Genomic DNA, 111160 nt, shown 5'->3' with positions numbered 1-111160 from the left:
GGTGAAGAGGGAGTCGCCGTGTACCTCGTCCAGGTCCACCCGGCCGGTTTCGACGAAGCCAAGTTTGGCCAGGACGCGGCGTGACGGGGTGTTCCAATCGCGGACGGTGGCCCAAATGCAGGGGTAACCGGCTGCCTGCGCCTGCTGCAGGACGGCCCGGGAGGCCTCGGTCGCCAACCCCTGCCCCCAGACCCTTCGAAGGAACTCGAACGCGAGTTCCGGCTCCCCGTCCTGCCCATGCCGATTGGGAATCAGCCCGCAGTAGCCGATGACCTGCCCCGAACTTTTTTGCTCCGCCGCCAGCAGCCCCGGGAAGGGGAGCCCGTCGTCCCGACGGATCCCGTCGGCGATTTCCTCCAGCGTGGGGTGGCCGTCGGGACTGATGCGGCGATGCGGCGGGACACGGGGGTCGCGTTCGGTCCAGAGCTCGTGCTGGACCGCGGCGTCGGACACGCGCAATGGCCGCAGCAGCAACCGGCCGGTTTCGAAGGCGGCCTCCGGGCGGGGTGTCTGTGCCGGATCCATCCGGGTCAGCCGAAGACGAAGTGCGCGGCGGTAAAGATGGCCAGCCCGGCGAGGGCGCCCACCACGGTGCCGTTGATCCGGATGAACTGCAGGTCCTTGCCCACCTGGAGTTCGATCTTCTGCGAGGTCTCCTCGGCATCCCAGCGGGCCACGGTATCGGTGATCACGCCGGCAATGTCCGAGCGGTAGTTGTTCACCAGGTACCCGGCGGCGTCGCCGATCCAGGTGTTCACCTTGCCGGCCAGCTCGGGGTCGACCACCAGCCGGGTGCCGAAGTCGTGCACGGCGGCCTTGAACTTCACCGTCAGTTCGCTGTGCGGATCGTCGACGGCGGCCAGCAGCGCGGCCTTGACCGTGCCCCAGGTGCGGGAGGCGAGTTCGCGGACCTCCGGGTCGCCCAGCACCTGCGCTTTGACGCCCTCGGCGCGGGCGATCATGACCGGATCGTGCTGCAGGTCCTGGGCCAGTTCTTTGAGGTATTTGTCGATGGAGAGCCGGACCTGGTGTTGCGGATCGGCCTGCACGGCCCGGGTGAATTTCAGGATCTCCACGTAGACCTTGTCGCCTACGAGCCCGTCCACGAACGTAGGCACCCAGGTGGGGGAACGGTCCGTGACCAGCCGGTTGACCGTTTCGTGGTTGTCCCGCACCCAGTCCACCGTACGGTCCACGAGCAGGTCCACGAGAGCGTGGTGGTGGCCGTCGTCGAACACGCGCTGGGCGAGCCGGCCCACCGGCGGTCCCCACGGCGGCGCCAGCAGGTGCCGGCGGACCATGCCCTCGATGACGGCTTGGACGTCGTCGTCGTTCAGCACCGTGAAGGCGCCGCGGATCACGGCGGCACCTTCCTTGGCCACCCGCTCGGCTCCGCCGGGCCCGGACAGCCAGCCGCCGACCTTGCGCGCAATGTCAACGCTGGCCAGTTTCTCCTTCACCACCTGTTCGGAGAGGAAGTTGGTCTCCACGAATTCGCCCAGCGACGCCCCGATCTGGTCCTTGCGCCGTGGGATGATCGCGGTGTGCGGGATCTTCAAGCCCAGCGGGTACTTGAACAGGGCCGTCACCGCGAACCAGTCCGCGAGGGCGCCCACCATGCCGCCCTCGGCCGCTGCCCGGACGTACTCAAGCCACGGGTACTGCTTCTGCAGGGCGAAGGCGAGCACGAAAATGACGGCCATGCCGATCAGCAGCGACACGGCCAGCAGCTTCATCTTCCGCAGCGCCGCGGCCTTTTCTGCGTCCGCGGCGGAGAGTCGGTGTTCGACGCCGGCCGGGGGGACGGCGGGACGGGCGGGTCGTTCAGTGTTCACCTGCATGTGCCCAGCCTAGCCGCGCATCCGTAACCGACGTCCGCTAACGTGTCAGCATGAATACCGAGGAGTCCGCCGCCGCCCGCCCGCTGGTCTACGCCCACCGGGGCGCCAGCGGAGCCTTCGCCGAGCACACCCGTGCCGCCTACCTGCAGGCGATCGCCGACGGCGCCGACGGCGTCGAATGCGACATCCACCTGACCCGCGACCAGCACGCGGTGCTGCTGCACGACGCCAACCTGGACCGCACCTCGGACGGCACCGGCCCGGTCGCGGACCACACCCTGGCGGAGCTGCGGCTGCTGGACTTCTGCTCCTGGAAGGGCGCCCGGATTCCCGAGGAGTACGGCGCCCGGTCCGAGCAGTTCCTGACCCTCCCCGAACTGCTCGACATCCTGCGCCTGGCCGGCCGCGAGATCGGCCTGGCGATCGAACTCAAGCACCCCAGCCCCTACCAGCTCAAGCTCGAGGACCGGGTCCTGGCTGTCCTCGAGTCCGAGGGCTGGGACCGGACCACCTCGATGCTGGACAACATCCGGGTCTCCTTCATGAGCTTCAGCCCCGACTCGGTGAAGCACCTGCTCCAGAGCGTGCCCGCCGCGGCCATCTGCCAGCTCGTGGACGACGTGAACGTGGAGGAAATCCGCGAAGAACTCGGCCTCGGGGCGATCACCGGCGGCGCCCTCGCCAACGTCATGAAAGCTGCGCAGACCGAGGGGGAGCGGATTTTGGACGACTGCGAGGCGGGCCTGGCCGGGCCCGGCATCGGCTACGTGCGCGGACACTCCCGCACCGTCCGGCGCTGGCTCGAATCGGGCCGCCGCTTCCGGGTCTGGACCGTGGACTCGGCGGACGACGTCGACCTCTGCCGTGAACTGGGCATCCACGAGATCACCACCAACCGGCCCGCCGAGGTCCGCGCCCAGCTGCTCGCCCCGCTCTAGGGCATTGCCCGCTGCTGACGGCGCTTCCTGCTAGGCGGCCAGATCCCGCCGTCGCCAGCCCAGGTAACCCAGCGCGGCGAGCCCGACGGCGACGGCGGTCAGGCCCAGCAGTGCCGGCACCGCGTCGGTGCCCACCGGCAGCAGCGGGGAGTGCCGGAACGGGGAGAGGTCCATCAGCCATCCCGGAGCGTTCCAGAGCACCCCGAACTCGCCGAGCGCCACGAAGGCAAGCAGCACGCCCCAGACCGCGCCGGCCAGCCGGGGCACCCAGCCAAACACCGCCAGCGCCACGCTGGTCAGCACCCACGCGGCGGGAATCTGCGCGAGCGAGGCGACCGTGGCGCTGCCCACGAGCCCGCTGTCCTGGACGGCGGCTGCCGCGCCGGCACCGATCGAGACCCCGGCCAGCACCATCAGCACCGCGACCCCGGCCAGCGCAAAGATATAGTGGCTGCTTGCCCAGCGGCTGCGCGTGGTGGCGGTCCCCAGCAGCGCTTCGGTGTGCCCGGCGGACTCCTCGCTGCGCAGATGGTTCACCGACGCCACCCCGTAGGCCGCGGCGAGCAGGCCCATGATGCTGATCTCGGCGGCCAGGAAGGCGTCCCGCAGCGCGGAGGCGCCGCCGATCAGTTTGATCAGGTCCTGCGCGTTGGGGGAACTGAGCATCTCCGCTACGTTGCTGACCAGCGAGCCGATGACGACGCCGAAGACGACGAACGCCGCGGCCCAGGCCAGCCACACCCTGTGCTGCAGGCGCACGGCCAGAGCCCAGACCCCGGAGAGCGAGCCGACGGCGGGGCCGGGACGCTCGTCGCGGAGCCCCGCGCCCAGGTCCCGGCGTGCCCGGAGCACAAAGGCCACCGGGATGAGGAGTACGCAGAGTGCGACCGGCAGCGCCAGCACCCACCATCGGTCCCCGGCGAACGCACGGATCTGCTGGTTCCAGCCGATCGGCGAAAGCCAGGAGAGGAACGATGGGCCCGGTTCGGCAAGGTCTCCGACGGCGCGCAGGCCGTAGGTGACGGCGACGACGCCAACGCTCAAGCCGGTGGCAGCGCGGGCGCTCGCGGTCAGTTGCGCGGCTACGCCGGCCACGGCGCTGAAGGCCATCCCGGTGGCGGCCCAGCCGAGGCCGAAGGCCAGCGACCCGGCGGCCGGCAGGCCGCCGGCGGCGAGGGCGGCGGCGGACAGCAGTCCCACGCCCAGGCTGGCGCCCAGACCGATCATGAGGGCGGCGGCCAGGGCGGCGTCGCGTCCCAGCCGGCCGCCGCCGAGCAGCTCCAGCCGTCCGCCCTCCTCGTCTGCCCGGGTATGCCGGATGATCAGGATGACCATGAGGACCGCGAGGATGGCCGTCATGAACGCGGTGTATTTGATCAGCGAGAGCGCCCCAAGGGAGGCGGGGTCGTAGATGCGACCGAACATCGCCACCATTGACGCGGTGGCATTCACGGCATTGGCGGCTTCGATCCGGCTGCGGACGTCGGGGTAGAGTTCCGCGCCGGCCACCGCCGTCGAGTAGGCAACGACGGCGAATCCCAGCACCCACACCGGCAGCAGCCAGCGGTCCCGGCGCAGCCCCAACCGGACCAGCGTTCCGGTGCCGGCCAGCGTCTCAGGCATTGCCGGATCCCGGCCCGGTGGGCCCCGCAGCCGCGGAACCCACCGCTTCGGCCCCGGTGTCACGCGGGCCCGCCCCGGTCCCGGCGCCAGCGTTAACTGCGCCGTTCCCGGAGCCATAGTGCCGCAGGAACAGGTCCTCCAAGGTCGGCGGCTGGCTGGTCAGCGCCCGCAGCCCGGCCGCGGTAAGGGCCTGCAGGAAAGGGCCCAGCCCTGCGGGATCCACCTGGGCGCTAACCCGGTGGTTGACCACCACCACATCGTGCACGCCGGGCAGCAGTTCCAGCCCCTGGGGCACGGCGGCGACGTCGGCGGTGACGGCGGTTCGGGTCAGGTGGCGCAACTGCTCGAGCGGGCCGGTCTCCACCACCCGACCGGCGCGGATGATGCTCACCCGGTCGGAGAGCGCCTCGGCTTCGCTGAGGATGTGGCTGCTCAGCAGCACGGTGCGCCCCTGTGCCCGGAGTTCGCGGACGCAGCCGCGGAAGGCGTCCTCCATCAGCGGGTCCAGTCCGCTCGTGGGTTCGTCCAGCAGGAACAATTCGGCGTCGGTGGCCAGCGCGGCAACGAGGGCCACCTTCTGCCGGTTGCCCTTGGAATAGGTGCGGGCCTTCTTGGTCGGATCCAGCTCGAAAAGCTCCAGCAGACGGTCCCGCCGTGCCCGGTCCTGGCCGCCCTGCAGCTTGCCCAGGAGCCCGATCACCTCGCCGCCGGTCAGGTTGGGCCACAGGGCCACGTCGCCGGGAACGTACGCCAGCCTGCGGTGCAGCGTCGCGACGTCGCGCCAGGGATCCAGTCCCAGCACCCGGATGGATCCGGCGTTAGACCTCAGCATGCCCAGCAGCAGCCGCAACGTGGTGGACTTGCCGGAACCGTTGGGTCCCAGGAAGCCATGCACTTCGCCGGCGGCCACCTCGAAGTCCAGGCCGTCGAGGGCGGTCACGGCCCCGAAACGCTTTACGACGCCGGTCATCTGCACGACACTGCTCATAGTCAACAAGGTACTCCCGGGCACCGCTCCCGGACCCCTGCGGAAGGTCCTGCTTTCGCGGCCCACGCCCGGGTGGCGCAGCGCACCCGGCGCAGGTTAAGGCCCCGGTTACCGGGCGCCCCGCCGCTGTGGTTGCATGGTTGCATGCCTTTCCGCTGGTCCCCCCGGGCAACCCAGACACTTTCCGCGGCCGCCCTGAGCGGGCTGCTGCTGGCCAGCGCGGCCAAACACTTCCGCGATCCGGACTTCTTCACCCCAGTGGTCCCGGAGTTCCTCTGCCGCGACGACTCAGGCAGCCGGCGCAATGGACCCCTCGCCGTGCTGTCCCGGGAGGAATGGGTGGCGGCGAGCGGTCTGCTGGAGGTCGGCGCCGCCGTCGGACTCCTGATCCCGCCCACCCGCCGTGCGGCGGCCGGCTGCGTCACCGGAATGTTCACCGCCTTTCTTGTCGGACACCTGGACGCGCTTCGCAGGGCGTTCGGACCCGGGGGAACGCCCGCGCAGCGCCGCATCCACAGCCTGCGGCTGCCGCTGCAGGCACCGCTCATCGCCTGGGCCTGGAGCCTGACGAAGCCGGTCCCGAAGCGTCGGCGCCGGTGAAGCTCGCGCAATCCCCGGCCGTCCGGGTGGGACTCTCCATCAGCATCGCCACCGGGCTCTACGGGGTGTCCTTCGGGGCGCTGTCCGTCACCTCCGGCCTCGATTTCTGGCAGACCATGGCCCTGAGCCTGCTGCTCTTCAGCGGCGGCTCGCAGTTCGCGTTCATCGGCGTCGTGGCCGGGGGCGGCTCCGGCGTCGCGGCGATGAGCGCCGCCACCCTGTTGGGCATGCGCAACGGCATCTACGGGATGCAGCTCAACGCCTTGCTCCAGCCGCGGGGCTGGCGCCGGTTCGCCGCCGCCCACGTGACCATCGACGAATCGACGGCCACGAGCACCGGCCAGACCGACCCGGCGGAGCAGCGCCGGGGTTTCTGGACGGCGGGGCTGGGCATCTTCGTGCTGTGGAATCTGTTCACCGCCGTCGGCGCGCTGGCCGGCAGCGCCCTTGGCGACCCGAAGCAGTGGGGGCTCGACGGCGCCGCGGTGGCGGCGTTCCTCGGCCTGCTGTGGCCGCGGCTCAAGGGCCGCGAACCCGTCGCGATCGCCGTCGTCTGCGCCCTGGCAACCGTCCTGGCCGTCCCGCTCGTGCCGGCCGGGGTGCCCATCCTGGTCGCCGCGTTCGTGGCGGCGGTGGTCGGCTGGTTCAGTCACGGCCGCAGCGACGAGGGCCTCGAACCCGACGTCGACCCGTATGCCGAGGAGCATGAGGCTGTCCGTCGCTCCGGACACAGCCCGGGGGAGGCCTCATGACGCTCTGGCTTTGGCTCCTGCTGTCCTGCGTGCTGGCGTACGCCTGGAAACTGGTGGGATACCTTGTCCCCGCCAGCCTGCTGCGCAATCCGCGGATGTCCCGGATCGCCGGCACCATGACGATCGGGCTGCTGGCCTCCCTGACCGTCGTGAACACAGTGGCGTCCGGGCAGTCCCTGGCGCTGGACGCGCGGCTCGGTGCCCTGGCCGCGGCCGCCGTCGCCCTGTGGTTGCGGGCGCCGTTCCTGGTGGTGGTCCTGGCTGGCGCCGGCGCGGCGGCCGGGCTGCGGTTGCTCGGCTGGAACTGACGCTCTGCCGTCGGGCGCTCAACGGTCTTTAGCCCCTAGCCGGGCCGGGCGCCCAATGGGAGCATTCGATGATGACCGAAAAAGACGTTCCGAATGCCGCTGCGTCCGGGCCGGGCGATGCGGACGCGGTGACCCCGGAAGCCGCGGGAGCGGATGCCGCCGGGAAGGCGCACCATTCCAAGCCGCATGAGCACTTCGTTTCCCCGGGCGCGGAATCCACTCGGGAACTGCGCGAAATGGCCCGCCGCCGCCGTGAGGCCGAAGAGAAGCTGCAACAGCATTTGCAGGAGGCGCACCACCTGCACGAGGTCAAGGAAAAGCCCGCGGAGGATCAGGGCGGGCACTGACGGGTTCAGTTTCAGGGGTCGGCGGGAAGGCGGCAGCCGGACTCCGGCTGCCGCCGCTCATCCGGCGTCGACGGTCACGACAATCTTGCTCACCGGGCGGTGCCGAGGCCGGCCAGTTTCAGGATCAGCTGCAGGCCCTCCGGCGTCCCGGGCCAGTGCCTTTCGACGGACTCCGCGCCGGCCCGGGCGACCACGGAGCGCAGCACCAGGGCGACGATCACGACGTCGTCCGCGTAGCCGATCACGGGCAGGAAGTCGGGCACCAGGTCGATCGGCGAGAGCAGGTAGGCCAGCAGCAGGGCGAGCCGGACGCGCACGCCCACCGCGACGGTGGGGTCGGCCACCAGCCGCCGGATCAGCCGGAGCAGGTCCGGCAGCAGCCGCAGGGCGTCCTTCATTGTGACAGTTTCGGGGTGCCGCCGCGCGTAGCCCCAGAGCAGCACCAGCAGCGCGGCATACACCAGCAAGAGGCCGCCGAGTACGCCGGCAGCGGTTTCCCATGTCATGGGCTCAACGGTACGTGTTTCCGTAGGTAGAGCCGAAGCCGACGCCGAATGCGGTGCCGTACGCGGTCCCTGGCACCAGCGACTGCGGTGGCAGCGGACGATCGGGCCGTTCTGCGCGGATGGCGTCCTCGACCAGGGCGACCGGACGGCGCCAGGCATCCGAACCGGCCTCCATCGTGTCCACCACGCCGATCAGCATGGCCAGCAGCCGGATCATGTCCGTCATCGAGATGTCGCTGCGCAGCGTGCCCTGGCCCTGGCCGCGGCCCAGCAGCACGGCCACCGATTCGATCAGGTCGCCGGTGATGCCGGTCAGCACGCCGCGGCGGCCCGCCACCGCGCCGAGAAGGTTGGCTTCGTCGCTGGCAACCCCCATCAGCGCGTCGACGACGCGGAACAGGCCCTCCGCCGCGTCCTTGCCGGCCAGTGCTTCTTCGATGACCGGGTTCACCCGCAGTTTCAGCTGCTGGTGCAGCGCGGCGAGCACGAGTTCTTCCTTGTCGGCGAAGTTCCGGAACAGCGTCGCGGGGCCCACCCCGGCCGTGACGGCGATGGTCTGGAGCGGGACTTCGGGGCCGTGCTCACGGAAGCACTGGCGGGCCGCGGCAATGATCTTGTTGACGTTGCGCGCTGCATCCGCACGGAGCGGCCTGCGGTCTACTGCCCGGTTCATTTGCTCAGGGTAGCAACGCGGAGGTGGAGGAAACCTGTTACCGGCGGGTACGCCCAATTGTGACGTGTCGGCCCGCGATTGCGGGCCCGGGCAGGCCGGATCCCGCGTGGCAGACTGGAGCCATGTTGCTTGCATTTTCTGTCGCACCCTCCGGCCGTCCCAGCGGCGCTCCCGCCGGCTCCGAAGCCGACGACGCCTCGGTCCACCATGCCGTCGCCGAGGCGGTGCGGATCGTCCGTGAGTCCGGGCTGCCGAACCACACGGACTCGATGTTCACCACGATCGAGGGCGAATGGGATGAGGTGTTCGACGTCGTGAAGCGGGCCACGGAGGCCGTGGGCCGCTACGGCAGCCGCGTCTCCCTCGTGATCAAGGCCGACATCCGCCCCGGCTACACGGGCGAACTGACCGGGAAACTGGACCGGCTGGAGAAGGCCCTGGGCGAGTAGCCGCTCCGGGCCTGGGCCGGGCGGCCGCCGGCCCTACCCACCGGCGGGGGCAGCTGAAAGACTGGGCCGCATGATCGAGCATCAGCCCACCTCCCGCTGGATCGCCGTCGAGGAGTACCTCTCTGGCGTTGTAGTCCGTCCCGATGACTCGCTCAGGCACGCGGTGGCCGCCGCCCTCGACGCCGGGATGCCGCCCATCGAGGTCGCCCCGAACGCCGGCAAGCTGCTGAAGCTGCTGGTCCAGCTCTCCGGCGCCCGCCGGGTGCTGGAGATCGGCACGCTGGCCGGGTTCAGCACCATTTGGATGGCACAGGGCCTGCCCGACGGCGGCCGGCTTGTCACCTGCGAATACCTGCCCCGGCACGCCGAGGTGGCGCGCGCCAATCTCGACCAGGCCGGGTTGGGCCACCTCGTGGAAATCCGGGTGGGCGCGGCCCTGGACACGCTGCCCGCGCTGGAAAGCGAGGGCGCCGGGCCTTTCGATTTCGTCTTCATCGACGCGGACAAGGAACACAACCCGCAATACCTGGACTGGGCCGTCAGGCTTGGCCGGCCCGGCACCACGGTGGTGATGGACAACGTGGTGTGGGAGGGCGCGGTGCTGGAACCGGCCCTGGATCCCGTCAACGCCCCGGGGATCGTCGCGGCGCTGGAGATGATGGGCGAGGACCCGCGGCTGGACGCCACCGTGATCCAGACTGTGGGCTCCAAGGGCTGGGACGGCTTCGCGCTCGCCCGCGTGCGGTAGTGCGGGATGGTGTGCGCTACGGCGGCCCGGTGCGGCGTCCCGGTCCGGCGGGCGAGGACCGGGCGAAGTGCTAAGTATGCTTAGATTTACCCAGCGGCGGCTTCGACCGGCCGCTACAGGCACGGACAACACCAGGCGCACATCGCAAAGGACACGGACCAGGCAATGAACGCGACCCAGGAAGCCCGCCCTCCCAAGGCCGTGCGGATCAGCTCCACGACGGGCGAGCTGGCCGGGATCTCACCGCTGCTGGACGCCGCCGAGGCGGGCGTCGGGGACGTCCCGGCCCTGCTGGCACTCGCCAAGGACGCGGGGGAGTGCGCCCCGAAGCCCGGGGCGGGCAACACCGCGTTGCTGTGGGAGATCCTCGCGTCGGTCACCGCCGTCGACGTCGCCGCCGGACGGATCCTGGAACCCCACCTCGACGCCGCCGCGATCCTCGCCCAGGCCGCTGCGGCGGATTTCGATGATGCCCCCGCCGATCTCCCCTTCGACGGCACCTGGGGCGTTTTCGCCGCCGAGGCCCCCGGGCTGAAGCTGGAAGCCAAGGACGCCGGCGGCGCCGTCGTGCTGACCGGCTCGAAACCGTGGTGCTCCATCGCCGCGCAGCTCGACCACGCGGTGCTGACCGCGCACCTCGACGGCGGCGGCCGCGCCGCCTTCGCCGTCGACCTGCACGCCGCCGGGGTCGGCTTCGCGGACCCGGAATGGACCAGCCTGGGCCTGCGCGAGGTCCCCAGCGGCACCGTGCACTTCGACGCCGTGCCGGCCATACCGCTCGGCCCGGCCGGCTGGTACTACCAGCGTCCCGGGTTCGCCTGGGGCGGCATGGGGGTCGCCGCCTGCTGGTTCGGCGGCGCCGTCGCCGTGGCCCGCAACTATGTTGAGTCCCTGAAACAAGCGGCCGACGGCGGCCGCGAACCGGACCAGCTCGCCCTCGCCCACCTCGGCGAAATCGACCGCACGCTGACCGGGCTCACCCAGTACCTCGCCCGGACCGCGGCCCGGATCGACGCCGGGGAGCTCTCCGGCGCCGGCGCGTGGAGCGAGGCGCTGCGCGTCCGCGGCAGCGTGGCCGCCGCCGTCGCACGCATTCAGTCGCTGGTGAGCCAAAACCTCGGGCCCGCCCCGCTGGCCTTCGACGCACGCTACGGCAAACGCATGGCCGACCTCTCGCTCTACATCCGGCAGCACCACGCCATGCGCGACGACGCCCAGCTCGGCGCCCTGACGTTCAAGGGGGACCACCCATGGTGAGCTTCACGCACAACGACGCCGGGACCAACGAAGAAGACTGGGCCCGCAGCGGCGCCGCCGCCCTGCCGGAGCTCCCGCTCGACGCCGGGGAGCTGGCTGGCAGGGCATTCATCGTCCTGGCCGCCCACCCCGACGACGAATCCCTGGGCGCCGGCGGCCTGATGGCCCGGCTGCACGGCCTCGGCGCGGAGGTGCGGGTGCTGCTGTGCACGGCAGGGGAGGCCTCCCACCCCGATTCGCCCAGCACCACACCCAAACAGCTTGCCGACCTGCGGCTGCGCGAATTCGCCGGCGCCCTCGGGCGGCTCGTCCCGGACGCCGGCTGGCAGTACCTCGGGCTGCCGGACGGGAAACTCGCGGGCCACCGGGACCAGGTCCTCGCCGCGATCCGCGAGGCCGCGGCTGCCACCGGCCGGCCCGCGGACCGCGTCGTCCTGGTGGCGCCCTACCGGAACGACGGCCATACCGACCACGACGCCCTGGGCTCCGCCGCCGCGGAAGCGGCAGCCGCCTCCGGCTACGGGCTGCTGGAGTACCCGGTCTGGTACTGGCTCTGGGCCGGCCCCGAGGACCCGGCCTGGCAGTCCTGGCTGCGGCTCCCGCTGACCCCGGCCGAGGAGCAGGCCAAGGCGCAGGCCATGGCGGCGCACACCTCGCAGGTCCGGGCGCTCTCGGACCAGCCGGGGGACGAAGTGCTGCTCCCGCCGGCCTTCCTGCAGCATTTTTCCCGGCACTGGGAGACCTTCGCCTGGCAACGGCCCGGCACTCCGGCTGTCCCACCGGCCGGCACGGCGGCACACGCCGCAGTCGCGCCCTCCGCCTACGCCGCGGCGGACGCGGAGGGCCTCTTTGACACCGTCCACGCCCGGAGCGAGGACCCCTGGGAGTACACCACCAGCTGGTACGAACACCGCAAGCGCGCGCTGACGCTCGCGGCGCTCCCCGGCCGGAGCTACTCCGCCGGCCTGGAAATCGGCTGCTCGATCGGCACCCTCAGCGTCGAACTCGCCGAACGCTGCGGCAGCTTCCTGGCCGTCGACGCGAGCAGCGCGGCACTGGCCCACGCCGCCCGGCGGCTCGCGCACCTGCCGGCCGCGCGGACCCGCCACCTGACGGTGCCGCAGGACTGGCCGGAGGGCGCGTTTGATCTGATCGTGGTGTCGGAGGTGGGCTACTACCTCTCGCCGGAGGAGCTGGCGGCCCTGTTCGAACGGGTCGAGGCCACGCTGCTGCCCGGCGGCACCCTGGCGCTCTGCCACTGGCGGCACCCGATCGAGGGCTGGGAGCTCGACGGCGACACCGTCCACGCAGCAGCCCGCCGGCAACTTCGCTGGGCCGACGCCGGCCTCTACCGGGAGCGCGACTTCGTGCTGGAAGTCTTCCGCGCCCCGGAGCCGCTCGCGTGAGCAACGTGGCGGCCCCGGCCAGGCCCCCGCAACGACGCCCCGGCATCGACGCCGTCGCCGTCGTGATGCCGGCCCACAACGAGGAACAGCACTTGGACCGGGCGCTGCGGGCAGTGCAGCGCGCCGCCGACGAGCTGCAGCGGCAGCGGCCCGGCGTCGCCGTCCGGGTGACAGTGGTCCTGGACAGCTGCACCGACCGCTCCGCCGAGATCACCGCAGGTTACGTCGACGCCGACCCGCGCTTCGGCGCGCTCGACGTCCGGCTGCGCAGCGCTGGCGCGAGCCGGGCGGCAGGCGTCCGCGCCGCCGTGCTCGGCCCGCAACGGCGCGCCCCCGGCCAGCGTTCCGAACCGCTTCCCTGGCCGGGACGGACCTGGGTGGCCAACACCGACGCCGATTCGCAGGTCCCGGTGAACTGGCTGGTGCGGCAGCTCGAATTCGCCGAAGCCGGTGCCGACGCGGTGCTCGGCTCGGTGGAACCGGACCCGGTGGGGATGGACCCGGAACTGTTGCGCCGCTGGCTGGACCGCCACCCCTTCGAGGAAAACCACCCGCACATCTACGGCGCCAACTTCGGCGTCCGGGCCTCGGCCTACCTGGCCGCGGGCGGGTTCTCGCACCTGGAAACGCACGAGGACCGCACCCTGGTCCAGAGCCTGCGCAGCCTCGCCTTCACCGTCCTCGCAACGGACAGCATGCGGGTGCTGACCTCCGGCCGGACCCACGCGCGGGCGCCCCACGGCTTCGGGACGTACCTGCGTTCGCTGGGACGGCAGCGGCCGCCTGCCGCCACTGGCAGCTGAGGGCGGGCCCGGCAACCGAAGCCGTTCCGGGGCAGCGTAGCCGCGCGCCGGCGCCCGGTGACCTTTGGCCCTAACCAGGGGTGCGGCGCCGGAGCATCCTCGGAGGCATGATGCACCTGGGCAGTGCTGGCGTTAGGTGCTGCGCATGACGGGCGGCGGACGGTGAACCCTGCCGCGGCCGGGCCGCTGCCCGGGATCTCCGGACTGAGCTCGGCGGAGGCTGCCCTGCGGCTGGAGCGTGCCGGGGCAAACCGGCTGCCCGAGGTCCGTGCCGTGCCGGGCTGGCGGCGGCTGCTGGCAGAACTGACCCACTTTTTTGCCGTCATGCTCTGGGTGGCGGCCGCCCTCGCCTTTGTCGCCGGCATGCCGCAACTGGGCATCGCCATCATCGTGGTGATCGTGGTGAACGGGGTATTCGCCTACATCCAGCAGGAGCGCGCCCAGCACGCGGCCGCCAAGCTGCGCGAATTGTTGCCCGCCATGGTCTCGGTGCGCCGGGACAATCGCATCGTCAAAGTGCACACCACCGAGCTGGTGCCCGGAGACGCCGTCGTGCTGGTTGCCGGCGATCGGGTGCCGGCGGATCTCCGCCTGGCCCTGGCTGCGGGCTGCACGGTGGACGAATCGATGCTCACCGGCGAAAGCGAAGCGGTCAGCAAGGCTGCGGGGGACACCGTGTTCGGTGGAACCTTCCTGGTCATCGGCACGGCCGAAGGAGTGGTGGCCAGCACCGGGGGACAGACACGGCTCGCCGAGATCGCGTCACTGACCGGCAAGGTCGAGGCGCCGCCGAGCCCGCTGGCCCTGGAACTGCAGCGGATTGTCCGGATTGTCGCCGGCGTGGCCCTGGGCATCGGTGCCTTGTTCTTCATCCTCTCGCTGCTGGTGGGCATCTCCTGGCGCGATGCGTTCCTCTTCGCGATCGGCGTGGCGGTGGCGCTGGTGCCCGAGGGCCTGCTCCCCACCGTCACCCTCTCGCTCGCCATCGGAGCCCAGCGGATGGCCGCGCGCAAGGCCCTGGTGCGGAACCTGCAGGCGGTCGAGACGCTTGGCTCCACCACGTTCATCTGCACGGACAAGACCGGAACCCTCACCCAGAACCGGATGAACGCCGTCGAGGTCTGGACACCCTCCGGGCTGCTCGGCGTCACCGGGAACGGCTACGCGCCGGAAGCCGAGGTCACGGGGGAGGGTGGCGCGGACGCCGGAGCGGCGGCGTTCCAGGCGGGGCAGCGGCTCAGCGCCGCCGCCCGTGCCGCCTCGGTGGGCCGGGCGGTGCCGCACGACGGGCAGTGGATCGCCGAGGGAGATCCGATGGAGGCCGCCATCGACGCGCTGGCCACGCGGCTGGCCGGCCCCGGCGGCGGGCCGGCGGAGCCAACGCCGTCGCACCGCTTCGCCTTCGATCCGCGACGGCTGCGCGAGTCCGCCATCGTCGGTACGACGCTGTTCGTCAAGGGGGCCCCCGAGTCCGTGATCCCCTTGTGCCGGGGCGACGGCGACAGTGAGGGCGACGGCGACGTGGACGGCGCCGGCGGCGCCGACCGTGCCCTGCAGATGGTGGACCAGATGGCCTCGCACGGGCTCAGGGTCCTCGCGGTCGCGCAGCGGAGCCTGCCCGGACCGGTGCGGGACGGCACGACGGCGGACGAAGTGGAGAGCGGGCTGACGCTGCTGGGCCTGATCGGCCTGCACGATCCGCCCCGCGCCGAGGTCCGGCTCTCGCTGCAGGCGGCCCGCGACGCTGGCATCAAGGTGGGTATGGTCACCGGCGACCACGCCTTCACGGCCGCCGCCATTGCCCGGGAAACCGGCCTGATCGGCTCCCCGGAGCTGGTGCTGGAGGGCCACAACCTGCCGGAGGATGACGAGGTCCTGGCCGCGTTGCTGGACCGCGACGGCGTCGTGGTCAGCCGGGTAACGCCGGAACAAAAGCTCCGGGTGGCCCGGCTGCTGCAGCACCGCGGCCACGTGCTGGCCATGACCGGTGACGGCGTCAACGACGGGCCTGCGCTGCAGCAGGCGGACATCGGCGTCGCGATGGGCCTCAGCGGCACGGATGTGGCCCGCGAGGCGGCGGACCTGGTGCTGCTCGACGACGACTTTGCGACGATCATCGCGGCCGTGGAGCAGGGCCGCGCCACCTACGCGAATATCCGCCGTTTCCTGACGTACCACCTCACGGACAACGTCGCCGAGCTGACGCCGTTCGTGTTCTGGGCCCTGTCCGGCGGCCGGTTCCCGCTGGCCCTGAGCGTGCTGCAGATCCTCGCCCTGGACATCGGCACCGACCTGTTGCCGGCCCTGGCCCTCGGCAGCGAGGCGCCCAGCAAGGGGGCCCTGAAACGCCCGCCGGAACGCCGGCACCTGATGGACCGGGCCCTGATGTTCCGGGTCTTCGGCCTGCTGGGCCCGGTAGAGGCGCTGATGGAGATGACCGCGTACACGGCCGTTCTCTTCGGCGCCGGCTGGAGCCCCGGAGCCGCACTGCCGCCGTCGGACGCGCTGATGGCGGCCTCCGGCGCCGCGTTCACCACCGTGGTGCTGGCCCAGCTGGCCAACGCCTTCGCCTGCCGCAGCGCCACCTCCCCGCCCTGGCAGCTGGGCTGGTTCACCAACCGGCTGCTGCTCTGGGCGGTGCTGGCGGAGCTGGGGCTGCTCTCCGTCTTCCTGTTCCTTGGCCCGGTCGCCGCCCTGCTGGGACATGCCCCGCCGACACCCGGCGGGCTGGCCGTGGCCCTCGCCGCCATTCCGGCGGTCTTGGTCGCGGACTGGCTCTACAAGCTGGCCCGGCACGGCACGTCCGGGCGGTCCGCCCAACGCGCCGGCTAAGAGGTCCAAAGCCTCTGACCCCACACCGCCCCGGGCCGCAGGATCGGACCATGGATGGACAAACGCCCAAAGGAGCGCCGGCATGCCCGAGCACGTGAAGTGGTTTGAAGAAATTGGCATGGGGGACGTCCCGCAGGTCGGCGGCAAGAATGCCTCCCTGGGCGAGCTCATCCAGTCCCTCAAGGCCCGGGGCGTACGGGTTCCCGACGGCTTCGCCACCACCGCCGCGGCCTACCGGACCTTCGTCGCGGCGAACGGGATCGAACCGGCGATGCGCTCGCGGATCCTGGCCTACCGCTCCGGGGACGCGACGCTGCGCGAGACCGGGGAAGCCATCCGGGAGCTGTTCCTGGCCAGCGATTTCCCGCCGGACATCGCCGACTCCATCCGCTCGCACTACCGCGATCTGGGCCAGCGCGCCGGCCTGGAGCGGCTGTCGGTCGCGGTCCGCAGCAGCGCCACGGCCGAGGACCTTCCCGATGCCAGCTTCGCCGGCCAGCAGGAAACCTTCCTGAACGTCACCGGCGACCGGGAACTGATGGACGCCTGCCGGCGGTGCTACGCCTCGCTGTTCACGGACCGGGCCATCAGCTACCGGGAAGTCAAGGGCTTCGACCACCTCGACGTCGCACTCTCGATCGGGGTCCAGCGGATGGTGCGCTCCGACGTCGGCGCCTCCGGAGTGATGTTCTCGATCGATACAGACTCCGGGTTCCCGCGGGCTGCCGTGATCAGCGCTGCCTGGGGTCTCGGCGAGACGGTGGTGCAGGGCACGATCAACCCGGACAAGTACCTCGTCTTCAAGCCGCTCCTGAGCGAGGCCGCGGCGGCGGAAGGACCGGCGGAAGGACCGGCGGAAGGGCTGGCGGAAAGGCCCAGCCCGATCATCGAAAAGACCCTCGGCTCCAAGGCGCAGAAGATGGTCTACAGCCGCGGCGGCCACGCCCGCACCCGCACCGTCGACACCTCGGAAGCGGAACGCCGGTCCTTCGTCCTGGCCGACGCCGAGATCCTCACCCTGGCCCGCTGGGCCGTGAGCGTCGAGGAGCACTACCGCCGGCCGATGGACATGGAATGGGCCCGGGACGGCGTGACGGGCGAGCTCTTCATGGTCCAGGCCCGGCCGGAGACGGTGCAGTCGCAAAAGACCGGTTCCCGCTTCACGCTCCACCACCTGCTGGAAACCGGTGCGGTGCTGGTGACCGGGGCGGCGATCGGCGACTCGATCGCGCAGGGGACGGCGTGCGTGATCAGGAGCGCCGCTGACATCGACAAGTTCCGGGACGGCGCCATCCTGGTCACCGAAATGACCGACCCGGACTGGGTGCCCATCATGAAGCGCGCCGCCGGGATCGTCACCGACCACGGCGGCCCCACCAGCCACGCGGCCATCGTGAGCCGGGAACTGGGGGTGCCCGCCGTCGTCGGGACCGGCAACGCCACCAGTGTCCTGGCCGAGGACCAGGCCGTGACCCTGTCCTGCGCCGAAGGCGATACGGGCCGCGTCTATGCCGGCAGCCTCGCGTTCGAAACCGAGGACGTGGATCTGGGCGAGCTGCCGGCGACGCGCACCAAAGTCATGGTGAACATCGCCAGCCCCGCGGCCGCCTTCCAGTGGTGGCGGCTGCCCGCGGACGGCGTCGGGCTGGCCCGGATGGAGTTCATCATCAGCGCCCTGATCCGGGTCCATCCGATGGCGCTGGTCCACCCGGAACGGGTCGCGGACCCGCAGGAAGCAGCGCAGATCCGGGAACTGACGCGCGGCTACGCCGATCCAGGCGACTACTTCGTGGACGCCCTGGCGCTGGGCATCGCGAAGATCGCCGCGCCCTACCATCCGAACCCGGTGATCGTGAGGCTCAGCGATTTCAAGACCAACGAGTACGCGCACCTGATCGGCGGCGCCTCCTTCGAGGAGGCCGAGGAGAACCCGATGCTCGGCTTCCGGGGTGCCTCGCGCTACTACGACGACCGGTACCGGGAAGGCTTCGCGCTCGAATGCCGGGCGCTGAAACGGGTCCGGGAGCGGATCGGCTTCAGCAACATCATCGTCATGGTCCCGTTCTGCCGGACACCGCAGGAGGCGGACAAGGTGCTGGCGGTGATGGCTGAGAACGGGCTGGTCCGCGGCGAGCACGGCCTACAGGTCTACATGATGTGCGAGATCCCCTCCAACGTGGTCCTGGCTGAAAAATTCGCCACCCGCTTCGACGGCTTCTCGATCGGCTCGAACGACCTCACCCAGCTGGTCCTCGGCGTGGACCGGGACTCGGCGCAGCTGGCGGCGCTGTTCGACGAGCGCGACGAGGCCGTCATGGCGATGATCAGCGAGGCGATCCGGAAGGCGCACGCGGCAGGGATCAAGATCGGTATCTGCGGCCAGGGCCCCAGCAACCACCCGGAGTTCGCGGCGTTCCTGGTTGGCGAGGGCATCGATTCGATCTCGCTGAACCCGGACAGCTACCTCAGGACCGTCCCGCGGATCGCGGAAGCCGAGAAGCTGGCGTCCGCGGGCTAGGCCGGCCGGCCTGCCTGCCCGGCCGCGGGGTCCGCGTCCCGGAGCCCAACGCCCGGAGCGCGTTCAGGATAGTGGCGAGGTCCACCACCTCCTGGGAGAGGGCGCCGGCGATCGCCGGAACGTAGCCCGCGGCTGCAGCCAGCATCAGCGCCACGCTCAGCGCGATGCCGATCCAGATGCTCTGCAGCGCCACCTTCACGGTGCGCTGGCCGATCCGCACGGCCGAGGCCACCTTGGACAGGTCGTCCAGGATGATCACGACGTCGGCGGACTCGCCGGCCGCCGTCGAACCCCGCGCGCCCATCGCGATCCCGACGTCGGCGACGGCCAGGACGGGGGCGTCGTTGACGCCGTCGCCCACCATCATGACCGGACGGCGGGGCAGAGAGCGCACGGCCTCCACCTTGTCCGGCGGCAGGCACTCGGCGCGGACATCGGTCAGCCCGGCCTCTGCCGCGATGTGCTCGGCGGTGGCGAGGGCGTCGCCGGTGAGCATGACCGTCCGGGTGGCGCCGAGTTCCCGGAGTTCGGCCACGGTGCGGCGGGTTTCCCCGCGGATCGGGTCGCTCATCACCAGGGCCCCGGCGAACTCCCCGGCCACACCCACGTAGATGGCGAGCTCGCCGCTGGCCAGCTCGGTTTCCACGACACCGGCGGCCGATTCCGACACGAAATTTGGCTTGCCGACGACGACGTCCCGGCCGTCGAAGCGCGCCCGGACGCCGTGCGTGGCGAATTCGGTGGCCTCCGTGGCGGACTCGAAAACCAAGCCACGGGACCGTGCCGCGTCCATCACCGAGGCGGCGAGCACGTGGGAAGAATATTGCTCGGCGGAGGCCGCGAGCCCGAGGACCCGGTCCTCGGTAAAGGACCCCGCGGTCCGGATGCCCACCAGGGAGGGGCGGCCGTAGGTCAGGGTGCCGGTCTTGTCGAAGGCCACCGTTTTGATCCGGCTCAGCTGCTCGAGAACCCCGGCATACTTGACGATGATGCCGCCACGCGCGGCACGGCTCATGCCGCCCAGGAACGCCACGGGGGCGGCGATCAGCAGGGGACACGGCGTGGCCACCACCAGCACCTCCGCGAACCGGACCGGGCTGCCGCTGACGATCCAGCCGATCGCCCCGAGAACGTAGGCGAGGGCGGTGAACGGGACGGCGTAGCGGTCGGCCAGGCGGACCATGGGTGCCTTGCTGTCGGCCGCTTCTTTCACCAGCGCGACGATGCGGCTGTACTGCGAGTCCTCCATCAGCGCCGTGACCTGCATCCGGATGGCCGCTTGGCCGTTCAACGACCCGCTCATCAGGCCCTCGCCGGCGGCACGCTCCACCGGCAGGCTCTCCCCGGTCAGCGAGGATTCATCAAACGTTCCGGACTCGGAAAGCAGCACTCCGTCAAGCGGCACCACTTCGCCGGGCCGCACCAGCAGGATGTCGCCGACTTCGACGTCGGTGGCCGCCACGTCCTCATGCTGGCTGTCGGTTTCGGCGGCGTGGCTTCCGGCGGCACCGCCGTTGCGTTCCCGGTGGGCTGTCTGCGGGACGCGCTCCAGCAGGGACGTCAGTTCCTTCTTGGCACGGCCGGCGGCGTAGTCCTCAAGGGCGGTGCCGCCGGCCATCATGAGCACGATGATCATCGAGGCGACGAATTCGCCCACCAGTACGGTGCTGACAATGGCGGTTACGGCCAGGATGTCGATGCCCCACTGGCCGCCGACCAGGCGGCGGACCATGCCGACGGCGAGGTAGGCCGCCACAGCCAGCGCATAGATGCTGGCGGCGATCCGCGCGATAGCTTCCTGGCCGGAGGCAAGCAGCAGTATCACCGCCAGGAGGGCGGCGACCGTGCCCGTGACAAGCGGATACCGGAGCGCAATTTTCACGGTTGTCCCGCCTCGTTCCTCGCGCAAGACCCGGCGTCTGCGCCTACTTGCATCCTACTGCGCGGCCCTCCCCTCCCGGGCTCCGGGCCGGACGGACACCTGGGGGTTCGTCGGGCCTTTCAGCCCTACCCCACTGGGGCCTGTGGTGCCATGGTGAGGCATGTGGTCGATCTTCGCCGGGCGCCGGCGCCGGGTGCTTGCGCTGGTGGCTGCGGTGCTGCTGGTGGTCGGCGCGGTGGTGACGGCAGTTGTGCTCTCCGGGGGACCCCCTGCCGCCGCTCCGTCGACGGCCCCGGCCACCGGCACGGCGTCGGCTTCCGTTACCTCTTCGCCGACGCGCACTGCGCCGGGCACCCCCTCACCCGCTGCGACGCCAAGCCGACCGCCCCTGCCGCCGTCGAGCGCCGTTCCGATCCCTCCGCCGATCCCTCCGCCGGTCACGACGGCGCCCGTGACCCAGACGCCGCCCCCGCCGCCCGCGGCCCCGTTCCCCGCGGCGCTCCGGGGCGCCGACGTCGAGGTCATCCCCGGCGCGGGCCCCGTGGTTGCCCTGACTTTCGACGCCGGGGCCAATTCGGCGGGCCTGCCCAGCATTCTGCGCACCCTCGGCGCCGCCGGAGTGCGGGCAACGTTCTTCCTGACGGGCAACTGGGCCAGCGCCAACCCCGCGGGCGTCGCCTCGATCGTGGCCGCCGGCCACCGGGTGGGCAACCACTCGATGACGCATCCGGGGTTCACCTCCCTCACCGACGCCCAGATCGCCCAGCAGCTCGCCGGCGCGCAGGCCGCGATCACGGCCGGAGGCGCGGATTCCCGGCCGCTTTTCCGCTTCCCGTTCGGCGAGCGGGACGCACGGACCATCGCCGCCGTGAACGCGCGGGGCTACCTGCCGGTGCGCTGGACGGTCGACACCCTCGGCTGGAAGGGCACCAGCGGCGGCGTTACGGTCCAGATCGTCGCCGACCGGGCGCTCGCCGGCCTGCAGCCGGGGGAGATCGTCCTGATGCACATCGGCTCCAACCCCGACGACGGCACCACCCTGGACGCCGACGCGCTGCCGCAACTCATCAACCGGATCCGCCAGGCCGGTTACGGCTTCACGACCCTGGACGCGCTCCTCGGCTGACCGCCCGTAACCGGGCCGACCGCCACTGTTCCCCGACGGGGATGACTGCTACGAATAACGCATGACGGAGTCGCCCACAGTTGCAGCTGCCCTGGCACCCGTTGACGCGGTGGTCTTTGAACTGGACGGCGTGGTGCTTGATACCGCGGAACTCCGTGCCGCCGCCTGGAAGCGGCTCCTCGATGACGTCTTCCGGGACCCCCGGTTGCCGTCGCGCGCCCGCCGGGACCCGATTGCCGACGCCGACTACACCCTTTACATCGAAGGCAGGACGCCCGCCGAGGCTGCCTCGGCGTTCCTGGCCTCGCGCGGCGTCTCGCTTCCGCCGGGTTCGCCGGCGGATGGTCCGGGCGACTGGACGGCATTCGGACTCGGGAAGCGCCAGGACGAACTCTTCGGCCAACTGCTGCGCGGCCAGCCGCCCCGGGCCTTCCCCGGCACCCTGGCCCTGCTGGAACGGCTCCGGGCCGGCCGGATTCCGGTGCTGCTGGCCACGTCGGCGCCCAACGCGGGCGCGCTGCTCGCCACCGTCGGCCTGGAAGGCTTTTTCGACCATGTCGCGGACGGCCAGGCGGCGCTGCGGCAGGCCATCCCCGGCAAGCCGTCGCCGGCCCTGGCCCTCGAAGCGGTGCGGCGGCTGGACATCCCGCCCGGCCGGGCCATGGTCATCGAAGCGGCCGTCGCCGGGGTCGAAGCGGGCCGCCGCGGCGGCTTCGGGCTCGTCGTCGGGATCGACCGGACCGGCCGGCGGGCCGAACTGGAAACCGCCGGCGCCGACATCGTGGTCGAAGACGTCAGCGAACTGGACATCGGCCTGGTCATCACGCACCCCTGGATGCTGGTCTACGAGGGTTTCGACCCGGCCCACGAAGGGCACCGGGAGGCGCTGACCACGCTGGGCAACGGCTACATGGCCACCCGGGGTGCGGCGCCGGAGCACCGCGGCGGTGAGATCCACTACCGCGGGAGCTACCTGGCAGGGGTCTACAACCGGCTGGCCAGCGTCGTGGAGGGCCAGAAGACGGTGGACGAGCACATGGTGAACATTCCGGACTGGCTGCACCTGGACCTGCGGATCGAGGGTGGCGCCTGGTGGTCGGAGGGAGGCCTGGTGCTCAAGCAGGAGCGCCGCACCCTGGACCTCAAACGCGCGCTGCTCACGCGGGAGGCGCTGCTGGAGGACGACGCGGGCCGGCGGCTGAGGGTGGTGCAGCGCCGCCTTGTGTCGATGGCGGAGCCGCACCTAGCCGCGCTGGAGACGGTGCTGACCGCGGACGGCTGGAGCGGCAGCATCAGCGTCCGCAGCGGCTGCGACACGGACGTGACCAACTCCAACGTCCCGGAGGACGCTCAGCTGTCCAACCGGCACCTGACGGCGGTGCAGGTGACGGAATCCGCCGGTGGGCAGTCCGCCGGTGGGCGGAGCGCCGGAGGGCGGACCGCCGGGGGGCACAGCGCCCGCGGGCAGAGTACTGCCCGACGGGGCGCCGTCGTGCTGAACGTCCAGGTGCAGACCAGCCAGAGCCGGGTCGGCATCGCCCTGGCGGTCCGCACCGAGGTGTCAGGGCCGGCTAACTCCGCCTTCGAGCAGCTTGGCGGCCTGTACGCGCACCGCTTCGAGGTGGCGGCCGCGGACGGGACAGCGGTGACGGTGACCAAGACGGTGGGGGTCGCCAGTTCCCGGGACCACGCGGTTTCCTCTCCGCTGACCGGGGCGGAGGCGGTGCTGGCGCGCGCGGGCGGCTTCGAGGCGCTGCTGGCGGAGCATGAGAAGGCCTGGTCCCTGCTGCTGGCTCCGTTCATCATCGAATCCGACGCCCCGTCGCAGGCGCAGCTGATCCTGAACCTGCACGTGTTCCACCTGCTGCAGACACTGACGACCCACACCGCCGAGCTGGACGCGGGCGTGCCGGCCCGCGGACTGCACGGAGAGGGCTACCGCGGGCATGTCTTCTGGGACGAACTGTTTGTCCTGCCGGTGCTGAACTCCCGGCTGCCCTCGCTCGCGCGGGAGCTCATCGACTACCGCTGGCGCCGTCTCGGCACGGCCCGGGATGCGGCGCGGGCGGCCGGGCTGCGGGGCGCGCTGTTCCCCTGGCAGAGCGGCAGCGACGGCACCGAGCAGACGCCCAAGCTGCTCTTCAACAAGCTGTCCGGGCACTGGATGCCGGACTACTCGCACCTCCAGCGCCACGTGGGCCTGGCCGTGGCCTACAACGCCTGGCAGTACTTCGAGGCCACCCAGGACCGCGGCTGGCTGACCCAGCACGGCGCGGAACTCATTGTCGACGTCGCCCGCCTGTTCGCCTCGATGGCGGACTACGACGCCATCGAGGACCGGTTCCATCTCAGGGGTGTGATGGGGCCGGATGAGTACCACACCGGCACCCAGGGCAACCCGGGCGGAGGCCTCGACGACAACGCTTACACCAACATCATGGCCGCGTGGGTGTTCGACCAGGCGGAGTGGATTATGCGCTCCGTCCAGGGGTTCGACATGGAGGACCTCCGGGCCAGGCTCGGCGTTACGGCAGCGGAAATCGCTGGCTGGGAGCGGCTGAGCCGGCGCATGTTCGTGCCCTTCCACGGGGACGGCATCATCAGCCAGTTCGCCGGCTATGGCGCGCTCCGGGAACTGGACTGGACCCACTACCGCCGCAGCTACCGCAACATTGAACGGCTGGACCTGATCCTGGAAGCCGAAGGGGACAGCACCAACCACTACCGGCTGGCCAAGCAGGCCGACGTCCTGATGCTGCTCTACGTCCTGGGTGAGGACCAGCTCGTGGGATTCCTCGGCCGGATGGGATACACCGTCACCGCCGCCCAGATGGCCGCGACCGTGGACTTCTACCTGGCCCGGACCGCGCACGGCTCCACACTCAGCCGGGTGGCGCACGCCTCGGTCCTCGCGCAACGGGATCCTGAGCGGGCGTGGGCCACGTTCCGCGAAGCCTTGGACGCGGACCTGGACGATACCCAGGGCGGGACCACGAGCTCGGGGATCCATCTGGGTGCGATGGCCGGCTCGATCGACGTGGTCCAGCGCAGCTTCGCCGGACTGCGGATCACCAGGGACGCCCTCGACTTCACGCCCAGGCTCCCGGCGGAACTGCGCCGGGTCGAGTTCCAGGTCCGCTACCGCGACCAGCTGCTGGCGGTGCATCTGGAAACGGACCGGCTCATGGTCTCCGCCGCCCCCGGGGACGCCGCCCCCGTGCTGGTCCGGGTTGGCCCCCGGAAGGTGCTGCTGCGGGCCGGCGAACAGCATGAATTCCTCCGCGCCGATTCCGCACCCAACTAGCTGGCAGTTGTTGTCGTTTTGAGCCCTCAAAACGACAACAACTGCGAGCCAGTTGGGCGGGGCCTGCTTCAGGAGGCCACGCGGATGACGGCGGCGCCGGTCACCTGGTCCCCGGCGAGGTCCCGCAGCGCCTGGTCTGCGGCGTCGAAGGGGTAGGCCACCGTGGTGGGGCGCAGCGGAATCTCAGCGGCGAGCCGGAAGAACTCCTCGCCGTCGGCCCTGGTGTTGGCGGTGACGCTGCGCAGTTGGCGCTCCTGGAACAGCTCGGCGGCGTAGTGCAGCGGCGGAATGTCGCTGAGGTGGATGCCGGCAACGGCGAGGGTTCCGCCACGGTCGAGGGCACGCAGCGCCGGCGGCACGAGGGTCCCGGCGGGAGCGAAGAGGATGGCGGAGTCGAGGGGGTCCGGGGGCTCCTCCTCGGCTCCGCCGGCGAAGGTGGCGCCGAGGTCCAGGGCGAGGCGGCGGGCTTCGGGAGACCGCGTCATGACGTAGACCCGGGCCCCTTGGTAGAGCGCAATCTGTGCGGCGAGGTGGGCCGAGGCGCCGAAGCCGTAAATGCCCAGCCGGCCGCCGATCGGCAGTTCCGCCCGGCTCAGGGCGCGGTAGCCGATGATGCCCGCGCACAGCAGCGGAGCCGCCTCCTCATCCGGGAAGATTTCGGGCACCCGGTAGGCGAAGTCCTCGGCGACGGTGATGAGTTCGGCGTAGCCGCCGTCGCGGTCCCAGCCCGTAAAGGTGGGGGACAGGCACAGGTTTTCCTGCCCGCGCAGGCAGAACCGGCAGGACCGGCAGGTGCCGCCGAGCCAGGCCACTCCCACCCGCTCGCCCGGGCGGAACCGGTCCGCGCCCGGGCCGGCGCCGATCACCTCGCCGATCACTTCGTGCCCGGGAACGACGCCGGCCCGTCTGGGGGCCAGCTCGCCTTCGGCCAGGTGCAAGTCCGTGCGGCACACCCCGCACACCCGCACGCGCAAAAGGACTTCCCCGTGGCCAGGGCTGGGGTCCGGGCGCTCGCCGGATACCAGCGGACCCGTCGCGATTGGTCCGGGCTGCGCAACCCACCAGGCTCGCACAGGGCCTCCTTTTCTGGCTTCTCTTCCTGACCCGGGCTGCGGCGGCCGTGATCCCGGGGTCGGAATCAGCGCGTGATCATGACGTTGCAGGCCGCCTTGTGCAGCACCGCGGAGAAGGTGTTGCCAATGCCTCCGCCGCGGTTGTGGGTGCCCAGCACCAGCACATCCGCATCTTCGGCTGCCTCCACGAGTTCCTTGGCCGCCGCCCGGCCCTCCTTCAGCGTGCCGGAGAGTGCCAGCCCGGGGGCGAGTCTCCCTGCTTCGCCGAGGGAGTACTCCAGCAGTTCCGCGCCGTGGAGCGGGGCGTGGCGGCCGTGCTCCGCCAGGTCGCCGCCATGGTCCGGATCAACATGGATCAGCTGCAACTCGGCGCCCATTGCGACGGCGAGGCGGGCGGCGTCGGCCAGCACCGCCGAGCTGTGGGCCGCGGCATCGACGCCGACGACGACGGGCCTGCCGGGCAGGTGCGGACGGCGGACCACCATCAGCGGGCACGGGGCGGCGCCGGCCAGCTCCAGGCAGACCGAGCCGGCGAGGTGGCCGAGCACGCCGCCTATACCCCGGCTACCCACCACAAGGAGGGAGGCGTCCGCGGCGGCCCGGCGCAGGACCTGTGCGGGCAGTCCGGCCTCCATGACACCGTCGACGGCGAGCCCGGGGTCAACGCCGTGGGCCAGCCCCACGCCCTCGGCGAGGATGGTCTCGGCGGAATGCCGGAGGCCGCTGCCAGCCACGCCTTTGACGGGTCCCAGGTCCTTGGTGAACATCGGCCAGACCCAGGCGTGGACCACCCGCAGGGGGACTCCCAGGAGGGCGGCGTGGTCGGCGGCCCAGCGGACAGCGAGTTGAGAGGATTCGGAGCCGTCGTAGCCCACGGCGACGGCGGCGGGCCGGGGACCTGCTGCGGGTGCCGGCATGGATCCTCCCGGGTAGGCGGACGGAGCACTCCCCAGCGGTGCGTCCCCCAGTACTACCCGTGCGGGGAACGGGACGGCTAGGGGCTTTAGTCCCCCGCCCGTTCGGGGCCGCTATGTTCTTCCCGCAGCTCCCGTCCGCGGCGGATGTCCTCTTCCTCCTTGGCCTGCAGCTTGTCGCTCTTCTTCGTGTCGCGCGGCGGCAGCTGGATGGTTTCCTCGGCCTCGATGCCGGCCTGGAGCTGGCGGCCGCGTTCGGTTTCGGCGTCGAACTCGGCGCCGAAGAGCAGCGACATGTTCAGGATCCAAAGCCAGAGCAGCGCGATGATGACGCCGCCGATTGCACCGTAGGTCTTGTTGTAGCTGTTGGAGTAGGCCACGTAGAAGCCGAACGCCAGGGATGCCAGCAGGAAGACCACCAGGGCGATCGCCGATCCCATGCTCATCCAGCGGAATTTGGGCTGCTTAACGTTGGGGGTGGCGTAGTAGAGGATGGCAATAGCCACGATCACGAGCACCAGCATCACCGGCCACTTGGCGATGTTCCAGACGGCCAGGAACGCCCCGCCCAGACCGATGATGTTTCCGACGGACTCGGCCACCGGGCCGCTGAGCACGAGCATCGCGGCCAGCACGACGACGATCAGCAGGTTGACGACCGTGACACCGAGCATGGTGCCGCGCAGCTTCAGGAACGGCCGGCCCTCGTCGGTCTCATACACCCGGTTCATGGCCCGCCCGAACGCCCCGACATAGCCGGAGGCGGACCAGAGGGCGGTGAGGAGGCCCACGATGAACGTCAGGCCCGCGGCCGAGGAGCTGGCCAGTTCTTCGACTACCGGGCGGATCGTGTCCACGGTCTGGCCGGGTGCGATGCCCTGGACGATGTCCAGCAGCGCCGAGGTGGTTTTCTGGGCGTCTCCGAAGAGACCCAGCAGCGACACCAGCGCCAGGAGCGCCGGGAAGATTGAGAGCACCGAGTAGTAGGTCAGCGACGCCGCGAGGTCGGGGCACTGGTCTTTGGTGAATTCCCGCAGGGTCTTCTTGGCGATGTACTTCCAGGAGGGCTTGGTGACATCGGTGGGGCGGTCCGGCTTGCGCGCGTCGTCCGGGGCGGGGGCAGTGCGCGCCTTGGCGGTGCTGCTCTCGGGGGTTTCGGCGTCGTCCATGGAGCCAGTGTCCGCCTTGGTGAGGTTCTTGGCCATCGGAATCTTCTTTCGTGGTTAAGCGCAGCGGCCGGCTGCCCAGCGCGTCAGCGAGGGCAACCGGCCGTCTTCCGGGTCGGGCTAGGCCTGCTGGACGTTGTCCTTGGCGTCGGCCGCACGGTCCTTCACGTCGGCGACGGCCGTCTGGCCTTCACCCTTGACGTTTTGAGCGGCGTCGGTGGCCGTGGCCTTGACGTTCTCCATGGCGGCCTGGGCAGGCTCCTTGAGACCCTCGGCCACGTGCTGCGCGGCTTCGGTCAGCTCCGTGGTGAGCGGCTCGGCGGCCGTCTTCAAGGCGTCGGCTGCCTCGCGTTCCTTCTGGCTCGCCGGGATCAGCGAGGACACCAGCAGGCCGGCGCCGAAGGCGATGAGCCCTGCCGCGAGCGGGTTGCCCTGCGTCTTGGTCTTGGCCAGGTGCGGTGCGTCGGCGACGGCGGAGCCGGCGTCGTTCAGGTGCGAGGCGGCACTGCCGCCTGCGGAATGCACGTTGCCGGCGGTGTGGTCGGCTGCTCCCATGACTTTCTCCTTCACTCCGAAGACGGCGTCCTTGACCTTGTCGGTTTGGCGCTGGACGATGTGCGACGGCGTGACCTTGTCGGCCACGGCGTCGACGTTGGTGCCGAGCCGGGCGCGGGTTGCTTCAATGTCGGCGCGGATGGCATCCGGGTTTTCAGTCATTGTGTTTTCCTCGCTCTAGTGGCTGGGCTTGAGGGTCGGGGGGATTTCCTGGAGGGTTTCCGCGGTCTGCGGCATGCCCTTCATCGCCTTGAGTTCCTTGCGGCCCATCGAGGCCAGGACGGCGCCGATGATGCCCCAGATGATCGCGACGACGACGCCGGACCATCCCAGCCCCATCAGCGTTCCCAAACCCCACCAGAGGGCGAGGGAGAGGAACAGCAGGACGAAGTGGCCTGCGACGCCGGCGCCGGCGAACATGCCGCCGCCCTTGCCGGCCCGGCCGGCGGTCTGCTTCAGTTCGGCCTTGGCGAGCTCCACTTCCTGACGCATCAGGGTGGACATGTCCCGCGTGACGTCACCTAGTAGATCGCCCAGGGAGTTGGTTTCCGCTTTCACATGGGCCTCGGTGGGAGGCATCGGGGCGCCCGTGGGCATCTCGCTGCTCATCGACGGCCTCCGTCGAACGGATCCTTACGGTCGGGGTCGACGGTGGGATCAATGCGGTACGGATCGGCGGCCAGCGGGTCGTTAGCCCACTGGTCGGCGTGCGCGCCGGTGCCCTCAAGCGGGCTGGGCGGGTAGGTATCGGCTACGCCGGCGGTCGTCGTCTCCGGGTAGGTCACCGGCGGCGGGGGGACCGCGACGCCGGCGTCGGGCACCCGGGTGACCGGGGCGCTGTACTGCGCCGGGGTGCCGGTGGTGCCGGTGGACGTCGTATCCGGAGCCCCGGCGCTGAGGCTGCGGCTGAGGCGTCCGGCCAGGATGCCGGCGCCGGCAGCGGCCAGCAGGAAGGTGCCGGGCCGCTGGCGGGCGAAGGACTTGACCTCATTGAGCAACGAACCGGGGTCGCGGTTGTCAAGCCACGTCGCCACGGACTGTGACCGCTCGGCGGCCTGGCGGATCAGGTCGGTCGCGACGCCGGGCTGGTCCGAGGCCTCAGCCATGGTGTGGAGTTCGCTGGAAATGGAGCGCAGGCCCTGGGCAGCCTTCTGCTGCTGCGTGCCGGCCTGGGCGGTCAGGTCCGTCCGGGCCTGGTTGATGAGGTCCTTGGCGTTGCTCTTGACCTCGCCGGCCACGTTGGCCGCTTCGGCCTTTGCCGTTTCGGTGACGTTCTGGGCCGATTCCGCGGCCTGCTGCTTGACCTCGCCGGCTTCGCCCTTGGCGGTGTCGGTCTTCGAGGGCGTCCCGGTGGAGGCGGGCGGGAACGTCGAGCTCTGCCGCAGTGCCGGCTCTGTACCTAGCTCCGTGCCCTGCGTCGCCGTCGGGGTTCCGTAGCTACCGTCCTGGGGCCATTGGTTCTCTGTCATCGTCGCTCTCTTTCCTTGTAGATCTGCTGCCGGTTAGCAAACCAGCAGCGCCGAACGCGAATAGTAAGCATGATTACTATTAGATAGTAAGCACGCTTCGCATTTGATTACAAGGAAATTTTGAAAATCGGCCGTCGCTGGCCAGCTAGGGTTGGTCCATGAGCGGAATGGCGGATAGCTGATGGCAAAGCGCGGCAGGGCGGCCGGGCGAAACGACGGGACGTCGATGCCGGGAGTGGTGGAAGTGCCGAAGGGCAGCCGCCCGGACGGCCCGGTCGCGGGCGTCTACTACATCGACACCGGCGACTGCGAGCTGATCCCGGACCAGGACAACTCGACCGGGTGGCTGCTGCGGATCAACGGCGTGATGAGCTCCCATATCGACCTCGCCGACCCGCTGTTCCTTGACTTCGAGTACATGCGCTGGATTGCGGCGCTGGTCGAGTCGCGTTGGCCGCCGCCGACCCGGCCGAAGCTGCGTGCCCTGCACCTGGGCGGGGGAGCCTGCTCGCTGGCGCGCTACTTCCACGCCGCCTATCCGGACGCCCGGCAGGTGGTGGTGGAGCTGGACGGGAAACTTGCCGAGTACGTCCGCGGCTGGTTCGACTTGCCCAAGGCGCCGCTGCTGCGCCTGCGCGTGGGGGAGGCCCGCGAGGTTACCGAGAGCCTCACGCCGCAGACGCGGGACCTCATCATCCGCGACGTCTTCGCCGGCTCCGTCACCCCGCGGCCGCTCACCACCAGCGAATTCACCGGCCACGCCAAGCGTGTCCTGGCGCCCGGCGGGATCTACCTGGTGAATTCCGGCGACGCCCCGGCGCTGGCCAACGCGCGCGAAGACGCTGCCACGATCGCTGCGGCCTTCGAGCACACGGTAATCATCGCCGACCCGGCCATGCTCAAGGGCCGGCGCTACGGCAACATGATCATCGCCGGCAGCGACGCACCGTTCGACGACGACCCCGGCCTCGCACGGCGCCTGCTGGGCGGCGCGGTGCCGGCGCACATCTGGCACGATGCCAGGGTGCGCGCCTTCGCCGCCGGCGCCGCCGTCCGCCACGACCCGGAGGCGGCGGTCCCGCTGGCGGTAGTCCCGACGTCGGCGAACCCGAAAGCCGCGGACCCGAAAGCCGCGGTCCCGACGTCGTCGACAGCTCCGTAACGGCCCTTTTGCGGCCCCAAAACGGCGCCTACGGAGCAATCGCTGCGTACCCGCCCCGGCCCATCAGCGCCTCGCGGTGAGCGTCGGTCTGCTCGCGCAGGGCCTGGACCACGGCGGCGACGGCCGGCCGGCGCATCGAGTCGGGCCGCAGGACCATCCAGTAGGGCAGCCGTTCGGCGAACTCATCCGGCAACAGCCTGACCAGGTCCGGATGCAGGTCCGCGGCGAAGCAGGGCAGGAAGCCGATTCCGGCCCCGGCCCGCGTCGCCTCCACGTGGACAAAGACATTCGTGGAACTCAGCCCGTCCCGCATAGTCGGCACCAGCCGCCGCGGGGCATCGAGGTCGTCCACCTGGAGCATGGAATCGACGAAGTAGACCAGCGGATGCGCCTCCAGTTCGTCCACGGAGCGCGGCGTCCCGTACTCGGCCAGGTAGCTCCGCGAGGCGTACATCCCCAGCATGTATTCGCCGAGCCGGGCCGCCTCGGCCCGATGCACCTGCGGCTCGCCGACCACCACCTCGATGTCCAGGCCGGAGCGCTGCTGCAGCGCCCGCCGGGTCACCGTGATGATCTCCACGCTGAGCCCGGGGTGGTGGCGGCGCAGCCGGGCCACCGCGGGGGCCGCGATGTAGGCGCTGAAACCGTCGGTGGCGGTCATCCGCACGACGCCGGTGACGGGATCCGGCGTCGTGCCGGGCTTTTCGAGCGAGCGCACGGCGCCTTCCACCTGCTCGGCGACGGCGACCGCGGAGGCGCCGAGTTCCGTCAGTTCCCAGCCGCCCGCGGCCCGCGACAGCACGCGGCCGCCGAGGGCCTTCTCCAGGGCAGCGATCCGGCGGGAGACCGTGGTGTGGTTCAAGCCCAGGACCTGGGCCGCCGTCGTAAATTTGGCCGAGCGCGAGACCGCCAGCAGCACCAGCAGGTCGTCGGGATTTGCATTCATATCTGCAATTCTGCACATACATCGTGCCGGTTTGGCCATTGAACCGCAAGGAATCTGCGGCAATACTCGATGAAGCCCATTTTCAGTGCTGTGCATCACGGCGCGTGTCATCGTGGACACTAAGGAGAACGAGATGAGCGTAGACCAACGCTCCGCAACACCCCCCGCCGCAGCCACCAAGGGTGCAGGCCTGAAGAAAATCGTCGCCGCATCGATGGTCGGCACCGTCGTGGAGTGGTACGAATTCTTCCTCTACGCCACCGCCGCCACCCTGGTGTTCGGCAAGTACTTCTTCCCCGCCACCGGCAATGAACTGGACGGCATCATCCAGGCGTTCCTGACCTACGCCGTCGGTTTCGTCGCCCGCCCGCTCGGCGGCATCGTCTTCGGCCAGATCGGCGACAAGCTGGGCCGCAAGCCCACCCTGCAGCTGACCATCGTGATCATCGGTGTGTCCACCTTCCTGATGGGCTGCCTCCCGGGCTTCGTCGACATCGGCTACCTCGCGCCGGCCCTGCTGGTGGCGCTGCGCTTCATCCAGGGCTTCGCGCTGGGCGGCGAATGGGGCGGCGCCGTGCTGCTCGTTGCCGAGCACAGCCCCAACGAGTCCCGCGGCTTCTGGTCCAGCTGGCCCCAGGCGGCGGTCCCGGTCGGCAACCTGCTGGCCACCCTGGTCCTGTTCATCATGTCCAACGTGCTCAGCGCCGCGGACTTCCTCGGCTGGGGCTGGCGCGTGGCGTTCTGGCTCTCCGCGGTGATCGTGTTCGTCGGCTACTACATCCGCACCAACGTCTCCGAAGCCCCGATCTTCCTCGAGGCCAAGGCGCAGCTGGAGCAGGAGCAGGCCGCCAGCTACGGCGTCCGCGAAGTCATCCGCAAGTACCCCAAGGGCATCCTGCAGGCCATGGGCCTCCGGTTCGCGGAAAACATCATGTACTACCTGGTGGTGAGCTTCGCGATTGTCTACCTCAAGAGCGTCCACAAGTACGACACGTCCTCGCTGCTGCTGGCGCTGTTGATTGCCCACCTCATCCACTTCCTGGTCATCCCGCAGGTCGGACGGCTCGTGGACAGCTGGGGCCGCAAGCCGGTCTACCTGGTCGGAGCCATCACCGGAGCCACCTGGCCGTTCTTCGCCTTCCCGATGTTCGACACCCGCAACCCCGTCGTCATCGTGCTCGCCGTGACGATCGGCCTGTGCCTGCACGCCTTCATGTACGCCGGCCAGCCGGCGCTGATGTCGGAGCTGTTCCCGACCCGGATGCGTTACGCGGGCGTCTCGCTGGGTTCGCAGGTCACCTCGATCTTCGCCGGCTCGCTCGCGCCGCTGCTGGCCACCGCGTGGCTCAAGGACACCGGTTCCTGGCTGCCCACCGCCATCTACCTAGTGGTGGCCTGCGCCATCACCACGGTGGCAGTGCTCAGCCTCAAGGAAACCAAGGGCATCGCCCTCGAGGACGTGGACCGGGCCGACGCCGAACGTGAAGGCCTTGCAGTAGCGGCCGTCCGCCGAGCTGCTTGAACGTCTGCTGAACTGCTTGAATCTGATGACCTCGAATCTCTGAACTGGAAGGCTGGGTAATGGAAAATACACTCAACGGCCGCAAGGCATTGGTCACCGGCGGCGCGGGCGGGATCGGCGCCGCCAGCGTCCGTGCCCTCGCTGCCAGGGGCGCGAAGGTGGTGGTTGCCGACGTCGACGAAGCCGCCGCCACCGCCCTCGCCGACGAAGTCGGGGGCACCGCGTGGGCGGTGAACCTGCTCGACGTCGAGGCCCTGCAGACGCTCAGCCTGGATTGCGACATCCTGGTCAACAACGCCGGGATCCAGCGCATCAGCCCGATCGAGGACTTTGATCCGGCAGATTTCCGCCGCATCGTCACCCTCATGCTTGAGGCGCCGTTCCTGCTGATCCGGGCCGCGTTGCCGCACATGTACGCCAACGGCTTCGGCCGGATCATTAACCTGTCGTCGGTCCACGGGCTTCGGGCCTCGCCGTTCAAGAGCGCCTACGTCTCCGCCAAGCACGGCCTGGAAGGGCTGAGCAAGGTGACGGCGCTGGAGGGCGGTGCCCACGGTGTCACGTCCAACTGCATCAACCCCGGGTATGTCCGGACGCCGCTGGTCGAGTCGCAGATTGCGGACCAGGCCAAGGTGCACGGCATTCCGGAGTCCGAGGTGCTGGCCAAGATCATGCTCACCGAGGCGGCCGTGAAGCGGCTGGTCGAACCCGAGGAGGTGGCCTCGCTGGTGGCGTGGCTGGCCTCGAACGACGCCGGCATGGTCACCGGCGCCAGCTACACCATGGACGGCGGCTGGTCCGCCCGATAGGGCGCTCACACCTCCGACCCGCTGGCTCTGACGCGCTGGCCCTGACCCGCCCGGGCATCTCTGCCCGGGCGGGTCAGTTGTCTGTCAGCCGGGCCAGGTTTGGTGGCGGCTTCGCCGCGGGGCGTGCCGCTAGGCTGGGGGCATGCGCAAGGATTTCAGCCCCGCCGACTTGCCCTCCGCAGAGTTTTACCGGCTGCTGACAGCCGTCGTCGTGCCCCGTCCTATTGCCTGGGTTTCCAGCACCTCCGTCGACGGGGTGGACAACCTCGCTCCGCATTCCTTCTTCACTGTCGCGTCGGTGACACCGCCGATCATCCAGTTCACCTCGGTGGGCCGGAAGGACACGTTGCGGAACATCTCCGCGCGAGGCGAATTTGTGGTCAATCTTGCGCCGGCCGACTTCCTCGCCGAGGTCAACGCGACCGGCACCAACTTCCCGCCGGAGGTCAGCGAGTTCGATGCCGCCAATCTCACCCGGGAGGCCAGCCTGACGGTCAGCGTGCCCCGGGTGGCGGAGTCGCCGGCGGCCCTGGAGTGCCGCCTGCATTCGACGCTGGCCATGGGTGACTGCGTGCTGGTGTTCGGCGAGGTCACCCACGCTGCGGTCTCTGCCGATGTCCTGGATGGCAGCCACCCGCGCATCGACCTGCTCGGGCCGCTGGCCCGGCTCGGGCGCGACGAGTGGGGGCACCTGGGGCCGGTCCAGGAACTGGGCCGGATCCGGAGGTCCGACTGGCCGGGCGATTTCCGGCGGAGGGCCGAACGGCAGGCTTAGCCGCCCGCGTAGGGGCCCGGGCCGGCGAGCAGCCGGCTTGATGCTGCCAGGAGGTCGTCGTGGCGGTCTGTGGGATGTCGTCCTGCAGCGCCGAGCCGGGGAGACGGAAGGACTTCCCGGAGCGGACTGCAAAGGACGTCCTGGTCTGCCTATTCGGGTTGCCGTACGTTGCGGTGATCAAAGTAGAACAGGGTTCCGGCGGGAGTCCCGGGGACGCGCAGGCCGACGAACGGGGCGCGGATGACCTCGACCGTCCCTTCCCTGCGCCCATTGAACGGGTCGTCGCCCACGACCAGTTGGCCGATGCGGAAAGGGACGCGGCCTTCGTAGACGCGGCGTGCAGCCTGCCGCAAGGCCCGGGCGACACGGACAGCCGGCTGCGGGCGTGCGGGCTGGGCTGTGCTGATTGGCTGTTCTGTGCTGATTGGCCGTGCTGTGCTGATTGACCGTGCTGGGGAAATGCGCATCGGGCTGCTCCTTGCCAGCGAACGAAGTTCCTTCACGGGGGACCGAAACGACGTGGACGGACTCCCCAGCCTCGCCGTCTTCGTTCCGGCGCCCCCGTCCGCCCACTGTACGAACTCGTCCCACCAGTAACACGCGTAACACGTACCCCTTGTTCGCCGACCACCACTTGGATCCCGGTCACGGGATACTCGGGGCAACGAATTCCGGCGCGATTGCGGCGCGATGGTTAGGGTGGGCCCATGAGTGACGACCCGTGGGGTGCCAGGCAGGCGTCCACCGCGCCCGAAGGCTGGATTCCGGCGCCCGAAAACGGCTGGGGTGCGCTTATGGTGTGGGCCGCGGGTCCGCCAAACGTCGTGCGGGTCCCCGCCGCGCCCCGCAACCGGGAGGCCGTCGTCGTCATCAGATACAGCGACGGACGCGTGACCCGGGAACCTTCGCTCCTGACCGACGCGGACCTGGAGTCGATCGACGACGATATCGACACCTATCTGGTTCATGCCGGCCTGCCGCCCCGCCCGCGCGGCTTCGACTGGTACCTGCGCCCGCCGGCCGCTGCCGCTAATGGTCCCGATGCTTTCTGGGCCGCCGTCTGGGAAGGCGCGACGGCGGGGCTGCCTAACGACGGAATGCACCCGTCGCGGTTGAGGGCAGCCACCGCGGCGGCGATGGTCCGGCTCTACCGGGGCTGACGGCGAAGGTTCCGCCAGTGGAGCGCCACCGCCGCGACTATTAGCGGGACGTGGATCGCCGGGAGGTTGTGGGCAAACCACTTCGGCAAATAGATGTCCGTGACGGAGCCGGTGCTGTCGCCGAGCCGTTGAGCGACCGCCGTCAACGGGCAATGGAAGCCGTTGCCCGCAAAGACCGCGGTTTCGGCGAAGACCACGGCGCCGGCGACGCCCGCCCTCCGGTCGGAGCGTCCCCGGACCCCGGAGTACAGGACATAGACCATCGACGCCTCGATCGTGAACCACGCCAGGGTGTGGACCGCCTTCACCGCTTTCAGCTGCGCCCCCTGGAACTCCGTGCGCCGGGTAACCACACCCGTCACCCGGGCTGCTGCAGGGCGAGGACGATGATGGCTGCGTTAATGCCCAGCCCGATCAGCCACCACGGGTTGAACGTGAGCACCAGCAGGGCGGCCGAGATTCCGGCCCCGGCTACCGTGACCGGGATCCACCACGGCGCCGCCACCAGGAGTCCCAGGCCCGCTAGCCCCAGTACCGCCGCGGCGGCGATGGCCAGGGCAACAGCGAGACGGCGCACCTCCCCGGCGAAGGGGGACCGGCCGACGTCGAACGGCGCCTTTTCGTCCGGCCGCGGCAGCCAGATGGCGAGATGAACGAGGCCGTGGGCGATTAAGAACAGTCCTGCGATCCAGCGCACGGCGGTCCTCCTGATGTTCCGGCGGCTCCGTTCAGCGAAGCACCTTCTCCCGTGGCCGGGCTAGGGGCGGAAGGCCCCCGCCCGGTCTAGCATAATTGTCTGGTATTCCAGACAACGTGAGATGCGCTGAGTCCTTGAGGGTGGACAGCCGGGGGCATGCTTAAGTACGGGATACCGGACACGCCCGAAACGAAGAGGACCACATGTCAGCCGCCAGCGCCACCACCCCGCCCGTGGGAACCCCCAGTGCCCTGCCGAAGCCGGCTGCGGCCAGGCCGGCCGCCGCCAGGCCGGCGTCCAAGGTACCGGCGGCCGAGAACACGCTGCGGATCCTGAAACTGCTGGCCTCCAAGCGCGGGCCGATGGCGGCGTCGAACATTGCCACCGCGCTGGGCCTGCCGCGCTCCAGTGTCTACCATCTGCTCGGCGTGATGGAGGCGAACGGTTTTGTGCTGCACCTGCACGAGGAGCAGCGGTACGGGCTCGGCATCAGCGCCTTCGAGCTCAGCTCCGCCTACTCCCGCCAGGAGCCGCTCTCCAGGCTCGGCCGGCCGATGCTTGCGACGCTGGTGGACGTGATCGGGGAGAGCGCCCACCTCGCCGTGCTGCACGGCAGGGACGTGCTCTACATCGTCGAGGAGCGGGCGAAAAACCGGCCCTCCCTCGTGACCGACGTCGGCGTCCGGCTACCCAGCCACCTCACCGCGAGCGGCCGGGCGATCCTGGCCGCGCTGCCGAAGTCCCAGGTCCGGGCGCTGTACCCGAACGCCGCGGCCTTCAGTGCCCGGCACGAGACCGAATCGCCGATCACCAAGTACTCCGCACTGTCCTCGCATCTGGACCAGGTCCGGCAGCGGGGCTACGCCACCGAACACGGCGAAGTGACCCCCGGCTTCGGCTCGATCGCGGCCGCCGTCACGGACCACACGGGCTGGCCGACGGCCGCCGTCGCCGTGACGTTCCTGGAGGACAAGCTGCCCACGGACCAGTGGCCGGTCCTGGCCGCGCGGGTCAAGAAGGTCGCGGACGATCTCTCGGTCCGGATCCACGGCCGCCCCAGCCCAACTAGCTCGCAGTAGTTGTCGTTATGGCTGCGCAAAACGACAACTACTGCGAGCCAGTTGGGTCTGGAATCCCGGACAGCACCCTCACGAAGCCCCTGTTTCCGGGGCTCCGGACAGGCTTTAGTTGATACAGAACCTCTCCCAGGAACCACCCGAAACTACGAAGGAGCCCCCATGGCACCCGCCGATTTCACCACCGGTGCCCGCCCGGTCAAAGCAGCCCGCGGCACCGAGCTCACCGCCAAGAGCTGGCAGACCGAAGCCCCGCTGCGCATGCTGATGAACAACCTGGACCCCGAGGTGGCCGAGCGCCCGGATGACCTCGTGGTCTACGGCGGCACCGGCCGCGCGGTCCGGTCCTGGGCGGCGTTCGACGCGATCACCCGCACCCTGGAAACCATGGAAAAGGACGAGACCCTCCTGGTCCAGTCCGGCAAGCCGGTCGGCGTCTTCCGCACCAACGAGTGGGCTCCGCGCGTGCTGCTGGCCAACTCCAACCTCGTCGGCGACTGGGCCAACTGGCCCGAATTCCGCCGGCTCGAGGCGGAGGGCCTGATGATGTACGGCCAGATGACCGCCGGGTCCTGGATCTACATCGGCACCCAGGGCATCCTGCAGGGCACCTTCGAGACCTTCGCCGCGATCGCCCGCAAGCTCACCGGGGACGAAAACGGCACCCTCGCCGGCACCCTGACGCTCACCGGCGGCTGCGGCGGGATGGGCGGCGCGCAGCCGCTCGCCGTCACCCTCAACGAGGGCGCCTGCCTGATCGTCGACGTCGACGAGAGCCACCTGCGCCGCCGGGCCGGCAAGCGCTACCTCGACGAGGTGGAAACCGACCTCGACACCGCCATCGCCAAAGTGCTCAAAGCCAAGGAGGAGCGCCGCGGCTGGTCGGTGGGCTACGTCGGCAACGCCGCCACCGTCTTCCCCGAGATCCTGCGCCGCCACAACGCCGGCGAGCTCACCGTGGACATCGTCACGGACCAGACCTCCGCGCACGACCCGCTGAGCTACCTGCCCGAGGGCATCACGGTGGAGGAGTGGCACCGCGAGGCCGCCGCCGACCCGGAAGGCTTCACCAAGAAGGCGCAGGCCTCGATGGCCAAGCACGTCCAGGCCATGGTCGAATTCCAGGACGCCGGCGCCGAGGTCTTCGACTACGGCAACTCCATCCGCGACGAGGCCCGCAAGGGCGGCTACAACCGCGCTTTTGAATTCCCCGGCTTCGTCCCGGCCTACATCCGCCCGCTCTTCTGCGAGGGCCTGGGCCCGTTCCGCTGGGTTGCCCTGTCCGGCGACCCCGAGGACATCGCGGTGACGGACAAGGCCATCAAGGAGCTCTTCCCGGAGAACAAGCACCTGCACCGCTGGATCGACGCCGCGCAGGAGCGCGTCGAATTCGAAGGCCTGCCGGCTCGCATCTGCTGGCTGGGCTACGGCGAGCGGGCCAAAGCCGGCCTGCTGTTCAACCAGCTGGTCAAGGAGGGCAAGGTCAAGGCACCCATCGTGATCGGCCGGGACCACCTCGACTCCGGCTCCGTCGCCTCCCCGTACCGCGAAACCGAAGCAATGGCGGACGGCTCCGACGCGATCGCCGACTGGCCGCTGCTCAACGCCCTGCTCAACACCGCGTCCGGCGCCACCTGGGTGTCCATCCACCACGGTGGCGGCGTGGGCATCGGCCGCTCCATCCACGCCGGCCAGGTCTCCGTCGCCGACGGCACCGAGCTCGCCGCGCAGAAGCTTGAGCGCCTGCTCACCAACGACCCCGGCATGGGTGTCATCCGCCACGCCGACGCCGGCTACGAGCGCGCCGTCGAGGTCGCCAAGGAACGCGGCGTCCGCATCCCCATGAACGAAGGAACCACAAAGTGACCCTTACGACCCACTCACCGCTCACCGTCACCCTCGGCTCCAGCGGCGTCACCCCCGAGGACGTCGTCGCCGTCGCCCGCCACGACGCCAAGGTGACCATCTCCCAGGACGCCCTCGACGCCGTCGCCAAGGTCCGCGCCCACATCGACGACCTCGCGCACAGCGAGACGCCGGCCTACGGCATCTCCACCGGCTTCGGCGCCCTGGCCAACCGGCACATCCCGGGCGGGCTGCGCACCCAGCTGCAGAAGTCGCTGATCCGCAGCCACGCCGCCGGCATGGGCTCGGCCGTGGAACGCGAGGTGGTCCGCGGCATCATGTTCCTGCGCGCCAAGACTCTCGCTTCCGGCCGCACCGGCGTCCGCCCCGTGGTGCTGCAGACCATGGTGGACGTGCTCAACGCCGGCATCACGCCGGTGGTCCGCGAATTCGGTTCGCTGGGCTGCTCGGGCGACCTCGCGCCGCTCTCGCACTGCGCCCTGGTCCTGATGGGCGAGGGCGAAGCGGTGGGCCCGGACGGCGAACTGTTCGGCGGCAAGGGCGGACGCCCCGTCGCCGAGCTCCTCGCCGCGCACGGCATTGAACCCGTCACCCTCGCCGAGAAGGAAGGCCTGGCGCTCGTCAACGGCACCGAGGGCATGCTGGGCATGCTGCTGATGGCCATCGCGGACATCCGCCAGCTGCTCACGACGGCGGACATCACCGCCGCGCTCAGCGTCGAGGCGCTGCTCGGCACGGACCAGGTGTTTCTGCCGGAGCTGCACGCCGCGCTCCGGCCGCACCCGGGCCAGGCCGCTTCCGCGGACAACATGCTGCGGGTGCTGTCCGACTCCCCGATCGTGGCCTCGCACCGGGTCAACGACACCAAGGTCCAGGACGCCTACTCGCTGCGCTGCGCCCCCCAGGTGGCCGGCGCCGTCCGCGACACCGTCGACCACGCTGCGCTGGTCGCTTCGCGCGAACTCGCCGCCGCGATCGACAACCCCGTGGTCCTGCCGGACGGCCGGGTCAGCTCCAACGGCAATTTCCACGGCGCCCCGGTGGCCTACGTGCTGGACTTCCTCGCGATCGCCGTCGCGGACATGAGCTCCATCGCCGAGCGCCGGACCGACCGGATGCTGGACCCGGCCCGCTCGCACGGGCTGCCGGCCTTCCTCGCCGCGGATCCCGGCGTCGACTCCGGCCTGATGATTGCGCAGTACACCCAGGCCGGGCTGGTCTCGGACAACAAGCGGCTGGCCGTTCCGGCGTCGGTGGATTCGATCCCGAGCTCGGCCATGCAGGAAGACCATGTCTCGATGGGCTGGCACGCGGCCCGCAAGCTGCGCCGCGCGGTGGAGAACCTGCGCCGCGTCCTGGCGATCGAGCTGGTGACCTCCGCCCGGGCCCTGGACATCCGCACCCAGCTCTCCGGCGGCGAACTCACGCCGGGCCCGGCAGGGGCCGCGGTGATCGCGGTGCTGCGCGACGTCGTCGAGGGGCCCGGAACCGACCGGTTCCTCTCACCTGAGCTGGAGGCAGCCGACCTGCTCGTGGCCTCAGGCAAGGTGCGCGCCGCCGCCGAATCCGCCGTCGGAAATCTGGCCTGACGGCAAAGAAAATACGAGCCGGCCGGGCATTTCCCGGAGCCCCCGAAATGTTCGGCAACACGGCCGCCGGGGGCGCAGCAAATGTAGTAAGAATATGATGTAGCCCACACCAAAGACGTTGTGGCGGAAAAGTAAAAAACGAACCTACAAAGGGGTAGAAGTTCATGAAATCACGCGGGACGGTCATGTCCAGGCGCACGGCGTTCGCCGCCACGGTCTCCGACTGGAGGAGCCTCAAGGCGGGGGACCAGGTGGAAATCCTCAAGCACGCACAGCTGCTGGCAGCCGGGGAAGTCGAAGAAGTGTCGTCCAGCGGAAATGTGCTCTGGCTGGTGCCGGGTACACCCTCGGAGGCGCAGCTGTTCCTGAAGTCCGACGGTGTGCAGGTGCGGCGCAGCTAGGCGCCGGCGCCGCGGCGCAGAATCAAGCACAAAGAAGGGCCGGTGAGGGGTGCATCCCTCACCGGCCCTTGGCCTGTTCCGGCCCGCGCTGACTAGGCCGCGACGTCCTCGTGGGTCTCACCGAAGGGCACGGTGTCGTCCAGCGCCACGGTGTAGGCGCCCGGCTCGTGGCGGGTAACCCGGATCCCGCAGCGGCGGTCCTGGACGGCCGAGGCGATCAGGGTGTTGACGGCGTTTTCGAGGCCGTGGTGGACCTCCTCCGCGCTGGCAAACGAGAGCTTGATGGACGTGGCGTCAGAGGCCTGGGTCCGCATGGTGTGTGTGTTCATTGACTGGTCTTTCCTAGAATCCGGCCGGTTGGCCACCCGCTATTCTAGTCTGTCCGGCGTGGCGTCCCGGTCCGGAGCCGATAGTGTGCAGGTGGCGGTATATCTTTTTAGGCGAGGGGCGCCGTTCTGTTGGAACGGCGCCCCGACCCATTCCGGGCCTGCACCCCGGTTGTGGCAGGAGGGCGTGCACATGTTCGAAGCTCCCAGTATTGTCTTTTTTGCGGCCGGAATCGCCGTCTTCATCGCGGCGGTGCTGCCCAAGCTGCTGCGCAACGCGCCCCTGTCGATGCCGATGGTTTTCCTCGGGGCAGGGATGCTGGCGTTCACGCTGATGCCGGCCCTGCCGAACCCCGACCCCCTGCAGCACGGGGAGTTCTTCACCCACCTGACCGAAGTCTGCGTCATCATCTCGCTGATGGGCGCCGGACTGGCGTTGGACCGGCCCGTCGGACGCCGGCGGTGGTCCACGACCTGGCGGATGCTGGGCCTGGCCATGCCGCTGTGCATCATCGGCCTGACCCTGCTGGGAATGTGGTTCCTGGGGCTCGGCCTTGGGGCCGCGCTCCTGGTCGCCGCCGCCCTGGCCCCGACCGACCCGGTCCTGGCCTCCGAGGTGCAGGTGGGGGAGCCCGCGGACGAGGAAGACGAGACCGAGCGCGAGGACGAGATCCGCTTCGGCCTCACCTCCGAGGCGGGCCTGAACGACGGGCTGGCGTTCCCCTTCGTCTACCTGGCCATCGCCATCAGCTTCGTGGGCGCCTCGCCGTCGGGCTGGCTGGGTCACTGGCTGGCCGTGGACGTGCTCTGGCGGATCGGCATCGGCGTGCTGCTGGGACTCGCGACGGGCAAGCTGCTGGGGCGGCTTTTCTTCACGGCCCGGCATGAGAGCGTCCGGCTCTCCAACCACTCCGAGGGCTTTGTGGCCCTCGCGGCGACATTCCTTGCCTACGGCGTCACGCAGATGGTCGAGGGTTACGGCTTCGTCGCAGTGTTCGTCTGCGCTGTCACCATCCGGGCCGCCGAGCGCACGCACGGCTTCCACCGGGTGATGCACTCGTACGTGGAGCAGCTGGAACGGCTCATGACCGTGGTCATCCTGGTGCTGCTGGGCGGGGCGATCGCACGCGGCCTGCTGGCCGGGATCGGCTGGACCGAGGTGCTGGTGGCGTTGGCGTTCCTGCTCCTGGTCCGACCGCTGGCGGGCTGGCTCGGGCTGGCCCGGGGCAAGACCGGCCCGCGGGAACGCATCGCCATCTCCTTCTTCGGCATCCGCGGCATCGGCTCGCTGTACTACCTCGGCTACGCCCTCGGCCGCGGCAACTTCAGCGCCCAGGCGCAGGAACTCTGGGCGTTTGTGGGACTGGTCGTGGCCATGTCGATCGTGCTGCACGGCGCGACGACGGCGCCGGTGATGAACCGGCTGGACCGGCTGCGTGAGCGCCGCGCGGTGGAGCAGCACGGCGACGAGGGCCAGGCGCCGCGCACCGCCATCTGAGCGCCCCGGCGAGCCGTGCCGCGCCGCCGGCCAGCTACCGCAGCAGTGTGTTGATCAGCCGCGCGGCGACCCTGGCGGTACGACCGTCGACGTCGAAGTCCGGGTTCAGCTCCGCGACATCAAGGTGCAGCAGTTTCCCGCTCGCGGCCACCTGCCGGCAGACGGCGCTGATCACCGGCAGCGGGACGCCGTAGGCCGCCGGGGCGCTCACCCCGGGCGCCACCGACGCCGGCAGCACGTCCAGGTCGATGGTCAGGTACAGCGCGTCCACCTGGGCCAGGAACGCGGCCACGAAAGCCTGCGCGGCGTCCGCGGAACAGTCCTCGTCCAGCAGGTAGTCCACGCCCAGCTCCGCGGCGGTCCGGAACAGCGCCTTGGTGTTGTTCGGTTCGGAAATCCCGACGACGGCGTACTTTAGTTCGCGTCCCGCGGCGGCTTCCGCCCGGGCCATCTGCAGGAACGGGGTGCCGGAACTGGGCACCGGCTCGTCGCGCAGGTCGAAGTGCGCATCCAGGTTCAGCACGCCCACCTTCAGCCCCTCCCGGACCGCGGCGGAGCCGGCCACGCCCAGGTAGCTGGCGAAGGCGGTCTCGTGGCCGCCGCCGAGGACCACCGGCAGGGCGCCGGCGTCGAGCAGGCCGGTGATGGCGAGCCCGGCCCGTGCCTGCCCGGCCTCCAGCGCGTCCCCGGTGACGGTGACGTCGCCGGCGTCGTGCACTTCCCGGTCCAGATGGAAGGCCAGTGGGCCGAGGGCGGCGCGGATGGCGGCCGGCGCGGCGGCGGCCCCGACCCGGCCCTTGTTGCGCCGCACTCCGGCGTCGCTGCCGAAGCCGAGGATGACGGCGGGCCGCGCGCCGGCGGACGCGGCCGGCTGCCGGTGCCCGAGCGGGTGGGCAGTGTAGGGCGTCACGGCCTGCCACCAGCGGCGGTGGTCGGCGCCGTCGCCGTCGAACCGTCCGGTCCAGGGCTGCGGCGGGACGTCGGCGGTGCGGGCGGAAGAAGGCATGTCCCTAGCTCACCGCAGCCCGGGCCGGAAAACCAGCAGCGCCGCCGTCGGAGTGTCCGAAATCCCGGAAACCCTGCTTAAACGCCGCCGAGATGACATTTCACGGCAATGTTTTCCAAGAACACTGCCGCGAAATGCCATCTCGGCGGATGGGAGTCGGTCCGGGATCCTTAATGGATGCCGAGCGCGGCCTCGATCGGGCCGATCCCGAAGAACAGCAGGAACGCGGCGGCCACGGCCCACATCAGCGGGTGCACCTCGCGGGCGCGGCCCTGGACCAGGCGGATCAGCACGAAGGAGATGAATCCGGCGCCGAGGCCGTTGGCGATCGAGTAGGTGAACGGCATCAGCGTGAAGGTCAGGAACGCGGGAATCGCGATGCCCCAGTCCTGCCAGTCGATCTTGCCGACCTGGGAGACCATCATGAAGCCGACGACGACGAGCGCAGGAGCCACGGCTTCAAACGGCACCAGGTTGATCAGCGGGGTGAAGAACATGGCAACGAGGAACAGCAGGCCGGTGACGATCGAGGCCAGGCCCGTGCGGGCGCCTTCGCCGATGCCTGCGCCGGATTCGACGTAGATCTGGTTGGAGGAGACGGACGCGCCGCCGCCCACGATTGCGCCCAGGGCGTCAATCTGCAGCACGCGGTCCACGTTGGGGATGTTGCCGTCCTTGTCGATGGTGCCGGCCTCGGTGGCCAGGCCAACCATCGTCCCCATGGCGTCGAAGAAGATGCTCAGCAGGATCACGAACGCCAGCAGGGTCGCGGCCACGAAGCCGAGGTGCTCGAACGCGCCGAACGGGTTGGCCTTGCCGATCAGGGACAGGTCCGGGGCGGCCCATTCGGTGAACTTGGGCGCCACGAGGGACCAGCCCTGCGGGTTGAAGTTCTTGCCGTCGAAGCTGGGCCCGATGTGCAGGGTGAATTCCAGGATCACGGACAGGATTGTGGAGGTGATGATGCCGATCAGGATCGCGCCCTTGACCTTGCGAACCACGAGGGCGATGGTCAGGACCAGGCCGATCACGAACACCAGCGTGGGCCAGCCCAGCAGCTTGCCGTCGAAGCCGAGGCCGACGGGGACCGTGGTGCCCGCGACGTCCGGGATGCGGCGGACGAAGCCGGCATTGACCAGGCCGATCAGGGCGATGAAGAGGCCGATGCCGACGACGATCGCTGTCTTCAGCCCTTCCGGGACCGCCCGGAACACGGCGGTCCGGAAACCGGTGAGCACCAGGATCAGCATGGTGACGCCGGAGAGGACCACCAGGCCCATCATGTCCGGCCAGGTCAGGCCCGGGTTGGTGGCGACGGTGACGGCCACGAAGGCGTTGACGCCGAGGCCGGTTGCCAGCGCGAAGGGATGCTTGGCCCAGGCTCCCATCAGGATGGTCAGGATGCCAGCCACGAGGGCGGTCACGGCGGCGACGGCCGGGAAGCCGAGCGTTCCGCCGGACGAATCCGGGCCGGAAAGGATCAGCGGGTTCAGCACCACGATGTAGCTCATGGCGAAGAACGTGGCGAACCCGCCACGGATCTCGCGCGAGAAGTTCGACCCCCGCTCGGAAATCTTGAAATACCGGTCGAGTGCAGAGCCCTGCTTAAGCATTGGTCCTCCGGGAGGGAAAAGGGGTGTTAGCTAAATCCTATTAGGCGTGACGGCGCCCACCCGCCAAACTCGCCTAGTCTGTAAGGAAGCCAACACAAGGAGCAGGCCAGCCATGCGTTTCATCCGACAACTTCCGGGCGCCCTGCTGGGCCTGATCGTGGCGGCCACGGTCCTGCTGGGCTCAGCCCTCCTGGCTGCCGGTCCGGCGTCGGCCCACGACGCCGTGGAGTCGACCAGCCCCGCCGCCGGCGCGACGGTGCCCACCCCGCCGGCAGCGGTTGCGATCACGCTCAGCAATCATCCGCTCGCCCTCGGCACACAGATCAAGGTCAGCGACGCCACCGGCAGCAACTGGGCCGATGGCGGTGTGGACATCGTGGACAACGTGGCCTCGCAAAAGCTCAAGGCGGGCGCGCCGGCCGGGCTCTACACGGTGCAGTGGCGGGTGGCCAGTTCGGACGGCCACCCGATAGAGGGCACCTTCACCTTTACCGCGGCGGCAGGCGCGACGGCGGCCGGAAGCGCACCTGCGCCGGGCACGGTCCCGACGCTGGGTACCGCCCAGCCGGGAACGACCATCGCGCCCTCGCCGGCGCCGGACGCCTCGCAGCCCTTTCCGTGGAGCATCGTCATCTTCGTGGCGGTGGCGGTCGGCATCCTGGTGGCCCTGGGCCTGATGGCAAAGCGGCGGCTTAATGGCGGCGACGACGAAGACGGCTACGGCGACGCCGAGACAGACGCCGACACAGCCGGCGACGCCGAGACAGACGCCGACACAGCCACCAACCCGGAAGAATCCACCGGGGGACCCCGGAGCTAGGCTGGAGGCCGGAGACGGCTCCTAGGCCGGCAGCGCCAGCCCCGCAGACAGCAGCGCGGGCATGCCTTCCGGATGGACTTTGGCGGAAATCGCCTGGCCCACCAGCTTGGCCTGGCGCAGGACTTCCTTCGGCGTGGGGGTAATCAGCTCGCCCACGCCGACGAGGTACATGCCGAGTGCGTGCATGGCCGCCATGAGGTTCTGGCCCGCGGCAACCCCCAGCTCAGCGAGCATGCGGCGCAGTTGGCTGTGCGCGCAGCGGGTGAGGACCAGATGGTCGGCGTACAGGATTCCGTTGGGGGTGCTGACGGCCCACTGCTGTGCCGGCTGCCCGGTTCCTTGGAAGTCCAGGCTGGCGTCCGCCGGGCCATCCGCGTCAAGGTGGTCCAGTTGCAGCGCGCGGACGTTGTTACGGACATCGAGGTGGTGGCTGGCGGCGTAGTTCCGCAGGTGGCGCAGGATCTCGTTGCGCTCCCGGAGGGTGGCTGCGTCCGCCGCGTCGCAGCGCTGCAGCGAGGAAGTGTTGGCCGGGTTCCCGGCCCCGAGCAGATCCAGGCCGTCCACGACGATGGCTTCAACCCCCCGGCGCTGCAGCTCGCTGGCGACCGCCAGCCCGGACAGGCCCGTGCCGATGACCACAGTGCTGGTCCGTTCGATTCCGCCGTACACAGGCATGCTCGACACTGCGGGGTCCCTCCTCGAATGATGCGGATTCCGGGCCCATGCCCGGAACGCTTTTCCGGCGATCCGTCCCGACGCACTCCACAGGGGAGGCTGCGATCTGAAAGACGAGTCTCGGTTCAGCAATGCCTCAGAGGATACCCAAGATTGCGGGCTGTGAACAGGGCCGGCCCGACATTGTATTTATGCGGGTTTTCGCCGGTTTGTCCGGGTTCCGGCAGACGCATTAACCAATGATCCGCGGGTTTCCGGGGCCACGGAGGCCGTGTAAACACTGGGTAAACCTTGCCTGCGTCCCGGGTGGAAGCCGCGGCCTGACTCTTCTGGCAGAATAGCCGCAACACAGCCACGTAACGCGAGGAGGCGGACCCCATGGCCCGAGAACAGGTGCATCCGGATCCGGCGGGGGACGCCGCCGGCCACGGCTCCGCTCCTCGGGGCATAGTGGTCGGTGTTGACGGCTCGGACCACAGCCACTGCGCCCTGGTGTGGGCGGCCCGGGAAGCCGAGCGCCGGCACCGTCCGCTGCACATCGTGACCGCCTACTCGGTGCCGGTTTTTGCCGCGTCCGGGCTGGACGGCGGGTACGCGACGGTGGACGATTCGGTAATCCGCGAGGGCGCGGAGGCCATCCTGAAGCAGGCGCTGGACAAGGTCGCCGGGTACTCCATCGACGTCGATGCCTCGGTGGAGAATGGCGACGCCTCCGGTGTCCTGCTGGAAATGACGGAAACCGCCGAGCTGCTGGTTTTCGGAACCCGCGGCCGGGGCGGCTTCGTGGGCCGGCTCCTCGGTTCGGTCAGCAGCGCGCTTCCCGCCCACGCCAAATGCCCCACGGTCACGGTGCCGCTGATCTGCGGCGACCGGCTGGGCGAAACCACGCAGGACAAACACGTCCGTGCCGAACGGGAAAAGTCGGGCCACCAGCCGGTGGAAAACGTCGTGGTGGTGGGCGTGGACGGCTCCGAGCAGGCCCGGGTGGCGGTCCTCGAAGCGGCCGCCCAGGCTGAACGCCTCTCCGCGACGCTGCGCCTGGTCTGCGCCGTTCCGCAGTACAGCGGCTCGCTTGCCTGGGTTCCGGCCCCGATGGACCGCGAGGCCCTCTTTGCCGATATCCGGGTCCAGCTCGACGCCGGCGTGGCCTGGATTAAGAGCCACTTCCCCCGGCTCGACGTCGAAACCCAGCTCGTCGACGGGTCGCCGATCGACATCCTCGTCGAGGCGAGCCGGCACGTGGAACTCGTGGTGGTGGGCACCCGCGGCCGCGGCGGCTTCGCCGGGATGCTGCTGGGATCCACCTCGGACGGCATCCTGCACCACGCGAAGGGCCCCGTCATGGTGGTTCCGGACCGGGATGACCCGCGGCTGGCCGACCGGCCCAGCTTCGGACCGATGCTCGGCGACTCGTAGCCCGGACCCGGGAGCACGCGCTTCCCCAGTGAAGGGAGGGCCGGCAGGTGGAGCAGTTACCCGTTCCAAACGCGCCCCGGCATGGCCCGGGGCTGGTGCTCGGCTTGGAGCTGGTCGGCGCGGAACTGCTGAACGCCGTCGGCGGCAAGGCCGCCAACCTCGGCGAACTGCTGCGCGCACGGCTCCCGGTGCCGGCCGGCTTCTGCCTGACCACACAGGCCTACCGGCGCGCCACCTCGGGTGCAGGGCTCGACACCGTCCACGCCGGGTTGGCCGCGGCCGCACCGGGGGACCTTCCCGGACTCGCCGGACTGGCCGCCGCCGCCCGCCGCCTGGTCCTGGCCGTGGACATCCCGGCCGACATTGCCGAGGCCGTCAGAGAGGCCTATTCGGCGCTGGGACCGGACACCCCGGTGGCGGTCCGCTCGTCCGCTACCGCCGAGGACCTGCCGTTCGCCAGCTTCGCCGGACAGCAGGACACCTTCCTGAACGTCGTGGGCGCCGACGCGGTCCTGGCCGCCGTCCGGCAGTGCTGGGCCTCGCTTTGGACCGACCGCGCCGTGAGCTACCGCGCCATCCAGGGGATCAGTCCGGCGGCCGTGTCGCTCGCCGTTGTGGTCCAGCGGATGGTGGACGCAGCCGTGGCCGGCGTCCTGTTCACCGCCAATCCGGTCACCGGCAGGCGGCACGAGGCGGTCATCGATGCCAGCCCGGGCCTCGGCGAGGCGGTGGTGTCCGGGGCGGTCAACCCGGACCACTTCGTCATTGACAGCGGCACCCGGAGAATTCTCGAGCGCCGGATCGGGAGCAAAGCGGTGGTGATCCGGCCGGTGCCGGGCGGCGGAACGGAGCGGACCGAGCGGACCGCCCGGTCCGGCGCGGGCCCGCAGCCCTGTGTCGACGACGTCCAGCTCCTGGGCCTGGAGCTGCTCGGCCGCCGCGCGGAGGTGCACTTCGGGGCGCCGCAGGACCTCGAATGGGCGATCGACAGCGGCGGAGCGGCATGGCTGACGCAGTCGCGTCCCATCACCACGCTCTACCCCCTGCCGGAGCGGCCGGAGCGGGCGCCGGTCCGCGATGGAACCCGCGTCTACCTTTGCTTCAGCCTGGCCCAGGGCCTGACCCGGCCACTGACCCCGATGGGGCTGGCAGGCTTCCGGCTGATCGCTTCGTCCGTGGCGCGGGCGGCGCATTTCGAGGTTCCCGCACCGCACGACGGGCCGACGCCGTATGTCCAGGCCGGGCAGCGGCTCTTCTTCGACCTGACCCCGGTGGTGCGCAGTACCGTCGGGCGGGCCATCGTGCCCCGGGTTTTCGACGTGATGGAAGCCCGCTCCGCGGCAGTGCTGCGGGAGCTGTTCGGGGACCCCCGGTTTTCCGTCACCAGCAGGTCCCCGTGGCGGCTGCTGCGGCACATCGGCCCCGTGGCGGCGCGGGCCAGGGTGCCCGGGTCGCTGCTTCGTGCCCTGTTCAGGCCCAAGGTCGCGCTGCGCCGGGCGGAACAGTTCGGCGAACGGTTCCGGGGCACCCTGGTGGTCCCCGCCGGGTCCACCGCGGTGCAGCGGCTGGACCACGTGGAGCGCATCCTGGGCCGGGAGCTCTTCCCGGTGGTGCCCAATGTCCTCCCGCTGCCGGCCCTGGGCTTTGCCCTGCTCGCGGCCGCCGGCAGGCTGCTGGGACCTGCCGGCGGCCCAGGTGCGCTGCAGCCGGTCCTGCGGGGGCTGCCCAACAACGTCACCACCGAAATGGACCTGGCCCTCTGGCGGCTCGCCTCGGCCATCCGGGCCGACGCCAGCGCAACCGCCGTCTTCGACGGCGCAGGCTTCGATGATGCCGTCGTGCCGGACCTCGTCCGCCGCTACCGCGACCGGACGCTGCCCGCCGTCGTGCAATCCGGGATCGCCGGCTTCCTGGGCCGCTACGGTCACCGGGCGGTGGCGGAAATAGACCTCGGGATGCCCCGCTGGTCCGACGATCCGACCCACCTCCTCGGCGTCCTGGCCAACTACCTGCGGCTGGAGGATCCGGGCCAGGCCCCGGACCGGCAGTTCAGCAAGGCGGCGCGCGACGCCGAGGCCCAGGTGGAGCGACTGGTCGCCGCCGCGGGGGAGCGGGGCAGGCTGCGGGCCGCGCTGGTGCGGGCGGCACTGAAGCGCATCCGGATGTTCGCCGGGCTGCGCGAACTGCCGAAGTACCACATCGTCGAGGCGATGGCCGCGGTGCGGGGACAGCTCCAGGCCATCGGGACGGAGCTGGTGGCGTCCGGACGTCTCACGGACGCGGACGACGTCTTCTTCCTGGACCTGATCGAGGTCCGTAACGGTCTCGCCGGGAGCCAGCTGCAGCACCTCGTCGCGGAACGCCGCGCAGCCTATGCCCGCGAACTGGGCCGCCGCCACATTCCGCGGGTGCTGCTCTCGGACGGGACGGAACCGGAGGCGCTGCAGGACGGCGCCGCCGGGGCGGGGGCAGGAACCCCCGGAGTGCTGACCGGCACGCCCGCATCGGCCGGCACCGTCACCGGCAGCGCCCGCGTCATCCTTGAGCCGCAGGGGGCGCGGCTGGAGCCCGGCGAGATCCTCGTGGCACCCTCCACGGATCCGGGCTGGACGCCGCTGTTCCTGACTGCCGGCGGCCTCGTGATGGAAATGGGCGGCCCCAACTCGCACGGCGCCGTCGTCGCCCGGGAGTACGGGATTCCCGCAATCGTCGGGGTCCCGGACGCCACCTCGCTGATCGTCACCGGGCAGGCCGTCACGGTCGACGGCGCCGCCGGCACCGTAGTCCCGGACGGGCCGCGGAACGGCGGCGGGCCACCGGCGGGCGTTGCCCCGGAGGAATCTGCCGGGACACGGTGATGCCGGCCGCATCCGGGCGTAATGTTGAAACATGAGCTGCCAAGATGGAGCGCGGTCGCAATGACCCGTACCTGGTTGCGCTGGCTGCCAGCCGCAACCGTTCCCGCCGTGATCGCCGCCGGGGTGCTGGCGGGATCCCTGCCGGCCAGCGCGGGGGACCCGCTGCCCGCCAAATCACCCGAGCAGGTGCTGGAGCTGATCGCCCAGCACCGCGACCCGTCCTTCTCCGGAACCCTGGAACAGACCTCGGACCTGGGCCTGCCCGACCTTCCCAAAACCGGCCCGGGAACCGCGTCCGGTGACACCGCCTGGCTGGAGCTGCTGACAGGACCGCACACGGCCCGGGTCTACCGCGACGGGGCGGACAGTGCCCGCATCCAAGTGCTGGACCGGCTCGCCGAACGTGACGTCATCCGGCACGGCGACCAGCTCTGGTTCTACAACTCCAAGGACAACACCGCCGCGCACGCGGTCCTCCCGGCCGGCGGCCGTCACCCGTCCGGACAGGAATCCGTGCCGACCCCGGACCGCCTGGCCGCCAAGCTGCTCGCCGCCCTCGACCGGAGCAGCAATGTGAGCGTCGGGACGGATGTTGAGGTCGCCGGCCGCCCCGCCTACCAGCTGGTGCTCACCCCCAGGTCCACGGCCACGCTGCTGGCCTCCGTCTCGATTTCGGTGGACGGCCAGAGCGGAATGCCGCTCGGCGTTGAAGTGAAGGCCCGCGGCCAGTCCGATCCGGCGTTCAGCGTCGCGTTCACCAAACTTTCGCTGCAGGCGCCGGACGCCGCGATCTTCCAGTTCAGCCCGCCCCCGGGTGCCACCGTCAAGGAGCTCCCGGTCCCGGACCACAAGGCGACCGGCGCCAAGGAAAAGCGCGGCACTGCCACGAAGGCCCCGGGCACAGCCACAAAGGCCCCCGGCACGGCGTCGAAGGACAAGGTCAAAGTCAGCGGAACCGGCTGGGAATCCGTCGTCGAACTGCCGGCTGGCTCCCTGACCAAGGCAGCACCGGCCAAGGGAGGGCCGGAGCAGCAGGGCGGCCCCGGGAGCGCGGCGTCGCTGCTGGCCCAGGCGACGGTGCCCGTGGCCGGCGGCAGGCTCCTTTCGACCGCCCTGCTGAACGTGCTGATCCTCGACGACGGCCGCGTCTTCGCCGGGTCGGTCCCGCTGGAACGGCTCCAGGCCGCGGCTGCCGCCCGGTGACCGCCGTCGCGCCGTTACCCGAACTGCCGTCCGCCGAACTGAGCATCGAGACCCGGGGCTTGAGTAAGCGCTTCGGCCGGCAAATGGCGGTCGACGGCGTCGACCTGGCCGTACCCCGGGGCTCGGTCTTCGGTTTCCTGGGCCCCAACGGCTCCGGCAAGACCACCACCATCCGGATTATGCTGGGCCTCGCAGCTGCGTCGAGCGGCTCGGTCCGCGTCCTGGGCGAGGAGATGCCGCGGCAACTGCGCACCGTGCTGCCGCGGGTGGGCGCCCTGGTCGAGGGGCCGGCCTTCTACCCCTTCCTCTCGGGAGCCGCGAACCTGCTGCGCTTCGACGCCGCCGATCCGGAGGCCCAGGCCGGGACGCGGCGCGCGCGGGTGCGCACCGCGCTGGAACGGGTGGGCCTGGCGCACGCCGCGGACAAGAAAGTCCGGGCCTATTCGCTGGGCATGAAGCAGCGGCTGGGGATCGCCAATGCCCTGCTGGCACCCCGGGAGCTCCTGGTGCTGGATGAGCCGACCAACGGCCTGGACCCGCAGGGCACGCGCGAGGTGCGGCACCTGGTGCGGTCCCTGGCCGCGGACGGCGCCACGGTGTTCGTCTCCAGCCACCTGCTCGCCGAGGTGGAACAGATCTGCACGCACGCGGCCATCATGAGTGCCGGACGCCTGGTGGCCCAGGGCCCGCTGGCGGGGTTGCGGCAGGCCGGGCAGTCCAGGGTCCGGCTGCTGACGCCCGACCCCGGCGCCGCGGCCAGGGTGATGGCCGGCCTGGGATTGACCCCCGACGGCGGTGGTTCTGGCAGCGGACAGCCCGACGGCGGGGGATCCGCAGCCGCGGGCGAGGTGCTCTATGCGCCGCTGCCTTCCGGCCCCGCCGGAGGCGCCCCCACGCCCGAACAGCTGGTGGCGGCCCTCGTAGCGGCCGACGTCCGGGTCCGCGGCTTCACCGTGGAACAGGGCAGCCTCGAGGACCGCTTCGTCGAGCTGACAGGGGAGGGGTTCGACGTTGCCCAGTGATTCGACGGTGCAGGGCGGGGCAGCGGGCCCTGCCACGGCCCCGACCCTGCGGCTGCTCGGCTCCGAGCTGGGGGTCCTGTTCCGGCGCCGCCGGACCTGGGCCATGTTGCTCGCCCTGGCCGCCATTCCGGTGCTGATCGCCGTGGCCGTGCGGCTCTCCTCGGCGGTGCCGCCCGGGCGCGGGCCCGCGTTCCTGGACCGGATCAGCCAGAACGGGTTGTTCGCCGGCGTCACGGCCATGCTGGTCGCCGTCCCCTTGTTCCTCCCGCTCACGATCGGGGTGGTCGCCGGGGACACCGTGGCGGGCGAGGCAGGACTGGGAACCCTGCGGTACCTGCTGGCGGCCCCGGCCGGGCGGGGAAGGCTGCTGGTGGCCAAGTTCGCGGGCGCGGTCGTGTTCGCCGTCGCGGCCCCGTTCACGGTGGCCCTGGTCGGGGCAGGCATCGGCGCCGCGCTCTTCCCGGTGGGTCCCGTGACCCTGCTGTCAGGGGACTCGATCGGCGCCGCCGAGGCGTTGGGGCGGCTGCTGCTGATTGCCGCCTATCTGGCCGTGTCCCTCGTGGGGCTGTCCGCCATCGGCCTGTTCATGTCCACCCTCACGGACGTGCCCGTCGGCGCGATGGCGGCAACGGTGGTGTTCGCCGTCGTCTCCCAGGTCGCCGATGCGCTGCCCCAACTGGAGTGGCTGCACCCGTGGCTCTTTACCCACCGCTGGCTCGACTTCGCCGACTTACTGCGCCAGCCCATCGTCTGGGACTCGTTCGCCGCCAATGCCCTGCTGCAGGGCGGCTATCTGGCCGTCTTCGGCGCCCTCGCCTACGCCCGGTTCACTACGAAGGACGTGCTCTCCTAGGGCATCCGGGCGACGCCGTTCCGGGCATCAGTACCGGGCGGCGTAGGGGTAGAGCTGCATCCCGGCCATGGACGCGAGGTCCGTCACGGTGATCCCGCTCTCCGGGTTCAGCGCCTGCACTACACGGCCCCCGCCAAGGTAGATGGCCACGTGGTAGAACCCCGGGGCCGAGCCCCAGACCAGCAGATCCCCAGGCTGCGCTGCGGCAAGCGGCACCTTCACCGGCGCCTGCGCAAACTGCTCGGCGGCGGTGCGGGGCAGGCTCTTGCCGGCCGCGGCGAACGCGTTCTGGACCAGACCGGAACAGTCAAAGCCGTAGGCGCCCGTTCCGCCGTATTGGTAGAAGTAGGGCGCGCCCACCTTGCCCATGGCCGAGGACAGCGCTGTCTGGTTGGAACCGCCGGGGGCCGGGGCCGGGACCGGGGCCACCGGGGCCGGAGGCGGCGGGGCCGGCGCGGGGGCCCGCGGAGGAGCCGGGGACGGCGGGACGGGCGCGGGATCCCGTGGCGCCGGGACGGTCGGCGCCGGCCGCGGCGCGGCTGAGGCCGGCGGTGCGGGCGGCCTGGGCGTCGTGCCGGACGGCCGGCCCGGGGTGGCCGGTGCCGGCTGCGCTGCCCGGGCAGGCTGTCCGGTGGGCGCCGCCTCCCGTGTCAGGGCCGCGAGCCGTGCCTGCTGGCGCTGCCGGTCGAGTGCGTCCACCCGCGCTGATTCGAGCGCCACGGTGGTGTTGCGAAGGGTGGCGAGTTGGCCGACCAGGACCGTCCGCTGCGCCGCGGCCTCTGACACTGCTTTCTGCCGGTCCGCGTCGGCGCGTTCGGCGTCGGCCTTGCGGGACTCCGCGGTGCGGGCAGCATCATCGGCGGCGCGGTCGGCCTCGGCGGCGGCATCCTTCGACGACCGGGCGGCGGCAGCGGCGGTCTCTGCTGATTGGAAGGCGCGGGTGCGGCTGGCGGCCACCGCCTCCAGCGTGGCGGCCTGTTGCAGCGCCTCGCCGTTCCCGCCGACCAGGTTGCCGAGCGCCGGCGTCATCCCGCCATTGCGGTAGAGATCACCGGCGAGTTGGCCAATCAGTTTGCGCGCCTTTTTCTGCTCAGACTCGGCGGCGGCGGCCTTGGCTTCCGCCAGCTCGGCGGCATCCCGCCGGATCTGGAGTTCCACCAGGGCATCGACGTAGGCGTTGTTGGCGGCGAGCGAGGTGGCCAGGCCGGCCTCCTTGGCCGCGGAAGCGTCGGCCAGGATCCGGTCGATCCGGTTGACCTGATCCGCCGTCGCGCTTTCGCTGGCCTTCGCCGCGGCGATGTCCGCGGGCGTCGGGAGGTCCGGCGCGGCCGGCATCCTCAGGCCGGGGACCGACTTCGTGGCGGCCGGGGCGGCCTGGGCGGGGATCGCCAACGTTCCGAGCAGTACGACGGCGGTGCACAGGGCGGCGGCCCTGCCGCCGGGTCCGGTCCAACTCATGGAAAAACCTCGTTGCAGTCAGGCTGGCGCGAGCGAGGTCTGAAATTGGCGCATGAAAAAGCCCCTCTGCGGATCGCCCAGCAGGGACGAGGCTACGTGCCAAATACCACTTTGGCAACAAGAGTCACATCAATAACATAAACAACAACAATGTCATTTGGTCACATTCGCAGGGGCGTGTCGAGCATTGCGGCGGGTGCCGGGGCGGGGCAGATGTACCCGTACACCGCTGCGCCGGCCGGTCAGGCGTGCTGGTGCGCCTCGTGTTCCGCATGGGTGGCCGGTTCGAGCTGGAAGGTGCAATGTTCGGTGTCGAAGTGCGAGCCAAGGCAGGTGACCAGTTTGTCCAGCACCCTGTCGGCGCCGCGGGCGCCCAGCGCAGCGTCCTCCACGACCACGTGGGCAGAGAAGACCGGCACCCCTGAGGTGATCGTCCAGATGTGGATGTCGTGGACGGACACCACGCCGTCGACGGCCAGGATGTGTTCGCGGATCATCTGGACGTCCACGCCCTTGGGAGTGGCTTCGAGGAGCACGTCCACGACGTCCCGGAGCAGGTGCCACGCCCGGGGCAGGATCATCAGCGCGATCAGGATCGAGGCGATGGTGTCAGCGGCCTGGTAGCCGGTGACCATGATGACGATGGCCGCGACTATGACGGCGAAGGAGCCCAACAGGTCGCCCAGGACTTCCAGGTACGCTCCGCGGACGTTGAGGCTTTCCTTCTGTGCGCCGCGGAGGATCATCAGCGAGACCAGGTTGGCGACCGCGCCCAGGACGGCGGCGAACAGCATAACGTCGGTGTGGACCTCGGGAGCCGAGCCAAGGCGCCGGATGGCTTCGGTGAAGATGACCACGGAAATGACGATCAGGACCAGCGCGTTGGCCAGCGCGGCCAGGACCTCCGCCCGCTGGTAGCCGTAGGTCCGCGCATCGCTCGCCGGCCGCGCGGCAATCCAGGCCGCCAGCAGCGCGATGAAGACGCCGGCGGCGTCGGAGAGCATGTGCCCGGCGTCGGCGAGCAGGGCCAGCGAACCGGAAACGAGGGCGCCCACGACCTGAATCAGGACCACGGACAGGGTGATGCCCAGCACGGCGATCAGGCGCTTGCGGTGCTTCCCGGTCGCCGTGATCCCATGTGAGTGGCTGTGGTCGTGTCCCATGATTCCAAGGCTAGTCCCACCGGAGGCGGCTAGCCCCAGCCGAGATCGTGCAGCCGTTCGTCGCTGATGCCGAAGTGGTGTGCGATCTCATGGACCACGGTGACCGTCACTTCCTCGACCACGTCCTCGCGGGAGGCACAGAGGTCCAGGATCGGCTGGCGGTAGATGGTGATCCGGTCCGGCAGCGAACCGGCGTCCCACCAGGAATCCCGCTCGGTCAGCGGCACGCCCTCGTAGAGGCCCAGCAGAACCGTGTCCGGGTCCTCGTCCGGTTGGGGGGTGTAGTCGTCCTCGATGAAGACCGCCACGTTGTTCATGGTCTTCGCCAATTCCGGCGGGATCCGGTCCAGGGCGTCGCCCACCGCGGCTTCGAATTCGTCCTCGGACATCGGGAACGGTCCGTGGTGGCGGTCGTGGTTGTGGCCTGCGTCGTCGTTCCCGCTGGGCACGATCGGCAGGCCGGGAGGGAGTGATGCGGGCATACCCGGAACTCTATGCCCTGGCCGGTGCGCCCCGCAGCGGCCGGGAACGGCGCCGGGTCAGCGCGACGCCGGCGAGGCAGATCACGCCGCCCACGAGGCCCCAGATGGTGGGGATCTCGCCCAGCACCAGCCAGGAGATCAGGATGGTGGTCCCGGGCACCAGGTAGGTGGTGGCGGCAAGCCGTCCGGCGTCGATCAGCGAGAGCGCATAGGCCCAGGTGGTGAACGCGATCGCAGTGGGAAAGACGCCCAGGTACACCAGCCCCAGCGTTGCGGGCAGCGGCGCCGCCTGCAGTTCAGCGACGAGCTGACCGCTAAAGGGCAGGCAGCACACGGCGCCTACCATGATGCCGAACCAGGTGGCCTGGGCCGCGGGGAACTTCCGGAGCACCGGCTTCTGCACGATCACGCTCACCGCCGCGAGGGCGGCCGCGAGCAGGCAGAGCAGCACGCCGGCAACGTCCGCCGTCGAGCGCTGGCCGGAACCGAGGGCAATCACTGCCACGCCACCGAAGGCCACCAGGCTGCCGATGATCAGCCAGCGCGGGAAGCCTTCCTTCAGGATGATCCCGGCCATCACTGCGACGAGGATGGGGTTGACGTTGATCAGCAGGGCGGCGGTGCCGGCGTCGAGCATGTGTTCGGCGGCGTTCAGGGCAACGTTGTAGCCGCCGAACCACATCACGCCGTAGGCCAGGATGGGCCACCACTCACGGCCCCGGGGCAGCACGGCGGTCTTGCGGAACTGCGGCAGTACCACGAGACCCAGCACGACGGCGGCCACGGCAAGCCGTCCCAGGGTCAGCGGTCCGGGGGAGAAGCTGGGGCCGACCGCGCGGATGCCCACGAAGGCCGACGCCCAGAGCACCACGGTGACGACGACGGCGGCGATTCCGAGCCTGCTGATCTGCCCGGGCCGGAGGGTTGCCTGCGCCGCGGCCGGTGGGGCGGCATGCGAGGCCGCTTCGTGCGTGCTGTCCGGGTGCGTGCCGTCCGGGTGGGTATTGTCCGGATGTGCGCTGTCCGGGGAGGGGGAGCCTGTCTCGGCTGTTGTTGCCATGCTGCCAATCTAGCCCGTGCGGCGGCCCGGCAGCTGGCGGGAATCGGTCAGGTCTAGTCGGTTTACTGCCAAAATGCAGCCAAGCCCAGCGCCGCGCCCGGCCCGGCGCACCGGCGCAGATTCAGCGGCCCTGATTCACCGGAGCGGGCGGGCGGCGGCCTGGATGGCCGCCGCGACCTCGTCAAGTGCGGCCGATCCGTGCCGCCATTGCTGCCAGTGGAGTGGGACATCCACGTGCGCCGCGGGATCCAGTGCCGTCATCGTGCCGCGCTGCAGTTCCTCCGATACTTCGATTTCGGGGAGCAGCCCCCAGCCCATCCCCCAGCGGATGGCTTCGCCGAACTCGTGGGCGGCCGGAATGTAATGCCGGGGCGGGTTCAGTGCCGTGCGGCTCACCGACCGGAGGTATCGGTCCTGTAAATCATCCTTGCGGTCGAAAACAATGACCGGGGCGGCGGCGAGGGTAGCCGCCGAGGCGCCGCCGGAAAACCACCGGGCGGCGAAACCGGGGGTGCAGACCGGCAGGTAGCGCATGACACCCAGCCGCCGTGAGGTGCAGCCGGGCGCCGCCTCGGCCGTGGTGGTGATGGCGGCGGCCGCGGCGCCGCTGCGCAGGAGCTCCAGCGAATAGTCCTGGTCCTCCCGGAGAATCTCGAGCTGGACCCTTCCCGCCACCGCGGCCAGTCCGGCCAGCGCCCAGGTATGCAGGGAATCGCTGTTGATCACCAGGGCCAGGCGCGTCCGCCCGTGCGGTTCCTCCGGCCGCAGCTCCTCGGCAAGGTCTGCGGAAAGGAGCTCCAGCTGCCGGGCAAACCGCACCACCGCCTGGCCGGACTCGGTGAGTCCCGCCGGCCGGGCCCGGGTGAGCACGGGACGGCCGACAGCGGCCTCGAGGGCACGGATCCGCTGGCTGATGGCCGAGGGGGTCACGGATAGGTGGGCGGCTGCGGCGTCGAAACTTCCGTGCGTGACGATGGCAGCCAGCGTCCGGGCCTGCTCGGGGGAGATGTCCATCATTAGCCAACCTTATGTGGCAACAGAAAGATTAGCTGGCTTCATCTTTGCCCGGCGCTTACCGTCGAAGGGTGATCCTTCCCCTGTTTTCCGGCCTCTCCGCCGGCCTGTCGCTCATTGTGGCCATAGGCGCGCAAAATGCCTTCGTCCTCCGACAGGGCATCCAGCGCTCCCATGTGGCCATGGTGGTGGCTGTCTGTGCCGTTTCGGACCTGGTGCTGATCGTGCTGGGCGTCGCCGGCATCGGCGTCCTCTTGGACCGGGCGCCCGCCGCCCTCGTGGTGATCAAGTGGGCGGGAGCCGCGTTTTTGCTCGTCTACGGAGCGCTCGCGGCCCGGCGCGCGATCGGCGGGGAACAACTGGACCTGCCCGGGGATAAGCCCCCGGGCAGCAGGGCGGCCGTACTGGCCACCTGCCTGGCTTTCACCTGGCTGAACCCGCACGTCTACCTGGACACCGTCTTGCTGCTCGGGTCGCTCGCGGCCGCCCACGGCGAGTCCGGACGCTGGTGGTTCGCGGCCGGCGCTGGCCTTGGAAGCATTGCGTGGTTCACCGCCCTTGGCGCGGGGGCGCGCTTCCTGGCCTCCCTGTTCCGGCGCCGGGCGGCCTGGCGGGTGCTCGACGCCGCAATCGCCGTCGTGATGATTACGCTTGCTGTGTTGTTGCTTGCTTGAGCGCCGCGCCCGCCTGGCCCCGGCCGCTACTCTCCGCGTCCGGACCACTCGAGGAGTCTTTCCACCGGCCAGGTGGTGATGATCCGCTCCGCAGGGACGGCGTTCCGGGCGGCCCGCTCCGCGCCGTATTGCAGGAAGTCCAGCTGGCCCGGAGCGTGCGCGTCGCTGTCGATGCTGAAGAGGCAGCCGGCGTCGAGCGCGAGCTGGATCAGTTCATCCGGGGGGTCCTGGCGCTCCGGCCGTGCGTTGATTTCGACGGCGACGTCGTTCGCCGCGCATGCCGCGAACACCCGCCTCGCGTCAAAGTCCGAGGGCGGCCTCGTCCCGCGGGAGCCGTTCAACAAGCGGCCGGTGCAGTGGCCGAGCACCCTGGTGTGCGGATCCTCGATCCCGGCCAGCATCCGCCGGGTCATGGTCCGGCTGTCCGAGCGGAGCTTCGAGTGCACGCTCGCCACCACGATGTCCAGGCGGTCCAGCAGTTCCGGTGCCTGGTCCAGCGCTCCGTCCTCCAGGATGTCGACCTCGATGCCGGAGAGCAGTCGGACCGGGGGGTGGCCTGCGCCTGCCCCGGGGGCCTGCGCGGCCACGATCCCCGCGATCACCTCCAACTGCTCGGTGAGGCGTTCGGCGCTGAGGCCGTTAGCGATCTTGAGGTTGGGGGAGTGGTCGGTCAAGGCCAGATACTCACGGCCCAGCATCCGGGCCGCGTCCAGCATGGACTCGATCGGCGAGCCGCCGTCGGACCAGTCGCTGTGCGTGTGCAGGTCGCCGCGGAGGTTCGCCAGCAGTTCATGGCCGCCGGCGGCGAGGGGCTCGGCGCCACGTTCCCGCAGGCCCGCGAGGTAGTCGGGGACGCCGCCGTCGACCGCCTGCGCAATCACCTCGAAGGTCCGGTCGCCGATCCCCTTCATCCGTTTCAGCCGGCCGTCCGCCGTCCGTGCGGCCAGTTCCCCCGGGGAGAAGCCTCCGATGAGTTCGGCCGCCTTGCGGAACGCCTGGACCTTGAAGGTGGTGGCGCGTTCGCGTTCGAGCCAGAAAGCGATCTCATTGAGGGCAGCGGTGGCGTCCATCTGACCATCATCCGCACAGCCGCATGGGCCCTGTCCAGAGCTTATTCCCGGGTTGTGGAGTGGATTTTGGAGATTCCGGAAGTTGGCCCTATAGTTTTATAGGTCCAGTTCGGAGGAACCCGAAGGGAACAAAAACGGAAGGCTTCGGCCCTTAATTTTTGCCCTTGTTCAGTGGGTTTTACCGGATGGCGTCCTGGCCCCCATCGTCTAGCGGCCTAGGACACCGCCCTTTCACGGCGGCGGCACGGGTTCGAATCCCGTTGGGGGTACGCAAGGAACTGGTCAAGCCGGATGAAAAAGTCTGGTAGGCTAAAGGCCTTGAAAAATTGCAGTAGCGATACTGCAGGCAGCAAGAAAAAGCAGTAAACAAGCAGTAAAAGCAAGGCCCTGTAGCGCAGTTGGTTAGCGCGCCGCCCTGTCACGGCGGAGGTCGCGGGTTCAAGTCCCGTCAGGGTCGCTCTGATTGCCAGAAGAAATTCCGGCCGTCATGGTGACACGTCACCTAGGCTCTGTAGCTCAGTTGGTAGAGCGTTCGACTGAAAATCGAAAGGTCACCGGATCGACGCCGGTCGGAGCCACCACTGGGAAGCATCAGTTCATAAACGAACTGGTGCTTTTCTTCTTTAACCCACCCGCCGCTCCGTAATGGCCCTATTGCGGCGTGAAACGGCCCCTCTGGAGCAATCGAGGATGCCCGTAAGCTCGGTCCGAACCTGCAGGCACTACGCAGAGGCTACGGATAGACAGGACGCGGCGCAGGGGGTAGACATTGAGCGAACCCATGGCGTAGAGGGGGAGGACGCTCAGTGGAGATCGCCGACAGCTCGGATCTGCAGGAGACGGACACCGTTGGGAAGTGTCCGTGTGCAGGGGCCCGCTTCAACCCCGCTGCCTGCGGCCGCCTCGCCCGGCGCCGTCGGAGCGGCCGCTTCGCCGGGCAAAGGGCGCCCAGATGTTTGTGACTTTTTGGCGGTTTCGCCGCGCCTTGGCACCACGCGCCGCGGCGTTGGCCGCCGGAGCTGCCCTGGTGGTCCTCGCGGCTGCCCTGCAGGTGGCGCTGCCGTGGCCCCTGAAAGTCATTGTCGACGATGTGCTCAAGACCCCGGGCGCTGCGAGCAAGAACGAGTTCCTGCGAACGTTCGGTGCGGCCGGGCTGGAAGGTCAGCAGCTGCTGGTGGTGGCAGTTGCGTGCCTGTTGGTGTTCACCCTGGCGAATGCGGCGGCCAACTATTTTGGGGCGCGGCTGCTCAACGGCGTCGGAGAGCGGGTGATGGCATCCGTCCGCTCCGAGGTGTTCACCCACCTCCAGCGGCTCTCCCTGTCCTTCCACGACAAGCAGAGGCTCGGGGATCTGGTGACGCGGGCGACCACGGATGTCGACTACGTGCGCGCCATGATCATCTCAATGCTGGCTGTCCTGGTACCCAACATCCTCATTCTGGCTTTCATCACGACGATCTGCGTGGTGGTTGATCCGGGCTTCGCCATGATTGCCCTGGCGGTCTCACCGGTGCTGTTCGCTACGGTGCTGATGTACCGCCCCCGCATCAAGGCTGCGTCCCGGGCCGCGCGGAGAAGGGACAGCGACATTGCCTCCACGATGGCGGAGACCTTCTCCTCGGTGCGGGTTATGCAATCCTCTTCCAGCGAGGCGCGCCATGAGGCCGATTTCCAGCTCCGCAATGCCGCGCGGATGAATGCGGGCCTGAGGCTGGTCCGGTTGCAGGCAGCACTGTCCCCGCTGGTGGATGTCATCGTCACACTCGGCACCGTCGTCGTGCTCTGGGCGGGCGTGCAGCGGGTGCTGGACGGTTCGATGACGCTGGGACTGTTGCTGGTCTTTCTGGCGTACCTCAAAGCCCTTTACGATCCGATGAAGGAACTCTCCAAGCTGACGACGGTCATGAGCCGGGGCCAGGTCAGCGCGGAGCGGCTCCAGGACGTCCTCAGCACCGCCCCGGCAATCACGGACCCGCCCGGTGCCCCGCCGGCGCTGCGGCTGGCGGGCGCGGTGGAGCTTCGAGATGTCGACTTCCACTACGACGATTCCGAGGTGCTGCACAAGATTAACCTCCGTGTGGAGCCGGGCCGGATGATTGCGCTGACCGGGCCCACCGGTGCGGGCAAGTCAACGGTGGTCAGCCTTATTCCGCGGCTCTACGACGTGACGGGCGGCGCTGTTCTCCTCGACGGCGTGGACGTCCGCGAACTGCAGCTGGCCTCGGTGCGCCAGCAGATCTCGATGGTCCTGCAGGAATCCATCCTGTTTCACGGCACCATCTACGACAACATTGCCTACGGATCGGACAACGTCACTCCGGAACAGGTTTTCGCCGCAGCCCACGCCGCGCATGTCGATGAATTCGTTGATCAGCTGCCGCTGGGCTATGACACCCCGGTTGCCGAGCGGGGCGTCAGCCTCTCCGGCGGACAACGCCAGCGGATCGCGATCGCCCGGGCCCTGGTCCGCGATACACCGATCGTCATCCTCGATGAACCCACCTCCGGCCTGGACGCCATCTCCGAACAATACGTGATGGAGGGAATGGACCGGCTGATGGCCGGGCGGACTGTCATCGTGATTGCGCACCGCCTCTCCACTCTCCGGCGCGCGGACAAGATCTACGTGCTGGACCACGGGCGGATTGTGGAAAGCGGTAACCACCGGCAACTCCTCGCCGCCGGCGGTCTCTACAGCCGGCTCGACGGGCTGCAGGGGGCCCAAGATCCTCCAGCCTTGCCGCTGCCTGCGCGGGGCGCGATCCGCGAGGGAACGCCGGCGAGGCCCGCGACCTCGGGAGCCCTCCCCTGGCGGATCGGAAGGGAGGGCGCGCTGGAGGTGCTGTTGGTCCACCGGCGCCGTCATCAGGACTGGTCCATCCCCAAGGGAAAAGCCCAACCGGGCGAGACGGACCAGGAATGTGCACTGCGGGAAGTGGGCGAGGAGACGGGTCTCGTCTGCCGGGCCGGTGCGGAGCTGCCGCAGGTGACCTATCTGGACCGCCGCCGGCGCCTCAAGACGGTGCGCTACTGGGCCGCGGAGGCCCAGGGCGGCGTCTTCTCGGCCAACGATGAAGTGGATGAGGCCCGCTGGTTCAGCATTCCGGCTGCGCTGCGCACGCTGAGCGAACCACGCGAACGGCCCGTGCTTCTCGCACTGGGCGGCGTCCTGGAGCGGGAACTTGGGATCCGTGCGGTGCCGGCCCGGGACAGGATGCTGCTGCTTATCCGCGGGGCCACGGCAACACCCCGCCAGCTGTGGGACCACTCCGAAATCACCCGGCCGCTGGCCCATGAAGGACGCACGACAGCCCGCTCCCTCGAAGGACTCGGCTCGTTCTTCGAAATAAACCGGATCCTCTCCGCGCCGGCCGCCCGGTGTATCGGCACTGTTGAACCGTTGGCACGCCGTGCATCCCTGACGGTGGAAGTGGCCAGCGATCTTTCCGATGGCCGCATCGAACGGGCGATGCGGCTCGTCGACAATGCCCGCGGCACGGGGACCGTCCTGTGCACGCATGAGGATGTCATCGCCTCGGTCCTGGACCGCCTGGCCGCGCGCGACCGGACAACCCTCGACAGCCGCGCCGGCCGCCGGCGCGGCTCGGTCTGGGCCCTGACCGGGGACTCGTCACGCTACACCGGCGCGTATTATCTCCCCATGCCCGAGGCGGTCCGCCTGCCCGAACAGCGCGTGACCAACAATTAGCTGTCCAACGCCGCGCGGGACGATAATTCCCTCGCCCGACACGGGCGCCGTGACCAGGGTTGGGGACACGCCGGCACTCCCGGCTAGACTCGCACGCTGGGGAAGAACGCCATCGCTGCGGACAGTCCCTGGACGGATCCGCGGCGCACGCCCGACCAGAAGAGTGATTTTGACGAAAACTGCACGCCCGCTGACCGTGACCGCCCTCCTCGCCGCCCTGGCGCTAACCGCCTGCTCTGCGCCGGAAGCCGCGGCCCCGCCGTCGTCGTCGGCCCCCGCACCGTCCGCCTCCTCGACGCCCAGCCCCACCAAGTCCGCCGGCCCCTATGGCGACTTCCCGACGGCGGCCGAGGCCTGCAAGACGATTTCGGAGCAGGCCACGGGCGCCTCGCTGTTCCCGCTCTCGGCGGCACAGGGCAAAACCGCCGAACTTGAGCAGCTCAAGGCCGAACTCAGCCGCACGGCCGAACGCGTACCGGACAGCCTCAAGGCCGACTTCGCCAAACTCAACGAGGTCGCCGTCGCGGGCCTGAGCGACCAGACCGTCTATTCCAGCGGCAAGTTCCAGGACGCCATGGCTCCCGTGACCGGTTGGATTGCCGCCAACTGCAAGTAGCTCCTCGGGCACATGGCTCCCGGGTCCGAAGCGGCCCGGAAATCCAGGCGATGTGGCCCCACCGTCGGCCCTAAGGGCTAGGGTGGTGTCAAAGAGAAGGGGGAGTGCCAGATGGAGTACCAGAATCCTCAGTCCGCGGATCCCGGGGTGGGTCTGCCGGCGGCGGCCCGTGCCGCGACCGGCCGCACCGTGATTTCCGAAGCCGCTGTCGCCAAGGTTGCCGGCATCGCCGCCCGCGCCGTTCCCGGCGTGTATTCCCTGGGCACCGGGCCTTCCCGCGCCCTGGGCGCCATCCGCGACGCGGTCGGCAGTTCGGACCACGCTGCCGGGGTGCGCGCCGAGGTCGGCGAGACCCAGGTGGCCGTGGACATTGACCTCGTGGCGCTCTACGGCACCCCGCTGCATGCCCTGGCGGACCAAATCCGGGCGGCTGTCTATGCCGCCGTGGAGGAACTCGTCGGCCTCCAGGTCATTGAAGTCAATATCGAGATCCATGACGTCTTCGTCCCCGGTCCGCCCAAGCCCGCGGCCTCCGGCGAGGCACGACCCACGAGGGAGGCCCTGCAGTGAACCTGACCGTAGTCGGCATTGCGGCCGGCGCTTTCCTGGCTTTCATGTCCTTCACGTTCGGGGCCTGGGGCTTCCTCGGCTCCCTGCTCTTCATGGCCGTCGGAGCCCTGCTGGGCCGTGCGGCGGAAGGGAAACTGGACCTGCGCAGCGTCGTCGATGCCCTCACGGGCCGGCGTTCCTCCTCATGAGTTCCACCGCCGGACGGCTGCTGGCCGGACACAACCGGATCAGCACCCAGGCCCTCACGAGCGTGGCGCGGGCCGCAACTGCGGAGGCGCTCGGTGTGCCGCCGCAGGACGTCCGGGCCGACTGGGCCGACGACGACGGCCTGCTGGCCCTGTCCCTCGTCACGCCTATCGCCGTCCCGTCGCTCACCGCGGTGCTCCGGGACCCGGCCCGCGTGGCATCCTTCGGCGGCCCCATCTGGGACCGCGCGGTGGCCGCGAAGGCGGAGATTCTGCGCCGCGTGACGGAGCTCAGCGGTGCGCAGCTGAGCCGGGTGGACATCCGCATCAGCGGGGCCAGCGTCAGTGACGGAGGGCGGGTCCGGTGAGCCAGGCCGCCGAACGCCCCTACGGCGGCGCCGGGTCCCCGGAGGCCGCTGCCACGGGCACCCACCCAGCCGGATCCGGTCCCGCCGCGAGTCCCGGGGCAGACTCAGGCGACGCCGTAACCGAGCGGGTCCTGGCCCGCGAGACCAGCTCGTCCCGGGCGTCCGCCGCCGTCATCGCGGCAGTCCTGGTGATCGGGCTGTGCGTCTACGCCCTGCTGGAAACGGCGGTGCGGGCCGTGGGGCAGCCGCCGTGGCTGATCGATCCGCAGACCGCCGCCGAGAAAGTCATCGCCCTCCCGGCCGGAGTCCCGCCGCTCCTGCTCGGCGTCGTCGGCGCGGTGCTGTTCGCGGCCGGGCTCTTTTTCTTCCTCAACGCGGTGTTGCCCGGACGGCGGGCCCGGCACGTGCTCGCCGACGCACGGGCCGCCGTCGTGGTCGATGACGAGGTGATCGCCTCGGCGCTGGCGCGGCGCGCCCGGCTCGCCGCCAACGTGACGCAGGAGCAGGTGATGGTGGTGGTGTCCCGGCGGCAGGTGCTGGTCAACGTCCGGCCCACCTCCGGTGTGCCGCTCCGCGCAACGGACGTCCAGTCCGCCGTGGAGGCGGAGCTCCGAGACATGGCGCTCTCGCCCCTGCCGGAGGTCCGGGTCAACCTGGCCTCCTCGGGGGTGATCGGCGCGTGAACGGTACCCCGCGGATCCTCAACCGGATCCTGATCGGCATCCTCGGCGCCAAGCTCCTGGTCATCGGGGCCCTGCTGATCCTGCTGGCCACCGTCCCCGCCGTCGGCCGCTGGTGGCAGTACTGGTCGGCGGGGGTATGGGCCGGCGCCCGCGGACTCTTCGACCGCACCCGCTTCCCCGGGGGGACCGAGAGCTGGCTGTGGATCGTCATAGTGGTCCTGCTGCTGCTCGTCATCGGGGTCATGGTGGCCTGGCTGGCGCAACAGGGCAAAGGCCGCGCGAACCTGCTCGTCGCCGAGGACGACGCCGGCGAAGTGCCCGGCAATGTCCGGATCGGCGGCGGTGTGGCGGAACAGGCCCTAAGGGCGGCACTGGCCGACCGGCCTGACCTGGCAGGCGCCACGGTGGCCACCTACGAGTTTGCCGGCGAGCCGGCCCTGCGGATCCGGGTACAACCGCGCCAGGGCGTCGCCCCGCACATCCTGGCTGCGGAGGTCTCGGCCCTGGTGGAGGCACTGGATGCCGTGATCGGGAAGCGCACACCCGTGCTGATTCACATCGGCTCCGGCGCTCGGTCCAGGTTCGGCCGCGCCGAACGCGTCCGCTGAGCCGACGCCGGGCTTCGGCCGGCTGACGGTGAGGTCTTGGACACATTTGCCCCACCGGAAACGCAGGCCCCAGCCCGATGGCAACCCCGCACCGCCGCGGCAACGCGCGGAATGACCGCCGCCGCAGGCGGTCTCCATTGCGTAAAGGTTTAATGTAAACGCTTGCATTCCTCACCGCCGGGTCGCTAGTGTGATGGTCACCACACCAACTGCACCACCGGTCCAGCCGGTACTCAGCGAGGAGCACCTGTATGAAATCCCGTAATTACCTACTTCCCGTAGCCGCGGCCGGTGTCTTGGCTCTCTCCCTCTCGGCCTGTGCTGGCGGGGGAGGCGGCGGTGGCACCACGGGCGGTGGCGGCGGCGGCGACGCGGCAGCCAACCTGGACGGGCGCGGCCCCATCACCTACGTGCAGGGCAAGGACAACAGCAACGTGGTCCGGCCGCTGATCGAAAAGTGGAACGCCGCGCACCCGAACGAGAAGGTGACGTTCAAGGAGCAGACCGACCAGGCCGACCAGCAGCACGATGACCTCGTCCAGAACTTCCAGGCCAAGAACGCCAACTACGACGTGGTCAGCGTTGACGTCGTCTGGACCGCCGAATTCGCGGCGAAGGGCTGGCTGCAGCCGCTCAAGGACAAGATGGCGCTCGACACCGCCGGAATGCTGAAGCCGACCCTCGACGCCGCGTCCTACAAGGGCACCCTGTATGCCGCGCCGGAGTCTTCCGACGGCGGCATCCTGTACTACCGCAAGGACCTGGTTCCCACGCCGCCCAAGACCTGGGACGAAATGATGGGCATGTGCTCGATCGCCAAGGCCAAGAACATGGGTTGCTACGCCGGCCAGTTCTCGAAGTACGAGGGCCTCACGGTGAACGCCTCCGAGGCGATCAACTCCTTCGGCGGTTCCGTGCTGGACAAGGACGGCAAGCCGAGCCTGAACACGGAGGAAGCCAAGACCGGCCTCAGCAACCTCGCCAAGGCCTACGCTGACGGCAACATTCCGAAGGAAGCCATCACGTACAAGGAAGAGGAATCCCGCCAGGCCTTCCAGGACGGCAAGCTCCTGTTCCTGCGCAACTGGCCGTACGTCTACAACCTGGCCACCACCGAAGGATCTTCCAAGGTCAAGAACGTGCTGGGCATGACCGCACTCCCGGGCAAGGACGGCCCCGGCGCCTCCTCGCTCGGCGGCCACAGCGCCGGCATGAGCGTCTACTCCAAGAACAAGGCCACCGCGCTGGACTTCCTGAAGTTCCTCACCACGGAAGAAACGCAGAAGTTCTTCGCCACGCAGGGTTCGCTGGCTCCGGTGCTGACCAAGCTCTACGACGACAAGGAACTGGTTGCGAAGCTGCCGTACCTGCCGGTGCTGAAGACCTCGATTGAGAACGCCGTCCCGCGTCCGGTGACCCCGTTCTACCCGGCCGTTACCAAGGCCATCCAGGACAACGCATACCCGGCCATCAAGGGCGAGAAGGCAGTGGACGCAGCGCTGTCGGACATGCAGAAGTCCATCGAAACCCAGTCAAAGTAGTCCAAAATGGCAACTGAATTGGGCCCGACGCCGGTTAAGAAGCCGGCGTCGGGCGGGACCGAGCTCCACCACGCACCCAAGGGGGTGGGGGAGGACAACGTGATCGCCAGCCAGGGCAGGTGGGCGTCCTGGCTGCTTGCCCCCACCATCATCGCGCTGGCTGTCGTTATCGTTTACCCGATTATCAGCGCCATCGTGATGTCCTTCCAGGCCGACGCCGGCCTGGATCCGGCCACCGGCCTCTTCACCGAGGGCGGCCCGGCCGGCTTCTCGAACTATGTCAACTGGATCGCCCAGCAGTGCACGTCGCCCGACGGCGGCACAGTCGCCTGCCCGCCGGGGACCCTGGGTTCCCAGTTCTGGTCCGCGACCGCCACGACGTTCTTCTTTACCGTTGTGACCGTGGCCCTGGAGACCGTGCTCGGCTTCTGGATGGCCATGATCATGGCCCGCACCTTCAAGGGACGCAGCCTGGTCCGCGCCGCAGTGCTGGTTCCGTGGGCCATCCCCACCGCCGTCACTGCCAAGCTGTGGCTGTTCATCTTCGCGTTTGAGGGCATCGCCAACAAGCTCTTCAACACGACCATCCTGTGGACCGGCAGCGAGTGGCCGGCCAAGTGGGCGGTCATCATCGCCGACGTCTGGAAAACGACGCCGTTCATGGCGCTGCTGATCCTGGCCGGCCTGCAGATGATTCCTGCCGAGGTGTACGAGGCAGCCAAGGTTGACGGCGCTTCGGCCTGGCAGCGGTTCCGGATGATCACCCTGCCGCTGGTGAAGCCGGCGCTCATGGTGGCCATCCTCTTCCGCACCCTCGACGCGCTGCGCATGTTCGACCTGCCTTACATCCTGACCGGCGGGGCCAACAACACCACCACGCTGTCCATCCTGGTGATCAACCAGATCAGGCAGGGCTTCAACGTGGCGGCGGCACTGTCCACCATTACGTTCATCATCATTTTCCTTGTCGCCTTCATCTTCGTGCGCTTCCTTGGCGCGAACGTGGTGGAGCAGCAGACCGGCGCTAGTAAGGGGAAGAAATGACCACCGCCGCGACCGAGCTGCGCGCGCAGCAGGACCGGGGGCGCAAGGTCGCCCAGAACCGGGAAAAGTGGGCCCAGGGCCGGACCTACATCAGTGCCCTGGTGATCCTCATCTGGTGCCTCGCCCCGGCCTACTGGATGGTGGTGACCGCCTTCCGCGACGTCGGGTTCACCTACGACACCTCGATCCTGCCGACGCACGTCACGCTGGACAACTTCAACACCGCGTTCGATACGTCCTTCGGGAACCACTTCGGCCAGGCGCTGCTGAACAGTGTGTTCATCGGCGTCGTGGTGACCGTGGTCTCGCTGCTGATCGGCGTCTTCGCGGCCTACGCCCTGGCCCGGTTGAACTTCCGGTTCAAGTTCCTTGTGCTGGGCTTCATCCTGGGGGCCTCGATGTTCCCGGGCGTCGCCCTCATCACCCCGCTGTTCCAGCTGTTCACCAACATCGGCTGGATGGGTACCTACCAGGCCCTGATCATCCCGAACATCTCGTTCGTGCTGCCGCTGACCGTCTACACGATGACGTCGTTCTTCCGCGAAATGCCGTGGGAGCTCGAGGAATCGGCGCGGGTGGACGGCTGCACGCAGGGCCAGGCCTTCCGGAAGGTGATCATGCCGCTCGCGGCTCCCGCCATCTTCACCACGGCCATCCTGGCGTTCATCTCCTCGTGGAATGAATTCCTGATCGCCAGCCAGCTTTCGTCCGACGCGACCCAGCCGGTCACCGTCGCCATCGCGAGCTTCGCCGGCGCACAGCCCAACCAGATCCCCTACACGGCGATCATGGCGGCTGGCACCATCGTGACCATCCCGCTCGTGGTCCTGGTGCTGGTGTTCCAGCGCAAGATCGTGGCCGGGCTGACGGCCGGCGCCGTCAAGTGACGGTTTCCTGATGGCGGATTACTGATGGCACGCGGACAGAACCAGGGTGAAATCCACCCCACGCACCGCAGGGTGCGTTCGGGCGAGGACTTCGACATCATCATCGGGTTCCTGGGCTTCTGGGCGCTGGTCCTGCTGGCGGTCACCGTCTGGATGGAGGTGACCGCCCAGCCGGCCGTCGGCTGGGCGCTCGGGCTGCTGGCGACGCTGCTGGCCCTGTACGGAATGATCCGGCTCCGGCGGCGTTTGCCCGGCCGGACGGCCACCCGGCGGCGCTGAGGGCGCGCGCTGGGGCGGATCGGAAACTAGGAAGGACCGGCGCCGTGGGGGCGGCACGCTAGCCGCGCTTCTGCGGGTAGCCGACAAGGGGATACGGTGGCACGGACAACAGACAGGGCGCAACGCGGCGGCCACTCCGGCGTCAGCATCGAGGATGTGGCGGCCGCCGCGGGCGTCTCCACCGCCACCGTCTCCCGGGCCGTCCGGGGGCTGCCCAGGGTCTCTCCCGCGACCCGGGAAAAGATCCTCGAAATCGCCGAGGCCCTGGGCTACGTGGCCTCCTCCTCGGCGTCGGGCCTGGCCACCGGCCGCACCCGGACCATCGGGGTGCTGGCCCCGTTCGTGAGCCGCTGGTTCTTTTCCAAGGCCATTGAAGGCGCGGACCGGGAGCTGCACGGCCGCCAGTACAACCTCTCGCTCTTCAACCTGGGCGGTCACGGCAGCCACCGCGAGCGGCTGTTCAGCAAGACCATGGTCTACAAGCAGATCGATGCGCTCCTGGTCCTCTGCATGGCACTGAGCCGCGAGGAACTCGAGCACCTGCAAAAAATCGACATCCCGCTCGTCGTGGTGGGCGGCCACGTCGAGGGCTGCGCCTACATCGGGATCGACGACTACGAGGCGGCCTCCACCGCGGTGCGCCACCTCATCGGCCTGGGCCACAAGGACATCGCGCTGCTGCACGGCGACGACGAAACAGACCTGAACTTCGACGTTCCGCGGGTACGCATCAAGGCGTTCCAGGATGTCATGGCCCAGTCCGGGCTCGACGTCCGGCCCGAATGGGACGAGTGGGGCGACTTTACCGTCCGCAGCGGCCAGGACGCGTTCAAGCGGCTCTGGGACCGGCCCGGACCGAAGCCCACCGCGATCTTCTGCGCCTCGGACGAGATGGCCATGGGGGTCCTGTTCGAAGCCCGCCGGGCGGGCGTCCGGATACCGGAGGACCTGTCCGTGGTGGGGATCGATGACCACGAATTCTCCGCCGCCGTCGGCCTCACCACCGTCGGCCAGCGCCCCGACGAGCAGGCCGAGCTCGGTACCAAGATGCTACTCGATGAGCTCGACGGGATTGCCGGGGCCGTGCGTTCCACGGTGGCTCCGCACCGGCTGATCGTGCGGGACACGACGGCGGCCCCGTTGCTCGCGGTGCCGCTCGCCCCGGCTTCCGGCCAGGGATCCCGGCGGGCTTAGGCCGCGGGGTTCGGCGCCGGGACCGGGCTTCGGCGCCGGCGGTACGGGCTCAGGAGGCGCGGGCCAGCTGCCGGATCGGAATCCAGCGGGATGCAAGACGCCGGTAGGCGGCCGCCGCTCCGGTCATGTCACCCTCGGCAAGGCACTCGATCCCCAGCCGCACGTCCATCGGGGACTCGTCCGGGTAGACCTTGTCCGCCACCGCGCCGTAATCAAGCTCCACGACCGACTCGGGGTGGAAGAGTTCGAGCCACTCGGTGAGCTGGGTCAGGTCCTCCAGCATGTCCAGGTCCGGGGCAGCGAGGGCAAGATGCGCGACGGCATGCCGGACCCGTTCCAGTGCGGCGGCGATCGTTGCCCGGATGCGCACGGTGACGATCCGGCCGTCGGACTCCACCACGTCCGTGGGATCGGATTCCTGGAAGAGGCAGAACCAGCTGAACGGAATGCCCCAGGTCGACGCGCGGGTGTGCACCCGGCCAAGCCCCTCGCGCGCCTTCACCTGGTCGATGCGTTCCTGGTGCCGGTCCCGCTGCTCCTCGGGGATCAGCAGCTGCGCCAGCGGGCCGTGGATCCCCTCCATCAACGCGTTGGCGGCCAGACCGGCGCGGAGCACCAGCTGGCTTGGGCAGTACAGCAGCCTGGCCGGCAGGACTTCGCCGTCGCCGATTTCCTCCCCCTTGCCGGCAGCGTCGTTGCGGGCGGCGGCGGAACCGCTGACGGCCAGCACACGCACCAGGTCGGTCTGTCCGGTGGGGAAGGGATCCCCGCCGGGGCGGGTGATGCGGCCCAGGGAGGCCAGCAGCTCGGCGTTCTCCACCGCGGCGCGGGACTCCGCGCGGGCACCGGCGGTCCGCAGGGCCGCCTGTTGCTCGGCCGGGAAGGCCTCCAGCGGCTCGTAGACCCGGAGCGTGGAGGAGAACGGCAATCCGGCCTGGCCACGGTAGAGGTTGCCCGTCATCGCGGGCCTGCGCTTCCCTGGCGGGCGTCCATCAGTCGGCCAGCTCCACGATGACCGGGGCGTGGTCCGAGGCGCCCTTGCCCTTGCGCTCCTCGCGGTCGATCGAGGCCCCCGAGACCCGGGCAGCCAGCGCGGGGGAGGCGAGGACGAAGTCGATCCGCATCCCCTCCTTCTTCGGGAAACGCAGCTGGGTGTAGTCCCAGTACGTGTACACGCCCGGCCCGGGCGCGTGCGGGCGGACGACGTCGGTGAACCCGGCGTCTTCGAAGGCGTGGAAGGCCGCGCGTTCCGGTTCGCTCACATGCGTCAGGCCCTCGGCGCGGAAGTAGTCGATGTCCCACACGTCCTCGTCCCGCGGGGCGATGTTCCAGTCACCCATCAGCGCGATCTGCGCCTCCGGGTCGGCCCGGACCCAGCCCTCGGCGTGGGCGCGGAGCGTGTCCAGCCAGCTGAGCTTGTACGGCATGTGCTCATCATCGAGCGCCCGCCCGTTGGGGACATAGAGGCTCCAGACCCGGATCCCGCCGCAGGTCGCACCGATCGCGCGGGCTTCCTGCACCTCGTCCTTGCCGCCCTTGCCAAAGACGGGCTGGTTCATGAAGGTGCGCTCGACGTCGTCGAGCCCCACCCGAGAGGCGATGGCCACCCCGTTCCACTGGCTCAGGCCGAAGTGCGCGACCTCGTAGCCCATCCGCTCGAACAATTCCCAGGGAAAGTTGTCGTCCTTGCACTTGGTTTCCTGGATGGCCAGGACGTCACAGTCGGTGCGCTGCAGCCAGGCCTCAACGCGGTCGGCACGGGCACGGAGCGAGTTCACATTCCAGGTAGCAATCTTCACAGTTCCTAACTTACCGTTCCTTGGCCGGGCGGCGGTGCGGCAAGTACGCGCCGGACAGGGCAGGCCGCTGCGGCCGGGCACTCTGGAGATTAGTAGGAAGTCCGAGTATATTCGGGTGCAGAGATGATCTAGGTCACATGCAAAGGAGCATTCCATCATGGTTCGTGAGCTTTCCCATTACGTCGGAGGACAACACGTGGAGGGCACCTCGGGGCGCTTCAGCGACGTCTACGATCCCTGCACCGGCGAGGTCCAGGCGAGGCTTCCCCTGGCCAGCGCCGAAGAAGTCCGAAACGTGGTCGCCAATGCGGAGAAGGGCCAGCTGGAATGGGCTGCCATGAACCCTCAGCGCCGCGGCCGGGTCCTGCTGAAGTTCGTGGACCTGGTCAACCAGAACATGGATGAGCTCGCCACCCTGCTGTCCTCCGAGCACGGCAAAACCTTCCTGGATGCCAAGGGCGACATCCAGCGCGGCATCGAAGTGGTCGAGTTTGCCGCCGGTGCCCCGCACCTGCTCAAGGGCGAGTTCTCCGACAGTGCCGGGACCGGCGTCGACGTCCACTCGATGCGGCAGCCGCTCGGCGTCGTCGCCGGCATCACGCCGTTCAACTTCCCGGCCATGATCCCGCTCTGGAAGTCCGGTCCGGCCCTGGCCGCCGGCAACTCCTTCATCCTCAAGCCCTCCGAGCGGGACCCCTCCGTGCCGCTGCGGCTGGCCGAGCTGTTCACCGAGGCCGGGCTGCCGGACGGCGTGTTCAACGTGGTCAACGGCGACAAGGAGGCCGTGGACGCGCTGCTGGAGGACCCACGCGTCCAGGCCATCGGCTTCGTCGGTTCCACCCCGATCGCGCAGTACATCTACGCCACCGCCGCCGCGCACGGCAAACGCGCCCAGTGCTTTGGGGGCGCCAAGAACCACATGGTGATCATGCCGGACGCGGACCTGGACATGGCCGCGGACGCCCTGATCGGCGCCGGATTCGGCTCCGCCGGCGAACGCTGCATGGCGATCTCGGTGGCCGTCCCGGTGGGCAAGGCCACCGGCGACGCACTCGTCGCAAAGCTGCAGGAACGGATCGCTGACCTCAAGGTGGGCCACAGCCTCGCCAAGGACTCGGACTTCGGGCCGGTCGTGGCCGCCTCCGCCAAGGAACGGATCGAGGGCTACATCGCCTCCGGCGTCGAGGAAGGCGCCAGCCTGCTTACGGACGGCCGCGGCCTTAAGGTGGAGGGCTACGACGGCGGGTTCTGGGTAGGCCCGACCCTCTTCGACAACGTCACCAAGGACATGAAGATCTACCAGGAGGAGATCTTCGGCCCAGTGCTCAGCGTGCTCCGCGCCGAGGACTACGACGAGGCCCTGCGACTCTGCAGCGAACACGAATTCGGCAACGGTGTGGCGATCTTCACCCGCGACGGCGACGCCGCCCGCGACTTCGCCAGCCGCGTCCAGGTGGGCATGGTGGGTATCAACGTCCCGATCCCGGTGCCGATCGCCTACTACACCTTCGGCGGCTGGAAGGCCTCCGGTTTCGGCGACCTCAACCAGCACGGCGCCGACGCCTTCCGCTTCTACACCAAGACCAAGACGGTCACCACCCGCTGGCCCTCCGGCATCCGCCAGGGCGCCAGCTTCGTGATGCCGGAAGGCAGCTGATGGCGGCCCGGCCCTCCGATGAGACCGCCGAAGAATCCGCCGAGGTCCTCTTTGAGCGCCGCGGCCGGCTCGGCGTCATCACGCTGAACCGGCCCAAGGCCGTCAACGCGCTGACCGCCGGCATGGCGGCGGCGATGCTGGACCAGCTCACCCTCTGGGCCGACGACGACGCCGTCGCCGCCGTGTTGGTCCGCGGCGCCGGCGAACGGGGGCTGTGCGCGGGCGGGGACATCGTGGCGATCTACCGGGACATGCTCGACGGCGGCGACGCGACGGCGGATTTCTGGGCCGTCGAGTACCGGCTGAACCTGCTGATCTCGGACTACCCCAAGCCCTACGTGGCGTTCATGGACGGACTGGTCCTGGGCGGCGGCGTGGGAATCTCCGCGCACGGCTCGGTCCGGATCGTCACCGAACGCACCCGGATGGGCATGCCGGAAACCACCATCGGCTTCGTGCCCGACGTCGGCGGGACGCTCCTGCTGTCCCGCTCGCCCGGCGAGACCGGCACCCACGCGGCCCTCACCGGGGCGCATCTGAGCGGCGCCGACGCGTTGTTCCTGGGCCTCGCGGACACCTTCGTGCCCTCTGCAGAGCTCGCTGAACTGGCCGCGGCGCTGGAAACTGAACCCGTGGACGCCGCCGTCGCACGCTTCGCCGGGGAAGCACCCCCGTCGGTCCTCGCCGCGCAGCAGGAATGGATTGACGCCTGCTACTCGTCCGACGACGCCGAAGAGATCCTGGACCGGCTCCGCACCGTGGGCGGCGAGGCCGCCGACGTCGCCGAGACCATCGCGGGCAAGTCCCCCACCGCCGTGAAGGTGGCGCTCGCCTCGCTGCGCCGCGCCCACGGCCTGAGCCTGGCCGAAGCCCTGGAACAGGAGTACCGGGTGGGCCTGCGGTTCCTCGCCGGGCCCGACTTCCGCGAGGGCATCCGCGCCCAGGTCGTGGACAAGGACCGGACGCCGCACTGGCAGCCGGCCAGCCTGGCCGAGGTCAGCGGCGACGACGTCGAGGCCTACTTCGCGCCGCTGGGGGAGCGTGAACTGCAGCTGTCGCCGCAGGCGAAGAGTTCAGAGACGAACATGGAGAAGAACAATGTCTGAGACCGCTGCGCCGGAAACCGCTACGCCCGCCCTTGGCGCCATCGCCTTCCTCGGCCTGGGCCACATGGGCGGCCCGATGGCCGTCAACCTGGTCAAGGCCGGCTACACGGTGACCGGCTACGACGTGGTGCCGGCGGCGCTGGAAGCCGCGCGGGCCCGCGGGATCGCGACCGCGGACACGGCCGCCGAAGCCGTCGCGGGCGCCGCCGTCGTGCTGACCATGCTGCCCAGCGGCAAACACCTGCTGGACGCCTACCGCGGCACCCCGGGACAGCCGGGACAGCACAGCGAGCCGGGACAGCACAGCCAGCCGGGCCTGCTGGCCGCCGCGGCGCCGGGGACCACGTTCCTGGACTGCTCGACCATCAATGTGGACGAGGCCCGCGAGGCCTCGGCCCTGGCGGTGGCGGCCGGCCACCGGGCCGTCGACGCCCCGGTTTCCGGCGGCGTGGTCGGAGCCGAAGCCGGAACGCTGACGTTTATGGTTGGCGCGCTGGAGGAGGACTTTAAGGCCGTCAAACCGATGCTTGAGGTGATGGGTAAACGCGTGGTCCACTGCGGCGGGCACGGCGCCGGGCAGGCGGCCAAGATCTGCAACAACATGATCCTGGGCGTCTCAATGATTGCCGTCAGCGAGGCCTTCGTGCTCGGCGAGAAGCTCGGGCTGACACACCAGGCGCTCTTCGACGTCGCCTCCGCCGCGTCGGGGCAGTGCTGGGCGCTGACCACCAACTGCCCCGTGCCCGGCCCGGTCCCCACCAGTCCCGCCAACCGCGACTACCAGCCGGGGTTCGCCGGGGCGCTGATGGCCAAGGACCTGAAGCTCGCGCTCAACGCGCTCGAAAGCACCGGCGTCGCCGCCCGGCTGGGCCCGCTGGCCTCCGAAATTTACGATACCTTTGCCGCGGAAGGCGGTGCTGGCCGGGACTTCTCCGGCATCATCACCGACATCCGGGACAAATCCGAACATCAGCCGAGGGGACAGGCATGACCGACTACGCAAACATTCTGGTGGAGCGCCGCGGCCGCGTGGGGCTCGTGACGCTCAACCGGCCAGAGGCGCTGAACGCCCTGAACAAGGCCACCATGGACGAACTCGTGGCCGCCGTGTCCGCGATGGACACCGACCCCGGGGTCGGCGCCGTCGTGGTGACTGGCTCGGCCAAGGCCTTCGCTGCCGGCGCGGACATCAAGGAGATGCAGTCCAAGGGCTACATGGAAATGTACGCGGCCGACTGGTTCCGCGGCTGGGAGGACTTCACCCGGCTCCGCATTCCCGTGGTGGCGGCGGTTTCCGGCTTCGCCCTGGGCGGCGGCTGTGAACTGGCGATGATGTGCGACTTCATCATTGCGGGGGACAACGCCAAGTTCGGCCAGCCCGAAATCAACCTCGGCGTGCTCCCCGGAATGGGCGGCTCGCAGCGGCTCACCCGCGCGGTGGGCAAGGCCAAGGCGATGGACATGATCCTCACCGGCCGCTTCATGGACGCCGCGGAAGCCGAGCGCGCGGGGCTCGTGTCCCGCGTGGTTCCGGCCGCCGACGTCGTGGAGGAAGCCGTCAAGGCCGCCGAGGTGATTGCCTCCAAGTCCAAACCGGTGGCCATGGTGGCCAAGGAAGCGGTCAACGCGGCCTTCGAAACCGGGCTGGCCCAGGGCGTGCTGTTCGAACGCCGGGTGTTCCACTCGCTCTTCGCCACCGAGGACCAGAAGGAAGGCATGGCGGCCTTCAGCGAAAAGCGGCAACCCGACTTCACCCACCGCTAAGCGGCGCCTGCTTGCCGCAGCGATCCAATTCCGACAGCGAGGCGGCCATGCACGCAGGCTTTCTGGGGGTGGGGGCGACGCCGGAGGAGGTCCGGGCCGTGCTTCCCGGCGACGGGCTGGTCCCGGTCCCGGATGTGGTGATGGACCGGGGCTTCGGGCTGCCGGCCCCGCCCGACGCCGTCTGGCCGTGGATCGTCCAGCTGGGCAAGGAACGTTCGGGTTGGTACCTGCCTGGCTGGGCGGAAGCCCTCATTCCGGCCCGGCGCCGCGCCCTGCGGACCATTGATCCCGCACTCCAGGACCTCAGCGCCGGGGACGTCATTGCTGATTGGGGCGGCCCCAATGCCAGCTTCGAAATCGTCGAGGTGGACCCGCCAAAGGCGCTGGTGCACCGCTCGCAGCGCGGTGCGCTCACCATCAGCTGGGCGATAGTGCTGCGACCGTCGTCGGGCGCGGCAACCGGGACGCGGGTGCACCTGCGGCTCCGGCTCGCCGGCGTTAGACGCCGACGACTCGTGGAACTCGGCGGGGGCCTGTTCGATCTCCTGACCATCGCCGGACTCGCGGCCGGGCTGCGGGAAAGGCTGGGCACCCGGGGGTGACGCGGCCGCGCTAGGCCTTGCGCTTGGCGCGGAGCACCGAATCCCGGACCGTCACCGGTGCGCCGTCGGAATCTGCGGTGGCCCGCGGCCGGGACGTGCAGGTGACGATCTCCCACTCGTGCGGATCGAGCTCCGCCGCGAGCTGCTCGGCGGTGAAGAGCAACCCCGGGGCGGAGGGCCGGCGCACGCTGGTCTCCAGGTCCGAGGGGTGGTGGCCGACGATCAGCAGCGTCCCGCCCGGTGCCACCGACGCGGCGAGCCGGCTGTAGACGCTGTCGCGCTGCGGGGCGGGCAGGTGCAGGTACTGGGCGGAGACCAGGTCGAAGGTCCCGGCCGGCGGCGGCGAGGCCGTGAGGTCCTGGTGCTGCCACGTGATGCGGGCGGCGGTCTCCGGGTCGTCTTCGAGGGCGGCGGCCGCCCGGGCCAGGGCCACGGACGAGATGTCCACCGCCGTCACCCGCCAGCCGCGCCGGGCAAGCCAGGCGGCGTCGGCGCCTTCTCCGGCGCCGACGTCGAGGGCGGAACCGGCCGCCAGGTCCGCCACCTCGGCGACCAACTGGGGGTTCGGTTGCCCGCTCCACACTGAGCCGTGCTGGCCGTGCTGGCGGTACCGTTCGTCCCAGAACGATTCGTCGAATTCCATGCAGCTCTCCTCCGGTGCCCGTGCCGTGCGGCAGGGCGCCTGCCGCCTATCCAGTCTAGGCACGCCCGCCCGTCCCCGGGGCGGCGCGGAATGGCAGCGCCTGCCGCTGCTGAAAGGCTACGCGGCGCTGATCCCGAACAAACCGATGATCAGAGCCATCACCATCAGGGTTACGAGCTCATGGGCGCAGTTCAGCACGGTCAGGCCAACGGGGCGGCCCTCGAACGCGTCGTGCGTGATGAAGCGGGCGGCCGTGAACCCGGCCCACAGGATCAGGGCGGTAACCAGGGTGTTGGCGAGGAAGTTTCCGCCGTAGAAATGCTGCGAGATGGCGGCGGAGCCAGCCAGCACCCAGGCGCTGACAAAGCTGACCACCAAGGTGATCAGGATGGGCTTGACGGCGTCCCTGGCGTCCCCGCTGGGGCTGACCTTGGCGATGCGCATCCAGTAGTTGCCGAACACTTTGGGCGTGTACCAGACGGACCCGACCACCATGCTGGACAGCGTGGCCAGCAGTACCGCCCAGATGTTGATCTCCGGAATCATGGGGCTCTCCTCACCTCCTGGCCGTCCGGCCGACGGCCCGCAAACGAAGTGTACGGCTTAGCCGCTGAAGTCCCCGGCATTGCGCCGGAAGTTACCGAGGATCCGGATCAGCTGCTCCACATCCTGCTCCTCGAAGCCGGATTGGCCGAAGACCTCCGAGTTCAGCACCGCCGTCGCCCGCTTGGCCAGGGTGCGCCCCTCCGAGGTGAGCTCGATCAGCGTGGTCCGTCCGTCGGTGGGGTGCGGGGAGCGGAGCACCAGCCCGGCTTCCTGCAGCCGGTCGACGGCGTTGGTCACGGACGTAGGGTGGACCTGGAGCAGGGCGCTCGCCTTGTTCATAGGGAGCGCCCCGCTGCGGGCAAAGCTGAGCAGGGCCAGCAGTTCGTAGCGCGCGAACGTCAGCCCGAAAGGCTTGAGCGCGCTTTCGATCCGTGCCAGCAGGATCTGCTGGGTCCGCATGACGGCCGTGATGGCAGCCATCGGGGCGGCGACGTCGGCCCAGCCGTGCCGTTCCCAGTTCCGCTGGGCGTCGGCGATCGGATCACGCGGCAGCGGGGTGCCCATGCCTAGCCCTGCCCTTTCAGCCCGGGGAAGTCCGCCTCCGAGTACTCTGTGCCGAGGCCCTCCGGCACGCCGCCGGCCCCATGCCGCAGTTCCTCGCTGTGCCGAAGCTCCACCCGCCGGATCTTGCCGGAAATGGTCTTGGGCAGCTCGGCGAACTCCAGCCGGCGGATCCGTTTGAACGGCGCCAGGTGCTCGCGGCAGTAGCGCAGGATGTCCTCGGCCAGCTCGGGCCCGGGTTCGTGGCCGGCCGCCAGGACCACGAAGGCCTTGGGCACGGACAGTTTGAGCGCGTCGGGGGAGGGGACGACGGCGGCCTCCGCCACCGCCGGGTGCTCGATCAGCACGCTCTCCAGCTCGAACGGGGAGAGCCGGTAGTCGGAGGACTTGAAGACGTCGTCGCCCCGGCCCACGTAGGTGATGATGCCGCGTTCGTCCCGGCTGGCCATGTCACCGGTGTGGTAGTAGCCGTCGCGGAAGGCCTCGGCCGTCTTTTCCGGGTCCCCGTAGTAGGCCTTCATCAGCCCGACGGGCCGCGGGTCCAGGCGCAGGCACAGCTCGCCGTCGTCGGACTCCTCCCCGGTGGCCGGGTCCACGAGGACGACGTCGTAGCCGGGCAGCGGCCGGCCCATCGCGCCGATCTTGATCGGCTGGCCCGGGGTGTTGGCGATCTGCACGGTGGACTCGGTCTGTCCGAAGCCGTCCCGGATGGTCTGGCCCCAGGCGCGGTGGACCTGGTCGATCACTTCGGCGTTGAGCGGCTCGCCGGCGGAAACCACCTTCGTGGGCGGGTTCTTGAGCAGGGTCAGGTCGGCCTGGATCAACATCCGCCAGACCGTGGGCGGGGCGCAGAAGCTCGTCACCCGCTCGCGGTCCATCTGCTCCATCAGCGCCTTCGCGTCGAAACGCTCGTAGTTGTAGATGAACACGCAGGCCTCGGCGATCCAGGGCGTGAACACGTTGGACCAGGCGTGCTTGGCCCAGCCTGGTGAGGCGACGTTCAGGTGCACATCGCCCGGCTCCATCCCGATCCAGAACATGGTGGACAGGTGGCCCACCGGGTAGGAAGTGTGGGTGTGCTCCACGAGCTTGGCCTTCGAGGTGGTGCCGGAGGTGAAGTAGAGCAGCAGGGTCTCGTCGGCCAGGGTCGGCGCGTCCGGGCTGAAGTCTTCCGCCGCGCCCGCGGCCTCGCTGTACTGAAGTGCCGCTGTGTTGGTTTCGGCGTTGCCGGCGGCGCCAATTTCGATCAGGCGGTAGTCACCCGGGACGCCGGTGAACTTGTCGATGTTGGCGCTTCCGACGGCGGCCCAGCTGGCCCCGCCGCGTTCCACCCGGTCCTGCAGGTCGGCCGGACCCATCAGCGTGGTGGTGGGGATCATCACGATCCCGAGCTTGATGCCGGCCAGCATCAGCTCCCACAGCTCCACCTGGTTGCCGAGCATGATGATCATCCGGTCCCCGCGGCGCACGCCCTGGGCCCGGAGCCAGTTGGCCACCTGCGCGGAGCGCGCCGAAAGGTCAGCGAAGCTGCGCCGCGTGGCCGTGCCGTCCTGCTCCACGATCACCAGGGCGGGCTTGTCCGCCTTGGCCGGATCGGCGGCGATCTGGTCGAACCAGTCCAGGGCGAAATTGAACTCCTGGAAGCGCGGCCATTTGAATTCCTGCCGGGCGGCGGCGTAGTCCCCGCGCAGGGCCAGCAGCCTGTCCCTCGCGGCGCGGAATTCCTCAGTGACGGTCATGGTGCACCTTTCGCAGCCGGTCGCAGCCAGGCGGTCCGGTGGCGGCCGCCGCTGGCCTAGTGATCCACATCACTGTGCAATATACTAGGACATCCAAGGGTTTGGAAGAGCCGATGTTGCTGCCGATGCGCGGCACATTACGAAGGGATATGTGCCCGTGCAGTCACAAGGAAGTGCCGGCGGACAGACCGCCGTCCAGGCAATGGCAGGCCAGGCAACGGCAAGCCGCGGCGGCGCCGCGGAAAGTTCGGCCCAGGCCCCGGCAACTCCGCCGTTCCCGGACGCAGACCTGATGTACATCGTGGACCTCCTGCCCGCGGACGAGCGGGAGCGCTACCAGGGGATCCGGGATTTCCTGCAGGCCCGGATCCGCGCCGCATCGATCGACTACTGGAACCGCGAGGAGTTCCCCTTCGGCCTGCTCGCCGAGCTGGGCAAGCACGGCCTCGGCGGCCTGCAGACGGACGGCAGCTCCAAGCTCTTCAAGGGGCTGATGTATGTCGAGGTGGCGCGCGCCGACGTCTCGCTCTCGGCGCTGGTGGGGATCCACAATGAGCTGATCGTCGGCATGATCGGCGAGCTCGGCTCGGAGGAGCAGAAGGCCCGCTGGCTCCCGGGGCTCACCGCCTTCACCCAGCTCGGCGCGTTCGCCCTGACCGAGCCGGACCACGGCTCGGACATCGCCGGCGGACTGTCCACCACGGCGCGGCTGGAGAACGGCGAATGGGTGATCACCGGAGCCAAACGCTGGATCGGCGCCGGCACCATCGCCGACTTCGCCCTGGTCTGGGCCCGCGACGTCGCGGACCAGCAGATCAAGGGCTTCATCGTCGAGACGGACCGGCCCGGCTACACCGCCACCAAGATCGCGAACAAGATCGGCCTGCGGATCATGCAGAACGCTGACATCGTCCTGGACGAGGTCCGCATCCCGGAATCCAACCTGCTGCCCGGTGCCACGGACTTCTCGCGGGCCAACGAGCTGCTGCGGGACTCGCGCGCCTGGGTGGGCTGGCAGGCCGCCGGCATCCAGCTGGCCGCGTTCGACGTTGCCCGGGCCTACTCGCTGGAACGCAAGCAGTTCGGCAAGGAGCTGGCGCGCTTCCAGCTCGTGCAGCAGCAGCTGGCCGAGATCCTCGGCAACGCCAGCGTCTCGCTGGCGCTGATGGCGCAGCTGGCGCGGATCCAGCAGGAGGGCAAGCTGGACATGGTGCAGGCCGCCATGGCGAAGTCCACCACCACCCGGCTGGCGCGGGCCTCCGTCGCGATGGGACGCTCGCTGTTGGGCGGCAACGGGATCAGCACCGACTACGAGATGGGCAAGCTCTTCGGCGACGCCGAGATCCTCTACACCTACGAGGGGAGCTACGAGATCAACTCCCTGATCGTGGCGCGGGCCGTTACCGGGAAGTCCGCTTTCGTCTAGAGTCCGACGCGGCCGCGCTCCGGCCGGCCGCGGCCGCGAGCCGGGAACGCCCTAGCGGGAGGCGCCGTAGCGTTCGCTGCGGTTGCGGCCGGCGTGTTTGGCCGCGTACAGCGCCCGGTCCGCGCAGGCCAGCAGGCTGTGGCTGCCGGCGTCGCGGAGTTCGCAGACGCCGGCCGAAACCGTGATGGAGCCGACCTCGCCGAACGGCTCCGACTCGATCGCCTTACGGGCCCGTTCCGCCGCGAGCAGGGCCTCGGCGCCGTCCGTCCCCGGCAGCAGCCAGACGAATTCCTCACCGCCGAAGCGGGCCACGATCTCATCCTGGCGGGCGACGCCGCGGAGCCGGGCCGCGACATCCGCGAGCACCACATCGCCGATGATGTGGCCGAAGGTGTCGTTGACCTTCTTGAAGTGGTCGATGTCGAGGACGACGGCGCTGAGGCTGGTGCCGCGGGTGGCCGCCAGTTCAATCTCGTGCGAGAGGTGCTGCTCGAGGGCACGCCGGTTGGGCAGGCCGCTGAGCTGGTCGGTGGTGGCCTGCAGCTCCAGGCTGGCCCGGGCCTCGGTGTTGCCGATGGCAATTTCCACCAGTTCGGCGAACTGGGCCAGCCGTTCCAGCATCACCTCGGTGACGCCCGTGCTGGACTTCGAGGTCAGGTTAACCACGCCCCACAAACTGCCGTGGACCCTGATCGGGGCGCCCGCCGCGGACTGGAAACCTCCGGCCCGCATCTGCTCGGCGGCGGGGCCCCCTTCCGGGCCGTAGACCACCAGGGCGGGCCTGCCGGTTACGGCGACGCGGACGGTGGCCGAGATGTCGGTCGGCGAAAAAACGTGCGTGCGGCTCAGGGTGGGCGGCAACGCCGGCGCCATCGCCACGATTTCCGCTGACAGTGCGCCGGTGAAACGGACGACGGCGGCCGAGTCCACCTGGAAGAGGTCCCGCACAATGAAAGCGACCTGCTCCGAGATGGCCGCCGGGGCGGCGTTGCGGGCGACGGCGGTGGCGATCTCGTGCAGCGCGGCCCACGTCTGTTCCTGCCGGAGCCGATCGGTGACGTCGACCGCCACCACCATGCCGGCGGTGGCGTCGTCGTCGTCGGAGTATACGGGGCCGGCCTTCAGCCGGTAGGTGCGGGGCCCGATCTGCCGGGTCCAGGAAACCTCCTGGCCGGACAGCGCGGCGCGGTAGCGGGGTTCCAGTTCGTTGGCGAGGGCGCCGTCGAGCACATCGTGGATCCGCCGGCCCTCGAGCTCGGCGGAGCGGTAGCCGAAGGCCTCCAGCTCCTGGCCCTCGGCGATCAGGTAGCGCAGTTCCGAATCGAAGAGCAGGACAAAGACGCCGGGGACACTGCGCGCCAGTGCCCGGTAGCGGTCGGTGTCCCGCTGCTGGCGGCGCTCGGCGAGCACCCGCTCGGTGATGTCCGTGACCATCACGAAGAAGCCCTGAACCCCGCCGTCGCTCAGGTCCGGCATGTAGGAGACCTCGGCGAAACGCGTCGCACCTGCGGCATCCGTGAGCGTGCGCTTGAAAAGCTGCGGCTCGCCGTCGAGGACCTTGGAAATGTGGGGGTAGTTGGCCTCGTACACGGCGTCGCTGAGCAAATCCCGGATGTGGATGCCGTGCAGTTCCTCGGGGGAGACCCCGAACCACTCGCGGTACGCGTCGTTGGCCAGCCGGTTCCGCAGCTCGGCGTCCCAGTAGCCCACCATCGCCGGAATGCCGTTGAGCACGGCCCGCAGCTGGGCGGGTACCTCCGGCAGCGGCGGCTGCCGTGCGTTCTCCCGGGCGAGAGCGCTGTGAATATTCATTGCCCCAGTATCTATTGCGGCGGCTCCCGACGGAAAACCGGGGCTGCCGCCCGCGCGGCCGCCCGGGCGGCCGTCTCTATCCTGTTCCGGTGGGCCGCCCAATCCTCGCCGGTACGCAGCGTCAGGTTTGGGTCGCCGGGTCCTTTCCCGGCCGTCCCGTCGATGAGTTCGCGGAGGATGTCCGCATGGCCCAGATGCTGCGCCGTTTCAACGCACAAGTGGACCAGGATCTGCTGCAGCGTGACGTGCCGGCGGTCCTCGGCCCACCATGGAACCTCGCCCGGGGCGTCCAGCGGAAGGGCCTCGATGGTGGCATCGCTGTGGGCAGCGGCGGCGTGGTGCAGTTCCACAATCTGGTCCCGGGTCTCGTCCGGGGTCGCCCACAAGTCGGCATCCGGTTCGGCACCCTCTTCCAGCCAGGGCAGGGGCTGGGCGTGGGGGCGGCCGAACACTTCGCCGAAGTAGCCGATCTCGACGCTGGCCACGTGCTTGACCAGGCCCAGGAGGTTGGTTCCGGTGGGCGTCACGGGCCGGCGGATGTCGTACTCATCCAGACCGTCCAGCTTGGCCAGCAGTTCGGCGCGGCGCAGGCGCAGGTAGCGGTGCAGAATCTCCTTCTCGTCCATGCCCGGAATCCTACCGGGGCCGCCCGCCGCTTCAGGGCTGGAAGCGGTAGCCGATCCCGGCCTCGGTGAGCAGGTGCCGGGGTGCGGCGGCATCCGGTTCCAGCTTGCGGCGGAGCTGGGCCATGTACACCCGGAGGTAGTTGGTCTCCTTCGCGTAGGCCGGACCCCATACCTCGGACAGCAGCTGTTGCTGGGTGATGAGCTTCTCCGGGTTACGGACCAGCACTTCCAGCATTTTCCACTCCGTCGGCGTGAGCCGGACGTCCTCGCCGTCGCGGGTGACCCGGCGCTTGCCGAGGTCCACGGTGAAAGCGTCGGTTGTGATCACCGGTTCGTGCTCCGGATCGGCGCTGCGGCGCAGCAGCGCGCGCAGCCGGGCCAGCAGCTCGTCCAGCCCGAACGGCTTGGTGATGTAGTCATCGGCGCCGGCGTCGAGAGCCTGGACTTTGTCGTCCGAGCCATGGCGGGCGGACAGCACCAGCACGGGAACCTGGCTCCAGCTGCGCAGTTTCGCGAGGACTTCGGTGCCGTCCATGTCCGGGAGGCCAAGGTCCAAGACGATCAGCGCGGGCGGGATTCGGGCCGCAGCCAGGAGCGCGGACCGGCCATCCGACGCCGCAATGACGTCATAGCCGTGGGCCCGCAGCGTGATCCGCAGGGCGCGCAACAGGTAGGGGTCGTCGTCGACCACCAGCACTGCGGTCATGGCACGTCCGTGGGGGAAGAGAGGATCGGCGGTGCATGGTGGCGCCGGGCCAGCGCGGACTGGGGCTCCAGCGGCGCCTGGTCCGGGTCCTCCCGGAAGGGTGCACCCTCGGAGATCGGCAGGCTGATGACCATGGTCAGGCCGCCTCCCGGCGTGGCCTCCGCGCTGAGCCGGCCGCCCATGGCCTCGGTGAACCCTTTAGCCACGGCCAGGCCGAGGCCGACGCCGCTGGCCCGGCTCGCGTCATCCAGACGCTGGAAGGGACGGAACATCTCCACGACCTTCTCCGCCGGGACTCCCGTGCCGTGGTCGATGATCCGCATCTCCCCGGCGGGCCGGCCACCCACCATTGCGGGACTGAGTCCGCCGCTGCTGCCCGTGAGCACAATGTCCGAATCCGGGGCGTACTTCACGGCATTTTCCACGATGTTCGCGATGACACGCTCAAGCATTCCGGGATCCGCCTCCACCTCCGGCATGTTCGCCGGCAGCTCCACCCGGACCCGTCCGGCCGGGATTCCGTGCAGGCCGCCGCCCACCACCTCGTACCAGCGCACGGGCCGGAGCATGGGGGTGACGGAATCGGAGGTGATCCGGGACATGTCCAGCAAGTTTCCCACCAGGCTATCGAGCCGGTCGGAGCACTCGTCGATGGTCGCCAGCAGCTCCTGTTCCTCTTCCCGGCTGTAGCGGACACCGGGCTGACGCAAGCCCCCGACCGCGAGCTTAATGCCGGCCAATGGGGTGCGGAGGTCATGCGAGACGGCGCGGAGCAGCGAGGTGCGTACCGTGTTGCTTTCAGCAAGGCGGGCCAGCTGGCTCCGGCTGGCCTGCAGTTGCTGGTTCTCCAGCTGGGCCAGCAGGTGCACGCCAAACGCTCCAAGCAGACGCCGGTCGCTGGCCGGAAGCACCCGCCCGGAAAGGACCAGCCGGGTGGTGGCATTGATCTGTTCGACGTTGTCCCCGGACGGTCCGTCAGTGGTCGACGGGCCCCCGCCCTGGCGGGCTGCCACGGGTGGAAAGTCGCCGACGCCGGCCAGCAGCCGCCACTGCGCTGGTCCCGGCTCGGCGTCGACGTCGCCGCCAGCCAGGCCGAACAGGGCGGCGCCGCGGACCTGGAAGACGTCCAGAGCCTGTTCCAGCAGGCCCGTGACGGTGTCTTCGGAACCCGCTGCGCCGCGTGACAACTCGGCCAGCGTAGTTGCTTCGGCCCTGGCCCGGGCGGCCTCCTTGGAGCGCCGCGCGGAGAGGTCGACGACGACGGCGACGGCGGCGGACACGCCCACAAAGACCAGCAGGGCGAGAACGTTCTGGGCGTCGCTGATGGTCAGGTTGCCCAACGGTGGGGTGGAGAAGTAGTTCACCAGCAGGCTGCTCCACAGCGCGGCGAAGATCGCAGGCCACAGCCCTCCGACCAGCGCCACAGCCACGGAACCCGTCAGCTGCACCAGCATGGACGTGGCCAGGTTCTTGTCCGGATTGACCGCCAGCAGCAGCTGGAGCAGCGCAGGAACAACAACAGCGAGGCCGAAGCCGACGCTGACGCGGAGCCTGCCCAGGTCCCTGTGCCGGTTCCGGCGCACACCGCTTGGGGCACGCTCCTGCGGCACGAGATGGACATCGATGCCGGCGGAAGCGCGGAGCACCCTGGCGGTGGTGCCCCCGCCACGGAGGCCCGCCATCAGGCGGGCTGCAGGGTCCTTGCGGGAGACGCCAAGGACCAGCTGGGAGGCATTGACGCTGCGCGCGAACTCCAGCAGCGCCTCAGCCGGATCCTCGCCGGTGACCACGTGGTAGCTGCCGCCAAGGTCCTGGACCAGCTGCCGCTGCCCTTCAAGGGCCTGCGGCGACTCGTCCGCGATCCCTTCGGAGGCCCTGACATGGACGGCCAGCAGGTCGATGCCGCTGACGCGGTGGAGCAACCGGGCGCCGCGGCGGATCAGCGCCTCGCCCTCGGTGCCCCCGGCCAGTCCGACCACGACCCGTTCCCGGGCCGGCCAGCTGTTGCTGATCCGCTTACCCTCCCGGTAGCTGGCCAAGCCCTCGTCCACCCGGTCGGCCAGCCACAACAGCGCGAGTTCGCGCAGGGCCGCCAGGTTCCCGGGGCGGAAGTAGTTGGACAGTGCCGCGTCCACCCGGTCCGGCGGCACAATTTTGCCGGCCGCCACACGCTGCCGCAGGAGGTCGGGGGAGAGGTCCACGAGTTGGAGCTGGTCGGCCCGCCGGACGACCCCGTCGGGGACGGTTTCCGCGGGACGGCCCTGGGTGATCGCACTGACGACGTCGGCCAGGGAGGCAAGCTGGTGGATGTCGAGGGTGGACAGGACGTTGATCCCGGCCGCCAACAGTTCGTCGATGTCCTGCCAGCGGTGCCGGTTCCTGCTGCCGGGGGCGTTGGAGTGGGCGTACTCGTCCACCAGGGCGGTGGCCGGCGCCCGGAGCAGGACGGCGTCCAGGTCCAGTTCCTCGACGTCGAGCCGGCCAAGGGGCACCCGGCTTGGCCCAAGCACTTCGAGGCCCGCCAGCAGTGCGCGGGTCTCGCGGCGGCCCCGGTCGCGGGCGAAGGCGACGACCACATCCTCGCCGGCGCCCTGGAGCCGGTGTCCTTCCCGGAGCATGGCGTAGGTCTTGCCCACGCCCGGGGCGGACCCCAGGAAGATGCGCAGCGTTCCACGTGCCATGCAGCCATTCTTCCATTCCGACCAAGCCCCGGCGGAGGAGCGCGGCGTAAAGGATTCATCAAGATCCGCGCCAGGGGGGCTGCCGGAGTCCCGGCCGCTGCTAGCTTCGCAACTGAGGGGCAGAATGCGGCGCCCGCCCGTGAGAGAGGCGCCGTGAGGAAAGGACGAGATGACCACCCTGAGCAGGCCGCCGGTAGACCCGTCGGCGCCGAAGCCCGCCCGCCGGACCATCCTGCGGAATTGGCTGCTGGTGGGGCTGCAGGACAGCAAGGGCGCGCACCAGGGCCCCGGCGGCGTGCCCACGGCCCAGGAGAAGAAGCACACCTGGTGGCAGGTCATGTGCCTGACCGGCGTCGACTACTTCTCCACCCTGGGCTACCAGCCGGCCATCGCCGCGCTCGCCGCGGGGGTGATTTCGCCGCTCGCGACGCTCGTCCTGGTGGCGATTACGCTGCTGGGCGCGCTGCCGGTCTACCGCCGCGTCGCCGGCGAGAGCCACCGCGGCGAAGGGTCCATCGCCATGCTGGAACGGCTGATGCCGCGCTGGGGCGGAAAGCTCTTCGTCCTGGTCCTGCTCGGCTTCGCCGCGACTGACTTCATGATCACGATGACGCTGTCCGCCGCTGACGCCACCGCCCACCTGGTCCAGAACCCGGTGGCGCCCGGTTGGCTGCAGGGACAAAACGTCCCCGTCACCCTGATCCTGCTGGCCCTCCTCGGAGCGGTGTTCCTGCGCGGCTTCAAGGAAGCGATCGGCGTCGCCGTCGTGATCGTCGGACTCTATCTGGGCCTGAACGTCGTGGTCGTCGCCGCGTCGCTCTGGGAGGTGCTGAGCCATCCGCTGGCCGTGGACAACTGGTGGCAGGCCATCTCCACCTCGCACGGAAACCCGCTGCTGGCGGTCGGGTTCGCGCTGCTGGTCTTCCCCAAGCTCGCCCTGGGCCTCTCCGGGTTCGAAACCGGCGTCGCCGTAATGCCGCAGATCAAGGGCCATGCCGACGATACCGAAGAGTACCCGGCCGGCCGGATCCAGGGCGCGCGCAAACTGCTGACCACCGCCGCCCTGATCATGAGCACCTTCCTGATCGTCAGCAGCTTCACCACCGTGGTGCTGATTCCGGAGCAGGAGTTCCGGCCCGGCGGCCAGGCCAACGGGCGCGCCCTGGCCTTCCTGGCCCACGAACACCTCGGCGTGGGCTTCGGCACCGTCTACGACATCTCCACGATCGCCATCCTCTGGTTCGCCGGCGCCTCCGCCATGGCCGGGCTGCTCAACCTCGTGCCGCGCTACCTGCCCCGCTACGGGATGGCCCCCGGCTGGGCCCGGGCCGTGCGTCCCCTGGTCCTGGTCTTCACCCTCATCGGTTTCCTGATCACCTGGCTCTTCGACGCCGACGTCGACGCGCAGGGCGGCGCGTACGCCACCGGCGTGCTGGTGCTGATGACCTCGGCGGCCGTGGCCGTGACCCTTTCGGCCCGCCGCCAGCGGCAACGCAAGCGCACCGTGGGCTTCGGCGTCATTGCCGTCGTGTTCATCTACACCACCGTGGCCAACATCATCGAACGACCCGAAGGCATCCGGATCGCGTCGATCTTCATCTTGGGCATCATCGTGATTTCCCTGCTCTCCCGCGCCCGCCGGTCCTTCGAGCTGCATGCCACGCACGTCCATCTGGACCGGCAGGCGCTGGAGTTCATGTCCGATGAGCTGGAAGGGCCGCTCCGGATCGTCGCCCACGAGCCGATGCGCCTCAGCGCGGAGGCGTACCGGCAAAAACTGGAGTCCGCGATTGAGGTCAGCCACCTGCCGCTGGACTACCGGGCGCTGTTCCTGGAGGTCATCGTGGATGATTCCTCGGACTTCGAAACCGAACTGGAGGTCCGCGGCATCACCCGGCACGGCTACCGGATCCTTGAAGTGCACGGCCCCGTGGTCCCCAACACGATCGCCTCGGTGCTGCTGCACATCCGGGACGTGACCGGGCTGATGCCGCACATCTATTTCCGCTGGACCGAGGGGAACCCGCTCACCAACCTGCTGCGCTTCCTCGCGTTCGGCGAAGGAGAAATCGCGCCGGTCACCCGCGAGGTGCTGCGCGAGGCCGAACCCGATGTCACACGGCGGCCCTGGGTGCACGTCGGCTAGGACTGGGCGGCAACCAGTGGCTCGGGCTCGGGGCGCTACAGGGTAGGAAGATCCTGGCTCTTCGCCTCCCTGGGCGTGGCCGTGGCGCGCTCGACGATTTCGCTGGCAATGGCGGTGACCTTGCGGTTCGTGTCGGCGCTCAACTGGCTGATGAGCCCGAATGCTTCATCTGCGTTGACCCCCGTGCGCCCCATGAGGATGCCTTTCGCCTGTTCGATAACCGCCCGGTTGCGGGCGGATGCCGCGACGGCTTCTGTGGCGAGTTGATGGCGGTCAGTATGGATTGATTGGGTGAGGTCCACGATGACGCCCCAGACACCGACGGGTGTAGTGCCTTCGAGGATGTAGTCCGCGGAGAAGAGCAACTTGTGCTGCCGGTTCTTTTTGTCGCGGATTGAGACGTAGATGGACGATGGCCCGCCCACGGCCGCCACGCGTTCCCAGTAGGCCTGGACTTTTGGCCGGTCTTCGGGCTCGAGGTGGGGGAAGACCATTTCCATGGACGGGACCACTTCGCCCCGTTCATACCCGTAGATTCGGTAGAGGCCGTCAGACCAGCGGAAAACGCCGTCGGCGAAGTAGTACTCGACCAGCCCGGTGGGGCAGTCGAGGAAGTCGTCGTTGGGGGTCCGGTCAGGGACTGACCCCGGATATTTGCTCTTTGATGTCATGGGCCGGGCCGTTCGACGTACTGCGCCCGGCGTTCCTGCGTCTGGGCCTGAAAGGTCCAGAATATCGCAGGGCCACTGTCTGACAACGAAACAAAGCCCCTCCGGAGTGACTCCGGAGGGGCTTCATGTTTTCTAGGAGAAGTGTTCCGGCAGGCCGGGCCTTCCTGAAAGCTTAGAGCGGGCGGATGTTCTCAGCCTGGGGGCCCTTCGGACCCTGGGTGACGTCGAACTCGACCTTCTGGTTCTCGTCCAGCGAGCGGTAGCCGCTGGAAGCGATTGCCGAGTAGTGGGCGAAAACGTCGGCCGACCCGTCATCCGGGGCAATGAAGCCAAAACCCTTTTCGGCGTTGAACCATTTAACTGTGCCTGTAGCCATGCCTTTATCCTTCTGAAATGCTGCTGATCTCCGGCGGCCACGGAAGGCCAACGGCTGCGGAGACATTCGTCCGCTGTCCCCAACGTACGGGGCGCAGGGCCGCGGTGCAAGAGGCTGAGTGCGGGAGTTAATCCCGGGCTGGAGCTATAGTCGGCTCACCATGACAACAATCTCGGTGGTCATTCCCACCCGGAACGATGCGCAGATGCTCGCCGCGTGCCTGGCGGCACTCGGCAGGCAGAGCCGCCGCGCCGACGAGGTGATCGTGGTGGACAACGGCAGCACCGACAACACTGCCGCGGTCTGCACGGCCGCCGGGGCGCGGCGGATCGTCGTTGACCTGCCGGGAATCGCGGCGGCCACCGCCCGCGGATTCGACGAGGCGGACTCGGAAATCATCGCGCGCCTGGATGCCGACTCCGTCCCGCCCGCCGACTGGCTGGAACGTGTCGAAGCCATCCTGGACAAGGCCGGTCCGCTGACCGCGGTGAGCGGGCCCGGGAACTTCTACGGCGGGACGCGGTTTGCGCGCTGGGTGGGCCGGAACATCTGGATTGCCGGTTACTTCTGGGCCATCGGTCTCCTGCTGGGGCATCCGCCGCTGTTTGGCTCAAATTTCGCCCTGCGGGCCGACGTCTGGGAAAAGATCCGCGGCACGGTCCACCGGGGCAGGCCGCCGGTGCACGACGACCTCGACATTTCCTACCAGATCCCGCCGGAGGTGTCCGTGCTCTGGGAGCCGGCGCTGCGGGTAGGCGTCTCGGCCCGGCCGTTCGAAAGCCGGCACGCCGTCGGGCGCCGGCTGTCGATGGCGTGGACGACGTTCGGCGTCGAGTTCAGGTCCGAGCGCCCGCTGCGCCGGCGCCGCCGCCGCAAGAGGTGGGAACGCGCCCACCGGCGCTAGCTGCCTGGCGGCGTCCCGTCGGCGTCGGCGTAGAGCGCGATCAGGTCCCGGCTCATCTGGTGCGGCGACGTTTCGCTGGGGCTGTGGCCGCCCCGATAGACGGAGATCTTCGCGCCGATCGCCTGCGCAAAGCGGCGGTGCAGTGCGAGCGGCCAGAGGTCGTGTTCGCCGACGGCGACGAACTTCGGCAGCGCCGCCGCGGCCAGGACCGGCCGGAGGTCCGGGGCGTGCTGCATCAGCCCGAAAATGTCGTTCACAGCCTTCCGGCGGGTGAAGCGGAAGCGGTATCTCACGAAACGGATCCGGTTCTGCCCCACGCGGACCACGTTGCTGCGGATGCCCGCGATCATCAGCGCCGCGCCGACCCTGGCGCTGGCCCAGCCGCTGAACCGGCCGATCCGCTGGACCCCCCGGAAGCTGTTGCCGGGCTCGGGTGGGCAGCTGAGCAGCGTGAGGCTGCGGAACAGCTCCGGCCGTTGCGCGAACGCCACCTGCGCGACGATCGCGGCGAAGGAGTAGCCGACGACGTGCGCGGCGCCCTCCCCGTCCTCCAGCAGGGCGATCAGGTCGTCGGTGAAGAGCTGGTAGTCGTAGTGCTCCCGCGGCGGGTCGAGGTGCTCGGGGCCGGCGTCGGCGGACTCATACTGGCCCGCGATGTCGCAGCTGAGCACAAAGTAGCCGGCGGCCGCGAGCCGGGGCAGCATCAGCGAGAAGTCTTCCTTGGACCCCGTCGCGCCCGGGACCATCAGCACCCGTGGATGGGCCGGGTTGCCCATGGACAAGGTCGCCAGCTCACCGCTCGGCGCATGGAAGGTCCCGCGGACAGAGCCCGACGGCGGGGCGAACCAGTCGCCGTCGGGCAGGGCGGCGTCCAGCCGGACGGCCTCGTCGATGAGCCCCGAGCCGAAGACTCCGGGGTCCGGTTCCGGTGTGCCCGGAAGATTGCGGCCTGTTGACGCCATGGACTAAACATAGCCCCCGGCGCGGGGGCGGTTCCCGGACGGCGGTCCGCCGGGGTCCTCAGCTGCCCGCCACCCTGCGCACGAACGCGTGCAGGCGGCGGTAGACCTCCTGCGACTCCGGGTACCGGAAATCCTGCTGCCACGTGTGTTCGGTGTTTGGGGAGTCCCAGCCGTATATCAGGGTGTCGACCTGCACCTCGTGCTCCCGCAGGCGCTCGATGAAGTTGAGGTTGGCGGCGTAGAAGAAGTCGCGTTCCGAAGTGGTCACGAAGACCGGCGGGAACCGGGCGTCGAGCCACTCGATCGGGGACAGGAAGCCGGCCGCCCCGCGCAGCTCCGCGATGCGGCGCCGGCTAGGGCGGGGCGCTGCCCGGGGCAGGAGCATCCGGACGAAATCCAGGCTGAGGACGAAGCCCTTGTCGAAGAACACGGAGAAGTCCACGACGCTGCAATGCTGCACCAGCCCGCGCAGGCTTGAGGCGGGGGTTGCCGGCGCCAGCGCGTAATGGCCGGCCAGTTCGGGACGGAAGCTGGCAGCGGCAAGGAGAGCGGCGATCTGGCCGCCGGCGGAGTCGCCGCCGAGGACAATCCTGGCGGGGTCGCCGCCGAAGCCCGCGATGTTGTCGCGGACCCAGGCCAGCGCAGCGTTGGCGTCCTGGAGGACGTGGGCCATGTGGAAGCGCGGGGCCCGGCGGTAGTTCACGTTGACGGCGACCATCCCGCCCTCCGCTTGGCTGGCGCAGTACTTGGTCAGCGAGGCCTTGTCGCCCGAGGTCCAGCCTCCGCCGTGGAAGTAGACATAGACCGGCTGCGGCCCGGCGCCGTCCGCAGGAGCGGCCCCAGCGGCGGACGGGGTGATGACGTCCAGGCGGTGAGCCCTGATGCCGTCGCCCACGAAGTCAATGTCGTGGAAGTAGTCGACGCCGGTGACGGGGTCGGCGTTGAAGCGGGCCTTTTCGCTCGGGCCCAGCGAGTGCATCAGGACCCGCCAGGCCCACACCGGAACCCGGCGGAGCACGCCGCGCGCGCGGCGTGCGAGGCCGAAGGCGCCGCCGGCCGGCTGTGCAGGGTATTGCACGGGCTGCTGCGGGAAGGGTTGCTGGGGTGGTGGCTGGACCGCCGGGGTCATGCTGCCATTCTAGCTGGCACGGCTGTGCTACCACGGTGAGGACAGCCTGTTCCCGGCGGAGGCCCGGGGCTACGCCCCGGGCCTCCGCCTGGGTGCGGCTGAGCTCAGTCCGGCAGTTCCTGGACCGTGCCGGCGGCGCCGTCCACGGTGACCCGCTGGCCGGTGTGCAGCCTCGTGGTGGCATCCGGCACGCCCACCACCGCCGGGATCCCGTACTCACGGGCGACCACGGCCCCGTGCGAGATGACGCCGCCCATCTCCATGACCAGGGCACCGGCCGTCATGAAGAGCGGGGTCCAGCCGGGGTCGGTCGAAGGGGCCACCAGGATTTCGCCGGGCTCGAGGCGGGCGCCTACCGGGTCCAGGATCACCCTGACCAGCCCGGTGGCGGTGCCGGCCGATGCCGGGGTCCCGGACAGGGCGCCGGTGGCCGGACGCTTCGCCATCACGGCGGCCTCCACGTCGGTCCCGTCCGAGAGCAACACCCGCGGGATGTGGCGGCGGCGCAGTTCGACGTCGTACAGGCGGCGGCGGCTCGCGACGAGAGGCTGCATTCCGGCACCCCGCAGGGCCACCCGGAGCTCGGCGAAGTCCAGGAAGAACACATCGTCGGGCGCCGCGATAACCCCGGCACGCACCAGCTCTTCGCCAACCAGCAACAGCTGCCGGTGCATTTCGCCGAGGATCTTGACGATGTGGAACTTGGGCAGCTCGCGCAGGCCGGACAGCTCCCGGACCCGGCGCAGGGACAGCTCGAGCAGCCGGGCCCGCCACTGGCCCCGGGCGCCGGCGCGCTCCACGAGACTGCGGATCCTCTCCTCCGCGTGCTCGGCGGCCCGGCGGAATTGCCGATCCGGGGCCTGCTCCGGGTCCTCGACGCGCAGGTAGTTGGAGATCATTCCCAGGATGTGGTCCGGCTGGTCCGACCAGCGCGGCATGCCCAGATCGATCTCGGCCACCGCCCGGTGGCCGTACCGGACCAGGAAGTCACGGACCCCGGCCTGCGCCGGCGCGGGAAGCGAGCCGGCGCGGTATGCCGCCGCGAGCCGCGCCGGGTCCTGCGCCAGGAAGACGTCCCGCGAGTCGGGATCGGCGCCGATCCCGACGGCCAGTTGCCAGAGTTCCAGGTCCATCTCGGTGGTCACATTGTGCGGCAGCCCGCGCAGTACCGCCTCCAGCTCGCGCGGCGGGGCGATGCCGCGAAGCAGCCGCCGTGCCACGGCCAGCATGATGTAGCCCACGGATGGCCCGGGCAGGGTGGCGCGGATCAGCCCGTCAATGGTCCGATTGGTGATCAGTTCGGTGTAGTCGAGCCGCTGCACGGCGGTGGCGGGCTCGGGCAGCACCAGCTCCGCTTCGAGGCGTTTTCCGTAGGCCTCGGCCCGGCGAAGTTCGGCCTCAGGCCGGAGGGCGGCGCCAAACAGCGCCGGGATCAGGCCGAGGAGCATGGCCAGGGTGGTGCTGGCCTCGGCGCCTTGGACCTGCCCACCGCCGGTGGCCCGGGCGGGCCGGGGGAGGGCCTTCCGGGGGCGTTGCCTGAGCGCGAATCGCGGATCCGCCAGCAGTTCGGGGAAGATCGCGGCCGATCTGCCGTCCGCCAGCGGCAGCACCCGCGTCAGGTAGCGGCGGCCCCACTTGTTCTGCACAATCGCGGTGAGGTCCACGTACATTCGCAGCCCGGGGTTGACGTACCGCCAGGGGCCCTTGCGGTTCCGCATCAGGCCGAGGGCCGCGAGCCCGATCGGCGTGATCGGTCGGGTGAGCCCCTGGAACAGGGTGCCGCAGAGGTAGACGCGCGCCCCGGCCGAGGGCGGATCAATGGGGGTCGGGGTGTTGGAGAACGGATCCTCCAGCGGATACAGCGTGGTGATCGGACGGGACTGCGTCAGCCAGGCCTTGCCCGCGGCGTCGATGACCCACTCCACATCCTGCGGCGCGCCGAAGAGACGCTGGACTGCGTCGCCCAGGCGGGTCAGTTCGGTGAGTTCGGCGTCCGCCAGGCTCCAGCCGCGTGCGGGACCGCCGTCGCCCGGAACCCGGGCCAGGACCGCCGCCGTCGCGGTGTCCACGGTGAACTGGTCAGGATTTACGGCGCCCGACACCACAGCCTGCCCCGCGCCGGGGCTGGCGTTGATCACCGTCTCGGTCCGGGTTCCGGTCACCGGGTTGGCGGTGAACATCACGCCTGCAGTGGCGGCGTCGACCATGAGCTGGACGACGACGGCGAGCCCCACCTCGCGGTGGCTGATCCCGTTGGCGGACCGGTAGGCCACCGCCCGGTCGGTCCATAGCGAAGCCCAGCAGCGCCGCACGGCGTCGACGACGGCGTCGGCGCCGCTGACGCCGGTGAACGAGTCCTGCTGGCCGGCGAAGCTTGCAAAGGGCAGGTCCTCGGCCGTGGCCGAGGACCGCACCGCGACGGCCGGCTGCGCGCCCAGCAAGCCGTAGGCCTCCCGCAGCGCCGCGTCGACGCCGGGCGGAACCGGCGCTGACAGGATCAGCTCTCGGGCGCTGGCCGCCAGGCGGTCCAGTTCCGCCGGCCCCGGACCGGCCGCCTGGCCAGCCGCTGCGCCGGTAGCGCTGTCGGCGGGCGCGCCGTCGGCAGCCGCGTCGAGCCGGGCGGCCAGGGCTGCCAGCGCGGGCGGGGCCGCGAGGCGGTAGGCGTCGGTGGTGAGGCAGAAGCCGCGCGGCACCGGAAAGTCCGCGGCGGTGAGCCTGCCAAGGTTCAGCGCCTTACCGCCGACCAACCGCAGGGGAGCGGAGGCGGTCCGGCCAAGGTCCAGCACGAACTCGTCCGGCGCAGCGGCGTCCGGCTCACCGTCGTCCGCTTCGGAGCGCATGGCTTGCGCGCCTAGTCGCTCGCCGGGTCGCCGGCGTCCTCCCACTGGATGTCCAGGTTGCGGAACACCGGCGGCGAATCGCACAGGGCCGCCATGCGCGCCGCGAATTCGGAGGTTTCCGGCCGCCGGGAATTCTCCATCGCCGACTCGTAGGAATCGAACTCGACGATGGTGAGGTACGTGCCGGGCCGGTCACGGTCCGCGGTGTTCAGGATCCGACGGAAGGTCGGGGCGGTTTCACCCTCGGTCCGGGAGGGCCTGCCGAGCGCTTCGATCTCCTCGATGCGGGACGACTGGTATTCGATGATCTGCACAAACCTGGCCATGACGGCTCCTTGACGGCTGCGGGTGCTGATGCGCATCACGCTAGACCCGCCGTCCCGGCAGTGCAAGGGCCGCACGATCCCCTGCCCGTTCGGCTAGGGCGTCAGCAGGACCTTGATGGCGCGCCGTTCGTCCATGGCGCGGTAGGCCTCCGGCGCCTCCTCCAGCGGCATGACGACGTCGAACACCCGGCCGGGGTTGATGCTGCCGTCCAGCACGTCGGCGAGCAGTTCCGGAATGTAGGTCCGGGCGGGAGCCATCCCGCCGCCGATCGAGATGTTGGTGTCGAACAGGTAGCGCAGCGGAATCTCGGCGCCGCCGGTCGGCACGCCCACGAAGCCGAGGGCGCCGCCCGGGCGGACGCTGTGCAGCGCCTGCTCCATGGATTCCTTGGTGCCGACGCATTCCAGCACGGAATCGGCCAGCACTCCGCCGAGCAGTTCGCGGACCTTCGCGACGCCGTCGTCCCCGCGCTCCGCGACGATGTCCGTGGCGCCGAACTCCCGGGCGATGGCTTGCCGGTCGGCGTGCCGGGACATGGCGATGATCCGTTCCGCGCCCAGCCGCTTGGCGGCCAGGACTCCACAGAGGCCCACGGCGCCGTCGCCCACCACGACGACGGTCCGGCCCGGTCCCGCTTTTGCCGCGAGGGCTGCGTGGTGGCCGGTGGCCATGACGTCGGAGAGGGTCAGCAGGCTGGCGCGCAGCGCGTCGTCGGGCTCGGTGATGCCAGGAACCTTGACGAGGGTGGCGTCGGCGAGCGGGACCCGGACTGCCTGGCCCTGGCCTCCGTCGATGGCCAGCCCGGCGTCGTCCTTGCCGCCCCAGCCGGCCAGGTGGTCGCAGGCGACCGAGACACCGTTGAGGCACTGCGGGCACTTGCCGCAGCTGACCACGAACGGCGCGATCACCAGGTCCCCCACGGCCAGATCGGTCACCGCGTCGCCGATGCTTTCGACCAGGCCGATGAACTCATGGCCGATCGCACGCGGCTCGTGCGTGGGCCGCACGCCGCGGTACGGCCACAGATCGGAGCCGCAGACGCAGGAGGCGGTGACCTTGACGACGGCGTCGGTGGGCTGCTGGACGGTGGGGTAGTCGCGGTCTTCAACCCGGATGTCGCCGGGGCCGTGGATGATCGTGGCGCGCATGGGGGCTCCTCGCCTGGTCGTGGATGGGGTGGAAACGAGTCTAGTCCTGGACGTCGGTGGCGGTCCCGGGGCGGAGCAGCCGGCTGATCCGGTCCTGGACCCTCAATTCCGGGGCGGACTCATGGTTGAACAGGATGCGGTAGATGACCGGCGCCACCACGGTGTCGATAATCTCCCGGGCCGCCGGCGCGGTTTCGCCGCGGGCTTCGGCCAGTCTCCGGAGCTCCTCGACATGGCCCTGCATAAGAGCGAAGTAGTCCCGGGTCACGGCGCCGTCCGCGAGCATGTCCCGCAGCACCTGCCGCCCCAGCGGGGAGGAAAATTCCTCGACGTAGGGGACGAACCAGGCCTCCATGTCCCCCCTGAGCGACCCGGTGTCCTCCACCTGCTCGGGCAGCATCCGGTTGGACGCGACGGCGGCGAGCAGCCGCGGCAGGTCCCCCCACCGCCGATAGATGGTCGAGGAGTTCACGCCGGCGCGTTCCGCCACCAGCGGCACCGACAGGGCCGAGCGGTCGCCGTCGTTCTCCTCCAGCAGCGCCCGGACCGCCTGGTGCACTGCCTGCTGGACGCGGGCGCTGCGGCCGCCCGGTCGCGGAGTCGCTGTAGCCATCATCACACCATGCTAAGGCACAACTTCTGCTTTAGTGGCGGCGTCCGGTGCTAGTCTCTTAATGCACAGATTGTGCGTTAGTTATCTGGTTGGCAGGCAGGGAAAGCATTGAAGAACACCGGTACCGCGTTCTGGCTTCACGCGGCGCTCCTGACGGTCTTTATCGGGGCCTCGTCGGCGCCGTCGCCGTTGTACGAGTTTTACGCTCGGGAATGGGGGCTCGGCTCCGCCGCTGTGACGGTCGTCTTCGCGGTGTACGCGGTGGCCGTGCTGCTGACGCTGCTGGTGGTCGGGTCGCTGGCGGACCATCTCGGCACGCGGCCCGTGCTGCTGGGGGCCGTGGCGCTGCAGATCGGGGCCATGATGACCTTCGCCTTCGCTCCCGGTCCGGAAATGCTCCTCGCGGCGAGGGCCCTGCAGGGTGTCGCTACCGGCGCGGCCATGGGCGCGGCCGGCGCCGCTCTGCTGGCCTTCGAAGGCGCCGGCCGCCGGGGCCGTGGTTCCCTCGTGAACAGTGCCGCTTCGCCGGTCGGGCTCTCCATCGGCGCGCTCGGCTCGGCGTCCCTTGTCCGGTTCCTGCCGGAACCGACCAAGACCGTGTACTTTTTCCTCGCGGCCCTGCTGCTGGTTCTCGGGACCGCCCTGCTGTGGCTGCCGAGCGCGGGGCGGAAAGCCCCCGGCTGGCTCCGTTCCCTGGTTCCCGAGGCGAAGGTCCCCAGTTCCGCGCGCAAGACAATGGCTGCGACCATGCCGGTGGCGGCCGCGACCTGGGCGCTCGCAGGCTTCTACCTCTCCCTCGGCCCTGCCCTTGCGCATTCGATCACGAAGGACAGTTCCGTGCTGGTGGGCGGGCTGGCCCTGTTCGCCCTCTTCGTCCCGGGGGCGCTGGCAATCCTCGTCGTCCGCCGCTGGTCCGACCGGAACACGCTCCTGACCGGTGTCGTCTCCCTGATCGCCGGGATATCCCTGACAGTCCTCGCCGTGCAGCTGGGGTCCGCGCCGCTCTACTTCACCGGCACCATGGTGGCCGGCGTCGGATTCGGCAGCGGCTACTTCGGCGCGATGCGGATGACGCTGCCGCTGTGCGGGCCGCACGAGCGCATCGGGATGCTCTCCAGCATCTACCTGATTTGTTACCTCGGCTTCAGTGTCCCGGCCGTGGCCGCCGGGCTGCTGGTCGCCGTGGCAGGGATGAAGGGGACGACGCTGATCTATGGTGCCGCGCTGGTGCTGGCCGCCGTCCCCGCCCTGGTGCTGACCGCCAAGGCGACGACCCGCAACAACCCCATCAACCCGGTTGCTGGACCGTCAGCAGCCTCCTGAAAGGAACTGACATGAGCTTCACCCTTCCGGCCGACATTGCAGGCCGACCCATCACCGTGATCGGCGGCGGCACGCTGGGCCGCCGCATCGCGCTGATGCTCTCGCTCCGGGGCGCCGAGGTGCGCGTCTTCGACACGAACCTTGCCGTGGCCCAGGCCGCCGTCGACTACATCGGAACCGAGCGTCCCGGCGTCGCGGATGAGTTCGGCGGCACTGCCGAGGGGCGGTTCACGGCCGGCGATGACCTTGCCGCAGCCCTCCGGGACGCCTGGCTCGTTGTCGAGGCGGTGCCGGAAAAGCTCGAACTCAAGAAGAAGATCTTCGCTGATCTTGACCGGCTGGCCGCGCCCGACGCCGTGCTGGCGAGCAATTCCTCCTCGTTCGCTTCGGCCGAATTCATCGACGGGGTGGACGCGCCGGAACGCGTCCTGAACCTGCACTTTTACATGCCGCCGGCGGTGCGCTCGGTGGAGCTGATGTCCAGCGGCCGCACCGATCCGGCGATCATTGAGCTGCTGATGGCCGAGCTGCCGAAATACGCGCTGGCCCCGCACCTGGTCCGCAAGCAGAGCACCGGCTTCATCTTCAACCGCGTCTGGGCCGCGATCAAGCGCGAGTCCCTGCTGGTTGTGGCGGAGGGGGTTGCCGAACCCGAAGACGTCGACGCCTTGTTCCTCGACGTGTTCAAGGCCGACACCGCACCGTTCCGCTTCATGGACCAGGTGGGCCTGGACGTGGTTCTCGACATCGAAAACCACTACTGCGGGCTGGCCGGCGTGGAGAACAAGTCGGCGCCGCTGCTGCAGGACTACATCGAAAAGGGCTGGCTGGGGGTCAAGAGCGGCCGCGGTTTCTACAACGACTACTCCTGACCTTTGTTGCCCTAATAGTTGCCCTAGAAGCCCAGTGAGATGCCGCCGTCGACCCGCAATTCGATCCCGGTGACGTAGGCGGACTCGTCGCTGGCCAGGAAGACTGCGGCATTGGCGACGTCCCAGGCGGTGCCCATGTGGCCCATGGGCACCTGGGCGTGCCGCTTCTTCAGCATTTCCTCGCGCTGCCCGTCCGCGTAGGCGCCGGCCAACTCGGCGGATTCGGTCACCATGGGCGTTTCCATCAGCCCCGGCAGGATGGCGTTGACCCGCACGTGCTTCGCCGCGTACTCCGCCGCGGTGGTGCGGCTCAGGTGGTTCAGCGCCGCCTTGGAGGAGTAGTAGGTGGCGTACGGGACGCCGGTCCAGCGGATGCCCGCCAGCGAGGAAATGTTGATGATGGAGCCGCCGCCCTGGGCAACCATGTGCGGGATGACGTGCTTCATGGTCAGGAACGGGCCCTTCAGGTTGATCGCGTGGACCCGGTCCCACTCGGCCTCGTCGAGTTCAACCACGCCGCCTACCTTGGCGATGCCGACGTTGTTGTCGAGGACGTCGATCCGGCCGAATTCTTCGATGACGGACGCGACGGCGCGGCCCACCGCGGCGGAGTCCGTCACATCGAAGGCGAGATGCCGTGCCTGGCCGCCCTCGGCCAGGATCAGGCCCTCCGTCTCCTTCGCTGCCGCCTCGTTGACGTCCGCGCACACCACCGTGGCGCCCTCGCGGGCAAACGCGATGGCCGTGGCCTTGCCGTTGCCCATTCCCGGGGCGCTCGAACCGGCGCCCACCACGAGGGCAATCTTTCCCTGCAGTCTCTTCGTCATCAGTGTTCTCCTAGATCTTGGATTTCTCGTTGCGCCAAAAAGTTTCGCGGATGTTCTTCTTCAGGACTTTGCCGTTGACACTGCGCGGCAGCGCGGGGACCAGGTGTACGGCTTTCGGTGCCCGGATGCTGCCCAGTTCCTGCTTGCACAGGGCGATGACTTCCGCCTCTGTGACGGTGCAGCCCTCGTTCAGTTCGACGACGGCGGTCACCGCCTCGCCCCAATCAGGGTGCGGGGAACCGACGACCGCGCAGTCGCGCACGGCCGGGTGGCTCCAGATCACCTGCTCGACTTCGCTCGGGTAGACGTTGAAGCCGCCGGAGATGATCAGGTCCCGCCGCCGGTCGGTCAGGTGCAGGTAGCCCTCCTCGTCGAAGACGCCGATGTCGCCGGTGTGCAGCCAGCCGTCGCGCAGCGCCTGCGCCGTTTGATCCGGGTTCTTGTAGTAGCCCTTCATGACCAGGTCGCCGCGGACGCAGATCTCGCCGGGGGTCCCGGCCGGAAGCGCCTGGCCGTCGTCGTCGCGGATCTCGACCTCGACCAGCGGATACGGCCGGCCGCAGGAGGAGAGCCGGGAGTCCGGGGCGATCGCGCCGGCCACGAAGTGCTCATCCGGGCGCAGGAAGGTCACCGACGCCGGCGCCTCCATCTGTCCGTAGAGTTCCATCATCACCGGACCGATCGCCGTCAGTGCCTGGCGCAGCTTCTCGACCGACATCGGGGCCGCGCCGTAGATCAGGTAGTGCAGCGAGGAGAGGTCCCGTGGTTGTTCCTTGAGGACCTCCAGGAGCCGGTAGATCACGGTGGGAGGCAGGAACAGGTCCGTCACCGCGTATCCCTCGATCGCGTCGAGGACTGCGCGGGGGTTCGCCTTGGGCAGGACCACCACGGTCCCGCCGCGGGCCGTGGCGGCCAGGCTCAGCAGGCCCGCGGTGTGCGTCATCGGCGCGGCGGCGAGGTTCACCACGGCATCCTCCGAGCCGTAGTGGGCCGCCATCATCAGGTGCGCCACAAACGCGGACAGGCTCCGGTTGGTGTTCATGACGCCCTTCGGCAAACCCGTGGTGCCGCCGGTGGGGGCCAGTGAGACCACGTCCTCCGGGGCCGCGTCGACGGCCGGCTTGGTCGCCGGCTGGGCCGCGATCCACTGGCTGAAGGGGGTTGTCCCGGGCGTCCCGGGTGCGGCGGAACCCGCGGCCTCGGCGGCGGCGTCCGGCCCGAACCGGATCCAGTGACGGACCCCGGGCAGCCCGTCCTGGAGCTGCCGGACCGGCTCGTCCAGGCCGGCATGGAAGATCACCAGTTCCGCGTCGAATCCGGCCAGCAGCTGCGCCGTTTCACCGGTCGGGCTCGCCGGGTTGGCCGGGATCCAGGTCAGTCCCGCCCGCCAGACGCCGAGCACACAGATCCACGCGAGGGGATCGTTCGGGGAGAGCACCGCGATCTTGGCATCGGGGGAGAGGCCCGAGTCCAGCAGTGCGTTGGCGATCCGGCAGGACAGTTCGCCGGCCTCGGTGAAGGTGAAGGCGGTTTCTTCCTGCACGTAGGCGACGCCATTCGGGTTGCAGCTCCAGCCGCGGTCAAAGAATCCGATCACGCTCACTGCGGCAGCCCCGTCCGGTAGCTCTCCTTGAGGCGCAGGAAGACCGCCGTCGTGATCGCAGCGAGGATGGTCAGGTACCAGCCGAAGGCGTCGATCATCTTGGCATCGGCCAGCCAGGTGGCCACGTACGGTCCCGTGCCGCCGACCAGCGCCACGCCCAGGGCGTAGGGGAGGCCGATGCCGGCGGCCCTGATCCGGGCCGGGAAGAGCTCGCACATCACGGCGGAGGTGATGGAGGTGTAGCAGGCGAGCAGCGTCAGGGCGGCCATCTGAACCAGCAGCAGGGACAGGAAGCTGTTCTGCAGCATGTGGAGCAGGGGGATGGTCAGCACGGTGAAGCCGACGCCGAACGCCAGCAGCAGCGGCTTGCGTCCGATCCGGTCCGAGAGGATGCCCATCAGCGGCTGCAGGACCGCGAAGTAGCTCAGCGAGATCAGGCCAACGAAAAGTGCGTTCTTCATGTCGAAGCCCACCGTGATGTGCGCGTAAGTAGGCAGGTAGGAGGAGAAGACGTAGAAGAACAGGGTCGGCGCGGCGTTGATGCCAAACACCAGCAGGCATTCCTTGGGGTGGGTGCGCATGAACTCGAAGGCCGAGGGCCGGGCGGGCTTGGCGCCGGGCGGGACGGACGGATCGGCGGCGTCGTCGAGCGCCAGCGTTTCTTCGGCGAAGCGGCGGATGAACAGGCCGGCCACCGCGCCGAGGGTTCCGATGGCGAACGGCACGCGCCAGCCCCATTCGTGCATGGCGTCGTCCGGGAGCCCGGCCACGAGGAGCGCCACGGAGCCGATCGCCACCACGTTGCCGAGCGTCGCGCCGATGTAGAGGAAGCTGGAGAAGAAGCCGCGGCGGCCCTCCGGAGCCGACTCGACCAGGAACGTCGAGGAGGCAGCAAATTCGCCGCCGGTGGAGAGGCCCTGCAGGAGCCTGGCCACCACCAGCAGGATCGGCGAGAGCACGCCGACCTGGTCGTAGGTGGGTGCCACGGCCACCAGCAGGCTGCCGACGCCCATCAACATGACGGTCGCGGTTAGCGCCTTCTTCCGTCCCAGGCGGTCCGCCACCATGCCGCCCAGCAGGCCGCCGAGCGGCCGCATGAAGAAGCCGACGGCGAAGATCGCCATGGCGCTGAGCAGCGGGACCACGGGGTCGCCGGTCTTGGGAAAGAACTGGCTGGAAAAGTACAGCGCCAGCATGGAATAGACGTACCAGTCGAACCATTCGACAATGTTGCCGACCGTTGCGGCCGCGAGTTGACGGGTCCTGCTGACGGGTGGTGCTGCGGTGATGACGCTCATCCGGTGACTCCCAGATCCGATGGGCCCGGACGAAGGGTGCCGCATCGTCCGGCCCGTCGGGCACAGGGGTCAGCAGTTCGTCCGGCTGTGATGCAGACCACGCTACGGATGCGTCGCGGCCCCGAACATGGAGCCAGCTCAAAGGGAACGGACCGGGGGTTGTGGATTCCTACAACGGGCCGTCGACGGGCCTGCCTGGGCCGTCCTGGCAGGCCTCGAATGCCCAGCAGAGCTCCACGAGGGTCCCGGTCGCGTCGAGCCGGGTGCCGGTGAGCTGCTCGAACTTCTGCAGCCGGTAACGCAGCGTGTTCTCATGCACGGACAGTGCCCGCGCGGCCGCGGATATCCGGCGGTCGCTGGCCAGGTAGGACCGCACCGAGTCCAGCACGATCCGGCCGAATTCGGCGTCCTCGGCGAAGGGCGCCAGGTACCGCCGGCGCAGCACCTCGGTGACGTCCGGATCGCCGGCCGCGGTGCGCCAGGTCAGGTCCTCCAGGCAATAGGAGCCCCGGTCCGCCCGCCGCCACGCGGCAGCAAAAACGCGGTCGGCGACGGCGTCGGACTGAGCCAGGGCGGTGAGGTCGCTGCCGCGCTGCCGGCAGCGGGTTTGGCGGCGAGGAAACCGACGACGTCGCCGGCCAGGACGGTCAACACCCCGTCGCCGCTGCGCAGCGGCGCCACCAGCTCGCCGAGAAGCTCGTCCGGGGACGTCCCCGGCCTGGCACGTGCGCGCAGGGCGCGGAATTCGCGCCGCGGATCGATCCCGAAGTCGGCGGAACGGGACACCAGTTCGGCGCCGGCGAGGGTGCCGGCCAGCACGGCGCGCAGGTAGCCCTGCCGGAGTTCGTGGTCGCGCACGGCCTGCCGGACGCTGCTTTCGCGGTAGGAATGCACCAGGGCCGCCGTGTAGGAATCGCTGACGCCCCAGAGCACCCGGTGCGCGGCGAGGACTTCCCGGTCGCCGAGCCGTAGCTCCTGGGCGATGTCGAGGAAGCGGTCCTGGATCACGGCCATGGAGAGGCGGTAACCGCGCAGCACGTCCTCGATCCGCAGGCCCTGATGAAACCGGACCTGCGCCACCCTGGCTTCGAGGCTGAGCTGCGATGACTCCGGCACGGTCCCGGATTTCACCGCCTGGATGGCCATCCGAAGGTTTTGTTCCACCGAGGAGCTGATGTCCGCCTCGGCCACGCCCCGGTACCCGGCCACGTCGGTGACGCAGCGCTCCACGCTGCTGGCCTTCAGGTACTGCAGGTCCCGGAAGAGCAGGTCGGCCACGTTTTCAATGCTGGACTCAGCCAAGGTTCGCCTCACACCACACTTGGGTCCCGTCGGCCTTATGGAGCATGGCGCGCTCGGCCGAGGTCCAGTACCTGACCCAGAGGATCTTTCCGTCCGGGGTCGCGAGCTCCACCGTTGCGGCGGCCGGGACACGGCCGGGCCGGCGCACCATCACGGGTGCGCCGGCCGCCAGGCCAAGCCAGTTGGTGACCCGCACCAGGTCCGCGGGCGGCGCCTCAGACGGCTTCAAGCACGCTGACGTAGTTCGCAATGCCCACGCCGCCCATATTCTGAACCGCGGCACGTCGCGGGGCGGCCAGCTGCATGTCCCCGGCGGTGCCGGTGAGCTGCATCGCCGCGATGACATGCTGCGAGACGCCGGTGGCCCCGACCGGGTGGCCCTTGGCCTTGAGTCCGCCCGAGACGTTGACCGGCAGCTTGCCGTCCTTGAAGACCCAGCCTTCCTTGACCGCGCGGGCGCCCTGGCCCGGCTCGGTCAGGCCCATGGCCTCGTACATTAGCAGCTCGGCGATGGTGAAGCAGTCGTGCACCTCCGCGAAGTCCAGGTCCTCCAGCCCGACGCCGGCCATGCCCAGGGCCCGCTGCCAGGAGGCGCGGGTCGCGGCAAAGGCGGTGGGGTCGCGGCGGTCGGTCGGGAAGAAATCGTTCGCCTGGCCGAAGCCGGCCAGCCGGACCGGCGCGGTGGCGCCGCCGGTGGGTGCAACGCTGAGCACGACGGCGGCGGCGCCGTCGGAGACGGGAGAGCAGTCGGTGCGGCGCAGCGGGTCGGCGACCATCGGGTTCTTGTCCGAGACGGTCTGGCAGAACTCCTCGCCGAGGTCCTTGCGGAGTTGCGCGTAGGGGTTGTCCACGCCGTTGCGGTGGTTCTTCGCGGCGATCGTGCCGAGCACGTCGGAGAGGTTCCCTGCGCTGGCGCCGTAGCGCTTCTCGTAGTGCTTGGCCACTTCGGCGAAGAGCCCCGTGAAGCCGGTGCTGGAGGGCTTGCCGGCCATGTCGTAGTCCGCGCCGAGCAGGGCGGCGCCCACGACGTCGGCGCCGGCCTGGGTCATCTTTTCGGCCCCGATCACCAGAACCGTCTTGGCGGTACCCGCCAGCAGCGACTTGGTGCCCTGCTGGAACGCGGCCGAGCCCGAGGCGCACGCGTTCTCCACCCGCGTCGATGGCACGTTGGCGAG

105 protein-coding genes and 3 tRNA genes (2 of these 108 only partly in view) are annotated in these 111160 nt (G+C 69.7%); 56 read left to right on the top strand and 52 right to left on the bottom strand.

The window, feature by feature from the left end; genetic code table 11:
* Together AC1DBD_RS07055 and AC1DBD_RS07050 are read right to left on the bottom strand one after the other, a co-directional pair.
* On the bottom strand, positions 1-525 hold the 5' portion of the coding sequence (locus tag AC1DBD_RS07055; protein ID WP_476981733.1) for a GNAT family N-acetyltransferase. Its footprint begins 15 nt before the window's first position; only the first 525 of its 540 coding nucleotides appear in the window; its start codon is at positions 523-525; its stop codon lies beyond the left edge, outside the window.
* A 5-nt stretch (positions 526-530) separates the two neighbouring features.
* The gene (locus tag AC1DBD_RS07050; RefSeq protein ID WP_476926005.1) at positions 531-1841 is read right to left on the bottom strand and encodes a DUF445 domain-containing protein; all 1311 of its coding nucleotides are present in this window, start codon (positions 1839-1841) and stop codon (positions 531-533) included.
* Between the two features lie 50 nt (positions 1842-1891).
* On the opposite strand from AC1DBD_RS07050, the gene AC1DBD_RS07045 reads away from it, so the two are divergent.
* Positions 1892-2779, top strand: a complete 888-nt coding sequence (locus AC1DBD_RS07045; RefSeq protein WP_476981732.1) for a glycerophosphodiester phosphodiesterase — start codon at positions 1892-1894, stop codon at positions 2777-2779.
* A 30-nt stretch (positions 2780-2809) separates the two neighbouring features.
* Here AC1DBD_RS07045 and AC1DBD_RS07040 read toward each other — a convergent pair whose 3' ends face one another.
* The gene (locus AC1DBD_RS07040) at positions 2810-4402 is read right to left on the bottom strand and encodes an ABC transporter permease (RefSeq protein ID WP_476981731.1); all 1593 of its coding nucleotides are present in this window, start codon (positions 4400-4402) and stop codon (positions 2810-2812) included.
* Positions 4395-5390 carry an ABC transporter ATP-binding protein gene (locus AC1DBD_RS07035; RefSeq protein ID WP_476917249.1) on the bottom strand — a complete coding sequence of 332 codons (996 nt, stop codon included), beginning with the start codon at positions 5388-5390 and terminating at the stop codon, positions 4395-4397. The genes AC1DBD_RS07040 and AC1DBD_RS07035 overlap by 8 nt, the downstream gene beginning before the upstream one ends.
* Before the next feature lie 144 nt (positions 5391-5534).
* Between AC1DBD_RS07035 and AC1DBD_RS07030 the strand changes: the two genes are divergently transcribed.
* The 4 genes from AC1DBD_RS07030 to AC1DBD_RS07015 all read left to right on the top strand — a co-directional run bounded on the left by AC1DBD_RS07030 (position 5535) and on the right by AC1DBD_RS07015 (position 7397).
* The gene (locus AC1DBD_RS07030) at positions 5535-5990 is read left to right on the top strand and encodes a DoxX family protein (RefSeq protein WP_476981730.1); all 456 of its coding nucleotides are present in this window, start codon (positions 5535-5537) and stop codon (positions 5988-5990) included.
* Entirely contained in the window at positions 5987-6742 is a 756-nt protein-coding gene (locus AC1DBD_RS07025) for an AzlC family ABC transporter permease (RefSeq protein ID WP_476892949.1), read from the top strand. Before AC1DBD_RS07030 ends, AC1DBD_RS07025 begins: the two co-directional genes overlap by 4 nt.
* Positions 6739-7050 (top strand): AzlD domain-containing protein, encoded by a 312-nt coding sequence (locus tag AC1DBD_RS07020; protein WP_441418032.1) that lies wholly within the window; start codon positions 6739-6741, stop codon positions 7048-7050. The genes AC1DBD_RS07025 and AC1DBD_RS07020 overlap by 4 nt, the downstream gene beginning before the upstream one ends.
* A gap of 68 nt (positions 7051-7118) precedes the next feature.
* Positions 7119-7397: a hypothetical protein gene (locus tag AC1DBD_RS07015; RefSeq protein WP_476892948.1), complete on the top strand. Its 279-nt coding sequence runs from the start codon at positions 7119-7121 to the stop codon at positions 7395-7397.
* Positions 7398-7486: 89 nt separating this feature from the next.
* Here the strand turns inward: AC1DBD_RS07015 and AC1DBD_RS07010 are convergent, their stop codons facing one another.
* Both AC1DBD_RS07010 and AC1DBD_RS07005 read right to left on the bottom strand, forming a co-directional pair.
* Positions 7487-7903: a YkvA family protein gene (locus tag AC1DBD_RS07010; protein ID WP_476981729.1), complete on the bottom strand. Its 417-nt coding sequence runs from the start codon at positions 7901-7903 to the stop codon at positions 7487-7489.
* Positions 7904-7907: 4 nt separating this feature from the next.
* On the bottom strand, positions 7908-8576 hold the full coding sequence (locus AC1DBD_RS07005) for a TetR/AcrR family transcriptional regulator (RefSeq protein WP_441418028.1): 669 nt from the start codon (positions 8574-8576) through the stop codon (positions 7908-7910).
* Positions 8577-8698: 122 nt separating this feature from the next.
* Here AC1DBD_RS07005 and AC1DBD_RS07000 point away from each other — a divergent pair, with 122 nt between their 5' ends.
* The 7 genes from AC1DBD_RS07000 to ppsA all read left to right on the top strand — a co-directional run bounded on the left by AC1DBD_RS07000 (position 8699) and on the right by ppsA (position 18589).
* Positions 8699-9025, top strand: coding sequence for a thiamine-binding protein (locus tag AC1DBD_RS07000; protein WP_441418027.1), 327 nt, complete (start codon positions 8699-8701; stop codon positions 9023-9025).
* A gap of 70 nt (positions 9026-9095) precedes the next feature.
* Positions 9096-9773 (top strand): O-methyltransferase, encoded by a 678-nt coding sequence (locus AC1DBD_RS06995; protein WP_476981728.1) that lies wholly within the window; start codon positions 9096-9098, stop codon positions 9771-9773.
* 165 nt (positions 9774-9938) lie between these two features.
* Positions 9939-11030 carry a hypothetical protein gene (locus AC1DBD_RS06990; protein WP_441418025.1) on the top strand — a complete coding sequence of 364 codons (1092 nt, stop codon included), beginning with the start codon at positions 9939-9941 and terminating at the stop codon, positions 11028-11030.
* On the top strand, positions 11024-12436 hold the full coding sequence (locus tag AC1DBD_RS06985) for a PIG-L family deacetylase (RefSeq protein ID WP_476981727.1): 1413 nt from the start codon (positions 11024-11026) through the stop codon (positions 12434-12436). Before AC1DBD_RS06990 ends, AC1DBD_RS06985 begins: the two co-directional genes overlap by 7 nt.
* Positions 12437-12501: 65 nt before the next feature.
* Positions 12502-13239 carry a glycosyltransferase family 2 protein gene (locus AC1DBD_RS06980; RefSeq protein ID WP_476981899.1) on the top strand — a complete coding sequence of 246 codons (738 nt, stop codon included), beginning with the start codon at positions 12502-12504 and terminating at the stop codon, positions 13237-13239.
* A 162-nt stretch (positions 13240-13401) separates the two neighbouring features.
* Positions 13402-16071, top strand: coding sequence for a cation-translocating P-type ATPase (locus AC1DBD_RS06975; protein WP_476981726.1), 2670 nt, complete (start codon positions 13402-13404; stop codon positions 16069-16071).
* A gap of 82 nt (positions 16072-16153) precedes the next feature.
* Positions 16154-18589: a phosphoenolpyruvate synthase gene (gene ppsA, locus AC1DBD_RS06970; RefSeq protein WP_441418022.1), complete on the top strand. Its 2436-nt coding sequence runs from the start codon at positions 16154-16156 to the stop codon at positions 18587-18589.
* Here the strand turns inward: ppsA and AC1DBD_RS06965 are convergent.
* Positions 18537-20471, bottom strand: a complete 1935-nt coding sequence (locus tag AC1DBD_RS06965; protein WP_476981725.1) for a heavy metal translocating P-type ATPase — start codon at positions 20469-20471, stop codon at positions 18537-18539. The genes ppsA and AC1DBD_RS06965 overlap by 53 nt on opposite strands.
* 160 nt (positions 20472-20631) lie before the next feature.
* On the opposite strand from AC1DBD_RS06965, the gene AC1DBD_RS06960 reads away from it, so the two are divergent.
* Together AC1DBD_RS06960 and AC1DBD_RS06955 are read left to right on the top strand one after the other, a co-directional pair.
* The gene (locus AC1DBD_RS06960; protein WP_476981724.1) at positions 20632-21597 is read left to right on the top strand and encodes a polysaccharide deacetylase family protein; all 966 of its coding nucleotides are present in this window, start codon (positions 20632-20634) and stop codon (positions 21595-21597) included.
* A 61-nt stretch (positions 21598-21658) separates the two neighbouring features.
* Positions 21659-24901 (top strand): HAD family hydrolase, encoded by a 3243-nt coding sequence (locus AC1DBD_RS06955; protein WP_476981723.1) that lies wholly within the window; start codon positions 21659-21661, stop codon positions 24899-24901.
* A gap of 68 nt (positions 24902-24969) precedes the next feature.
* On the opposite strand, the gene AC1DBD_RS06950 is transcribed toward AC1DBD_RS06955, so the two are convergent.
* The 6 genes from AC1DBD_RS06950 to AC1DBD_RS06925 form a co-directional block, all read right to left on the bottom strand.
* Positions 24970-25974, bottom strand: coding sequence for a zinc-dependent alcohol dehydrogenase family protein (locus AC1DBD_RS06950; RefSeq protein ID WP_476981722.1), 1005 nt, complete (start codon positions 25972-25974; stop codon positions 24970-24972).
* 65 nt (positions 25975-26039) lie between these two features.
* Entirely contained in the window at positions 26040-26891 is an 852-nt protein-coding gene (locus AC1DBD_RS06945) for a universal stress protein (RefSeq protein ID WP_476981721.1), read from the bottom strand.
* Positions 26892-26977: 86 nt separating this feature from the next.
* Positions 26978-28093: a YihY/virulence factor BrkB family protein gene (locus AC1DBD_RS06940; RefSeq protein WP_476892935.1), complete on the bottom strand. Its 1116-nt coding sequence runs from the start codon at positions 28091-28093 to the stop codon at positions 26978-26980.
* Between the two features lie 81 nt (positions 28094-28174).
* Entirely contained in the window at positions 28175-28771 is a 597-nt protein-coding gene (locus tag AC1DBD_RS06935) for a DUF3618 domain-containing protein (protein WP_476917236.1), read from the bottom strand.
* A gap of 15 nt (positions 28772-28786) precedes the next feature.
* Positions 28787-29218 (bottom strand): phage holin family protein, encoded by a 432-nt coding sequence (locus AC1DBD_RS06930; RefSeq protein WP_441418014.1) that lies wholly within the window; start codon positions 29216-29218, stop codon positions 28787-28789.
* Positions 29215-30078 carry an ATP synthase subunit B family protein gene (locus tag AC1DBD_RS06925; RefSeq protein ID WP_476981720.1) on the bottom strand — a complete coding sequence of 288 codons (864 nt, stop codon included), beginning with the start codon at positions 30076-30078 and terminating at the stop codon, positions 29215-29217. The genes AC1DBD_RS06930 and AC1DBD_RS06925 overlap by 4 nt, the downstream gene beginning before the upstream one ends.
* Before the next feature lie 181 nt (positions 30079-30259).
* Here AC1DBD_RS06925 and AC1DBD_RS06920 point away from each other — a divergent pair, with 181 nt between their 5' ends.
* Complete coding sequence (locus tag AC1DBD_RS06920) at positions 30260-31240, top strand: spermidine synthase (RefSeq protein ID WP_476981719.1); 981 nt, start codon at positions 30260-30262, stop codon at positions 31238-31240.
* A gap of 28 nt (positions 31241-31268) precedes the next feature.
* Here AC1DBD_RS06920 and AC1DBD_RS06915 read toward each other — a convergent pair whose 3' ends face one another.
* Positions 31269-32186: a LysR family transcriptional regulator gene (locus tag AC1DBD_RS06915; RefSeq protein ID WP_476892931.1), complete on the bottom strand. Its 918-nt coding sequence runs from the start codon at positions 32184-32186 to the stop codon at positions 31269-31271.
* A gap of 133 nt (positions 32187-32319) precedes the next feature.
* On the opposite strand from AC1DBD_RS06915, the gene AC1DBD_RS06910 reads away from it, so the two are divergent.
* The 3 genes from AC1DBD_RS06910 to AC1DBD_RS06900 all read left to right on the top strand — a co-directional run bounded on the left by AC1DBD_RS06910 (position 32320) and on the right by AC1DBD_RS06900 (position 35292).
* On the top strand, positions 32320-33708 hold the full coding sequence (locus AC1DBD_RS06910) for an MFS transporter (protein WP_476917232.1): 1389 nt from the start codon (positions 32320-32322) through the stop codon (positions 33706-33708).
* Between the two features lie 59 nt (positions 33709-33767).
* Positions 33768-34517 (top strand): 3-hydroxybutyrate dehydrogenase, encoded by a 750-nt coding sequence (locus tag AC1DBD_RS06905; protein WP_175322546.1) that lies wholly within the window; start codon positions 33768-33770, stop codon positions 34515-34517.
* A 142-nt stretch (positions 34518-34659) separates the two neighbouring features.
* The gene (locus AC1DBD_RS06900) at positions 34660-35292 is read left to right on the top strand and encodes a flavin reductase family protein (protein WP_441418009.1); all 633 of its coding nucleotides are present in this window, start codon (positions 34660-34662) and stop codon (positions 35290-35292) included.
* Between the two features lie 149 nt (positions 35293-35441).
* Here the strand turns inward: AC1DBD_RS06900 and AC1DBD_RS06895 are convergent, their stop codons facing one another.
* Positions 35442-35759 carry a hypothetical protein gene (locus AC1DBD_RS06895; RefSeq protein ID WP_441418008.1) on the bottom strand — a complete coding sequence of 106 codons (318 nt, stop codon included), beginning with the start codon at positions 35757-35759 and terminating at the stop codon, positions 35442-35444.
* 240 nt (positions 35760-35999) lie between these two features.
* On the opposite strand from AC1DBD_RS06895, the gene AC1DBD_RS06890 reads away from it, so the two are divergent.
* On the top strand, positions 36000-36452 hold the full coding sequence (locus tag AC1DBD_RS06890) for a DUF5956 family protein (RefSeq protein WP_476917230.1): 453 nt from the start codon (positions 36000-36002) through the stop codon (positions 36450-36452).
* Here the strand turns inward: AC1DBD_RS06890 and AC1DBD_RS06885 are convergent.
* Positions 36440-36814, bottom strand: coding sequence for a hypothetical protein (locus AC1DBD_RS06885; RefSeq protein WP_476917229.1), 375 nt, complete (start codon positions 36812-36814; stop codon positions 36440-36442). The two genes, AC1DBD_RS06890 and AC1DBD_RS06885, sit on opposite strands and share 13 nt — an antisense overlap.
* Positions 36811-37149 (bottom strand): hypothetical protein, encoded by a 339-nt coding sequence (locus tag AC1DBD_RS06880; protein WP_441418005.1) that lies wholly within the window; start codon positions 37147-37149, stop codon positions 36811-36813. Before AC1DBD_RS06880 ends, AC1DBD_RS06885 begins: the two co-directional genes overlap by 4 nt.
* Before the next feature lie 203 nt (positions 37150-37352).
* Here AC1DBD_RS06880 and AC1DBD_RS06875 point away from each other — a divergent pair, with 203 nt between their 5' ends.
* The 4 genes from AC1DBD_RS06875 to AC1DBD_RS06860 all read left to right on the top strand — a co-directional run bounded on the left by AC1DBD_RS06875 (position 37353) and on the right by AC1DBD_RS06860 (position 42081).
* Complete coding sequence (locus tag AC1DBD_RS06875) at positions 37353-38228, top strand: IclR family transcriptional regulator (RefSeq protein WP_476917228.1); 876 nt, start codon at positions 37353-37355, stop codon at positions 38226-38228.
* A 159-nt stretch (positions 38229-38387) separates the two neighbouring features.
* Positions 38388-40091 (top strand): urocanate hydratase, encoded by a 1704-nt coding sequence (locus tag AC1DBD_RS06870; RefSeq protein WP_441418003.1) that lies wholly within the window; start codon positions 38388-38390, stop codon positions 40089-40091.
* Positions 40088-41680: a histidine ammonia-lyase gene (hutH, locus tag AC1DBD_RS06865; RefSeq protein ID WP_476981718.1), complete on the top strand. Its 1593-nt coding sequence runs from the start codon at positions 40088-40090 to the stop codon at positions 41678-41680. Before AC1DBD_RS06870 ends, hutH begins: the two co-directional genes overlap by 4 nt.
* 164 nt (positions 41681-41844) lie before the next feature.
* Positions 41845-42081 carry a hypothetical protein gene (locus AC1DBD_RS06860; RefSeq protein ID WP_441418001.1) on the top strand — a complete coding sequence of 79 codons (237 nt, stop codon included), beginning with the start codon at positions 41845-41847 and terminating at the stop codon, positions 42079-42081.
* Between the two features lie 92 nt (positions 42082-42173).
* Here the strand turns inward: AC1DBD_RS06860 and AC1DBD_RS06855 are convergent, their stop codons facing one another.
* A complete protein-coding gene (locus AC1DBD_RS06855; protein WP_476981717.1) occupies positions 42174-42410 on the bottom strand; it encodes a hypothetical protein in 237 nt (78 codons plus the stop codon).
* Positions 42411-42600: 190 nt separating this feature from the next.
* Here AC1DBD_RS06855 and AC1DBD_RS06850 point away from each other — a divergent pair, with 190 nt between their 5' ends.
* Entirely contained in the window at positions 42601-43905 is a 1305-nt protein-coding gene (locus AC1DBD_RS06850; RefSeq protein ID WP_476925986.1) for a cation:proton antiporter, read from the top strand.
* A 34-nt stretch (positions 43906-43939) separates the two neighbouring features.
* Here the strand turns inward: AC1DBD_RS06850 and hutG are convergent, their stop codons facing one another.
* Both hutG and AC1DBD_RS06840 read right to left on the bottom strand, forming a co-directional pair.
* The gene (gene hutG, locus AC1DBD_RS06845) at positions 43940-44911 is read right to left on the bottom strand and encodes a formimidoylglutamase (RefSeq protein ID WP_476981716.1); all 972 of its coding nucleotides are present in this window, start codon (positions 44909-44911) and stop codon (positions 43940-43942) included.
* Positions 44912-45081: 170 nt separating this feature from the next.
* Positions 45082-46524: an NCS2 family permease gene (locus AC1DBD_RS06840; RefSeq protein WP_441417997.1), complete on the bottom strand. Its 1443-nt coding sequence runs from the start codon at positions 46522-46524 to the stop codon at positions 45082-45084.
* A 112-nt stretch (positions 46525-46636) separates the two neighbouring features.
* Between AC1DBD_RS06840 and AC1DBD_RS06835 the strand changes: the two genes are divergently transcribed.
* Complete coding sequence (locus AC1DBD_RS06835) at positions 46637-47344, top strand: copper resistance CopC family protein (RefSeq protein ID WP_476981715.1); 708 nt, start codon at positions 46637-46639, stop codon at positions 47342-47344.
* A gap of 21 nt (positions 47345-47365) precedes the next feature.
* Here AC1DBD_RS06835 and AC1DBD_RS06830 read toward each other — a convergent pair whose 3' ends face one another.
* Positions 47366-48019, bottom strand: a complete 654-nt coding sequence (locus AC1DBD_RS06830) for an NAD(P)/FAD-dependent oxidoreductase (protein WP_441418176.1) — start codon at positions 48017-48019, stop codon at positions 47366-47368.
* Positions 48020-48397: 378 nt separating this feature from the next.
* Here AC1DBD_RS06830 and AC1DBD_RS06825 point away from each other — a divergent pair, with 378 nt between their 5' ends.
* The 5 genes from AC1DBD_RS06825 (at position 48398) to AC1DBD_RS06805 (ending at position 55371) form a co-directional block, all read left to right on the top strand.
* Positions 48398-49435, top strand: a complete 1038-nt coding sequence (locus tag AC1DBD_RS06825) for a universal stress protein (RefSeq protein WP_441417995.1) — start codon at positions 48398-48400, stop codon at positions 49433-49435.
* A 47-nt stretch (positions 49436-49482) separates the two neighbouring features.
* Positions 49483-52293 (top strand): PEP/pyruvate-binding domain-containing protein, encoded by a 2811-nt coding sequence (locus AC1DBD_RS06820; RefSeq protein ID WP_476981714.1) that lies wholly within the window; start codon positions 49483-49485, stop codon positions 52291-52293.
* Between the two features lie 60 nt (positions 52294-52353).
* Positions 52354-53496 (top strand): LolA family protein, encoded by a 1143-nt coding sequence (locus AC1DBD_RS06815; protein ID WP_441417993.1) that lies wholly within the window; start codon positions 52354-52356, stop codon positions 53494-53496.
* An 83-nt stretch (positions 53497-53579) separates the two neighbouring features.
* Positions 53580-54518, top strand: a complete 939-nt coding sequence (locus tag AC1DBD_RS06810) for an ABC transporter ATP-binding protein (protein WP_441418175.1) — start codon at positions 53580-53582, stop codon at positions 54516-54518.
* 7 nt (positions 54519-54525) lie between these two features.
* Positions 54526-55371, top strand: coding sequence for an ABC transporter permease (locus AC1DBD_RS06805; RefSeq protein ID WP_441418174.1), 846 nt, complete (start codon positions 54526-54528; stop codon positions 55369-55371).
* 27 nt (positions 55372-55398) lie between these two features.
* On the opposite strand, the gene AC1DBD_RS06800 is transcribed toward AC1DBD_RS06805, so the two are convergent.
* The 5 genes from AC1DBD_RS06800 to AC1DBD_RS06780 form a co-directional block, all read right to left on the bottom strand.
* Positions 55399-56829, bottom strand: coding sequence for a C40 family peptidase (locus AC1DBD_RS06800; RefSeq protein WP_476981713.1), 1431 nt, complete (start codon positions 56827-56829; stop codon positions 55399-55401).
* Between the two features lie 242 nt (positions 56830-57071).
* Positions 57072-57992, bottom strand: a complete 921-nt coding sequence (locus tag AC1DBD_RS06795) for a cation diffusion facilitator family transporter (protein WP_441417991.1) — start codon at positions 57990-57992, stop codon at positions 57072-57074.
* Positions 57993-58021: 29 nt separating this feature from the next.
* Complete coding sequence (locus tag AC1DBD_RS06790; protein ID WP_441417990.1) at positions 58022-58474, bottom strand: metallopeptidase family protein; 453 nt, start codon at positions 58472-58474, stop codon at positions 58022-58024.
* Positions 58475-58484: 10 nt separating this feature from the next.
* Positions 58485-59534 carry a DMT family transporter gene (locus tag AC1DBD_RS06785; protein ID WP_476925981.1) on the bottom strand — a complete coding sequence of 350 codons (1050 nt, stop codon included), beginning with the start codon at positions 59532-59534 and terminating at the stop codon, positions 58485-58487.
* A 135-nt stretch (positions 59535-59669) separates the two neighbouring features.
* Positions 59670-60551 carry an ArgP/LysG family DNA-binding transcriptional regulator gene (locus AC1DBD_RS06780; RefSeq protein WP_476981712.1) on the bottom strand — a complete coding sequence of 294 codons (882 nt, stop codon included), beginning with the start codon at positions 60549-60551 and terminating at the stop codon, positions 59670-59672.
* A gap of 68 nt (positions 60552-60619) precedes the next feature.
* Here AC1DBD_RS06780 and AC1DBD_RS06775 point away from each other — a divergent pair, with 68 nt between their 5' ends.
* Positions 60620-61222, top strand: a complete 603-nt coding sequence (locus AC1DBD_RS06775) for a LysE/ArgO family amino acid transporter (RefSeq protein ID WP_441417987.1) — start codon at positions 60620-60622, stop codon at positions 61220-61222.
* A gap of 26 nt (positions 61223-61248) precedes the next feature.
* On the opposite strand, the gene AC1DBD_RS06770 is transcribed toward AC1DBD_RS06775, so the two are convergent.
* Entirely contained in the window at positions 61249-62292 is a 1044-nt protein-coding gene (locus AC1DBD_RS06770; protein ID WP_476981711.1) for a PHP domain-containing protein, read from the bottom strand.
* A gap of 196 nt (positions 62293-62488) precedes the next feature.
* Here AC1DBD_RS06770 and AC1DBD_RS06765 point away from each other — a divergent pair.
* From AC1DBD_RS06765 to AC1DBD_RS06695, 15 genes are all read left to right on the top strand, one after another.
* Positions 62489-62561, top strand: a tRNA-Glu gene (locus AC1DBD_RS06765).
* Between the two features lie 114 nt (positions 62562-62675).
* Positions 62676-62749 (top strand) — tRNA-Asp (locus AC1DBD_RS06760).
* A 48-nt stretch (positions 62750-62797) separates the two neighbouring features.
* A tRNA-Phe gene (locus AC1DBD_RS06755) sits at positions 62798-62873 on the top strand.
* Between the two features lie 371 nt (positions 62874-63244).
* Positions 63245-66001 carry an ABC transporter transmembrane domain-containing protein gene (locus AC1DBD_RS06750; protein WP_476981710.1) on the top strand — a complete coding sequence of 919 codons (2757 nt, stop codon included), beginning with the start codon at positions 63245-63247 and terminating at the stop codon, positions 65999-66001.
* A 169-nt stretch (positions 66002-66170) separates the two neighbouring features.
* Complete coding sequence (locus AC1DBD_RS06745) at positions 66171-66617, top strand: hypothetical protein (RefSeq protein ID WP_476981709.1); 447 nt, start codon at positions 66171-66173, stop codon at positions 66615-66617.
* A gap of 111 nt (positions 66618-66728) precedes the next feature.
* The gene (locus AC1DBD_RS06740) at positions 66729-67187 is read left to right on the top strand and encodes an Asp23/Gls24 family envelope stress response protein (protein ID WP_441417980.1); all 459 of its coding nucleotides are present in this window, start codon (positions 66729-66731) and stop codon (positions 67185-67187) included.
* Complete coding sequence (locus tag AC1DBD_RS06735) at positions 67184-67375, top strand: hypothetical protein (RefSeq protein WP_441417979.1); 192 nt, start codon at positions 67184-67186, stop codon at positions 67373-67375. The genes AC1DBD_RS06740 and AC1DBD_RS06735 overlap by 4 nt, the downstream gene beginning before the upstream one ends.
* A complete protein-coding gene (locus AC1DBD_RS06730; RefSeq protein WP_441417978.1) occupies positions 67372-67740 on the top strand; it encodes a hypothetical protein in 369 nt (122 codons plus the stop codon). Before AC1DBD_RS06735 ends, AC1DBD_RS06730 begins: the two co-directional genes overlap by 4 nt.
* The gene (locus AC1DBD_RS06725) at positions 67737-68423 is read left to right on the top strand and encodes a hypothetical protein (RefSeq protein WP_441417977.1); all 687 of its coding nucleotides are present in this window, start codon (positions 67737-67739) and stop codon (positions 68421-68423) included. The genes AC1DBD_RS06730 and AC1DBD_RS06725 overlap by 4 nt, the downstream gene beginning before the upstream one ends.
* A complete protein-coding gene (locus AC1DBD_RS06720; protein ID WP_441417976.1) occupies positions 68420-69031 on the top strand; it encodes a hypothetical protein in 612 nt (203 codons plus the stop codon). The genes AC1DBD_RS06725 and AC1DBD_RS06720 overlap by 4 nt, the downstream gene beginning before the upstream one ends.
* 251 nt (positions 69032-69282) lie before the next feature.
* The gene (locus AC1DBD_RS06715) at positions 69283-70572 is read left to right on the top strand and encodes an ABC transporter substrate-binding protein (protein WP_441417975.1); all 1290 of its coding nucleotides are present in this window, start codon (positions 69283-69285) and stop codon (positions 70570-70572) included.
* Positions 70573-70578: 6 nt separating this feature from the next.
* Positions 70579-71616, top strand: coding sequence for a carbohydrate ABC transporter permease (locus AC1DBD_RS06710; RefSeq protein WP_441417974.1), 1038 nt, complete (start codon positions 70579-70581; stop codon positions 71614-71616).
* The gene (locus AC1DBD_RS06705; protein WP_441417973.1) at positions 71613-72503 is read left to right on the top strand and encodes a carbohydrate ABC transporter permease; all 891 of its coding nucleotides are present in this window, start codon (positions 71613-71615) and stop codon (positions 72501-72503) included. The genes AC1DBD_RS06710 and AC1DBD_RS06705 overlap by 4 nt, the downstream gene beginning before the upstream one ends.
* A gap of 24 nt (positions 72504-72527) precedes the next feature.
* On the top strand, positions 72528-72782 hold the full coding sequence (locus AC1DBD_RS06700; protein WP_441417972.1) for a hypothetical protein: 255 nt from the start codon (positions 72528-72530) through the stop codon (positions 72780-72782).
* Positions 72783-72878: 96 nt separating this feature from the next.
* Entirely contained in the window at positions 72879-73976 is a 1098-nt protein-coding gene (locus AC1DBD_RS06695) for a LacI family DNA-binding transcriptional regulator (RefSeq protein ID WP_476892911.1), read from the top strand.
* Between the two features lie 49 nt (positions 73977-74025).
* Here the strand turns inward: AC1DBD_RS06695 and AC1DBD_RS06690 are convergent, their stop codons facing one another.
* Positions 74026-74937 (bottom strand): DUF8083 family protein, encoded by a 912-nt coding sequence (locus tag AC1DBD_RS06690; protein ID WP_441417970.1) that lies wholly within the window; start codon positions 74935-74937, stop codon positions 74026-74028.
* 31 nt (positions 74938-74968) lie between these two features.
* Entirely contained in the window at positions 74969-75775 is an 807-nt protein-coding gene (locus AC1DBD_RS06685; protein ID WP_441417969.1) for an exodeoxyribonuclease III, read from the bottom strand.
* A gap of 157 nt (positions 75776-75932) precedes the next feature.
* Here AC1DBD_RS06685 and AC1DBD_RS06680 point away from each other — a divergent pair, with 157 nt between their 5' ends.
* Genes AC1DBD_RS06680 through AC1DBD_RS06660 form a run of 5 tightly spaced genes read left to right on the top strand, consistent with a single transcriptional unit; the run spans position 75933 to position 80904 of the window.
* The gene (locus tag AC1DBD_RS06680) at positions 75933-77432 is read left to right on the top strand and encodes a CoA-acylating methylmalonate-semialdehyde dehydrogenase (protein WP_476892910.1); all 1500 of its coding nucleotides are present in this window, start codon (positions 75933-75935) and stop codon (positions 77430-77432) included.
* The gene (locus AC1DBD_RS06675; protein ID WP_476981708.1) at positions 77432-78538 is read left to right on the top strand and encodes an enoyl-CoA hydratase/isomerase family protein; all 1107 of its coding nucleotides are present in this window, start codon (positions 77432-77434) and stop codon (positions 78536-78538) included. Before AC1DBD_RS06680 ends, AC1DBD_RS06675 begins: the two co-directional genes overlap by 1 nt.
* Positions 78531-79529, top strand: coding sequence for a 3-hydroxyisobutyrate dehydrogenase (mmsB, locus tag AC1DBD_RS06670; protein WP_476981707.1), 999 nt, complete (start codon positions 78531-78533; stop codon positions 79527-79529). The genes AC1DBD_RS06675 and mmsB overlap by 8 nt, the downstream gene beginning before the upstream one ends.
* On the top strand, positions 79526-80302 hold the full coding sequence (locus tag AC1DBD_RS06665; RefSeq protein ID WP_476892907.1) for an enoyl-CoA hydratase: 777 nt from the start codon (positions 79526-79528) through the stop codon (positions 80300-80302). The genes mmsB and AC1DBD_RS06665 overlap by 4 nt, the downstream gene beginning before the upstream one ends.
* Positions 80303-80349: 47 nt before the next feature.
* Entirely contained in the window at positions 80350-80904 is a 555-nt protein-coding gene (locus tag AC1DBD_RS06660) for a hypothetical protein (RefSeq protein ID WP_476892906.1), read from the top strand.
* A 10-nt stretch (positions 80905-80914) separates the two neighbouring features.
* On the opposite strand, the gene AC1DBD_RS06655 is transcribed toward AC1DBD_RS06660, so the two are convergent.
* From AC1DBD_RS06655 to AC1DBD_RS06640, 4 genes are all read right to left on the bottom strand, one after another.
* Positions 80915-81547, bottom strand: coding sequence for a class I SAM-dependent methyltransferase (locus AC1DBD_RS06655; protein WP_441417963.1), 633 nt, complete (start codon positions 81545-81547; stop codon positions 80915-80917).
* A gap of 117 nt (positions 81548-81664) precedes the next feature.
* Positions 81665-82093, bottom strand: coding sequence for a DUF1761 domain-containing protein (locus AC1DBD_RS06650; RefSeq protein ID WP_441417962.1), 429 nt, complete (start codon positions 82091-82093; stop codon positions 81665-81667).
* 57 nt (positions 82094-82150) lie between these two features.
* The gene (locus AC1DBD_RS06645; protein WP_441417961.1) at positions 82151-82657 is read right to left on the bottom strand and encodes a MarR family winged helix-turn-helix transcriptional regulator; all 507 of its coding nucleotides are present in this window, start codon (positions 82655-82657) and stop codon (positions 82151-82153) included.
* 2 nt (positions 82658-82659) lie between these two features.
* Positions 82660-84393: an AMP-binding protein gene (locus AC1DBD_RS06640; RefSeq protein ID WP_441417960.1), complete on the bottom strand. Its 1734-nt coding sequence runs from the start codon at positions 84391-84393 to the stop codon at positions 82660-82662.
* Between the two features lie 292 nt (positions 84394-84685).
* On the opposite strand from AC1DBD_RS06640, the gene AC1DBD_RS06635 reads away from it, so the two are divergent.
* A complete protein-coding gene (locus AC1DBD_RS06635; protein WP_476981898.1) occupies positions 84686-85819 on the top strand; it encodes an acyl-CoA dehydrogenase family protein in 1134 nt (377 codons plus the stop codon).
* A gap of 51 nt (positions 85820-85870) precedes the next feature.
* Here the strand turns inward: AC1DBD_RS06635 and AC1DBD_RS06630 are convergent, their stop codons facing one another.
* From AC1DBD_RS06630 to AC1DBD_RS06615, 4 genes are read right to left on the bottom strand one after another with little or no spacing between them, the layout of a single operon-like run.
* Entirely contained in the window at positions 85871-87631 is a 1761-nt protein-coding gene (locus AC1DBD_RS06630) for a sensor domain-containing diguanylate cyclase (protein WP_476981706.1), read from the bottom strand.
* Positions 87632-87642: 11 nt separating this feature from the next.
* Positions 87643-88257: a DinB family protein gene (locus tag AC1DBD_RS06625; protein ID WP_476981705.1), complete on the bottom strand. Its 615-nt coding sequence runs from the start codon at positions 88255-88257 to the stop codon at positions 87643-87645.
* 31 nt (positions 88258-88288) lie between these two features.
* Positions 88289-88963 (bottom strand): response regulator, encoded by a 675-nt coding sequence (locus tag AC1DBD_RS06620; protein ID WP_476981704.1) that lies wholly within the window; start codon positions 88961-88963, stop codon positions 88289-88291.
* Complete coding sequence (locus AC1DBD_RS06615) at positions 88960-91644, bottom strand: DUF4118 domain-containing protein (protein ID WP_476981703.1); 2685 nt, start codon at positions 91642-91644, stop codon at positions 88960-88962. Before AC1DBD_RS06615 ends, AC1DBD_RS06620 begins: the two co-directional genes overlap by 4 nt.
* Positions 91645-91813: 169 nt before the next feature.
* On the opposite strand from AC1DBD_RS06615, the gene AC1DBD_RS06610 reads away from it, so the two are divergent.
* Complete coding sequence (locus AC1DBD_RS06610; RefSeq protein WP_476981702.1) at positions 91814-93790, top strand: APC family permease; 1977 nt, start codon at positions 91814-91816, stop codon at positions 93788-93790.
* A gap of 35 nt (positions 93791-93825) precedes the next feature.
* Here AC1DBD_RS06610 and AC1DBD_RS06605 read toward each other — a convergent pair whose 3' ends face one another.
* Both AC1DBD_RS06605 and AC1DBD_RS06600 read right to left on the bottom strand, forming a co-directional pair.
* Positions 93826-94461: a PAS and ANTAR domain-containing protein gene (locus AC1DBD_RS06605; protein WP_476981701.1), complete on the bottom strand. Its 636-nt coding sequence runs from the start codon at positions 94459-94461 to the stop codon at positions 93826-93828.
* 172 nt (positions 94462-94633) lie between these two features.
* Entirely contained in the window at positions 94634-94837 is a 204-nt protein-coding gene (locus tag AC1DBD_RS06600) for a cold-shock protein (protein WP_013599688.1), read from the bottom strand.
* Between the two features lie 160 nt (positions 94838-94997).
* On the opposite strand from AC1DBD_RS06600, the gene AC1DBD_RS06595 reads away from it, so the two are divergent.
* Positions 94998-95741, top strand: a complete 744-nt coding sequence (locus AC1DBD_RS06595) for a glycosyltransferase family 2 protein (RefSeq protein WP_441417953.1) — start codon at positions 94998-95000, stop codon at positions 95739-95741.
* On the opposite strand, the gene AC1DBD_RS06590 is transcribed toward AC1DBD_RS06595, so the two are convergent.
* From AC1DBD_RS06590 to AC1DBD_RS06565, 6 genes are all read right to left on the bottom strand, one after another.
* Positions 95738-96703: an alpha/beta fold hydrolase gene (locus tag AC1DBD_RS06590; protein WP_476981700.1), complete on the bottom strand. Its 966-nt coding sequence runs from the start codon at positions 96701-96703 to the stop codon at positions 95738-95740. The genes AC1DBD_RS06595 and AC1DBD_RS06590 overlap by 4 nt on opposite strands.
* Before the next feature lie 58 nt (positions 96704-96761).
* On the bottom strand, positions 96762-97832 hold the full coding sequence (locus AC1DBD_RS06585) for an alpha/beta hydrolase (protein WP_476981699.1): 1071 nt from the start codon (positions 97830-97832) through the stop codon (positions 96762-96764).
* A 104-nt stretch (positions 97833-97936) separates the two neighbouring features.
* Positions 97937-100672 carry a PEP/pyruvate-binding domain-containing protein gene (locus AC1DBD_RS06580; RefSeq protein ID WP_476981698.1) on the bottom strand — a complete coding sequence of 912 codons (2736 nt, stop codon included), beginning with the start codon at positions 100670-100672 and terminating at the stop codon, positions 97937-97939.
* Between the two features lie 11 nt (positions 100673-100683).
* Complete coding sequence (locus AC1DBD_RS06575) at positions 100684-100998, bottom strand: hypothetical protein (RefSeq protein WP_476981697.1); 315 nt, start codon at positions 100996-100998, stop codon at positions 100684-100686.
* 93 nt (positions 100999-101091) lie between these two features.
* Positions 101092-102147 (bottom strand): zinc-dependent alcohol dehydrogenase family protein, encoded by a 1056-nt coding sequence (locus AC1DBD_RS06570; RefSeq protein WP_476981696.1) that lies wholly within the window; start codon positions 102145-102147, stop codon positions 101092-101094.
* A gap of 40 nt (positions 102148-102187) precedes the next feature.
* Positions 102188-102763 (bottom strand): TetR/AcrR family transcriptional regulator, encoded by a 576-nt coding sequence (locus tag AC1DBD_RS06565; protein WP_476892899.1) that lies wholly within the window; start codon positions 102761-102763, stop codon positions 102188-102190.
* A gap of 105 nt (positions 102764-102868) precedes the next feature.
* On the opposite strand from AC1DBD_RS06565, the gene AC1DBD_RS06560 reads away from it, so the two are divergent.
* Together AC1DBD_RS06560 and AC1DBD_RS06555 are read left to right on the top strand one after the other, a co-directional pair.
* Positions 102869-104083 carry an MFS transporter gene (locus tag AC1DBD_RS06560; RefSeq protein ID WP_441417946.1) on the top strand — a complete coding sequence of 405 codons (1215 nt, stop codon included), beginning with the start codon at positions 102869-102871 and terminating at the stop codon, positions 104081-104083.
* An 11-nt stretch (positions 104084-104094) separates the two neighbouring features.
* A complete protein-coding gene (locus tag AC1DBD_RS06555; RefSeq protein ID WP_476981695.1) occupies positions 104095-104955 on the top strand; it encodes a 3-hydroxyacyl-CoA dehydrogenase family protein in 861 nt (286 codons plus the stop codon).
* A gap of 23 nt (positions 104956-104978) precedes the next feature.
* On the opposite strand, the gene AC1DBD_RS06550 is transcribed toward AC1DBD_RS06555, so the two are convergent.
* The 7 genes from AC1DBD_RS06550 to AC1DBD_RS06520 all read right to left on the bottom strand — a co-directional run.
* Positions 104979-105782, bottom strand: coding sequence for an SDR family NAD(P)-dependent oxidoreductase (locus AC1DBD_RS06550; RefSeq protein ID WP_441417944.1), 804 nt, complete (start codon positions 105780-105782; stop codon positions 104979-104981).
* A gap of 10 nt (positions 105783-105792) precedes the next feature.
* On the bottom strand, positions 105793-107385 hold the full coding sequence (locus AC1DBD_RS06545) for a class I adenylate-forming enzyme family protein (RefSeq protein ID WP_476892898.1): 1593 nt from the start codon (positions 107383-107385) through the stop codon (positions 105793-105795).
* On the bottom strand, positions 107382-108683 hold the full coding sequence (locus tag AC1DBD_RS06540; protein ID WP_476981694.1) for an MFS transporter: 1302 nt from the start codon (positions 108681-108683) through the stop codon (positions 107382-107384). The genes AC1DBD_RS06545 and AC1DBD_RS06540 overlap by 4 nt, the downstream gene beginning before the upstream one ends.
* A gap of 169 nt (positions 108684-108852) precedes the next feature.
* The gene (locus AC1DBD_RS06535; protein ID WP_476981693.1) at positions 108853-109128 is read right to left on the bottom strand and encodes a helix-turn-helix domain-containing protein; all 276 of its coding nucleotides are present in this window, start codon (positions 109126-109128) and stop codon (positions 108853-108855) included.
* 38 nt (positions 109129-109166) lie between these two features.
* On the bottom strand, positions 109167-109985 hold the full coding sequence (locus AC1DBD_RS06530) for an RsbRD N-terminal domain-containing protein (RefSeq protein ID WP_476981692.1): 819 nt from the start codon (positions 109983-109985) through the stop codon (positions 109167-109169).
* Positions 109978-110214, bottom strand: coding sequence for a hypothetical protein (locus AC1DBD_RS06525; protein WP_441417941.1), 237 nt, complete (start codon positions 110212-110214; stop codon positions 109978-109980). The genes AC1DBD_RS06530 and AC1DBD_RS06525 overlap by 8 nt, the downstream gene beginning before the upstream one ends.
* Positions 110201-111160 carry the 3' portion of an acetyl-CoA acetyltransferase gene (locus tag AC1DBD_RS06520; RefSeq protein WP_476981691.1) on the bottom strand. Its footprint extends 237 nt past the window's final position, so only the last 960 of its 1197 coding nucleotides appear in the window; its start codon lies off the right edge, out of view — the gene reads right to left on this strand; its stop codon occupies positions 110201-110203. The genes AC1DBD_RS06525 and AC1DBD_RS06520 overlap by 14 nt, the downstream gene beginning before the upstream one ends.

The organism is Arthrobacter sp. 10T419, from assembly GCF_056394105.1.
This window is presented reverse-complemented; position numbering and strand designations above follow the sequence as displayed.

Excerpts from the sequence above, each read along its gene's own strand:
- AC1DBD_RS06830 (WP_441418176.1), bottom strand. The coding sequence starts at position 48,019 with ATGCCTGTGTACGGCGGAATCGAACGGACCAGCACTGTGGTCATCGGC.
- mmsB (WP_476981707.1), top strand. The coding sequence starts at position 78,531 with ATGTCTGAGACCGCTGCGCCGGAAACCGCTACGCCCGCCCTTGGCGCC.
- AC1DBD_RS06835 (WP_476981715.1), top strand. The coding sequence starts at position 46,637 with ATGCGTTTCATCCGACAACTTCCGGGCGCCCTGCTGGGCCTGATCGTG.
- AC1DBD_RS06595 (WP_441417953.1), top strand. The coding sequence starts at position 94,998 with ATGACAACAATCTCGGTGGTCATTCCCACCCGGAACGATGCGCAGATG.
- AC1DBD_RS07000 (WP_441418027.1), top strand. The coding sequence starts at position 8,699 with ATGTTGCTTGCATTTTCTGTCGCACCCTCCGGCCGTCCCAGCGGCGCT.
- AC1DBD_RS06750 (WP_476981710.1), top strand. The coding sequence starts at position 63,245 with ATGTTTGTGACTTTTTGGCGGTTTCGCCGCGCCTTGGCACCACGCGCC.
- AC1DBD_RS06705 (WP_441417973.1), top strand. The coding sequence starts at position 71,613 with ATGACCACCGCCGCGACCGAGCTGCGCGCGCAGCAGGACCGGGGGCGC.
- AC1DBD_RS06730 (WP_441417978.1), top strand. The coding sequence starts at position 67,372 with ATGAGTTCCACCGCCGGACGGCTGCTGGCCGGACACAACCGGATCAGC.
- AC1DBD_RS06570 (WP_476981696.1), bottom strand. The coding sequence starts at position 102,147 with ATGCGCGCCACGATCATCCACGGCCCCGGCGACATCCGGGTTGAAGAC.
- AC1DBD_RS06690 (WP_441417970.1), bottom strand. The coding sequence starts at position 74,937 with ATGACGGGCAACCTCTACCGTGGCCAGGCCGGATTGCCGTTCTCCTCC.
- AC1DBD_RS06915 (WP_476892931.1), bottom strand. The coding sequence starts at position 32,186 with ATGAATGCAAATCCCGACGACCTGCTGGTGCTGCTGGCGGTCTCGCGC.
- AC1DBD_RS07015 (WP_476892948.1), top strand. The coding sequence starts at position 7,119 with ATGATGACCGAAAAAGACGTTCCGAATGCCGCTGCGTCCGGGCCGGGC.
- AC1DBD_RS06870 (WP_441418003.1), top strand. The coding sequence starts at position 38,388 with ATGGCACCCGCCGATTTCACCACCGGTGCCCGCCCGGTCAAAGCAGCC.
- AC1DBD_RS06935 (WP_476917236.1), bottom strand. The coding sequence starts at position 28,771 with ATGACTGAAAACCCGGATGCCATCCGCGCCGACATTGAAGCAACCCGC.
- AC1DBD_RS06665 (WP_476892907.1), top strand. The coding sequence starts at position 79,526 with ATGACCGACTACGCAAACATTCTGGTGGAGCGCCGCGGCCGCGTGGGG.
- AC1DBD_RS06575 (WP_476981697.1), bottom strand. The coding sequence starts at position 100,998 with ATGGCCAGGTTTGTGCAGATCATCGAATACCAGTCGTCCCGCATCGAG.
- AC1DBD_RS06825 (WP_441417995.1), top strand. The coding sequence starts at position 48,398 with ATGGCCCGAGAACAGGTGCATCCGGATCCGGCGGGGGACGCCGCCGGC.
- AC1DBD_RS06675 (WP_476981708.1), top strand. The coding sequence starts at position 77,432 with ATGGCGGCCCGGCCCTCCGATGAGACCGCCGAAGAATCCGCCGAGGTC.
- AC1DBD_RS06810 (WP_441418175.1), top strand. The coding sequence starts at position 53,580 with ATGGCGGTCGACGGCGTCGACCTGGCCGTACCCCGGGGCTCGGTCTTC.
- AC1DBD_RS06900 (WP_441418009.1), top strand. The coding sequence starts at position 34,660 with ATGCGCAAGGATTTCAGCCCCGCCGACTTGCCCTCCGCAGAGTTTTAC.
- AC1DBD_RS06800 (WP_476981713.1), bottom strand. The coding sequence starts at position 56,829 with ATGAGTTGGACCGGACCCGGCGGCAGGGCCGCCGCCCTGTGCACCGCC.
- AC1DBD_RS06990 (WP_441418025.1), top strand. The coding sequence starts at position 9,939 with ATGAACGCGACCCAGGAAGCCCGCCCTCCCAAGGCCGTGCGGATCAGC.
- AC1DBD_RS06925 (WP_476981720.1), bottom strand. The coding sequence starts at position 30,078 with ATGACAGAGAACCAATGGCCCCAGGACGGTAGCTACGGAACCCCGACG.
- AC1DBD_RS06645 (WP_441417961.1), bottom strand. The coding sequence starts at position 82,657 with ATGGGCACCCCGCTGCCGCGTGATCCGATCGCCGACGCCCAGCGGAAC.
- AC1DBD_RS06995 (WP_476981728.1), top strand. The coding sequence starts at position 9,096 with ATGATCGAGCATCAGCCCACCTCCCGCTGGATCGCCGTCGAGGAGTAC.
- AC1DBD_RS06960 (WP_476981724.1), top strand. The coding sequence starts at position 20,632 with ATGTGGTCGATCTTCGCCGGGCGCCGGCGCCGGGTGCTTGCGCTGGTG.
- AC1DBD_RS06590 (WP_476981700.1), bottom strand. The coding sequence starts at position 96,703 with ATGGCGTCAACAGGCCGCAATCTTCCGGGCACACCGGAACCGGACCCC.
- AC1DBD_RS06945 (WP_476981721.1), bottom strand. The coding sequence starts at position 26,891 with ATGCCGGCACCCGCAGCAGGTCCCCGGCCCGCCGCCGTCGCCGTGGGC.
- AC1DBD_RS06860 (WP_441418001.1), top strand. The coding sequence starts at position 41,845 with ATGAAATCACGCGGGACGGTCATGTCCAGGCGCACGGCGTTCGCCGCC.
- AC1DBD_RS06940 (WP_476892935.1), bottom strand. The coding sequence starts at position 28,093 with ATGGCCAAGAACCTCACCAAGGCGGACACTGGCTCCATGGACGACGCC.
- AC1DBD_RS06840 (WP_441417997.1), bottom strand. The coding sequence starts at position 46,524 with ATGCTTAAGCAGGGCTCTGCACTCGACCGGTATTTCAAGATTTCCGAG.
- AC1DBD_RS06640 (WP_441417960.1), bottom strand. The coding sequence starts at position 84,393 with ATGACCGTCACTGAGGAATTCCGCGCCGCGAGGGACAGGCTGCTGGCC.
- AC1DBD_RS06905 (WP_175322546.1), top strand. The coding sequence starts at position 33,768 with ATGGAAAATACACTCAACGGCCGCAAGGCATTGGTCACCGGCGGCGCG.
- AC1DBD_RS06585 (WP_476981699.1), bottom strand. The coding sequence starts at position 97,832 with ATGACCCCGGCGGTCCAGCCACCACCCCAGCAACCCTTCCCGCAGCAG.
- AC1DBD_RS07035 (WP_476917249.1), bottom strand. The coding sequence starts at position 5,390 with ATGAGCAGTGTCGTGCAGATGACCGGCGTCGTAAAGCGTTTCGGGGCC.
- AC1DBD_RS06785 (WP_476925981.1), bottom strand. The coding sequence starts at position 59,534 with ATGGCAACAACAGCCGAGACAGGCTCCCCCTCCCCGGACAGCGCACAT.
- AC1DBD_RS06610 (WP_476981702.1), top strand. The coding sequence starts at position 91,814 with ATGACCACCCTGAGCAGGCCGCCGGTAGACCCGTCGGCGCCGAAGCCC.
- AC1DBD_RS06980 (WP_476981899.1), top strand. The coding sequence starts at position 12,502 with ATGCCGGCCCACAACGAGGAACAGCACTTGGACCGGGCGCTGCGGGCA.
- AC1DBD_RS06930 (WP_441418014.1), bottom strand. The coding sequence starts at position 29,218 with ATGAGCAGCGAGATGCCCACGGGCGCCCCGATGCCTCCCACCGAGGCC.
- AC1DBD_RS06580 (WP_476981698.1), bottom strand. The coding sequence starts at position 100,672 with ATGCGCTCCGAAGCGGACGACGGTGAGCCGGACGCCGCTGCGCCGGAC.
- AC1DBD_RS06625 (WP_476981705.1), bottom strand. The coding sequence starts at position 88,257 with ATGGACGAGAAGGAGATTCTGCACCGCTACCTGCGCCTGCGCCGCGCC.
- AC1DBD_RS06680 (WP_476892910.1), top strand. The coding sequence starts at position 75,933 with ATGGTTCGTGAGCTTTCCCATTACGTCGGAGGACAACACGTGGAGGGC.
- ppsA (WP_441418022.1), top strand. The coding sequence starts at position 16,154 with ATGCCCGAGCACGTGAAGTGGTTTGAAGAAATTGGCATGGGGGACGTC.
- AC1DBD_RS06910 (WP_476917232.1), top strand. The coding sequence starts at position 32,320 with ATGAGCGTAGACCAACGCTCCGCAACACCCCCCGCCGCAGCCACCAAG.
- AC1DBD_RS06655 (WP_441417963.1), bottom strand. The coding sequence starts at position 81,547 with ATGGAATTCGACGAATCGTTCTGGGACGAACGGTACCGCCAGCACGGC.
- AC1DBD_RS06650 (WP_441417962.1), bottom strand. The coding sequence starts at position 82,093 with ATGATTCCGGAGATCAACATCTGGGCGGTACTGCTGGCCACGCTGTCC.
- AC1DBD_RS07040 (WP_476981731.1), bottom strand. The coding sequence starts at position 4,402 with ATGCCTGAGACGCTGGCCGGCACCGGAACGCTGGTCCGGTTGGGGCTG.
- AC1DBD_RS07050 (WP_476926005.1), bottom strand. The coding sequence starts at position 1,841 with ATGCAGGTGAACACTGAACGACCCGCCCGTCCCGCCGTCCCCCCGGCC.
- AC1DBD_RS06710 (WP_441417974.1), top strand. The coding sequence starts at position 70,579 with ATGGCAACTGAATTGGGCCCGACGCCGGTTAAGAAGCCGGCGTCGGGC.
- AC1DBD_RS06605 (WP_476981701.1), bottom strand. The coding sequence starts at position 94,461 with ATGACATCAAAGAGCAAATATCCGGGGTCAGTCCCTGACCGGACCCCC.
- AC1DBD_RS06600 (WP_013599688.1), bottom strand. The coding sequence starts at position 94,837 with ATGGCTACAGGCACAGTTAAATGGTTCAACGCCGAAAAGGGTTTTGGC.
- AC1DBD_RS06550 (WP_441417944.1), bottom strand. The coding sequence starts at position 105,782 with ATGACGAAGAGACTGCAGGGAAAGATTGCCCTCGTGGTGGGCGCCGGT.
- AC1DBD_RS06790 (WP_441417990.1), bottom strand. The coding sequence starts at position 58,474 with ATGCCCGCATCACTCCCTCCCGGCCTGCCGATCGTGCCCAGCGGGAAC.
- AC1DBD_RS06890 (WP_476917230.1), top strand. The coding sequence starts at position 36,000 with ATGAGTGACGACCCGTGGGGTGCCAGGCAGGCGTCCACCGCGCCCGAA.
- AC1DBD_RS06780 (WP_476981712.1), bottom strand. The coding sequence starts at position 60,551 with ATGATGGACATCTCCCCCGAGCAGGCCCGGACGCTGGCTGCCATCGTC.
- AC1DBD_RS07030 (WP_476981730.1), top strand. The coding sequence starts at position 5,535 with ATGCCTTTCCGCTGGTCCCCCCGGGCAACCCAGACACTTTCCGCGGCC.
- AC1DBD_RS06630 (WP_476981706.1), bottom strand. The coding sequence starts at position 87,631 with ATGAATATTCACAGCGCTCTCGCCCGGGAGAACGCACGGCAGCCGCCG.
- AC1DBD_RS06540 (WP_476981694.1), bottom strand. The coding sequence starts at position 108,683 with ATGAGCGTCATCACCGCAGCACCACCCGTCAGCAGGACCCGTCAACTC.
- AC1DBD_RS06855 (WP_476981717.1), bottom strand. The coding sequence starts at position 42,410 with ATGAACACACACACCATGCGGACCCAGGCCTCTGACGCCACGTCCATC.
- AC1DBD_RS07010 (WP_476981729.1), bottom strand. The coding sequence starts at position 7,903 with ATGACATGGGAAACCGCTGCCGGCGTACTCGGCGGCCTCTTGCTGGTG.
- AC1DBD_RS07020 (WP_441418032.1), top strand. The coding sequence starts at position 6,739 with ATGACGCTCTGGCTTTGGCTCCTGCTGTCCTGCGTGCTGGCGTACGCC.
- AC1DBD_RS06615 (WP_476981703.1), bottom strand. The coding sequence starts at position 91,644 with ATGGCACGTGGAACGCTGCGCATCTTCCTGGGGTCCGCCCCGGGCGTG.
- AC1DBD_RS06955 (WP_476981723.1), top strand. The coding sequence starts at position 21,659 with ATGACGGAGTCGCCCACAGTTGCAGCTGCCCTGGCACCCGTTGACGCG.
- AC1DBD_RS06815 (WP_441417993.1), top strand. The coding sequence starts at position 52,354 with ATGACCCGTACCTGGTTGCGCTGGCTGCCAGCCGCAACCGTTCCCGCC.
- AC1DBD_RS07005 (WP_441418028.1), bottom strand. The coding sequence starts at position 8,576 with ATGAACCGGGCAGTAGACCGCAGGCCGCTCCGTGCGGATGCAGCGCGC.
- AC1DBD_RS06715 (WP_441417975.1), top strand. The coding sequence starts at position 69,283 with ATGAAATCCCGTAATTACCTACTTCCCGTAGCCGCGGCCGGTGTCTTG.
- AC1DBD_RS06875 (WP_476917228.1), top strand. The coding sequence starts at position 37,353 with ATGTCAGCCGCCAGCGCCACCACCCCGCCCGTGGGAACCCCCAGTGCC.
- AC1DBD_RS06895 (WP_441418008.1), bottom strand. The coding sequence starts at position 35,759 with ATGCGCATTTCCCCAGCACGGTCAATCAGCACAGCACGGCCAATCAGC.
- AC1DBD_RS06740 (WP_441417980.1), top strand. The coding sequence starts at position 66,729 with ATGGAGTACCAGAATCCTCAGTCCGCGGATCCCGGGGTGGGTCTGCCG.
- AC1DBD_RS06795 (WP_441417991.1), bottom strand. The coding sequence starts at position 57,992 with ATGGGACACGACCACAGCCACTCACATGGGATCACGGCGACCGGGAAG.
- AC1DBD_RS06770 (WP_476981711.1), bottom strand. The coding sequence starts at position 62,292 with ATGGACGCCACCGCTGCCCTCAATGAGATCGCTTTCTGGCTCGAACGC.
- AC1DBD_RS06635 (WP_476981898.1), top strand. The coding sequence starts at position 84,686 with ATGTACATCGTGGACCTCCTGCCCGCGGACGAGCGGGAGCGCTACCAG.
- AC1DBD_RS06565 (WP_476892899.1), bottom strand. The coding sequence starts at position 102,763 with ATGATGGCTACAGCGACTCCGCGACCGGGCGGCCGCAGCGCCCGCGTC.
- AC1DBD_RS06660 (WP_476892906.1), top strand. The coding sequence starts at position 80,350 with ATGCACGCAGGCTTTCTGGGGGTGGGGGCGACGCCGGAGGAGGTCCGG.
- AC1DBD_RS06920 (WP_476981719.1), top strand. The coding sequence starts at position 30,260 with ATGGCAAAGCGCGGCAGGGCGGCCGGGCGAAACGACGGGACGTCGATG.
- AC1DBD_RS06985 (WP_476981727.1), top strand. The coding sequence starts at position 11,024 with ATGGTGAGCTTCACGCACAACGACGCCGGGACCAACGAAGAAGACTGG.
- hutG (WP_476981716.1), bottom strand. The coding sequence starts at position 44,911 with ATGCCTTCTTCCGCCCGCACCGCCGACGTCCCGCCGCAGCCCTGGACC.
- AC1DBD_RS06555 (WP_476981695.1), top strand. The coding sequence starts at position 104,095 with ATGAGCTTCACCCTTCCGGCCGACATTGCAGGCCGACCCATCACCGTG.
- AC1DBD_RS06700 (WP_441417972.1), top strand. The coding sequence starts at position 72,528 with ATGGCACGCGGACAGAACCAGGGTGAAATCCACCCCACGCACCGCAGG.
- AC1DBD_RS07045 (WP_476981732.1), top strand. The coding sequence starts at position 1,892 with ATGAATACCGAGGAGTCCGCCGCCGCCCGCCCGCTGGTCTACGCCCAC.
- AC1DBD_RS06850 (WP_476925986.1), top strand. The coding sequence starts at position 42,601 with ATGTTCGAAGCTCCCAGTATTGTCTTTTTTGCGGCCGGAATCGCCGTC.
- AC1DBD_RS06620 (WP_476981704.1), bottom strand. The coding sequence starts at position 88,963 with ATGACCGCAGTGCTGGTGGTCGACGACGACCCCTACCTGTTGCGCGCC.